Raw genomic sequence first — 110,736 nt, 5'->3', positions numbered from 1 at the left:
GATCCGGTGCCGGCCGGCACGATGACCGGCCGGACGATCAGGTTCAGGCCTCCGCCGTCTCGGTCTCGGCCGGGGCGTTGGCTGCTTCCTGCGCTGCCTTCAGCTTCTCCGCACGCTCCTCGGCGCGCTCGGTCGCCTTCTCGCCCGGCTTGCCCTTGTTCGGGTTGTTGCGTGCAGCGCGCTCCTTGACGCCGGCGACGTCGAGGAAGCGGGCGACGCGATCGGTCGGCTGCGCGCCGACGCCGATCCAGTGCTTCGCGCGCTCGGCGTCGAGCACGATGCGCTTCTCGTCGTCCTTGGCGAGCAGCGGGTTGTAGTTGCCGATCTTCTCGATGAACTTGCCGTCACGAGGGGACCGCGCATCGGCAACGACGATGCGGTAATAAGGACGCTTCTTGGAGCCACCACGCGACAAACGAATGCTCAGTGCCATGTTAGTCTTCTTCCTTCTTCGATTGTGACGCCCGCCGCGGCGGGCACGTGAAACTTACTTCTTGAACTTGAACCCGCCGGGCAGCCCCGGCAGCCCGCCCGGACCACCTGGCGCAGGCAACCCCGGCATGCCCGCCAGGCTTCCGCCCGGTCCGCCCGCCTTGGACATCATGTCGCCCAGCTCCGCGCCACCCAGCGCGTTGCCCAGGCCACCCAGACCGCCCTTGCCGAGCATCCCCAGCAAGCCCTTCATCCCGCCCATCTTCTTGATTTTCTTCATGGCGGTCTGCATTTCCAGGTGCATCTTCAACAGCTTGTTGACCTCCTGCACGTTGGTGCCGGAACCCTTGGCGATGCGGATCTTGCGCTTGGCGTTGATCAGCTCGGGCTTGGCGCGCTCCTTGGCGGTCATCGACGTGATCATCGCGTCCATGCGCAACAGGATCTTCTCGTCCACCGCGCCCGACGCCATCGCCTTTTGCGCGCCCTTCATGCCCGGCAACATGCCCGCGAGCGCGCCGAGCCCGCCCATCCGCTGCATTTGGCTCAGCTGCGCGCGCAGGTCGTTCAGGTCGAACTGACCCTTGGCGAGCCGCGCGGTCATCCGCTCGGCATCTTCCTGCTGGATCGCCTCGGCGGCGCGCTCCACCAGGCTGACGACGTCGCCCATGCCCAAGATGCGCCCGGCGACGCGGCTCGGCTGGAAGGCTTCCAGCGCGTCCATCTTCTCGCCGACGCCCGCGAACTTGATCGGCTTGCCGGTGACCGCGCGCATCGACAGCGCGGCGCCACCGCGCGCGTCGCCGTCCATGCGGGTCAGCACGACGCCCGTCAGCGGCACCTGTTCGGAGAAGTTCTGCGCGACGTTGACCGCGTCCTGACCGGTCAGCGAATCGACGACGAGCAGGATCTCGTTCGGCGTGGCCACCTCGGCCACCGCCTTCATCTCGTCCATCAACGCCTGATCGACGTGCAGCCGGCCCGCGGTGTCGAGCATCAGCACGTCGAAGCCCTGCAGCTTCGCCGCCTGCATCGCCCGCCGGGCGATGTCGACCGGCTGCTGCCCCGCGACGATCGGCAGCGTCGCGACCTCGACCTGGGTGCCGAGCGTCGCCAGCTGTTCCTGCGCGTTCGGGCGATTGACGTCCAGCGACGCCATCAGCACCTTCTTGGTCGCGCGCCCGGTGATCGATCCCTTGGACAAGCGCCGCGCGATTTTCGCAGTGGTGGTCGTCTTGCCCGAGCCTTGGAGGCCGACCATCATCACGACCGCCGGCGGCGCAACGTCCAGCTTCAGCTCGGCGGCCTCCGCGTCGTCGCCGCCCAGCATCTCGACCAGTGCGTCGTTGACGATCTTGACGACCTGCTGGCCCGGCGTGACCGAACGGAGCACGTTCTGGCCGATCGCCGCCTCGGTCGCCTTGTCGACGAACTGGCGCGCGACGGGCAGCGCCACGTCCGCCTCGAGCAGCGCGATGCGAACCTCGCGCATCGCCTGACGCACGTCGGCCTCGGTCAGCGCGCCACGGCCGCGCAGCCGGTCGAACACTCCACCAAGACGATCGCTGAGGCTCTCGAACATCAAAAAATCCCTTCCGCCGACCCCGTGCGACGGCGACCGACTAAACCGCCTACCGCCAAACGCAAAAGCGCCGGCGGGCGAAACCTCGCCGGCCAGCGTGCGCCGCAAATGGACGCGTTGCTCAAGCGTTCGCAGTGGAACGTGGGCGCGCCTCTAGCCGATCCGTGCTCCGCAGGCAAGCGCGCACCACCGTACCGCGAGTACGACAAGCGCCAGGCCGCGTTGAACAACCACCCGTTTCCATGCTTTATTCCCCGCAAGCCGCCGATCAAGCGCGGCATCAACATGAGGAGAGAAGTCGTGGGCCAGCCGTCCGAGAAGCAGAAACAACTTCACAACGACGTCACCAACGTGGGCCTGCGTGCCCAGGCGACCGCGGTCGGCCTGATCCAGCTCTGCATCGAGTTGCGCAAAAGCAACGCGCTCAGCGAGGAAGGGCTCGGCAACGTGAAAAAGGCCATCGCGGACGAGCTGCTGATCGGCCCCTATCGCCGTTATTGCTCGCGCGAACAACGCGTCGAGATCGAGACGCGCATCGACCGCATCTTCGCGGGCGAACAGAAGGTCGGGCCGGCGGAAGAACTGTCGTTCGTCACCGAACAATAAGGGTTCGCCGCACGCCTGATGGGTCAGCGCCGCAACGAGGTGCCCGCTCGCACGGTTGACCCGGCGCCCGTCATCCGTGAGGGGATGGCCTTCCCTGATCGAGAAGCCATCCCGCCCGTGCCGTTTCGCGCCACCATTCTCACGCTCTACCCCGACATGTTCCCCGGCCCGCTCGGACAGTCGATCGCCGGACGCGCGCTGGCGAACGGCCTGTGGTCGCTCGACGCGGTCAACATCCGCGACTCCGCTACCGATCGCCACCGCACCGTTGACGACACGCCTGCGGGCGGCGGCGCTGGCATGGTGCTGCGCGCCGACGTGGTGGCGAGCGCGCTCGACGCTGTCGCGGACGACCGCCCGATCCTCGCCATGACGCCGCGCGGTGCTCCCCTCACGCAAGCCCGCGTCCGCACGCTGGCCGCCGGCCCCGGCGCGGTAATCCTGTGCGGCCGCTTCGAGGGGTTCGACGAACGCCTGTTCGACGCGCGCGCGATCGAGCAGGTGTCGATCGGCGACTACGTGCTCTCAGGCGGGGAGATGGGCGCGCTGGTGCTGCTCGACGCTTGCGTCCGGCTCGTTCCGGGCGTAATGGGCGCGGCTTCCAGCGGGGACGAGGAAAGCTTCGAAAGCGGCCTTCTCGAATATCCGCATTATACCCGACCATATGAATGGGAAGGGCGCACGATCCCCGAAGTGCTGCGATCGGGGGATCATGCGAGGATCGCCGCCTGGCGCAAGCGCAAGGCGGAGACCGATACACGGCTACGGCGGCCGGACCTGTGGGAGCGTCACTCCGGCGCTCGGGTCCAGTCGCCCTCTGGCGCGCGGCACGATGACGAAGGTTGAATGACATGAACCTGATTCAGCAGCTCGAAGCCGAGCAGATCGCCAAGCTGACCGCCGCCCGCGAGATCCCCGAGTTCCGCGCCGGCGACTCGCTGCGCGTCGGCGTTCGCGTGGTCGAGGGTGAGCGTACCCGCGTCCAGAACTACGAGGGCGTGTGCATCGCGCGCTCGAACAAGGCGATGGGCTCCAGCTTCACCGTTCGCAAGATCTCGTTCGGCGAGGGTGTGGAGCGCGTGTTCCCGCTCTACTCGCCCAACATCGAGTCGATCACGGTTGTCCGCCGCGGCGCGGTGCGTCGTGCGAAGCTCTACTACCTGCGCGGTCGCACGGGTAAGTCGGCGCGTATCGCCGAGCGTCGCGACAATCGCCCGACGGCAACCCCGGCCGAGTAATCGCACGCTGCCTTCCCCGAAGGCACGCGAAGGGCGCGGGTGGTTATGCCATCCGCGCCCTTTTCACGTCCGGCACGTGCCCGGCGTGGACTTGCCCCCTCCCCGACCCTAGATCGCCCTTCATGTCCGCTTCCCCCCAGGCGATCGTCACGCTGGGCTGCCGCCTCAACATCGCCGAGAGCGAGGCGATCCGCCAGCTCCTGCCCGCGCGTGCCGATGGCCGTGACGTGGCGGTGGTGAACAGTTGCGGCGTCACCAACCAGGCGGTGAAGGACACCCGCGCCGCGATCCGCCGCCTGCGCCGCGACCGCCCGGAAGTCGAGCTTGTCGTGACCGGCTGCGCCTCAGACATGGACCGCGTCGCCTTCGCCGCGATGCCTGAGGTCGACCGCGTCGTCGCCAATGCCGCGAAACTGCTCCCCACCACGTGGGGACCGCGCGCCAACGCGGCTCCGCCCCGCCGTCACACGCGCGGCTTCGTCGCCGTTCAGAACGGCTGCGATCACGCTTGCACCTTCTGCGCGATCCCGCAGGGCCGCGGCAGCAGTCGCTCGGACCCGATCGGCGAGGTCGTCCACCACGTCGCGACGTTGGTCGAGCGCGGCCAGCGCGAGGTGGTGCTGAGCGGCGTCGACCTGACCAGCTACGACGACCGCGGCGCACGCCTGCCCGTGCTGGTCGAGCGACTGCTCGCGCAGGTGCCCGGGCTCCAGCGCCTTCGCCTCTCCTCGCTCGACCCCGCCGAGGTCGACGACCACCTCTCCGCGCTGCTTAGCCAAGAACCGCGCGTCATGCCGCACGTCCACCTCTCGCTTCAGGCCGGCGACGACCTGATCCTCAAGCGAATGCGTCGCCGCCACAGCCGCGCGCAGGTGATCGCGCTCGCGCAGTCGCTGAAGGCGGCTCGACCCGAAATCACCATCGGCGCGGACCTGATCGCGGGCTTTCCGACCGAGAGCGAGCCTGCGCACGCCAACACGCTGGCGATGGTGAACGAGGCCGACATCACCCACGCGCACGTCTTTCCCTATTCCCCGCGCGACCGCACCCCCGCCGCGCGAATGCCGCAGGTCGCCCCCGACCTCGCCCGCACCCGCGCCGCCGCCTTGCGCACGATGAGTGCTGAACGCCGCGCCGACTGGCTCGCGACGCAGGTCGGCACAGTCCAAGCGGTCCTCATCGAGCGCCCGGGCGACCGCGGCCACACTCCCGCCTTCGCCGACCTGCGCCTCGACACCGCCGAGCCGGTCGGCACCATCGTCAACGCCCGCGTCACTGCGGCCACCCCCACCCACCTGATTGGGACACCTGAATGAGCACCAGCTGGCACGACAAGCTGCTCGGCGGTTTCCGCCGCACCTCCGACCGCCTCGTCGGCAACCTCGCGGGTCTTGGCGGCGCGCGGCTCGACGACGACACGCTCGACGAGATCGAGGAGGCGCTGATCGCCTCCGACCTCGGGCCCGAGACCGCCACGCGCGTCCGCACGCGATTGTCGGAAGGCACGTTCGAGCGCAACATGGAGGAGCTCGGCATCCGCGTCATCGTCGCGGAGGAGGTCGAGAAGGTGCTGGCGCAGGTCGCGCGCCCGATCGAGATCGAGGCCTTCCCGCGCCCGCAGGTGATCCTCGTCATCGGCGTCAACGGCTCGGGCAAGACGACCACGATCGCCAAGCTCGCGCACCTGTTCATGGAGCAGGATTACGCCGTCATGCTCGCGGCGGGCGATACCTTCCGCGCCGCCGCGATCGGTCAGCTGCGCACCTGGGCCGAGCGCGTCGGCGTGCCGATCGTCACCGGTCCCGAGGGCGGCGACGCCGCCGGCATCGTGTGGGATGCGGTCAAGAAGGCGACCGAGATCGGCACCGACGTGCTGATCGTCGACACCGCCGGACGCCTGCAGAACAAGCGCGAGCTGATGGACGAGCTCGCCAAGATCCGCCGCGTGCTCGGCCGCATCAACCCGGCCGCACCGCACGACGTGCTGCTCGTGCTCGATGCGACAACGGGCCAGAACGCGCTCAACCAGATCGAGGTGTTCAAGGAGGTGGCGGGTGTCACCGGCCTCGTCATGACCAAGCTCGACGGCACTGCGCGCGGCGGCGTGCTGGTCGCGGCGGCGGAACGGTACGGCCTCCCCATCCACGCGATCGGCGTCGGCGAGCAGATGGACGATCTGCGCCCGTTCAACGCCAACGAGGTCAGCCGCATCATCGCGGGCGTCGACACGGGCCCGCGCAAGTGAGCACGGCTCCGACGCAGACACCAGGCCCCACCACCGAGCCAGGTGGCGGCATTAAGCATCTCGTCGACTACGGCCCGCTGGTCGTCTTCTTCCTGGTGAATTTCCTCGTGCCGGCCACTGCCGCCCGCGGAATCGTGTCGCACTTCACCCGCGCGCTCGACGGCATGGCGCAGGTCGAGATGCTGCTGATGGCGCGCGTGATCCTCGCCACAGCCGCCTTCGTGATCGCGAGCGCGGCGGCGCTGGTGCTCGCCAAGGTCAAGCTCGGCCGCGTGCCGCCCTTGTTGCTGATCTCGGCCGGTCTGGTGCTCGTGTTCGGCGGACTGACGATGTACTTCCGCGACGCGCGCTTCATCCAGATGAAGCCGACGATCGTCTACGCCTTGCTCTCGGGCGTGCTGCTCGGCGGACTGCTTACCCACAAGCCGCTGCTGCGCGACCTGCTCGGCACCACCTATCCGGGGCTGAACGACGCTGGCTGGCGGCGCCTGACGATCAACTGGATCTTGTTCTTCGCCGCGATGGCCATCGCCAACGAGGCCGTCTGGCGCGGCGCCTACGCGCTCTACGGCAAGTCGCGCGGCTGGGACTTGTGGGCGATCTACAAGATGTGGGTAGTGATCCCGCTGACGCTGATCTTCGCGATCGCCAACGTGCCGATGCTGCTGCGCCATGGCGCGCAACTGGGCCAGGAACCGCCGCTGCCGCCGGAGGGCTGATACGACAAAGGGCGCGTCTTTCGACGCGCCCTCAGCATTACCTCACAGAAAGGTTCAGCCCGCCGCCTGCTCGTACCGGCGCCCGGCCTCGTCCCAATTCACCACGTCCCACCACGCCTTCAGATAGCCCGGCCGATCGTTCATGTAGGTCAGGTAATAAGCGTGCTCCCACACGTCGTTGCCGAGGATCGGCGTGCCCGGCTCCTTGGCATCGTCCATCAGCGGGTTGTCCTGGTTCGGCGTCGACGTCACCTTGAGCGCGCCCGACTGGTCCGCAATCACCCACGCCCAGCCCGAGCCGAACTGGCCCGCACCCTTGGTGTTGAAGTCTTCCTTGAGCCTGTCGAGCCCGCCGTAGGCGTCGATCGCTTCCTTGAGCTTGCCCGACGGCTGCGTTGAACCCTTGGGCGCCATGATCTTCCAGAAGAAATCGTGGTTCCAGTAACCACCGCCATTGTTGCGGACGAGTGGCGGCTGCTGCGAGATCGAGCCCAGGATTTCCTCGATCGACTTGCCTTCCAGCTTCGGGTCGGCCGCGACGCCTTCGTTCAGCTTGTTGGTGTAGGCCGCGTGATGCTTGTCGTGGTGGAACGTCATCGTCTCCTTGGAGATGACCGGCTCCAGCGCGTCATACTCGTACGGCAGCGGGGGCAGTTCGAAAGCCATGGAAATCCTCCTTGATGGGGCTCGCGACGGTGAACGCGACCGCTCCCAAATGGCTCCGGCGCGATCGTTACGCAACCGCTCCGATCAGGTCGTGGCGTCGCAGCGCGTGGCGTAGCTGATCGTAGCTCAGCCCCAGTGCCTCGGCCGTCGCGCGCTGGTTGAAACGATGCTCGGCAAGCGTTCGCGCAAGCAGTTCGCGCTCGAACCGCGCGACGCGCGACTTGAAGTCGGACGGCCCCTCCTCGCACGCCACAACCGGGGTATCCTCCTCCGGCAGGTCACGTGGTTTCGCATTTAGCGTCTCGCTCCTCGTCACCGGCTTGGCAGTCCCGGGTCGGTAGGGCGAGTGAAACGGATCGATCTCGATTGCGTCGATCGGCCCCGCCTCTTCCCAGCGGTACACCGCGCGCTCGACCACGTTGCGCAGCTCGCGCACGTTGCCCGGCCAGCGATAATCCATCAACGCCTCGGTCGCCTTGGGTCCGAAGCCGACGAACTCGTCATGCCCCAGCTCCGACGCCATCCGCCGCCCGAAATGCTCGGCGAGCACCGGAATGTCGCTGCGTCGCGCGCGAAGCGGCGGCAAGGTCACCACCTCGAACGACAATCGGTCGAGCAGGTCAGCGCGGAACGTGCCGGCGTCGACACGATCGGGCAGATGCTCGTTGGTGGCAGCGACGATCCGCACATCGACCGTCATCGCGCGCGACGACCCGATCCGCGTCACTTCGCCATATTCCACCGCGCGCAGCAATCGCTCCTGCGCACCCATCGACAGCGTGCCGAGCTCGTCGAGGAACAATGTTCCCGCGTCCGCCTCCTCAAACCGCCCTGCCCGCGCCTTGGTCGCACCCGTGAACGCGCCAGCCTCATGTCCGAACAGCTCGGCCTCGATCAGCGTCTCGGGCAGCGCCGCACAGTTCATCGTGACCAGCGACTGGCTCCAGCGCGGGGACAAATGGTGCAGTCGCTCCGCCACCAGCTCCTTGCCCGTGCCGCGCTCGCCGATCACCAGCACCGGCCGATCGAGCGCGGCAGCGCGGCTCGCGCGTTCCAGCGCGTCGAGAAAGGCACCCGATTGCCCGATGACCTGCGTAGTGCGCCGCATGAACCGATGCTTGGCAAAATCCGCCAAGTCTTGGCAAGCCACAAAAGCTCACAATTCCGGCAAAACACTTCAAACCATTGCGATTAGCTCATTTTACAGACTGGCACACTCCCTGCAAAGCATGGGGCAACAACGCACACAGGGAGTAACACCAATGACCAACATCACCAGCAAGCTCGCCGCGATCGCCTGCACCATCGTCGTCAGCGCCACCATGCTCTTCGGCGCGGTCGGCCCCGCCACCGCGATCGGGCACGACACCCACATCACCCGCGTCGCCTGACGCTCCGATCCGGCCGGGCACCCGTTTTCGCCCCTGCCGAGATCGAGTAAGAAGCGCGTATCACCAGGAGTCCAATCCACATGGGCATTTTCTCCCGAACCCGCGACATCGTCGCCGCCAACATGGCCGAGCTGCTCGAGAAAGCGGACGACCCGGCGAAGATGATCCGGATGATCATCTCGGAGATGGAGGACACGTTGGTCGAGGTTCGCGCCTCCGCCGCGCGCACCATCGCCGACAGCAAGGAAATGCGCCGCCACATCGAACGCTTGTCCGAGCTAGAGCATAGCTGGACCGAGAAGGCCGAACTGGCGCTCAGCAAGAACCGCGAGGATTTGGCCAAGGCCGCCTTGGTCGAGCGCCGCAAGGCGGGCGACATGGCCGAACAGCTGCGCGACGAGGTCAAACTCCTCGACGACACGCTTCGCGCCAGCGAGGACGATATCGCCAAGCTTCAGTCGAAGCTGCGCGAGGCGCGGACCAAGCAGAACGCGATCGCGACGCGGCTGGAAAGCGCCAACACCAAGGCGCGCCTGCGCGAACTCTGGAACGGCCCCAAGACGCACGAAGCATTTAGCCGTTTCGAGCTCTTGGAGCGCCGCGCCGACGAGGCGGAGGGCCGCGCCGAGGCGATGGGGCTCACGCCGCGCACGCTGGAAGACGAATTCAACGAACTGCGCTCGAGCGACAAGATCGACGCCGAGCTCGCCGCGCTGAAAGCGCGCATGAACAAGGACCGCTGATATGGAAGACTTTCTGACACCCGTCTTCGTCTGCGCGATCCTCTTCATCGGGCTGCCGTGGCTGATCTTCCATTACGTGACCAAGTGGAAGACCGCGCCGCGCATCACCGACGAGGACGAGCGCTTGCTCGACGAGATGTACAATCTCGCGCGCCGGCTCGAAGAACGCGTCAACACGGTTGAGCGGATCGTCGCCGCCGACAATCCCGATTTCCGCCCTGGTCTGGCCGATTATCGCAACCAGCCCGACTTTCGGCTCGAGAGCGGCGACGCCCGCTTCGACCCCAGCCGCCAACAGCGTCCCTCGTTTGAACGGAGGAACTGATGTCCGACAGCCGCACCAAATTCTACCTCGATAAACAGAACGCCAAGTGGAAGGGCGTGTGCTCGGGGGTGGCCGACTATACGGGGATCGAGGTGATCTGGGTCCGCATCGCGATGATCCTGCTGACGCTCGCCGGCGGGTTCCCGTGGACGCTGATCGCTTATGCGCTGGTTGCCTGGATGGCGGAGGCCAAGCCGATCAATCTCTACCAGGACCGCGACGACCAGAAGTTCTGGCAGGGCGTGCGCTCCAACCCGACGCGCTCCACCGCCGAGGTTCGCTCGAAACTGCGCGACGTCGACCGCCGCCTGGCCGACATCGAGCTACACTACACCAGCCGCAACAGCGCGCTCGCCAACGAGATCGACAGCCTGCGCTGAACGACTGCGAGAAGGGGAGAGAAACAATGCACGGTCCCTGGTTCGTCCTCTCGATCATCGCGATGTCGATGGCCGCCTGGATCATCAACAATTGGATACGCGCCAAGCACGGTTACTCGATCAGCGACGATTGGGGCCGCAACATCGACAAGGGCGACGCGAACGCTGCCCGGCACATCGCGCTGCTGGGGCAAGAGAACGAGCAGCTGACCGGCAAGGTCAGCCGCCTGGAAGAGCGGATCGCGGTGCTCGAACGCATCGCCACCGACCCCGCCACCCGCACCGCGCGCGAGATCGACGCGCTGCGCGATCGCTGAAGGAGCGGACGATGTCAGATTTCATCGCACAGACTTCGGCGCTGGTGTTCATGCTCGCGCTCATCGTGCTCGGCATCGTGGTGCTCGGCGTCGGTAGCGAGATGTCCAAACGCTGGCTGGAGCACAAGGAAGTGATGGCAACTGCGCTGAACGCGCAGGCGGCCGAGAAAGCGGCGCAATATGCTGCGCAGACCGAGCGGCTGGAGGCGCGGGTTCGCGTGCTGGAACGGATCGCGACCGACGGCGGCAGCGATCTGTCGCGCGAGATCGAGCAACTGCGCACTTCGCCCGCACCCACCGCCCTCAACTGAACTCAACCTTTAACGGGAAAGAAGTCCGATGCCCTGGTCAGTTGCATTCATGGTGGTCATGATCGTGATGATCACCGCCATCGCCAAGACGGCGCGTCACCGCAACCAGCACATGCTCGGCGACGGCGGCACCGCCCCGCATGAGGTCACCCGCGCGCAGGAGGAGATCCGCGCACTCAAGGAGCGCGTGCAGGTGCTCGAACGCGTCATCACCGACAACCACAACAGCCTCGACCTCGATCGCCAGATCGAGCGGCTGCGCGACCACTGAACCCGCAGGAGATGGTCACCATGTCCGATCCCAATTTCTACCTGACGATGGCCGCGGCGATGCTCGCCGGGCTCGCGATGCTGACCTACGCCGGCCTGAACGGCTGGCGCGGCTGGCTCCAACTCAAGCACCAGCAGATGGCGCAGGATCACCTCGCCGCCGCGCCCGCTGGTCCCAGTGCCGGCGCGCGGATCGAGATCGCCGATCTGAAGGAGCGCATTCGCAAGCTCGAGGCGATCGCGGCGGGCGTCGACCTGTGACAAAGGCGGCGGGCACATTGCTCGCCATGCACGCGCGGCCGCACGGTTGCGGTGCGCGCGAGCAGGCGATAGCGCCGCGGGTATGACCGACGCCGCCTCCACCACGCTCGCCGACATCCGCGACGAATATGAGTTCCTCGAAGGCGACGACCGCTACCGCCTGCTCGTCGACCTCGGGCGCGCGTTGGAGGAGATGCCCGCCGCGCTCAAGACCGAGGCCACATTGGTGCGCGGCTGCTCCGCCTCGGTCTGGGTCTATCCGACCGTCAAGGACGACGGCACGCTGCACCTGCTCGCCGACAGCAACGCCGCGATCACCAAGGGGATCATCGCGCTGGTCCTGCTGACCGTACAGGACCGCGCGCCCGCCGATATCCTCGCCACCGACATCGACGCCGAACTCGCCCCGTTCAACCTAAAGGCGCAACTCAGCTCCAACCGCACGCAAGGCATTCCCAATATGATTGCACTGATCCGCGAGACGGCAGCGCGCTACGCGTAGCGGGCACGCGGGATGTGCCAACAGCCTTTACTCGGACGGTGAACTGACCCCACCCAAACGCCTTCCGTCATCCCGGACTTGATCCGGGATCCCGCTGCCTTCTTTCACACTGCCCGAAAATCCGAACCTTGGATCAAGCCCAGGGTGACGACGACGACGACTTAAGCTGATCGGGAATGACCCTTGCGTGGCCCGTCCCCGCTCTCACCCGCTCTCCATGCCTAAATTGCAGCGCGTCAGAGCCGGCGAACCACGACCAGCGACGACGGGCCTCCCCACATCACAGCGTCGCCACCCACTGCGCCAGCGCCGCGTCGTCGCGCATGTCGCCGGTGTAGCGATACCGCGGCACCGCCGGCTCGTTCGACCCGCGCTTCCGCCCGCGATAAACTTTCATCGGCACCACCGCCTGCGCGATCCCGCTCGGCAGCATCTTCTCGCGCACGTCCATGTAGAGCGTGTCGGCCGACGTATCCTGACCCACCTGCACCGCACCCAGCGCGGTCCACAGATCGACCGCGTCGAGGCACGCCGACCCGCAGCCCCAATCGGTCAGCACGAACACGCGCGCAGTCGGCGGCGCGACCGGCGGCTCGTTCGCCTTGACCGCGGCGGCCGCGTCGCTCGCATCGCGCCACAACGGCTCGCCGCGCGCGCGTGCGCCCGCGATCCCTGCCGCGATCTTCCCAGCCCAGGCGATCGCCTCGGGCGAGCCGTCGGGCGACGCCTGCCACGCCGCCTTGTAACCCTGCAGCGTCGCCAGATTGCCCGTCGACGCGCGCCAGTCGACCGCCTCCGAACTGACCTCGGCCCGATCAACCGCCGCACGCCCCCAGATCACGCGCGCGATCTGCTGCGACCATTCGGACGATCCGCCGCCGTTGCCGCGCAGGTCGAGCACGATCCGCGGTGCGCGCACCACATTCGCGCGATCGCGCGCCATGTCGGCGATCATCGGCCGCAACGCCTTGGCGGTCGCGCCCTCCGGGTCACCATCGAAGCTGCTCATCGAAAACCAGCGCGTCCCATCCGCCAGCACCCGTGCGCCGATCGCTGGCCGCGCGCGCGGCGCAGTCGCGGCGAAGCGCGTGTCGAACTCGGCGTCAGACAGCGGACGCCACGCGAGCGTCACGTCCTGCCGCTTGCCTGCCGCCGTGAACGTGCAGCGCACCGGCCGCGTGATGAACGGATTGCGCGCGTCGACGAACAACCGTCCACCTTGCGTCGCACGCTGGCTGGCAAGTTGCCAGCGCCCGCGAAACGCGCCGACGTTGCGCGCGGCCAGCCGCTCCGCCGCGACGCCGTCGCACGCCTCCAGCACCGCGCCGACCGGCAGCGCGACCCCGTCGGCCACCGTCCGCACCACCTGCCGCCCGGCGCCGTCGAACCCGGTCAGGAACCCCGGCCATTCGAGCGCCAGCGGCTCGGCCTTCTGCACGTCCAAAGCGACGTGCCCATCATCGAACGCGGCCACGTACCCGCGCATCGTCCACAGATAGCCCGCATAGTCGCGCACCTGGGTCGCCCGCTTCAACGCCAACGCCAACCCGGCATCGTTGCGCCGCGCAAAGGCGGGATCCAACTGATTGTATGGCCCGGGATGATCTTGGGCGATCTGGTCGTGGAACGCCCGCGCGTCGGCGCTGAGCGTCGCCTGCCAGTCGCGCGGCGCATCCGCCGCCGCGATCGACGCCGCACCCGCCATCAACGCCAGCCATCGTCCGCGCATACTATGTTCCCCCACTCGCTACATGTCGGACCCCTTCCACCGACGCAATGGATGCGAATGTGTTTGCATAGGGGGGGGGTCGGATCGTCGAGCGCACGGACAATCCCGGTGGCGGCATCGGTGAACATCGCCCGGTGCCCCGCCGTGTCGAACAACTATCGAGCGCGTCCCGCCTGTACCTCGGCGACGCTGAGAGAACTCAGTCGGCGGCGTCGCGCAACACGTCGCCCAGCAACGCCACGTCAGCGCCCTCCGGCACGATCCGCCAGCGATCTGGCGCCTGCGTGTCAACCACCACTACTGCCTTCCGCGGGCAGATCCCCAGGCACTTCGTCTCGACCACCCCGACGCTCGCCTTGCGCCCCTTGCCGAACCCCGGCTCTTGCCTGAGCGCCTTGGCGAGCGGCGTGCGCCCCTTGTCGCCGAATCCGCCACCCAGTTTCTTGGAGCATTTGCCGCATACCAGCACCGCGCCCGACCAGCGCGCCCGCACGTGATCTTTCACCCGCGCCTCATGCCCCCGCCGGCTTCCACGTCCGCGCGTCCTCGGCGCTGCGGAGTACCTCGTATGCCGCCTGGATCGCCTGAAACCGCTTAGCCGCCTCGGGATCGTTCGGTCGCACGTCGGGGTGGTTCGACTTCGCCAGCCGCCGCCACGCCAGCTTCACCTCATCGAACGACGCGTCGACCTCAAGCTCGAGCACGTCGAGCGCGCGCATCTCGTCGCGCGAGCGCGTGCCGTCGCCGGGCCCCGCCCATGCCTGGTGCTTCGATTGCGCGAAGCCGCCCGCATCGCGCCGCTCGTCCGCCTCGCGCGCCGCGGCTTCCTCCGCCGACAATCCTTCGAAGTAATTCCAGCCGCGATTATATTCGCCCGCATGGACCTGGCAGAAATACCAGCGCTCCGGGCTGTTCGGGCTCTTGGGCGCGGGGCAATTGCCCGGCTCCTCGCACCCGTGGCGGTCGCACAGCCGCACCGTCTGCGCCGCGCGTCCGCTGCCGTAGCCGCGCCAGCGTGGGAAGCCCCAGTCGTTCGATCGTGTGGTGTGACGCGCCATGAAGGGTCCGAGATAGGCTGCGCGCGGCGCAGGGCAACCGCGAAGGTGAAATGTCAGAGGGTCTGTAAGCCGGGTTCTGTCCACCTCGCCTTGGCGGCAGGGATAGGCGACCATTCCTCTCGGCCCGCGCTCGCACGCGGGCTCCAGCAATCAACCCGGGCAGCGGGTGGGAACACACCCTGGTGACACGAGATCGCCGCGCCGCCCCTATTCGATCTTGCTCCCGGTGGGGTTTGCCGTGCCGCCCCTGTTGCCAGGCGCGCGGTGCGCTCTTGCCGCACCCTTTCACCGTGACCGATCCGAGGATCGGCCGTCTGCTCTCTGTGGCACTTTCCCTGGGGTTGCCCCCGGCGGGCGTTACCCGCCACCGTTGTTCCGCGGAGCCCGGACTTTCCTCGACGCTTTCGCGACGCGGCCGCCCGACCCTCTGACGCCGGCTCCTCTAGTCGTCGCCCTGCGGTTTGGGAAGCAGCAACGCGAGCAGGATCATCCGGCACTCGGCATCGATCTCGCCGTCGATCAACTCGGGGCGAAAGCGCCGCTGAAATGCCATGATCGCCGCCATCCGGTCGGACACGTCGTAACCGAAACGTTCGAGCGCCAGACAGAACCCCGCCTCGCTCCAGAACGGATCGGCCAGGTTCTTGGTCGGTCGCGGCAGTGCCAGCCGCAACCGCGACAACCGGTTCCACGGAAACAGCTCACCCGGATCGCGCTTACGCGCCGGCGCAATGTCGGAATGTCCCACGACATTGCCGCGCGTGATCTCGTATTTGTCCTTCAGATGCGCGACCAGCCGCACCACCGCGTCGATCTGCGCTTCGGGAAAGGCGCGATAGCCCCATTCGTGCCCCGGATTGACGATCTCGATCCCGATCGAGGCGGAGTTCACGTCCTCGATGTCGCGCCAATGCGACGTGCCCGCGTGCCAGGCACGATGTTCGTCGGCGACCAGCCGCAGCACGCGGCCGTCCTCGTGCACCAGATAATGGCACGACACCTCGGCCGCCGGATCGCACAACCGTGTAACCGCAGCCTCGGCGCTCTCCATGCCGGTGTAATGCAGCACCAGCATCGTGATCGGCAGCGTGCGGTCGTTGAAATTGGGCGATGGTGCGTCGATCACCCTCACCCGCGCACCTGCACCATCACGCCACCTCGTCGGCCATTGTCGCGGCCGGCTATACGGACGCGGGGGCCGCGTGCAAAGCGGCTCACCCGCGCGATCGCACCGCCTGCTCGCCGCCCGTCTCGACCCGCTCGTAGAAGCCGCGGTGCGCGGCGCTGGGCCGCAGCAGGTCGCTCTGCCCGATCACCGTCTCGCCCGCCCCCAACAGCAGCAGCCCGCCCGGTTTCAGCGCCTGCGCCGCCCGCTCCAGCACGACGTGCCGAACCGGCGCCGACAGGTAGAACAACACGTTGCGACACAGGATCATGTCGAACCGACCCGGCGCAGGATCGGTCGCCAGATTGTGCCGACGATAGCTGATGCTCGACAACAGCGTCTTGCTCGCCACCCAATTGGCGCCGTCGCCCTCGAACCAGCGCATCATGCGCCGGATCGGCAGACCGCGCTGGATCTCGAACTGCGAGTAACTGCCGGTCCGCGCGCGCGCGATCGCGCTCGCCGACACGTCGGTAGCGAGGATGTCGGGCGCCGGCCCGCCGTCCTCCGCGAACAGCATCGCCAGCGACAGCGGCTCCTGCCCGGTCGCGCAGGCCGCGCACCAGATACGCGGTCGCGCCTCGGCGCTGCCCGTCTCGCGCACCGCGCGCACCGCGCCCTCGATCACCCCGGCGTCACGGAAGAAGGAGGTTTCCTGGTTCAACAGCGCGTCGACGATCCGGTCGCCGATGCGGTGATCGTGCCCGTCGAGCAAGCGCGCCACCAACGCGTCCGCGCTCGGCAGATCGAGCTCGACCAGCAGGGGCAGCAAGGCCGTGTCGAGCCGCCAGCTACGATTGGCGGCGAGCTGCTGCCCGGTGCGTGCCTCCAACAATGCGGAGAACACCATCGTCGCCCCCGCGCTCGGCGGATGGGTTCGCGTCGCGCTCATCGCCTGCTCCCATTGGCGACGATGAAGCCGGCGATCTGCGCGGGCGTCATGATCGCGTGCGCCAGCCCCGCGTCCGCTACCGCGCCCGGCATGCCCCACACGACCGAGCTATCGCGGTCCTGCACCAGCACCGTGCCGCCGGCGGCGCGAACGTCGCGCGCGCCGTCCGCCCCGTCGCGTCCCATGCCGCTCAGCACGACCGCCAGCAGTCGCTCGCGGTACACCTTCGCGAGCGTCGACAGCATCGGGTCCACCGACGGCAGATTGCCCGTCACGGCCGCTTCGCGCGACAATCGCAGCGCCGCGGTCCCGTCGCCGAGCGACACCGCCACAACGTGCGCGTCCCCTGGCGCGATCACGATCCGTCCCGGCAGCAACCGCATCCGGTCGTCCGCGACATCGCACGGCCGCCCCGATACGCTCGACAATTGCGCGGCAAAGAAAGTGGAAAAGCTGCCGGGCAGATGCTGCGTCACCACGATCGGCCGCTGCATCGAGGCGGGCACCGCGCGCAGCACCGTGGTCAGCGCGTGAATGCCGCCGGTCGACGCGCCGATTGCCACGACGTCGAACGGAAAGGCGGGCGCCGCCGCGTTTCGCACGATGTCGCTCGCGCCCACGTGGTTCGCCGTTAATCCGTCGAGCTTGGCGAGCAGGATGTCACCGAAGCGCGTGCCGATCGTCGCCGCTCCGGGTTTCACCCCAGGCTTCTCCAGCGTATCGGCAGCACCCAGCGACAGCGCTTCGATCGCGTGCGCGCCGCCGTCCTGTGCCGACCCGGACACGATCAATATCTTGGCGCCGCCCCCGTCACGCAGCAGGTCGCGCATCGCCGCCAACCCGCTGGTACGCGGCATGTCGATGTCGAGCAGGATGAGGTCGACCTCGGTCTGCTGCAACACCCCCAGCGCCTGCACCGCGCCGGCGCAAGTCGCGACCAGGCTGTAGCGTCCGCTGTCGGCCACGATCCGCGCCAATGCCGCGCGCGCGACCGCCGAATCATCGACGATCAGCACGCGGGGCAAGGCGCGAGCGGCCATCGGCCGTGCAAGCGGGCGCGCCAGCGCCACGATCCGCTCCTTGTCGCCCGCCGCCCTTACGCGACCCCGACGATCTGCAACTTGCTTTCCAGCGTTTCCCGGTCGAACGGCTTCATGACATATTCGTCTGCCCCGGCCTCGATCGCGGCGCGGATGTGCGCCATGCCGTTCTCCGTCGTGCAGAACACCACCTTGGGGCGCTTGGGCAGCGTTTCGTCGCCCAGCGCGCGCAGGAACTCCATGCCGCTCATCACCGGCATGTTCCAGTCGAGCAGCACAACGTCGGGGTGGTGCGCGTGGCACTGCGACAACGCCTCACGCCCATCGGCCGCCTCGACCACCGCGAAGTTCAGCGTTTCCAGAATATGGCGCGCAACCTTGCGGATGACCTTGGAATCATCGACGATCAGGCAGGTTTTCATGCTGGTACTCGACTCGCATCGTGGATGGTGGACTATGGCGTCGCACCCGTAAGTGTCGCGTTAACGGCTGCCGCTGACCGCCGTCGGGGGTGTCGGACAATCGAAGACTGCTCCGGTCACGCACTCGCCAGCGCGACCAACCGGTCGAGGTCGAGCATCAGCAGCGTTTCATTCTCTCCGTCGGCGATGCCGCTCACCGCCGACCATCCGCCTTCCAACGCCATCCCTGCGGGCGGCGGCGCGATCGCCAGTCCGGCGACGTCCTCCAGCGTGTCGACCGCGATCGCGTACAGGTGACCGTCGATCATCGTCACCACCCCGCGCCCGCCGCCGCTGCCGCGCGGCAGCCCCAGCACGCGGTGCGTCTCGATCACCGTGGCGACGCGACTGCGCAGCGCGGCGAGCCCGCGGATCGTCGCCGGCGCGCCCGGGGTCGGCACCACCGGCGGCAGGTCGACCACCGAATCGACCCGCGTGGCATCGAACAACAGCCCGCGCCCCGCGACATGCGCGACCAATTGCAATCCCGCGCTCATGCCCGACACTCCTGCAATGCGGCAACCAGCGCGGCGCGGTCGCCGCGGTACAGCCCTGCCCCTGCCTGACGGCTCAGTCGGATGACCCGCCCCGGCGCACCACCCGCATCCTCCTCCATCGCCAGTGCGACCGCGACCGGCGTACCCGGCGGCGCGCGGCGCACCACGTCGTAGCCCGCGGCCTCGATCGTGGGACGCAGGAACGCGTCCATCCACCCGCTCTCGCTGCCATGCAGCAAGCACAGCGGACGCACGCTCGGCTGCACCGCCGTCTCGAACAATGCCAGCGGATCGACCAGTTCGATCGGCTCACCCGCCAGCATTGCGACCAGCGCGCCGCCCGGCGCTTCCAGCATCTCGGCCGGCAGGTCGACGATCTCGATCGCCTCGCGCACCGGGTAACCGATCTCGCGCCCGTCGAGCTGCAGCCGCAGCATCGTCGACACGCGCGCCGGATCGTCGACGCGCCCGGTCCATAACGGCACCGCCGCACCCTCGCGCGTGACCCACCAGCGCCCGGCCGCCAGCGACACCGCTGTCGCCGGCACCTGCTCGATCCGCCCAACGGCTTCCGCCGCGATCATGCGCCGTTGTCCGTCGGCGTCGAGGAACAGCAACGCGCGCGGCACCTCGACCGCGACCTCCGCGTCCGCTGCCGCCTCGCGCCGCTCGAACCTCAACCCCGCACGCGCGGCGATCCCCGCCACGTCGAGCAACAGGATCGGCACGCCGTCGTCGGGCAGCATCTGTCCGGCATAGATCCCGGCCGACATGACGGCGGGGGCGGCGGGCTTCACCACCAGTTCCTGCGTTTCCACCACGCCGCTGATGCCCAGCGCGAACGAACCCTCGCGCACGTTCAGGATCGCGACCATCGCCACCGTCTCGGGCGTGTCGAGCGACAGCAACGCCGGCAGGTCGATCATCGGCATCCGCCGCCCCCGCACCGCCGTCATCGCGCTGCCGCCGAACCGGTCGATCCTGAGCGCCCCCTCGCTGGTTCTCGTGTCAACCGCAACGATCTCCTCGACCGCCTGCCGCGCCAGCGCGAAGCGCGTGCCCGCGGCTTCCACGATCACCGCGTTCAGAATCGCCAGCGTCAGCGGCACCTCGATCGTCACGGTCAGCCCGCGGCCGCACTCGTTGCGCAAACCGATGCGGCCGCCGATCTGCTCGACATTGGCCTTGACCACGTCCATGCCGACGCCGCGGCCCGAGACGTCGCTCGCTTCCTCGCGCGTCGACAATCCCGGCTCGAAGATCAGGTCGAGCTTGCGCGCCTCGCTCCAGCCCGCGATCTCGGCCGCGCGCGCCGGCCGCGCCCGCACCACCTTGTCGACCAGCCGCTCGGCGTCGATGCCCTGCCCGTCGTCGGCAACTTCGATCACGATCAGATTGCCCGCCTGCCGCGCCGCGATCCGCAAGCTGCCGGCCGCCGGCTTGCCCGCGAACACGCGGTCCGCGCGCGCCTCGATCCCGTGGTCGATCGCGTTTCGCACCATGTGCGCCAGCGGATCGCGCAGCATCTCGATCATCTCGCGGTCGAGCTCGACGTCGCCGCCCTCGATCACCAGCGACACCGACTTGCCGACCGCCGCCGCGGTGTCGCGCACCATCCGCGGCAGCGCCTGGAACAATGCATCAATCCGCTGCATCCGCGTCCGCGTCACCGTATCCCGCAGTTCGGCGACGGTGACCGACAGCCGCTCCAGCGTCGCCTCCAGTTGCGGGTCGCCGGTGTCCCGCAACTGCCGCGCCACCTGGTTGCGCGCCAGCACCATGTCCGACACGCCGCTCATCATCCGGTCGAGCAGATCGACCGACAGCCGCACGCTCCGTTTCGGCGCGCGCACCGGCGTCGCTGCGGCGGGTGCCGCCTCGGCGTTCGGCGTGGTGGCGCCGCTGCCGTCGAGCAGCGCGATCAACGCCGCCTCGTCGCCGTCGTCGAGCGGCTGCCCCGAATCGATCGCCTCGACGATCTCGCCGATCCGGTCGATGATCGCCAGGATCGCCGACACGGTCGCCACATCGGGCACCCGCTCGCCTGATCGCACCGCCGACAGCACGTCCTCCGCCGCGTGGCTCAACCGCGCGAGCCGCGGCAGATCGAGGAAGCCGCAGCTCCCCTTGATCGTATGGATGAACCGAAAGATCGCGTCCAGGCGCGCGCGATCGGTCGGATCGCGTTCCCAGCCGACGATCTCGCCCGAAATCGCGTCCAGCGTTTCGCGCGTCTCGGCAATGAATTCCTGCAGCAGATCGTCCATGAAGCCCCGATTCCCTCGGGACTGGCATGGCACGATCAGGTTAAGGCTCGCTTAGGAGCGCTCGTCCTTGCGCCACCGCGTCACCGCGACGACGGCAGCGTCGCGCCGAACAGGATTGACCCGTCCTCGCCCTCGCTCACCACCACCGACCCGCCAGCTTCCGCCGCAATCGCGTGCACCAGATAGGCTGCGGCAGCACGCGGTGTGATCGCCTCGCTTGCCCCACCGCTCACCAACGTCTCGCGCAGCTCGGGGTCGAGCACGACGCGCGGCCCTTCCGCGTGCAGCACGATCTCGGTCAGCCCGTCATTATCTTCCGCGCCGATCGTCAGCCGCCCGCCGCGCACCAGCGCGTCGCCCGCGATCATCGACAGGTTCAGCAGCACCTTGATCGCCGACTTGGTCAGCTCGGTCCGCTCGATCACCCAGTCGAGCGTCAGCCGCTTGTTGTCGCCCAACAAACCTTGGATCGCTACCTGCGCCTCGCGCGCATCGACCCGCTCGCCGAAGCCGCCCGCCGCACCGAATGCGAGCCGAAAGAATTTCAGCTTGTTCGCCGACACCCGCGCGCTCTCGCTGAGCAACTCCATGCAGCGCGCGCGCATCTCGGGATCGGTCTCGTCGGCGAGCAGCTCCAACCCGTTGTTGAGCGCACCGACCGGCGACAGCAGATCGTGGCACAGCCGCGAACAAAGCAGGCTGGCGAAGTCGACCGGGCTGATGGCCATGAACGATCCTTGGACGCGGGAAAAACGGGTAGCGGCGTTGTGGCCGCTGCACCGCGCACGCGCAAGCAGGGTTAACGCCGGCTCACCCCGCCACCACGCTCAGCGCGACGGGATCGAACCGGCCGTGCACCGCGCCGGCCGCCACCGCTCGCCACGCCATAACCTGCCCCGCTGCGGCGATGACCCAGATCGCGCCGTCCGCCGCCGCCTCCGCCGCGTCGGTCGCGGAAGGTCGCGCGTCGCCCGTCGGATGCGAGTGGTAATGTCCGATCACGCGCGGCCCGCCAGCGCGCCCCTCCCGCCACGCCGCGATCAAAGCCGCGGGATCGAGCTCGAAGCGACGCGCCGGGATATCGCTCACGTTCGCGCACGGCCGCACGCGCGCGATCCGCCCCACGTCCCCCAGCAGCAATCCGCACACTTCGTCGCGCGACGACGCAGCGTGATCGAGAATTCGTTGCCGATCCGTAATTGAAATTTCCACCTTCATCGCCATGTAGGATGCCGCATGGACCGGGGGGTTTCCATCATCGAAGCGACGATCGCGCCCGCGGCTGACGGCTGGCGGCTCGACCGTGCGCTGGCCGACGCGGTGCCGACCTTGTCGCGTGAGCGGTTAAAGGTGCTGATCAACGCCGGCCAGGTCTCGCAAGGCGATGCGCTGGTGCGCGATCCCGCGCGCAAGTCGCGCGGTGGCGAACGCTTCAACGTCGCGGTCCCCGCCCCTGCACCTGCGCACAACGAAGCGCAGGACATACCGCTCGTCGTCGCCTACGAGGACGAGCATCTGATCGTGATCGACAAGCCAGCCGGCCTCGTCGTCCACCCCGCCGCGGGCAACCTCGACGGCACGCTCGTCAACGCATTGCTCCACCATTGCGGCGGCAGCCTGTCGGGGATCGGCGGCGTCGCGCGCCCCGGCATCGTCCACCGCATCGACAAGGACACCTCGGGGCTGATGGTCGCGGCCAAGACCGATCGCGCGCACGAGGGGTTGGCGAAGCAGTTCGCCGCGCACTCGATCGACCGCCGCTACCGCGCGATCGTTGGCGGTCGTCCGATGCCGCCCGCCGGCAGCGTCGACGCTCCGCTCGCGCGCAGCCCGCAGAACCGCAAAAAGGTCGCGATCGTCGCCTCTACCTATTCGGGCGCCAAGCGTGCGGTCACGCACTACCGCACGCTGCACCATTTGCGCGATGCGGCAATGGTCGAGTGCCGTTTGGAAACGGGCCGCACGCATCAGGTCCGCGTCCACATGGCGTCGCTCGGCCATTCCTTGCTCGGCGACCCGGTTTATGGTAGAACAAAACAAGTTCACAAGGTCGTCTTGGACGACCTAAGTTTCCGTCGACAGGCGCTGCACGCGACCCGGCTGGGGTTCGTTCACCCGATTTCAACCGCCACGGTGGCGTTTGACAGTCCGATGCCCGCCGACATGCAGGAACTGTTCAGGCGGCTTGACGTATAGCTTCGGACCACGCGTGCTGCACCGCAATGGGACAGCGTCGACGCGTTCTCCGCTAGAAAGGGAGACGTAAGGATCATGGCAAAAGGCAGCAACGTCCCGGCGACGATCCCGGCGCTCGGCGGCGAGCAGAGCCTCAACCGCTACCTGTCCGAGATCAAGAAATTTCCGATCCTCGCGCCCGAGCAGGAGTTCATGCTCGCCAAGCGGTTTCAGGAGCACGGCGATACCGACGCCGCGGCGCAGCTCGTCACCAGCCACCTGCGCTTGGTCGCGAAGATCGCGATGGGTTACCGCGGCTACGGCCTGCCGACCTCCGAGCTGATCTCGGAAGGCAATATCGGCCTGATGCAGGGCGTGAAGAAGTTCGAGCCTGACCGCGGCTTCCGCCTCGCCACTTACGCGATGTGGTGGATTCGCGCCTCGATCCAGGAATATATCCTGCGCTCGTGGAGCCTGGTGAAGATGGGCACCACCGCGGCGCAGAAGAAGCTGTTCTTCAACCTGCGCCGCATGAAGGCTCGCCTCGACGCGTTCGAGGACGGCGATCTCAGCCCGGAGAACGTGCAGAAGATCGCCACCGACCTGGGTGTGACCGAGGCCGACGTCGTCAGCATGAATCGCCGCATGGCAATGGGCGGCGACACCTCGCTCAACGTTTCGATGCGCGAGGACGGCGAGGGTCAGTGGCAGGATTGGTTGCAGGACGACGCGCCCTTGCAGGACAAGGTCGTCGCCGATCAGCAGGAGGCGGACGTCCGCCACGACATGCTGGTCAACGCAATGGAGGACCTGAACGACCGCGAGAAGCACATCCTGACCGAGCGCCGCCTGACCGACGATCCCAAGACGCTGGAGGAACTCTCTCAGGTCTACGGCGTCAGCCGCGAGCGTGTGCGCCAGATCGAGGTTCGCGCCTTCGAGAAGCTGCAACGCGCGATGATGCGGATCGCGGGTGAGAAGCGACTGCTGACCGCTTGACGGATCGCACCGCACTCGCTTGTCTCTCCCGATAGGGGGAACAAGCGATGTGGGGTTCGATCAAGGCGATGTACGATGGCGCGGCCCGATTTGCCCGGGCTGCGCCATTGTTGTTCCTGGTGCCTGCGCTGGTCGAGTTCGCGCAGCACGTTGCCGAGGTGCAATCGGGCATGTACCTCAGCCGCGACGCCGCGCGCGCCGCCGCCAACGATCCCGCCCGCCTCGCCTTCGGTTTCGCCAAGACGCTGGCGCTCATCCTGCCCGGCTATTGGTTCACGCGCTTTCTCGCCTTCCACGGTGACCTGCGCCGCACGCTCGCGTTGGACACGCGCGCGATGGGATTGTTCGCGATTCAGTTCGCGATCATCGGCGCGGCGCAATATCTGATGCTGTTCGGCCCGCCGCTCGGCCCCACGCTCGGGCTCGACGGCCGCGCCGCCGGCATTGCCGCTATCGCACTCGTGGTGGCGCAGACGATCCTCGGCATCTACCTGACCGCCTGGTTCGTCGCCTGGCCGCTCGGCAACGCCGCAATCGGACCCCTGCGCTCGTGCCGCGTAATGACCGGGCACTTCTGGCGCGCGATCGGCTATCTGCTCGCCGGCACGGTGCCGCTGATGGCACTCCACTACGCGCTCGGGCTCGGGGCGATCGGCCGCCCGCCCGCGCTGGTCTGGATCATGCTCGCGCTCGACGCGATCGCCGTCGCGTTCCTCGCACTGACGATGACCGCCGCCAAATACATGCCCGCGCGCGACGCGGCGGCGAGCAAGGGCGTGTCGCTGCTCCCCAAACCCGATGCAGTGCCGGCAGCGCGATGAACCCCGACGTCCTCGTCATCGGCGCGGGTGCCGCCGGCATCGCCGCCGCCCGTCACCTCCACGACGCGGGCGTCGACACGCTGCTGATCGAGGCACGCGACCGCGTCGGCGGCCGTGCGCGCACGATCCACCATGCAGGAGCCGCGCTCGATCTCGGCTGCGGCTGGCTCCACTCCGCGCGTCGCAACAGTTGGACCGAGGTCGCCCGCACTGCCGGCTTCACCATCGCCACCGATACCGCCAACTGGGGCGAGCAGTGGCGTGACCTAGGCTTTTCGCCCGACGAGCAAGTCGCATTCGGTCGGGCGTGGGACGCATGGGAGGAACGCGCGCGTGCCGCCGCCAACGGCCCCGACCAGCCGCTCTCCGCCTTCGTCGCGCCCGACGAGCGCTGGCGTCCGATGCTCGACGCGCTGTCGGGCTATATCAACGGCGCCAATCTGTCCGACGTGTCGCTCCACGACTGGCTCGCCTACGAGGATGCCGCGACCGACGACAATTGGGCGCTGCGCGAGGGTTACGGCACGCTGGTCGCGCAGCATGTCGCCGACGTGCCGATCCGGCTCAACACCGCCGCCACCCACATCGATCACGGCGGTGCGAACCTGCGCGTCACCACCACCGCGGGCACGATCACCGCCCGCGCCGTCATCGTCGCGGTCCCCACGCCCGTTCTCGCCGACGAGCGACTGCGCTTCTCTCCCGCGCTGCCCGACAAGCACGCCGCCGCCGCCGCGCTGCCGCTCGGCATCGCTGACAAGGCGTTCCTCGAGGTCGACGCCCCCGACTGGCCGCACGACGCGCATCTGATCGGCCATCCGCACCGCGCCTGCACCGCCAGCCACCGCCTATCGCCGTTCGGCTGGCCGGTGATCGAGAGCTTCTTCGGCGGCGACTGCGCCGACCAACTCGAGGATGGCGACGCCACCGCCTTCGCGATTGACGAGCTCGTCGCGCTGCTCGGCAGCGAGTGGCGCACACGGCTGACGCCGATCACCGCCACCCGCTGGCGCCACGAGCCGTGGATCGAGGGCAGCTACTCGCACGCGCGCGTCGGCCACGCCGATCAGCGCGCGGTGCTCGCGCAATCGGTCGACAACCGCATCTTCTTCGCGGGCGAGGCCTGCTCGCCCCACGACTTCTCCACCGCACACGGCGCACGCGACACCGACCTCGCCGCCGCCGACGACGCACGCCGCGCGCTCGTGCACCTCACGTCGGTCGGAACCTGATCCGAAGGACTAACACCTTCCCAGTAACCACTGACATACATCCTCTCGTCACTCCGGACTTGATCCGGGGTCCCGCTTCTTGGGCCGGGGAGGAGAACGCAACGGGAGCCCAGATCAAGTCCGGTATGACAGGTAGGCGACTGCTGAAAGTCGGCGCTGCCGAGCCGACAGTCAGAGAACTCGATCACCCAACAAGCACCGACCACGCCCCCTCACCCAAGATCGTCCTTCACCCCCGCAGCGCGACCGCGTAGACCCGCGCGCACCATGATCCTCGCGCTACGTATCCTGCTCAAGGCCGTTCTATGGTTCGTCGTCCTGTCGGTGTTGTGGGTCGGCGCCTACGCGCTGGTGCCGCCGCCGTTCACGCTGACGATGGCGGGCGACCTGATGCAGGGCCGCTCGATCACCAAGGATTGGACGCCGCTCGCCGACATCGACCCTGACATGGCGCGCGCCGCGATCGCGGGTGAGGACGCGCGCTTCTGCCTCCATCACGGCTTCGACTGGCAGGCGATGGCAGGGGCCGCGATGCGCAACGCACAGGGTGGCCGCATACGCGGTGGCTCGACCATCAGCCAGCAGACCGCCAAGAACGCCTTCCTGTGGCAAGGCGGCGGCTACGTCCGAAAGGCGCTTGAGGCATGGTTCACCGCGCTGATAGAGCTGATCTGGGGCAAGCGCCGCATCATGGAGGTCTACCTCAACCTCGCCGAGACCGGCATCGGCACTTACGGGGCGCAGGCAGCGGCGATCCGCTACTTCAACCACCCCGCCGCGCGCTTGAGTGCGACCGAGGCCGGCCGCATCGCCGCCGTGCTGCCGCTGCCGAAGAAGCGTGCCGCGATCGATCCGCGCGGCTTCGTGCGTCGCCACGGTAACGCGATCGCCGCCCGCATCGGCGTCGTCCGTCGCCAAGGCCTCGACGCCTGCCTACGCTGAGCGATCAGGCCCACCGTTCCCCATTGTCATACCGGACTTGATCCGGGATCCGGCTTCTTCCCACGCCCAATCAGCGTAGTGGAACGCTCGATTGAGTAAAGAGCACCAGACGAGCGGCACCAATGAAGGTTAGGCGAACACCGCTCTCCGCCCCGCCATCAACTATTCTTGTCGATCGCCGCGCCTGCCTTGTCCGCAGTCGACTCGACGCTCTTCGCCGCCGAACTGATCGCGTTGTTCTTGGACACTTCGCTGCTGCTTCCGACGAACATGAAATAGGCCGCAACGCACACCGCCACCAGCACCGCAATACCGATCAACAATCCGCCACTCGACCCGCGGCGTTCGATCACCGTCGTGTGCGGGGTCTGCGTGATACGATCCTCTGCCATGCAATCCTCCTGTTTCTGAACACCAGAACCGGAGTTGCCGCGACTTGTTCCACCCCCGTCACGAGCATCGGCGCGGGCGTTTGCCCGACATGCGAACGGCGGAGGTACGCCGCCGCACCCCCGCCGTTCGGCAATCTCGATCCGTCGATCAGAACGGCAGCTTGAACCCCGGCGGCAATTGCAGCCCGCTGGTCATCTTCGACATCTCGGTCGAGGATGCCGCATCGGCCTTCGCGCGCGCGTCGTTGAGCGCGGCGGCGACCAGATCCTCGACCATCTGCTTCTCGCTCGGCTGGAGCAGCGACTCGTCGATCGACACCGCGATGATCCGCCCCTTGGCCGACGCCTTGACCTTCACGAGCCCGCCGCCCGCCGCGCCGTCGACCTCGATCGTGTCGAGCCCGTCCTGCGCCTTCTGCAACTCGGCCTGGACGTTCTGCGCCATGGCCAGAATGTCGTTCAAATCCTTCACGAGAGACTCCGTTTGGCTGCGGGCGGATCGATGAGTTCCGCCCCGGGAAAGGCATGAAGCGCGGCCAGCACCGCCGGCGATTGCGCCACGGCTTCGTGACGCGCCTGCACCGCGTCGAGTTCCGCCTCGCGCACCGATCGCTCGCCCGGTGCGTCGACCAGCGCGATCTTCCACACGCGCCCGGTCGCGTCCTTCAACGCGGCGGCGAGCTCGACCAGCATGTCCGCCGGCAAGGGCCGGCTGTTGCTGAACTCGATCTCGGGCGGGGCGTAGCGGACCAGCCGCGCGGCGTGGCGCAACCTTGCGACCAGTGCGATCTGCCCGGCTGCTTCCAACGCGTCGAGCGCACCCGCGAACTCGCGGGGGATCCGATCGGCCGGCGTCGGCGCAGCAGCGGGTGCGGCCGCCGGCGGCGCCGCCGCGACGGCGGGCGGACCGCGCCGCGCTAGCTCGCCCGGATCGGGCAGGCTCGATGCGTGGATCACGCGCAGCAGCGCCATCTCCGCCGTCTCGATCGGTAGCGACGCGCCGCTCACCTCCTCATAGCCCTTGAGCAGCAACTGCCACAGCCGGTGCAGCACCGGGAACGACATGCCCCCCGCCCACTCGCGGTAAGCGGCGCGCTCCTCGACCGGCTGCGCCGGGTCTTCGGCCGCGCCGACCTTGATCAGCGTGACGCCGTGCACCGCTTCCAGCAGCCCGCGCATCACCGTCTGCGGATCGACGCCCAGCGTATATTGCCGCCTGAGCGCGGCGAGCGCGTCGGGCGCGTTTCCCTGAAGCAGCAATGCGAGCAGGTCGCGCACCGCGCCGCGGTCCGACAGCCCCAGCATCTCGCGCACCGCATCGGCGCGCACGCCCCCACCCTCCAGGTCGGCGTGCGCGATCGCCTGATCGAGGATCGACAAACCGTCACGCGCCGATCCTTCCGCCGCGCGTGCGATCAGCGCCAGCGCCTCCGCCTCCGCCTCGACACCCTCGGCCTCCGACACGCGCGCGAAATGATCCGCCAGCTTCTCCGCCGGAATGCGCCGCAGGTCGAACCGCTGGCAGCGCGACAGCACCGTGATCGGAACCTTGTTCACCTCGGTGGTGGCGAACAGGAACTTCACGTGCGCGGGCGGCTCCTCCAGTGTCTTGAGCAACCCGTTGAACGCCGCTTTCGACAGCATGTGGACCTCGTCCACGATGTAGATTTTGAACCTGGCCGACACCGCGGCGTAGCGCGACGCCTCGATGATCTCGCGTACGTCATCAATGCCGGTATGGCTCGCCGCGTCCATCTCGATCACGTCGATGTGGCGCCCTTCCGCGATCGCGCGGCACGGCTCGCACACCCCGCACGGATCGATCGTCGGCCCGCCCTGCCCGTCCGGGCCGATGCAGTTGAGCGCCTTCGCGATCAGTCGCGCGGTGGAGGTCTTCCCCACCCCGCGAACCCCCGTCAGCAGGAAGGCGTGCGCCAACCGGCCGCGCCGGATCGCGTTGGCGAGCGTCGTCACCATCGCGTCCTGCCCGATCAGCGCGGAGAAGGTCTGCGGCCGGTACTTGCGCGCGAGCACGCGGTACGTCTCCGGCTTGGCCGGTGCCGCGGGCTGGGGTGGAGAGCCGAGGTCGAAGGAGTCGGACATTGCCTGCCCGATGTAGGGGGCGAAGCCGCGTTTGTCGAAGCGATTAGCCGACCGTCATCCCGGACTTGATCCGGCATCCCACTTCTTCGGTGCTATCGAGAAAAAGGCTCGCCGCGGCGAAGCCGCGTCGTCGGACGGTGCAGTGCACCGCCGGCCGCGCTTGTCGCTTCGTGACTGCGCGGTGGGAGCCGGAACGACCCGCGGCGAAATCGTTGTGGCTGCTTCCTTCCGGACCTGACCAGGTTGGCGACGACCACGTCCGCCCGACTCCCGCGCGCCCTATGGCGGAGCCGGGCGGTGTGATCAAGCCATTAGCACCGGCTCAGCGGCGATAGCGCACCGTGCGGCAGACGGTGACGCGGCGGCCATGACGCCAGCGTTTCTCGCACACGCGGCGGTTGTGCCAGCGCCCGCGGTAGCGCGGTCCGGTGTGACGCACCACCGTGCGCTCGCGCACCACGACGCGCTCCTGCGCCGCGGCAGGTGCAGCAGTCGCCGCGACGCCGGTCATCGACAGGAGGCCGAACGCCAGCATGGAAAACAGAGCCTTCATTGTACGCTCTCCTCAGTAACGAACGCGATAGCAGCGGCGGACCGAGCCGTAGCGTGCCGGGCGATAGCGACAGACAGTGCGGAAGCGCGGCCCGCGCCAGCGACGGTCATAACCGTAGCCGCGCCCGCGAAAACGGCGTGGCGGCGCGTGATAACGGCCACCGTGGTAATAGCGACCCGAATGCCAGCCGCGCTCGTCGCGCCAGCGCTGCGCGTCCGCCGCGACCGGCGTCATCGCGCTCGCCGTCACCACGCCGGCCAAGCTCAACATCATCAGCTTCATGCCTGTTACTCCTCTACGCGCCCACCCACCACGCGCAGAATAGGCCAGTGGTCCTGCTGGTTCCTGAACCGGTCGGTCAGGCGAGAGTCAGGCGGCAGGAAGGCTGAGCCCCAGTTCTTCCAGCGCCGGCGTCAGCACGATCTGACACGCCAGCCGGCTGGTACGCCGCGCATTCGGCACCAGGTCGAGCATGTCCTCTTCCTCCTCGCTCGCAGGCGACAGGCGATCGAAATCGGCGGCAGCAAGGACAACGTGGCAGGTCGCGCACGCCATGTCCCCGCCACACGTCCCTTCGAGCGGGAGTCCGGCGCGCTGGCAGGCATCGAGCAACCGCTCGCCCGGCTCGCCCGCGAACTCGGACACCGCGTCACCATCGGTCACGAACAATCTCATGCCGCGATCCTCTGCGCGTCGGCGGCAGCGGCGATCCGGCCAATCCCGGCGCGTAGCTCCTCCTCGGTCGTATAACGCCCGAAGCCGAGCCTGATCGAGCTACGCGCCGCGGCGTCGGAGAGCCCGATCGCTCGCAGCACGTGGCTGGCGCGGCCCGATCCGCTCGCGCACGCACTGCCGGCCGAGAAAGCCAGGTCGCGCAGCTCGCTCATCAATCGGTTGACGTCGAGCCCAGTGCGGCGGACGTTCAGATTGCCGCGATAGCGTGGGTCGACCGCGCCGTTGATTGCCCATCCCGGCAGCAGATCGACCGCCACCCGCCAAAGCCGCTCGACGTGCGCCGCATCCTCGTCCGCCCGCTCGCGCATCAACCGCGCCGCCACCTCGAACCCCACGCACAATGCCGGGCTGAGCGTGCCAGAGCGTCCGTCTTCCTGATTGCCGCCGTGGAGCAACGGCGCGATCGTCACGCCGTCACGCATCCACAGCGCACCGACGCCCTTCGGCCCATGCACCTTGTGGGCCGACACCGCGACCAGATTGACTGTCTCGGGGACCGCGACGCGGCCATAGCCCTGCACCGCGTCGCACAGCATCACCGCTCCCGCCGCATGAGCCATGTCGGCCAGTGCTCCGACCGGCTGCACCACCCCGATCTCGTTGTTGACCAGCATCGCCGCGACCAGCCCCGTGCCCGGCACGATCGCCGCGCGCGCCATGTCGAGGTCGACCGAGCCGTCCTGCCCGACCGTCAGCACCGTCACCGCGCGCCCGCGCGCCGCCTCTGCGGCAACCGTGTCGAGCACCGCGGCATGTTCGGTCGCGAGCGTAACGATGCCGCCGCTCGTGCCCTTGATCGCCCAATTGAGCGCCTCGGTCGCGCCGCTGGTGAAGGCGACGCGCCCGCCCGCCGGCAACAGCCGCGCCACCTCGCCCCGCGCGACCTCGACCGCCGCCTTGGCCGCGCGTCCGGCGCGGTGTGGCGAATGCGGGTTGGCGAACCCGTCCCGCAACCACGGCAGCATCGCGTCGAGCGCCTCGGGCGCGAGCGGCGTCGTCGCCTGATAATCGAGGTAGATCACGCCGCGAACGTCCGCGTCTCGCGCGCGATGCCGCGCCACGCGGCGATGAAGCGTTCGACATCGCGCTCGTCCGTCGTCCGACCGAAGCTGACGCGCACCACCTCGCGCGTCCGCGCCTCGTCCCACCCCATCGCACGCAGCACGTGACTCGGCTTCAAGCTCCCGCTCGCGCACGCGCTCCCCGCCGACACCGCGATCCCGCTCAGGTCGAAGCGGATCAGTTGTGCGTTCGCCGCCACGCCGGGCATCCGATAGCTGCCGATCGCGGGATGCCGCGCGGCGTCCTCGCCCACTACGTCGCCGCCCGACCGCCGGATCGCGTCGTCAAGCCGTTCGCGTAAGCGCACCCAGCGTTCGACCGGCTCGGCCTCCTCCAGCGCTGCTGCATAACCGAGCACGCCCGGTAGATTCTCCGTCCCCGCGCGGTAACCGCGTTCCTGCCCGCCCGATGGCGCCAGCACCGCCAAATCGCGCACCAGCAGCGCGCCGACGCCCGGCGGTCCACCGCGCTTGTGCGCCGACAAGGCCACCAGATCGGCGTGCGCCGCAACCTCCGCCCCCTCGCCTGCGGGCATCTGCGCCGCGTCGACCAGCAGCAGCGCGCCCGCGGCATGCACCGCCTCCGCAATCCCCGCGATCGGTTGCCGCACCCCCGTCTCGCTGTTGCACCATTGCACGCACACCAGCCCACCGCTCACTACGTCCAGCCCCTCGCGCGTCACCACGCCCTGTTCGTCGACCGGGAGCACCCGCGGGTCCGCGCCCGACCGCCACACCGCGTCATGCTCGACCGCGCTCGCGTACCGCGCGGGTGCGTGAACGCGGTTGAGCGCAATCCCGAGCGATTCGCTCGCTCCGCTGGTGAACAGCACTTCGCCCGTCCAGCCATAGGCCGCCGCCACCTGCGCGCGCGCTTCTTCCAACGCCTTGCGCGCTGCGCGTCCCTCGCCGTGCGGCGACGACGGATTGGCCCAGATCGCCATGCCCGCCAGCACGGCCGCGCGCGCGCCTGCGGTCATCGGCGTCGTCGCGGCGTGATCCAGATAGAGACGGTCAGACACAAAACGTTCCATTCTCGGGCTCTGCGCCTATATAGCGCGCCATTCCGGGCGCTCGCGCGTCCCCACGCATCATATAACGAGTGACCATGCCCGAAGTCATCTTTCCCGGTCCCGAAGGTCGCATCGAAGGCCGCTTCGCCCCTGCGCCGCGCCCGCGCGCGCCCGTCGCGATGATCCTCCACCCGCACCCGAACGCGGGCGGCACGATGAACAACCGCATCGTGCAGGAACTCTACAAGACGTTCCAGCGCCGCGGCTTCGCCACGCTGCGCTTCAACTTCCGCGGCGTCGGCAAGAGCCAGGGCGTGTTCGACAACGGCGTCGGCGAACTGTCCGATGCCGCCGCCGCGCTCGACTGGATCCAAAGCTTCCACCCAGAGGCGCAGACGACGTGGATCGCCGGGTTCAGCTTCGGCGCGTGGATCGGCATGCAGCTCCTGATGCGTCGCCCCGAAATTCGCGGCTTCATCTCGATCGCGCCGCCCGCCAACCTCTACGACTTCACCTTTCTCGCACCCTGCCCCTCGTCGGGGATCATCATCCAGGGCGCCGAGGACGAGGTGGCGACCCCGCCCGCGACGCAGAAGCTGGTCGACAAGCTGCGCACGCAGAAACACATCACGATCCACCACGACACGATCCCGCGCGCGAACCACTTCTTCGAGCATGAGATGCCCGACCTGATGAAGAGCGTGGACAATTACCTCGACATGCGGCTGGATCCGAATTCACCGATCCGCTGAGTCGCAGCGGAATAGCCACGGCTATTCCGCGCCCCGGCGACCAGCGCGGTCGGCGGCGCACCGCGCCGACCGACGACACGGGCTTTGCTCGTGTCGGCCTCCCGCCCCGCCCGTGCAGAACGGCTCGCCGCACACGGCTCCCCCTGTCCTACACCTCCCCCTCCCGCTAGAGCAGCCCTCAACCCGTACAACTCACCGTCATCCCGGACTTGATCCGGGATCCCGCTACCTCCTCCCGCCCGGCTCAGAAGCGGGACCCCGGATCAAGTCCGGCTCGACGAAGAACGTCTGACAAGCTGCCCGGAAACGCTCAGCACCCGAGCAGTCCCAAATCCCGCTCTTTCTCATCGTCCTCAGTCACCAAACCGCCACGTTGCCACAGCGCGGCGCACCGACCACGGTACCGCGCATTGGCATGACCTTAGCGTGACCTTCCGCGCCAAACCGCCGCGCATTGGTGTGACCTTCGCGTGACCTTCCATCCCGCGGCACCGTGCATTGGTGTGACCTTCGCGTGACCTTCGACCCCGCGGCACCGCGCATTGGTGTGACCTTCGCGTGACCTTCCGCACGTCGTCACAGCGTCCAGATCGCAACATTCGCGACCAGCACCAACGCCATGACGATCATCAGCACGCCCTTACGCCGATCGTGCCCCTTGCCGATCAACACCCCGCCGCCGATCGCGCAAGCGAACGCCGCCAGCATCGCAATCCCCGGCGCGGCCGCGGCGATCGAGTCGTAAGAGCCGCTCACGCGATCGCCCGCGCATAAGCGTCGATATCAACGTTCCCGCCCGACAGGATCACCAGCAACCCCGGCTCCAACGCCACCTTGCCGGCGAGCAGCGCCGCGAGCGCCACCGCCCCGCCGGGCTCCACCACCAACCGCAACCGCTCCGCGGCCCAGCGCTGAGCCGAACGCACCTCCGCCTCGCTTACCGCCACGCCCGTCGCGTCGCGCCGACTGAGCACATCGAACGTCAGCGGCGACACCTGCTTCGTCTGGAGCGCATCGCACGCGGTCGGCGGCGGGTTCGGCCCCACCGGCTCGATCCAGCTCGCCTCCAGGCTACGCCGCATGTCGTCCCAGCCCTCGGGCTCGACCACGGTGATCGCCGAATCCTTTAGCGCGAGCGCGACGCCCGCCGCCAACCCGCCACCGCCACACGGCACCGCGACGCGCGTACATGGCCCCAGCCCCGCCGCCGCCATCTGCTCCGCCGCCTCGACGCCCGCGCTGCCCTGCCCCTCGATGATCCACGGATCGTCGAAACTCGGGACCAGCGTCGCCCCCCGCGCCTCCGCCAGCCGCGCCGCGATCGCCTCTCGGCTCTCGCTCACCCGGTCGTAATCGACCACCTCGGCCCCCAGCGCCAGCGTCGCCTCGCGCTTCGCCTTGGGCGCGTCCGCCGGCATCACGATCGTCGCCGAAATGCCCAACCGCTTCGCCGCCCAGGCGATCCCCTGCGCATGGTTCCCGCTGGAGAAGGCGACCACACCCCGCCCCCGCGCCGCCTCGTCCAGGGCGGTCAGCCGATGCCACGCGCCGCGGATCTTGAACGCACCCGTGGGCTGGAGCGATTCGGCCTTCATCGCGACCGCCACCCCCTCGATCGTCACCACGTATAACGGTGTCTGCGGCAGGATCGCGGCGACCTTCGCCGCGGCATCGCGCACCCCTGCACGCGTCGGTTGTCGTAAAATTGTCACGTCTCGCGGAATGCCACGAAACAAGGGCCCGCGAAACGCTTTACAGGGGGGTATCACGAACCTATGTGACCCGTCCGCTGCCCCATGGGACTTCCACCGCAAGGCAGTGCTTATGTCGAACAACAAGTCCGCGGCTTCGCCGTGGCGCGGAGGTCCCTTGAATTGCACCAGCATCATAGCGCGCTGGGGCTAGCGCCCCAATCGACTGCCGTCCGTAGCGGCATCGACATCGCCAAGGGTGGACCGGTTCAGCCGGTCACGCTCGTTCGTCCCCACGCCGCGGCGCGGGCCGCCCGCTTCTTCTCGGAGAAGTTTCCGGGCCGCTCCATGTATGCGGTGAAGGCGAACCCGAGCCCCGAGCTCCTGCAGATCCTGTGGGACAATGGCATTACGCATTACGACGTCGCCAGCCTCGCCGAGGTGCGCCTCGTCGCGCGCACGCTGCCGCAGGCGACGCTCTGCTTCATGCACCCGGTTAAGGCCGAGGAAGCGGTGCGCGAAGCTTATGCGACGCACGGCGTCCGCACGTTCAGCCTCGATTCGATCGAGGAGCTGGACAAGATCATGCGCGCGACCGGCAACGCGACCGACCTGACGCTCTGCGTCCGGCTGCGTGTGTCGTCGGAGCATTCGAAACTCAGCCTCGCGTCCAAGTTCGGCGTCGCGCCGCACGAGGCGAAGGAGCTGCTATTCGCCGCGCGCCAGGCCGCCGACGCGCTCGGCATCTGCTTCCACGTCGGCAGCCAGGCGATGACGCCCGACGCCTATGCCGACGCGATGGAGCGCGTGCGCGCCGCGATCGTCGACGCGGCGGTGACGGTCGACGTCATCGACGTCGGCGGCGGCTTCCCGTCCAGCTACCCCGGCATGGAGCCGCCCCCGCTCGAGCGCTACTTCGAGACGATCCACCGCGCGTTCGAGAGCCTGCCGATTTCCTATTCGGCCGAGCTCTGGGCCGAGCCGGGTCGCGCTTTGTGCGCTGAATACAGTAGCGTCGTGGTGCGCGTGGAGCGTCGCCGCGGCAACGAGCTGTACATCAACGACGGCGCGTATGGCGCGCTGTTCGACGCCGCGCACATCGGCTGGCGCTTCCCGGTGACGCTGCTGCGCGAGCCCGAGTCGACCGTGCGCGATCATCCGTTCTCGTTCTACGGCCCGACCTGCGACGATCTCGACCATATGGCAGGCCCGTTCCTGCTGCCCGCCGATGTTCAGGCGGGCGATTATATCGAGATCGGCATGCTCGGCGCTTACGGCTCGGCGATGCGCACCGCGTTCAACGGCTTCGGCTCGGACGAGACCGTTGTGGTCACCGACGAGCCCATGGTGTCGCTCTACGACACGGTCGAGCAGGACAACGGCAAGCAGGAACGCGCCGAGATCACCTCGAACGTCGTCAAGCTGTAATCAAGCACTTGCAACGGTTGAACGGCGACGCACATCAGCGTCGCCGTTGCTACGGGTTTGCGCGTCCCCTTTGAACGACGCCGCGCCGATCATGCGGGAGCATCCCATGACTGACACCCTCACCAAGACTGCAGGCGCCAACGCGCCAATCAACGACACCCGTAAGGCTGAACTGCTGTCGAAGCAGGTCAAGCACATCGACATCAAAAGCTTCGACGCGCGCCCGATCGTTGACGCGATGAGCGACATGAGCTTCACCAGCCGCGATCTCGGCCGCGCGACCAAGATCTACAACGACATGCTCGCCGACAAGGATTGCACGGTCGTGCTCGTCATCGCCGGCTCGACCTCGGCGGGCGGCTGCATGGACCTGTATGCCGAGCTGGTGCGCAACAAGATGGTCGACGTGATCGTCGCTACCGGCGCGACGATCGTCGACATGGATTTCTTCGAGGGCCTGGGTCACAAGCATTACCAGGCGCTCGAGGTGCCCGACGACGACACGCTGCGCTCGCTCTACATCGACCGCATCTACGACACCTACATCGACGAGCAGCAGCTGCAGGACTGCGACTTCACGATCAACAAGATCGCGGAAAGCCTGGAGCCGAAGCCCTATTCGAGCCGCGCGTTCATCCGCGAGATGGGCAAATATCTCGTCGAGCACGGCAAGAAGGACAACAGCCTCGTCAAACTCGCCTACGAGCATGACGTGCCGATCTTCTGCCCGGCGTTCGTCGACTCGTCCGCAGGGTTCGGCCTCGTCAAGCATCAGGTCGACGCGGCGAAGGAAGGCCGTCCCTACATGGTGCTCGACGCGATCGCCGACTTCCGCGAGCTCACGCAGATCAAGATCGAGGCGGGCACCACCGGTCTCCTCATGATCGGCGGCGGCGTGCCGAAGAACTTCATCCAGGACACCGTCGTCTGCGCCGAGATCCTCGGCCACGAGGACGTCGAAGTCCACAAATACGCGGTGCAGATCACCGTCGCCGACGTGCGCGACGGCGCCTGCTCGTCCTCGACGCTGCAGGAGGCAGCGAGCTGGGGCAAGGTCAACACCGGCATCGAGCAGATGGTCTTCGCCGAGGCCGGCTCGGTGATGCCGCTGCTCGCCAGCGACGCCTACCACCGGGGTCACTGGAAGGACCGCGCCAAGCGCGGCTGGGCGAAACTGTTCGCCTGAGCGGCACGCGAGTAGCCACGCTACTCGCGAAACCGCGAAAGGCCGGCCGGCGCGGGGCCCAGCCCCGCGTCCGACGTCACGGGGCTAGTCCCCGTGATGTGGCCCTACGGATAAGTCCCCTTTCGCGACGCCGGTGCCTGCACTAGCGTCGCGACATGGACCCGAGCCCCGCCACCACGCACGCCATGCTCCAGCCGGTCGTCGTGCTGATCGCGTGGACCCTGGTCATGCTCGGCTGGACGATCGCCACCCGCCTGCCCGCGATGGCGCGCGCCGGCGTCAAGCTGTCCACGCTGGTGGGCAGCAAGGCCGCGGACGCCGACCGTTCGCTTCCCGCCGAGGCGCAGTGGAAGGCGCACAATTACAACCATCTGCTCGAACAACCCGTGCTGTTCTACGCGGTGTCGGGCGTGATCGTGCTGACCGGCACCGGTTACGGCGCCAACGTTTCACTCGCCTGGGCTTACGTCGGCTTACGCATCGCGCACAGCATCTGGCAGGCGACCGTGAACCGCGTCTCCGTGCGCTTCTACCTCTTCATCGCGTCGTCGCTGGTGCTGGCGGCGTTGACGCTCCACGCAGGCTTGGCGGTATTCTGACATGGCAAAAGGCGAAACGTTCGAGCGGCACCGCCAACCCTGGACCACGGACGAGATACAGAAACTCCACACGCTGGCGAAGAAGGGCATGGCGCTGAAAGCGATCGCCAAGGCGCTCAAGCGATCGGAAGAATCGACCAAGGACCGCGCCAAGGCCGACGGCCTGTCCATCGCCAAGCTGCGCTGAGATCATGACCGCGAGTTAATTGGCGCGGTCATCCCAGTGCGCGCATATCCTGGCGCATGGAGATCGAAGTCAGCGCCGAAGCAAAGGACAAGCGGCTCAACCGCGGTGTCGCGATCACCGTCGTCGTGCTGTCGGTCGCGATGGGGCTGGGCAACATCAAGGACGGCAACATCGTCCAGGCGATGGAGCAGGCGCAGGCGCGCAGCGTTGATCGCTGGAACGAATATCAGGCCACCCGCGTCAAGGCGCGCGTGATCGAGGTCGCGGCCGTGGGCGGCACAGCGCCCGTTACGCCATTCGCGGCCGACCTCGCGCGCTACCGGGCCGAGACGCCGCAGCTAAAGGCGCAAGCGCAAGAATATGAGGCGCAGTACGACGCGCTCAACATCCACGACGATCAATTCGATGCGAGCGAGGCGGCGCTCTCGACCGCGATCTCGGTCGCGGCGGTGGCGGCGCTGGTCGAGGCACCGTGGGTGCTCGCCGCCGCCTGGGTGTTCGGCGCGTTCGGGCTGTTCCTGTCGCTGTGCGGATTCGCCGACTGGGGCTTCCACCCCGACGTGCTCAGCACACTGCTGGGTTAGCGCTCGGCTAGGCGAACAGCCGCTTGAGGCTGCGCTCCAGCATCACGAACTGCCACAATGTCCGCCCGTGCTCCTCGCGCCCGCTGCGATGCGCCTCGGCGACTCGCGCGATCTCGCCCATGTCGAACCAGCCGCTGTCGCCGAGCACGCGCGAGCGCGCCAACCCCGCCGCCTCACCCGCGAGTGCGCCGCGGAACCACGCGCTGACCGGGGTCACGAACCCCATCTTGGGCCGGTAGAGGATGTCGCGCGGCAGATAGCGTTCGAGCGACCGCTTCATTAGCCACTTGCCCTCGCCCCCGCGCAACCGCATCGCCTGCGGCAGCGTCGCGGCGAACTCGACCAGCCGGTGGTCGAGCAACGGCTCGCGCGCCTCCAGCCCGACCGCCATGCTGGTGCGGTCGCTCTTGTTCAGAATGTCGCCGGGCAGCCAGATCTTCATATCGGCATATTGCGCGCGGTCGATCGCGTCGCGCGCGGGCGCGTCGCGCATCGCCGCGACATAGCGGTCCTGGGCACGGTGCCCGGCGAGCGCGCGCCGAGCCGTGTCGCTGAACAGCGCGCGGCGTAGCGCGGGCGTCGTCACCCCAACCGAGCGCGCATAGGCTTCCGCCCCATCGTCGGCGAGCGCCAGCAGCGTCGTCTTGGCGCGCAAGGGTCGCGGGGCCCAGTCCGCCTTGGGATAGGCGCGCCCTAACGTCCCGAACACCCGCCGTCGCAGGTCGGGCGGCAGCAGTCCGCGCACCCGCTCCTCCGCCGCCTGAAAACGATAGCGGCGATAGCCCGCCATCGCCTCGTCCGCGCCGTCACCCGACAAGGCCACCGTCACGTGCTCGCGCGCCAGTGCTGCGACCTGGTAGGTGGCGAGCGCGGAGGCATCGGCGAACGGCTCGTCGAACGCGGCGACCAGCGTGTCGATCAATCCAAAATCGTCCGATCGCACGACGCGGACGTGGTGGTCGGTCGCGAACCGCTCAGCGACCGCGGCGGCGTGGCTGCGCTCGTCGTGCCCGGCCTCGTCGAAGCCGATCGTGCAGGTCTTGACCGCCGCCCGGCTCGCCTCCGCCATCAGCGCGACGACCGCGGAGCTGTCGACCCCGCCCGATAGGAACGCGCCGAGCGGCACATCGGCGACCATGCGCGAGCGCACGCCGTCGCGCATCCGCGCAAGCAATTCCTCCCCAAGCGCCGCCGCCGATCCGCGCGCGCGATTGGCGAACGACACGTCCCACCATTGCCGGGGCTTCGCCGCGCCCTTGCCGCGCTCGATCAGCATGTAATGCCCGGCCGCGAGCTTGTTGACGCCCGACACCAGGCACGCGTCGTCGGGCACGTAGCCGTAGGCAAGGTAATCCTCCACCGCGCGCACGTCGGGCTTTCGCCTGAGCAGCGGATGCGCGAGCAACGCCTTCAGCTCCGACCCGAACGCGATCGCCCCGTCCGACAGCTCGGCCCAGTGAAGCGGCTTTACCCCCATGCGGTCGCGCGCGAGGAATAGCGTCTGCGTCGCCGCGTCGTAAATCGCGAACGCGAACATGCCGTTCAGCCGCTGGAGCATCGCCGCCCCCCAGGCGGCATAGCCGTGCAGCAGCACCTCGGTATCCCCGTCAGTCGCGAACACCGCGCCGCGCCGCTGTAACTCCTCGCGCAGCTCGCGATAATTGTAGATCTCGCCGTTGAACACGATCGTCAGCCGCGCGTCCGCGGTCGCCATCGGCTGCGGCGATCCTTCGAGGTCGATGATCGACAGTCGGCGGTGCGCGAAGCCGACACCGGGCGCGGTCCACACCCCCGCGCCATCCGGCCCGCGGTGCGCGATCGCATCCGCCATCGCGCGCAGTCGCGCCGGATCGACCGGCTTGGGCGTGGCGGGATAGAACAGCCCCGCGATGCCGCACATTAGCGCGGGCTCTCGGCGATCCGCAGCATGGCGGCACCCGGATCGCCCAGGCTAGCCAGGAAGCGCTCGATCGCCGTGCGCGGATCGTGCCCCGGTGCCGCGACCGCCGACAGGTGCAGCGCGATTGCGGGCTCCGGCGCGCCGAACAGCCGCATCTTCACCGTCGCGAGCTTCACCTGTTTGTCGTCCCCGGTCACCGTGTCACCGACGCGGTACCATGTCGCGACGACGCGCTCCACCTCTCCGCCGCCCGTGCCTGGGGCGGCATCGGCGACGATCCGCATCGCGCGGCCACCCTCGATTTGGGCCAGGTCGGCGACGCGCACCCAGCGATCGTCCTCGCGCAGCACGCCGGTGCCGTAGGAGACCAGCTCGCGCCCTTCCTCCTGGCGCGCGAACACCGCGACGCTGACATCAACGGCATCGCCCGCCGGATCGGCGTAGCGGCCGAGCAGGAAGTGATCGGCGCCCGGATGGTAAGACGACCACGCAGCGCGCGGATCAAGGTCGACGCGGCGCCAGCCGGCGACCTCGGGCAAGGCGATATGCGCCGGCAGCGATGCGGTGCGCGCCATGATCGCCGCCGCGCTCGCCGGAAACACGCCCGCGCCTGCCACGACCAGCACGCCCGCGACCACCACTTCCAGCGTCAGCCGGGGTCTTGTCTGGAGCCGCGCCGGATCGAACGCCGGATCATCGGGCGAACGGTCGAACCAGCGCCACGCGATCGCCATCACCCCCGCCATCACGACCGCGAAGAACACCCAGCCATAGACGATATGGTCGAACCCCGTCGCCGCCTCGACGCTGGTCAGATGCGCGGCGTAGATCGTCCCGAACGCGCGCACCCCGTTGGCGATCACCGGCACGACGACGCACACGCCCATGAACAGCGCGCGCCGTCGCCACGCGGTGAAGCATTGGTTGGCGACCAGCACCCCGAACGCCACCATCGAGATGACGAACTTCGCACCCGAGCACGCCTCGGCGACCTCGAAATAATAGCGTCCGGCGTGGATCAGCACGCCGTCGACGACCGCGGGCACGCCGAACAGGTGAAGCAGCGGCATCGTGATCGCGACCGTCACGTCCTGCAACGGCGGCTCCAACTCCTGCCCGAACGGTACCATGAAGAAGGCGTAGCCGAGCGGAAACAGCAGCCCGCGCGCGACATTCGGCCCCAGCGTCGTGACCACGGCGCCGTCCAGCATCAGTACGAGGCCTAGCTGCCGCGCGAGCGCGACGCCCGCGACCTCGCCCAGCATCCACCCCACCCCGCCACCAGCGACGACGAGCAATCCCGGCGCCCAGGCGACCGGCTGCAATTGCGCCAGTTCGCCGCTTCGTGCCCAGACCAGCCAGCCAACGACCGGAGCGATGAACAGACAGTGGCCGAACGTCGTGCTGGTCCACCACAGATGAACCACGTCGCGCACCTCGCCGGCGAAGATCAGCAGCAACGCCGCGGCGGCAAGCGCCAGCACGACGAGATGCCTCGTCCACGCACCCACCGCGAAGGCGCGCCGGGGCACGGCGATCGTCACGCGGCGGCTAATGCGGGCGCGTCGAGGCCCATCATCGCATCGAGCGGGGCCAGGCAGGCGTCCCAGGCATAACGCGCGCGCACCCGCGCCCGCGCCGCCTGTCCCAGCAGGCGGGCCTCCTCCGCGTCGTCCAGCAGCCGGGTCACGGCCTCGCCCATCCCGGCACCCGCCGCGACGCGGATCATTTCCGCATGGTCGATCCCCTCGGCCGCGGCGGGCGAGGCGACCACCGGCCGCGCCATCGCCATTGCTTCCAGCACCTTATTCTGGATGCCACGCGCCAGCCCCAGCGGCGCAACGACCACGTCGGCGGCGGCGAGCCAGCCGCGCACGTCGGGCACCTCCCCGGTCACGATCACCGCCGCGCTCGCCAGTGCGCGCACCTCGCGCACCGGCGCGCGCCCGACGATCGCGAAGCGCACCTCGGGGTGAGCCTCGCGCACCCGTGGCAGAACCTCGCGCACGAACGCGACAACCGCGTCGACGTTCGGCTTGTAATCCATTTGGCCGGTAAACACGATCAGCCGCCCCTGCCCAATCACAGGCACGAAAGCGGCGGCCGGATCGAAGACGCCAGTGTCAATCCCGTTTTCCAGCGCGCGCGCACCCGGCACCAGCGCAGCTTCCTCCACGCTGACGAACAGGCTCGCCTCGACGTGCCGGGTGACCGCGCGCTCGTACGCGCCGAGCAGCCGTGCCTCGCGACGATACATCCAGCGCGACGCGCCGCCCGCATCCTCGGCGAAGGCCGCGAACTTGGCCGAGTCCGCGTCGACGAAATCCATCACCGCGGGCACGCCAGCCGGCAGGTACTGCGCCATCTGCCCCGAAAAGGCGTAGACCCGGTCGATCCCCTGCTCGCGCACGATGCGCGCCACGGCCGCGTGCACGCGCGCATCGTCGAACGCCGCAAGCGACAGCGGCCGTCCGCTCGCCAGCGCCTCGACACCCGCCCGCCATCGCGGCTTGGTCCGCTCCACCACCACACATTCGCCCAGCATCTCGCGAAATTCGGGCGGCGGCGTCAGGTCGCGGGGGTCATCGGCGAAGGCCACCAGATGCACCCGCGCGCGTGCCGCCAAATGGCGCAGGACGTGGAAGCTCCTGATCTTGTCGCCGCGATCGGGCGGAGACGGCACGCGGTGCGCGAGGAACAGGATATCCATCGCCTCAGCCCAACCCGCGGCTGATCCACGGCCCTACCATGTTGGCGACCGGCAGCGGCAGCTTGGCCCAAGTCCGCACCATCATTGCGTATTTGGGGTTGAGCGGATTGACCTCACGGCGCTCCCCCTCGCTCCACGATGCGTAGGACAGCGGCCGGCCCTCGAAGCCCCAATTCTTCTTGAACGCCGCCGGACCGGTGCCGACCTTCGAGCGTCCAAAATCGAAGCGCGTACACCCGCGTGTTCGCGCATGCGCCATCAGCGCGAAATACATCCGGTCGTTGGCACGCAGCGCACGCGCGCCTTCCGTCCCCCCGCCCCAATATGGATAAACCGTGCCGCGCCAGTACAAGCTCAGCACGCTCGCCACCGGCACGCCCGCGTGGCGCACCGTCAGCACGTCGGCATCCATCCGCGCCATTACCTCACGGAACAGCGCGCGCGGGAACACCGGAGTGCCCAGATTGCGCACCGACTCGGCATAAACACGGTAATGATCGGCGAGCGCCGCAGCGTCGCGCCCGACCTCCACGGTCAAATCGTTCGCCAGCGCCTTGCGCACTTCGGCACGCTGCTTGCGCGGGATCGCGAGCAACTCGGCATCGTCACTGGCGGCCAGCGGTCGTGCGAAGCCGACATAGCTGCCGTCATCCACCACCCAGCCTGCCGGATGCGCGCCACCACGTAGCTCGATCGAGGGACATCCGAGCCGCTTCGCCAGGTCGCGCGCCGCGGATGCGAGCGGCTCGACCGCGCATGTCTCGCCCAGGATTCCGCCATTGACCGCGAAGCCATGCGACACCAGCGCGCGCCCGAACAACGGCGACCTCATCTCGGTCAGCGGCAACATGCCGGCGAGGCGTCCGTCGCCATGTTCGGCCAACAGCACGTGCGCTCGCTGCCCGCACGCCGCCGTCACTGCCTCGCCCCATTCGAGCTGATGAAACGGCGTCGCATCCGGGTGCGTGCGCACGAAGTCGGCAATCTGCGGGCGATCGCTCGCCGCAGCCTCGCGCACCCCAACCGGTCGGACGAGCAACGGCATCGTCACGCCGCCAACCGCTCCACCACGGCATCGACCCGGCCCCAGGCGTGCCGCCCCAGCAACCCGCGCAACTTGCCCGTCATCGCCCCCTGCCGGCTATAATGCCGCAGTTTCGACCGGAGCGGCGCGCCTGCGACGCGCGGCTGGCCGGGATCGACCTCCCACGGATGAAAATAGAACATGCCGGGCTGCGCCGCCGCATTGACCTGCCGCATCGCGAAATCGGTGATCGCCGCGGGCAACAGGCGGAAGAACCCGCCCCCGGTCGCGAACCGCCGCCCCGCCGCCTCGCCCACCGTCACCGGCACCTCGACCAGTCCGGCGTCACGCAACGGCTTCCATGCAAAGCGCGGACTCTCGCGCCAGCCGTAATGGTCGTGGCGTACCGGCGCGACGCTGGAGGAATAGCGATAGCCTTCCTCCGCCAGCACCGGATGTGCCCACGGCGTCCGCTGGTCGATCGAGAAACTCGGCGCACGATAGCCGCTCACCCGCGCGCCCGTCGCATCCTCCAGCGCGGTTTGCGCCTGCCGCAGGTCGGCACGGAACGCCGCTGCATTCATCGTGAACACGCGCTGGTGGTCCCAGCCGTGGCTCGCGATCTCATGCCCCTCGTCCACGATCCGCCGCATCAACGCGCCGTGACGCGCCGCAACCCAGCCGAGCGTGAAGAACGTCGCCTTGGTGTTTGATTCCGCAAACAGGTCGAGCACGCGCGCGGTGCTGTCGGCCACGCGGCTCTCCAGCCCGTCCCAATCGGCCTTGTTGATCGTCCCTTCAAACGCGCCGACCTGAAACCATTCCTCCACATCGACCGACATGCCGTTCAGAACGCGCGCCTTTTCCACGGTTAGGCGACCCCGCGCATCGGCGCATCGCGCACCTCGTCGCGTTCGACCCAGTCGATCAGCAGCGTCAGCATCCGCCGGAGCGCCGCGTCCTGCTCGTCAATCCGCGCCTCCAACGCTGCGATCCGCGCCTCGTCGAACGACGCGGCCGGTGCGGGCGTCATGTCCGCTTCCGCGTCATTCGCGTTCGCCGCCGCAGGTCGTTCGGGTGCCGCAGCAGCCGGCGTGCTCGGCACCGCCGGCATCTCGCGCCGCTGGTCGTTGACCACCGCGCGCACCACCTTGGCGTCGATCATCTCGATCTCGCTGACGGCCGCGTGGAGCAGCACACGGCTCATCAACTGGTTCAAGCGTCTGGGTACACCCTCGCTCGCGCGGTACAGGATCGGGAACGCATCCTCGGTGAAGTTCGGCCGCCCGGTCCAGCCGGCGATCTGCAATCGGTGCCCGACATAGTCCGCCACCTCGTCCGGCTCCATCGGGTCGAGGTGATGGATCGCGATCACGCGCTGGCGCAATTGCTCCAACCGAGCCGAGCCGTTCAACCGCTCGCGGAACTCGGGCTGGCCGAGCAGAAAAATCTGCAACAACGCGTGCCCGCCCGCCTGGAAGTTGGACAGCATCCGCAACTCCTCCAGCGCGGAGGTCGGCAGCGCCTGGCTCTCGTCGACGATCAGCAGCGTCCGCCGTCCAGTGCGCGCGACCGCGTGCAGCCCGCGCTCGATCAGAAGCAGCAGCTCGGCCTTGTTCTTGCCCGCATGATCGATGTTCAACCCGCCCGCGACAATGCGCAGCAGGTCGTCCGCTTCGATCGCGGTCGACACGATCTTGATCACCGTCATGTTGGCAGGATCGATCTTGTCCATCAGATGCCCGACCAGCGTGGTCTTGCCCGCGCCGATATCGCCGGTGATGACGATGAACCCCTCACCCTGAGCTAGACCGTAGCCCAAATATGCCATCGCCTTCTTGTGCGTGGCGGTGTCGAACCAGAAACGCGGGTCGGGCGTCAACTGGAACGGGCGGTCGTGAAATCCGAAGAACGTCTCGTACATGGCCGTATCCGTTCAGAAATTGTACCGTGCGCCGAGCAGCGCCTGCGCCGACACCTGCGTGTCGAAATCACCCTGGTCGAACGCGTAGAGCCCGGCCGACAGCGAGGTGCCGAGCCGCCCGAAATTGTGGCTGTAGGTGCCGTTCAGCCCGCCGCCATACACGTCCTGCGCGCCCGGCAACTCGCTGGAGAACCAATTGCCGTACAGGTTGGCGTCGAACGCCGACACGCGGCTGAGCGCGCGCGAGTAGAACACTTGCGCATAGGCGCTCTGATCCTCCAGCCCCAGCACCTGCGTGCCCACCGCGACGTTGGGCGCATAAAGCCGGCGGTTGGCATAGCCGCCACCGATGCCCCAACTGGTGCGGCCGCGCGCGATGCTCCACGCGCCGTCGATCCCGCGCGCGCGGTAGCTGGCGGTGGAGATCGACTGGAACACGTCGTTCAGACACCCACCCGCCGGATTGGTCGACCCGCCGCTGGTCGGGCGACCGAACACGCAACCGCCGAACAGCTGACCGAACGGATCGCGCTGCGTCTGGAAACTGGTCGGCAGGCCCGCGATGCCGTCGCGCAACTGACGCCCGAACGTTTCGATCGCGTCGTACACCACGACCTGCAATCCCGACACTTCCGACATCCGCCACGACAAGGCGCCAGAGTAAGTTTCGCCGCCGTAGCGATAGCCGGCGGTCGCCTGCAGCTCGAGCCGCGGCGACGGGCGCCAGATCACACCCGCGTCGTAGATCAAACCGTCGGTGTCATAGGCGATCCGCTCGGGTGAATTAGGATCGGTGACGAAGCGGCCGTTGTTGTCGACCACGGCCTGCCCGCTCGTGTCGAGCAGCGGGTCGCGCTGCATGGACTTGATCCGCTCGTACCCCGCACCCGCGCGCAGCGCCACCGTGCGGCTCACCGGCAGCGTGACATCGCCGCGACCGTAATAACCCTCATATTGCTGATCGAGCTGGCTCGTGTCCTCGCGCTCGTACGCACCGCTGACGGTCACGCCGAACGGCGCGATCCGGTTCGCGGGGACGCCGACGCTTGCCAGTACGACATGGTTGGTCGACGAGTCATACCCGTCGAGGCGCGGCGATCCGGGAGCCAGCGTGATGTCGGCGTCGCCTTCCACCTTGGTGTAGCCGAACTGATACGCACCGCTGACGTCGAACGGCCCCGCGCGTGTCTGCACGCTCGGCCCTGCGAACAGTGAATAGACCTGCGTCAGATTGTCGGTGGTGCCGATCAGATTGACCGGCGCGGCGCCGCGGATGTCGCTGCGCTGCCGGGTTGCCAGCGCACCCGCGTCGAGCGACAGGCCCGGCGCCAGCTGCGTCGTCACCCGCGCCAGCCCGCTGTGAACGCTCAGATCGTCGCTGCCGTCCTCCCAGGAGAACCGTCGTTCGTAGCGGTAGCTGATCTGCCCATCGGTACGCCCGGTGCTGACGCCGGCGTCGATCCCGGCAGCGAGCGAGGAATAGGTCACCACGTCGTCGCCGTTCGACAAATCGGCGGCGACGGCCTGCGTCGCCTCGATATAGGGGGCGACATAGTGCGACCGCGCGGCGGCGGGCGACGCGACGAGCGCGCTCGTCGTCAGCGCTCCCGCCAGGATCACGGAAAACCGGGCCACGATTACTTCTCCTGACCGTAATAGCTGCCGAAGCGTCCGCGCCCCGGCTCGAACGACACCGAATTGATGACGAGATGGATGTGCTCGCAGCCGTCGAGCAGATTGACCGCCTCGCGCACGTCCGCCTCGGTGGTGCGGTCGGCGCGCACCACCAGCATGACCTGCCCGACCAGCAGCGCCAGCGTGGAGGCGGGCGAGGCGGCGAGTGCCGGCGGCGTATCAAAGATGATGATCCGGCGCGGGTTCGCCGCCAGCAACCGGTCGAGCACCGCTTCGGTGCGATGCGACGCGAGCAGCTCGGTATCGGCATGCGTGCGCTTGCCCGCAGGCAACAACGAGAGTTGCGGCACGTCGGTCCGCACCACGCAGCTCTCGGGATCGAGCCGCTGATCGGCCAGGATGTCGAGCAGACCCAGGCTGTCTTCCAGCCCCAATCGCTTCATCACGTCGGGTTTGGCGAAATCGCCGTCGACCAGCAGGATTTCGACGTCGCGCTCCGCCGCCAGGCTGATCGCCAGGTTGATCGCGCAGAACGTCTTACCCTCGCCGGGCTTGCCCGACCCGACGATGATCGTGCGCGCGCGGTCCCCGATCGGCCCGGCCGCGATCTCGCGCGCGGTCAGCAGCAACTGTCGCTTGACCAGACGGAACTCCTCGGCGAGCGCGCCGACTGGCGCACCGGGGACGAGCATCCCCGCCTCCGCCAGCATCGTGCGGTCGATCTGCGCCAGGTCGCTCTCGGGCGCTTCCCACTCGTCGAGCCCGTCGTCGTCGGTGTCCGACAGAAACTCCGCCGGAATAGCGGACAAGGTCGGTGACGGCGGCGCCACCGGTATTGGCGCAACGGTCGGCGGCGCGACCGGCTCGTCCGCCTGCGCTCCCGCGTCCGGATAGGCCGGCACCGCGCGACCGCGCAGGTGCGCGCCGAAATCATACACCTTGGCCGCGCGCTCGATCAGCGACTCCTCGGCCGTGGGTTTGGCGTATCGGTTCATGCGGCAAGTCCCCGCTGGAGCATCTCGACGCCGAGCAGCGCCACGTACGCGACGCCCAGCGCGGCGAACCCACCCGCCAGCCACGTCAGCCGGCGACGGCGCAGGTCGGTCTGCTGGCGCGTCACCATCTCGCCGATCGATCCGATCACCGCCATGCCGGTAACCTTCTCCAGCTTCTGCGCGGTGGGGAAGGTGCCCTGCAACTGGCCCAGCGCGAACGCGGCACCGATCCCGGCGATCAGCCCGGCGACCAGCACGCCGGTCAGCAACAGCGGGCGGTTGGGCGCGGTGGGCGTGCGCGGCACCGTCGGCGGATCGATCACGCTGAACTTGACCGCGTCGGTCTGCGACTGCGCCTGGCTGCGCAGGCTCACCTGCTCACGCTGCGCCAGCAACTGGTCGTACTGACCTTTCAGCACATTGTAATTGCGGTCGATCTCGCCCTGCTCGGCTGCCACTGCGGGGTCGCCCGCCAGCTTTGAATTGAGCTGGTCGAGGTCGCCCTGCAACTGCCGCCGGCGCATCTGCAACGCGGCAACCGTCGCCTGCTTGTCCGCCATCATCGCCTGCAACGAGCCATAAGCCGGGTTGGCAATCCCGTCGCCTGCGCCGCCGGTCATCGGCTCGCCGCGCGCCGCCGCCTGTGCCGCGGCGAGCTGTTGCTTGAGCGCGATCACGTCGGGGTGGCCCTCGGTATAGCCGCGCCCGCGCGCATCGATGAGCTGTCCCTGGATCGCCGCCAGTCGCGCGCGCGCCGGTCCGACGCCGGGTGCGATCCCCGCCCCCGGCACCGTGCGCGGCGTCGCCGCCAACTGACCCGACACCGCCGCCATGCTCGACTGCGCCGCGCCCAGATCACCATCGATCTGGCTCAATTGCGCGCGCGTCGCCCCGATCCGGTCGGCAACGGAGCCGGTGCCGGGCAAAGCGCCAAGATAGTTGTTCTGAAACGCCGCCCGCTTCGCTTCCGCATCCTGCAACTTGGTGCCGAGCGCCTGGAGCTGGTTGTCGAGGAACGACAGCGTCTGCGTATTCTGCGATCGATCCGCCGACAGGTTAGTCTCGACGAAGATGTCGATCAGCTTCTGCGTGATCGACGACGCCAGCTTCGGGCTCGACGAGGTCGTGGTGATCTCGAATAGATTGTCCTGCTGCGCGACAATCTTGATCGCGTTCTGCAGACCTGCGACGCGGTCGGCGACGTCACGGTCGCTCGACACGGTTTTCGCCAGATCGGTGCCGCGCACGACCTTTTCCAGGCTCACCGCGCTGGTCAGCGTCTGGCGCACCGTGTCGATGTCGCGCGCGTCGTCGTTCGCGGCCTGCATCGAATCGGCACCCGCCGGCAGCACCGACCGCATCTGCACGAACACGCGTGCCTTGGAATCGTAGCGGCTGGGGATCTGGCTCACCACCAGCCACCCGGCGATGCACACCACCCAGGCAACCGCCAGCGCGATCCAGCGCCGCGTCCAGATCGCATGCACCGCGATCCGCGCTTCCTCGAAGAGACCGCCCACCAGCGTTACCTCAGAACATGCTCTCGGGGATGATGATGACGTCGCCGGGTTCCAGCTTCACGTTCGCGCTGGCATCGCCGTCCTTGAGCAACTTGTTGATCCGCAGCCCATATTCGGTCTGCTTGCCCGTCTTGCGATCGTAGCGGATCAGCCGCGCCTTGTTGCCTGCCGCATATTCACCCAGCCCACCAACCGCGATCATCGCGTCGAGCAAAGTCATGTTGGCGCGGTACGGCAGGCTGGCAGGCTTCTGCGTCGCGCCGACGATGCGGACCTGCTGGCTGAACGTGCCGGAGAAGCTGTCCACGATCACCGAGACGATCGGGTCCTTGATATACTCGCCCAGCGCCAGCTTCATGTCGGCGGCGAGCATCGCGGGCGTCTTGCCGACCGCGGGCATGTCGCTGATCAGCGGCGTGGTGATGCGGCCGTCGGGGCGCACCTGCACCTTGGACGACAGTTCCGGGTTGCGCCACACGAAGATGCTGAGCGAGTCGAGCGGGCCGATGATATATTCCTCGCCCGGCTGTTCCTTGTTCGCCACGAAGGTCGCGGGCGGCAGCTCGGGACGTGCAGCCCCGCCACCGCCGCAGGCGGTCAGCGTCGTGGACGCCATCAACGCTGCGATCAAACCTCTCGAAACACCCGACAAACGCATGCAAACCTCCGTGCGCGCCCGTGCCCCGGCCGGCGGGACTCACGTTCCACCGGCTGGTTGCGCCAGCGGTCAGCTATGCGTTGGAGAGGTGAAGATAGCGTTTAGGAAGCACCCGCCAGCACCTCGGCAGGTGCTGGGTGTCCCAAAAAGGCACTAGGGCTCGCCGTCAGCCCGTACGCGCCCGCGATAAAGATCGCGATCACGTCGCCCACCTCGGCGCGCGGCAGAACGACGCGGTCGGCCAGTCGGTCCAGCGGCGTGCACAGGCAACCGACCACCGACACCGCATCGTCCGCCACTGCCCCCATCCGCCCTGCCACCGCAACCGGATAATTGCGCCGCACAACCGTGCCGAAATTGCCGCTGGCGGCGAGTTGATGGTGCAACCCGCCGTCGACCACCAGGAAGGTCTCGCCGCGGCTCTCCTTACGATCCACCACGCGCGTCAGATACACGCCCGCCTCACCGACCAGCCAACGTCCCAACTCGATCGCGAACACCGTGTCACCAAGCATCGCGCCGCGCCGGTCGAGCGCCTCTGCCAACGCCGTCCCGATCCGCGCCACATGGACCGGCGTGTCGCCCGCGAAATGCGGTATCCCGAACCCGCCGCCCAGATTGACCATCGGCGGTGCGTGCCGGCTCTCCTCCGCCAATCGTCCGGCCAGCGCGACCGTCGCCGCCTGGGTCTCGATCAGCGCGTCAGTGTCGAGCGCCTGCGAGCCCGCAAAGATATGAAACCCGCGCCACTCGGCCCCGTCCGCCACGATCGCGCGCACCAGCGCCGGCACACGCTCGGCATCGACCCCGAACGGCGACGCGCGGCCACCCATCTTCATCCCCGACCCGCGCAACTCCAGGTCCGGGTTCACTCGCACCGCCAGCCGGGGTGCGATGCCCAGTCGCTCACCGATCACGATCGCGCGCCGCACTTCGTTCTCCGACTCGACGTTCAGCGTCACGCCCGCACGCACCGCCGCTTCCAGCTCGACGTCGCGCTTGCCCGGCCCCGCGAAACTGGTCGCGTGCCCCGGCTTGAACGCCAGCACCTCCGCCAACTCACCCGCCGATGCAACGTCGAGCCCATCGACCAGCGGCGCGATGCCGCGCACCAGCGGCGCGTACGGGTTGGCCTTGACCGCGTAATGCAGCCGCACGCCCGCCGGCATCGTGGCACGAAAGCGCGCCACCTGCGCCGCGATCCCGCTGAAATCATACACGAACACGGGCGAGCCATAAGCCGCCACCCATTCCTCCGCGGAGCGCCCGGCAATGCGCAGCATGCCCCGCTGATCGGCAAAGGCAGGCGGGATCGGTCCGATCGGCTTCACGTCGTCGCACTCCTCACCTCGGCGGCGATCCTTGCCCGGTCGAGCTTGCCGTTGGCATTGCGCGGCAGCTCGTCGCGCCACATGATCTCGGCCGGCTGCATATAGGTCGGCAGGTCGCGTTTCAGTCGCGCGCGCAATGCCGCTTCCGCTGCGGCCTCGCCCCTCGCCACCACCACGATCCGCTGCCCCATCCGCGCGTCGGCGACGCCGATCGCCACCGCCTCCCGCACTTCGTCGCCCGCAGTTACCGCTTCCTCCACCTCCTGCGGACTGACGCGGTTGCCCGAGGTCTTGATCATCTCGTCGTCGCGCCCGACGAAGCGCAACAGGCCGTCGGCATCCGCGACCACCGTATCGCCCGACCACACCGCCATCCCGCCCTCGCGCGAGAACGTCGGCGCCGGCCGGAACCGCAGCGCCGTTCGCTCGGCATCGCGCCAGTATCCTTTAGCCACCAGCGGCCCGGCATGGACCAACTCGCCCGCCTCACCCGCCACGGCCGCGCCGCCATCAGCGCGCACCACCATCACCTCGGCATACGGGATCGCGCGCCCGATCGAGTCCGGATGCTCATCCACCAGCGCGGGCGGCAGATAGGTCGAACGAAACGCCTCGGTCAGTCCGTACATGGGGTACAGGTCAGCGCCGGGAAAGCGCGATCGCAGCGCACGCACGATCGCCGGGGTCAGCGCGCCGCCCGAGTTGGTCAACCGCCGCAACCGCGTCGCCGTCTCGGCCGGCCAGTCCGCCTCCAGCACTTGCGTCCAGAGCGGCGGCACGCCCGCGAGCGTCGTTGCCCCCACCCGCTCGACCGCCTTCACCACGTCGCGCGCGGTCAGATAGTCGAGCGGCGCCACCGCCGCCCCCGCGATCCAGGTCGAGAACAGTTGGTTCTGCCCGTAATCGAACGACAGCGGCAGGACGCCAAGCACACGATCGTAGGGCTCTACCCTGAGATAATGCGCCACCGACACCGCACCGAGCCACAGGTTCGCGTGACTCAGCATTACGCCTTTGGGCCGCCCGGTCGATCCGGACGTATAGAGGATCGCCGCCAACGCGTCCGGATCGGCATCCGACGGCGGCAGCGGCTCGCCCGTGCCCGCCGCGACATGCACCGCGACACCGCCGGCCACGTCGCTCGGCTCCAGCGTCGCCGCGCGCGCCTCCTGCGTCAGCAGCAGCACCGCCGCGCTGTCGGACAGGATGTGCGCGACCTGCGCGCGCTTCAGCGCCGGATTGATCGGTACGTGCACCAATCCCGCGCGCGCGGCGGCGAGCGGCATCAGGCACGCCGTGCGCGTTTTCGGCAGCCAGGTCGCGACGCGTGCGCCAGGCTCCGCCACCTGCGCGCGCAACCACCCCGCGAGCTCCGCCACCGTCATCCCGGCTTCGGCGTAGGTCATCGTTCCCGCACGGTCGATCAGCGCGGGCGCGTCAACCGCACCGCGCAGCACGTGGTCGATCGGTCGGGCGTGGCGGTCGAGCGGCACCATGACGCCCTCCATAGCGCGCCCGTTGCGCATTTCACCCCCCGCGCCTATCGCACCGCAGCAAAGAACGGGAGAGAAGCGTGATTCCGGAAGGCACCAACGAGATCGAGAAGACGATCCGCGCGGTCTTGAGCGACGTGCTGAGCCTTTCGCCCGAACGCGTCGCCGCCTTTACGCCCGATACCGGACTGTTCGGCTCGCTGCCCGAACTCGACTCGATGGCGGTCGCGGGCGTGCTGACCGAACTCGAGGATCGGCTCGGCATCGTGATCGAGGACGACGAGGTCGACGGCGAGATGCTCGAAACCTTCGGCGCGCTGACCACGTTCGCCGCCACGAAGATTCTCAACTGAGCGGGCTTCGCTTCGTCGACTATCACTGGCGCGGCGGCCGCGAGGCGATGCTGCGCATGGGCCCCGACACCGGCCCGACGATCCTCGCGCTGCCTGCCTTGTTCGAGGAAGCCAATCGTACGCGCGCGATCCTAAGCGGCGCACTCCGCCGGCTCGCGGACGCCGGCTGGTCGGTGGCGCTGCCCGATCTGCCCGGGCAGGGGGAGAGCCTGGTTCCGACCGACGAGGCCGATCTGGTCGCGTGGCGCACCGCCGCCACGGCCGCTGCCGAGCACCTGCCGCAACCGATTCACGTGCTCGCGGTCCGTGCCGGCGCGCTGGTCGATACGGAGATTGCGGCGGCGAGCCGCTACTATTGGTCACCCATGACCGGGCACGAACTGAAGCGCGAGCTGACGCGTCTGCGCGAGCTAGGCCACGATGAGGACTATGCCGGCAACGACCTGTCGGACGCGCTGCTCGCGCAGCTCCACGGTGCCGAGCCGACGATCACCGCACCTTTGCGCGTGCTCCGGATGGACAGCGATCCGCGTCCGGCCGACGTCCGGCTTCCGGGCGCGGCGCCGTGGCGCGCCAGCGAACCGCCGACCGACAGCTCGCTTGCCGCACTGCTTGCAAACGATGTTGCCGCATGGCTGACCACGTGCGCCGGCTGACCACCTTCGACTGCGATGGCGCCACGCTCGCCGCCACGCTCGACGAAGGCGAGCACGCCACCGGTCTGCTGATCGTCTCCGGCGGCAACGAGGTCCGCCACGGCGCGCACCGTGGCATGGCGATGCTGGCGCAGGCACTCGCCGCGCGCGGCACGCCAGTTTTCCGCTACGATCGCCGCGGCGTCGGCGATTCGGACGGCGACAATCGCGGCTTCGCACACGCTAGCGCCGATCTGCACGCCGCGGTCGCGGCCTTCCGCCGCCTCGCCCCGCACGTGAACCGGCTACACGCCTTCGGCAATTGCGACGCTGCGACCCTGCTCGCGCTCGAAGGACGCAGCGCAGGGATCAATCGCGTGCTGCTCGCCAACCCGTGGACGATCGAGCCGACCGACGATCTGCCCCCTGCCACCGCGATCCGCGCCGGCTACGCGCAGCAGCTACGCGACCCGGCGGAGTGGCGCCGCCTGCTCAGCGGCGGGATCGACATCGGCAAGGCGATCAAAGGCTTGATGAAGATCGCGCGCACCCCGTCGCAACCGAGCACGCTCGCCACCCGGGTGACACAGGCTATCGCAGCCTGGGGCAACGACGCGACCGTCCTACTCGCTCGCGACGACAACACCGCCCGCGCCTTCACCGACGCCGCGCGCGCTCATACCCTACAGACACTGACAATCGACACGTCCTCGCACAGCTTCGCGCGCGCCGCCGACAAGCAGGCGCTTGCCGACATCGTCACGCGCTGGCTGGCGGAATAAGCGGCAGGGTTACTCCGCCGCTTCCTTGAATTCCTCGAACTCTACCGCCGCCAGGAACCGCTCGGCGTCGAGCGCGGCCATGCAGCCGGTTCCCGCCGCGGTCACCGCCTGCCGGTACGACTTGTCCATCACGTCGCCGCACGCGAACACGCCGGGCACGCTCGTCTTGGTGGTGCCGGTCTCGACCGCGATATAGCCGTCGTCGTCGAGTGCGAGGTGACCGCGGAACAGCTCGGTCGCCGGATGATGCCCGATCGCAACGAAGCCTCCATCGACCGCGATCCGCGAATGCTCGCCGGTCTGCGTGTCCTCCAACTCGAGCGCGACCAGCCCCGCATTGCCGCCGCCGTCGACGAACTCGCGCACTTCCTTGTTCCACAGCACCTTGATCGACGGGTGCGCGTGCAGCCGCTCCTGCAGGATGCGCTCGGCGCGAAGCGTGTCGCGACGATGGATCAGCGTCACGTCGTCCGAATGATTGGTCAGGTACAGCGCCTCCTCGACCGCGGTGTTGCCGCCGCCGATCACCGCCACCTTCTTGCCGCGGTAAAAGAAGCCGTCGCACGTCGCGCACGCGCTGACGCCCTTGCCCTTCATCGCCTCCTCGCTGTCGAGGCCGAGCCATTTCGCCTGCGCGCCCGTCGCGATCACCAGCACCTCCCCCTCGTACACGTCGCCGCCGTCACCGGTCAGCCGGAACGGCCGGCTGTCGAGATCGACCTTCACGATCGTGTCCCACATCATCCGCGTGCCGACGTGCTCGGCCTGTTTCTGCATCTGCTCCATCAGCCACGGACCCTGGATCACGTCGGCGAAGCCGGGATAATTCTCGACATCGGTGGTGGTGGTCAGCTGGCCGCCGGGCTGGATGCCCTGCACCACGATCGGCTTCATGCCGGCGCGCGCGGCGTAGATGGCGGCGGTCAGCCCGGCCGGGCCCGAGCCGAGCACGAGCATGCGAGTCGAATGTGTCGTCATGCTTCGCGATGTAGGGCGCGCGGCGCGGCTTGGAAACTGCATGCCGCGACAGCTTCGTTGCGCCCATTCCCAAGTCCTGCTTTGGTCGCGCGCATGACCGACTTCACCTTCCTGCTTCAGCCCGACCGGGGCCAGCCCGCGCGCGACATCCACGTCGTCCACCCCGACCGCTACGAGGCATGGGCGGCCGAACAGAACCCGCGCACCCGCGCCGCGCTCGCCGCCAATCGCGTCGTCGGCAAGGCACGCAACCGCGCGGTGCTGCCCGGCGACGAGGCGGATGACTGGTCGATGCTGCTGGTCTGCAACGAGAGCCTCGACTCGCCATGGCGCATCGCCTCGCTCGGCGACGGCCTGCCCGAGGGCACCTACCGCCTCGTCGGCAACGCACCGGTCGGCGCGGCCGGGCTCGGCTGGCTGCTCGCGCAGCACCGCTTTACTCGCTACCGCACGGGCGAGCCCGTGCCGCACCGCGTCCTGCTGACCGACGATCATGCCGGGATCGAGCAGACCGTGCGCCTCGCGCGCGCTACCGCCTGGGTGCGCGACCTCGTCGATACCGGCGCCAGCGACATGGGCCCTGCCGAGTTGCAGGCCGAGGCCGCCGCGCTCGCTGACCGCCACTCCGCCACGCTCGCGGTCACCAGCGGCGACGCGCTCAAGACCGGTTACCCGATGATCCACGCGGTCGGCCGCGCCGCCGCTGACCACCGTGCACCGCGCCTGATCGAACTCGAATGGGGCGACACCAGCCACCCCCGCGTCGCGATCGTCGGCAAGGGCGTGTGCTTCGATTCGGGCGGGCTCGACATCAAGCCGTCGGCCGGCATGCGGCTGATGAAGAAGGACATGGGAGGCGCCGCGCACGCGCTCGCGCTCGCCAGCCTGGTCATGCAGGCTGGCCTGCCGATCCGCCTCCACCTGCTGATCCCGGCAGTGGAAAATGCGATTTCCGCCGACGCCTTCCGCCCCGGCGACGTGCTGGCGACGCGCAAGGGCGTGACGGTCGAGAACACCAACACCGACGCCGAAGGCCGCCTGATCTTAGCGGACGCGCTGACGAAGGCGGGCGAGAGCGACCCCCAACTCATCATCGACTTCGCGACGCTGACCGGTGCCGCACGCGTCGCGCTCGGCCCCGACCTGCCCGCTACCTTCGTCAACGACGACGCGCTCGCCGCCGATCTGTTCGCCGCCGGCGACGCGATCAAGGACCCGCTGTGGCGATTGCCGCTATGGGACGGCTACGACGCCATGCTCGCGTCCGACGTCGCCGACATGGTCAACGCGCCCGACGGCGGGTTCGCGGGCGCCGTCACCGCCGCGCTGTTCCTGCGTCGCTTCGTCGCGGCCGATACGCCCTGGGCGCACCTCGACACGTTCGCGTGGCGCCCCGCCGCGAAGCCGGGGCGCCCGAAGGGCGGCGAGGCATACGGCCTGCGCGCCGCCTTCGAACTGCTGCGGCGCCGCTACCCCACCTGAGGCGTCAGTCAGCCGCGGCGATGATCGGCACGAACTTCGCCGCGGTCAGGCTCGCGCCACCGACCAGCGCACCGTCGACGTCGGAGACGTGCAGCAGCTCGCGTGCATTGTCGGGCGTCACCGATCCGCCGTAGAGAATGCGAAGGCGGTCAGCCACGTCGCCGATCATCGCGCGCAGCTTGGCGCGGATCGCCCCGTGCATCGCGGCGACATCGTCCGCGGTCGGCGTCCGCCCGGTACCAATCGCCCATACCGGCTCGTAGGCGATCGCACACCAGTCGCCGCTCGCGCCCTCAGGTAGCGATCCCGCCACCTGCGCCGTCACCACCGCTTCCGCCCGCCCCGCCTCACGCTCGTCCAGCGTCTCGCCGACGCAAACGATCGCCTGCATGTCCTGCCCGCGCAGCGCCTCCGCCTTCGCCTTCACGTCGGCATCCGTCTCGCTCTGGTCCGCGCGCCGCTCCGAGTGACCAACGATCGAGAAGCGCGCGCCGGCTTCCTTCGCCATCGCGGCCGAGATGCAACCAGTATGCGCGCCCTTGTCAGCGGCGTGGACGTCCTGCGCACCGATCATCAGCGCCGGCACCCGCGACACCGCCGGCGCGATCAGCGTCGACGGTACCGCAACCGCGACATCAACGCCCGCGTGCGACTCAGCCGCCTCGGCGATCGCATCCAGCTCCGACAGCGCGCCGAGGCTGCCGTTCATCTTCCAGTTCCCCGCCACCAATTTGCGCCGCGTCATCGCCATCCTCCCCACGTTATCGTTCAACTAAGCGAGCGCGATAGCGACCGCCGTCGCCCACCGCTACGCCCGCCTGCCATTGCCACTCGGCGGAGCGGTGCCTAAAGCCGCCCGGTTTCATCGTCACCACGGCTCCTGGTTCATGCTCAGCTTCTTCCGCCGCATCGTCAATTCAAAGGCCGGCGTGTTCATCACGCTCGCGCTGCTCGGCATCATCGCGCTGTCGTTCGCGGCCGGCGACGTGACCGGGCTGTCGTCGGGCGGCGGCGGCCTGCTGGGCAGCCCGGTGGTGACGGTCGGCGGCACCAGCGTCACCGCCGCAGACGTCCGCAAACGCGCGGAGGACGAGGTCCGCTTCGCGCAAACGCAGCAGCCCGGCTTCGATCTGGCGCAGCTCGTGCAGCTCGGCGGTGTCGAGTCGATCGTCGATCGCCTCGCCAACGCGATCGGGCTCAACAAATTCGGCGAGGACCAGGGCCTGCGCGTCAGCCGCGCGCTGATCGGCAGCGAGATCAAGAACATTCAGGCGTTCCAAGGCCCCACCGGCCAGTTCGACCAGGCAACCTACGAGCGACTGATCGCGCAACGCGGCCTGACCGACGCGCAGGTCCAGACCGAGATCGCGCGCAGCACGATGACGCAGTTCCTCGTCACGCCGACGGTCGGCGCCAGCCAGGTGTCGCAGAAGCTCGCGCTCCCCTATGCCTCGCTGCTGCTCGAGCGCCGCCAGGGCCAGATCGCGTTGATCCCCGCCGCCGCGGTGCCGGCCGGTCCCTCGCCGACCGACGCCGAGGTGCAGAAATTCTACGCCGGCCACCTGCCACGCTACACCGTGCCCGAACGCCGCGTGGTGCGCTACGCGATCGTCACGCCCGACAGCGTCAAGGCGCAAGCCACCCCCTCCGACGCCGAGATCCAACAGGCGTATAACGGCAACGCCGCCGCCTATCGTCCGCGCGAGCAGCGCACCGTCAGCCTCGTCACCGTGCTCGACCAGAAAGCCGCCGACGCACTCGCCGCGAAGGTCAAGGGCGGCACCGCGCTCGCTGCCGCCGCGCGTGCCGCGGGGCTCGAGCCGCGCAGGATCGACAAGGCGGACAAGGCCGCACTCGCCGGCCAGACGTCGGCACAGGTCGCCGACGCGCTGTTCGCCGCGCAGAAGAGCGCGGTCGTCGGTCCGCTCAAGGGCGCGATCGGCTTCGTCGTTGCACAAGTGAACGACGTGACGCAGGTACCCGGCCGCTCGCTTGTCCAGGCGCGCGACGAGATCGTCGCCACGCTGACGCGCAGCAAGACGACCGACGCCTTGTCGCAATTGCAGAACAAGATCGACGACGCGCTGGCCGACAACGCCAACATCAACGAGGTCGCCAACGACCAGAAGCTAAGCGTCACCGCGACCAAGCCGCTGCTCGCCTCGGGCATCGACCCCGACGACGCCGCGACCAAGCCCGACCCACGCCTCGCGCCGATCATGCAGGCCGGCTTCGCCGCGGAAGAAGGCGACACGCCGACGATCGTCGCGCTCGGCACCGATGGTGGCTTCGCACTGGTCGGCCTCGACCGCATCGTCCGCGCGGCACCGCGCCCGCTCGCGCAAGTCCGCGCACAGGTCGCAAAGGACCTGGTGGCCGAGCGCCAGCGCAACGCCGCCCGGCAGATTGCGTCGCAGGCGCTGGCGAAGCTCAACAAGGGCACCGATCTCGCCACCGTGCTCGGCCAGACCGGCGTGCGTGGTCCCGCACCGCAGCGCATCGACACCACGCGCGCGCAGTTGAACGCCAATCAGCGCGGCGTCGAGCCGACGCTCGCGCTGCTGTTCTCAATGCCGCAGGGCAGCGCGCGCATGCTGCAGGCACCGAACAACGCCGGCTGGCTGCTGCTCAAGCTCGACCGGATCACGCCGGGCGACGCGCGCGGCAAGCCGGGTGTCGTCGCGGCGACGCGCGCCGACCTCGGCCGCGTCATCGGTCAGGAATATGCGCAGCAATTCACCCGCGCCGCGGTCGACGCGGTGGGCGTGAAGCGCAAGCCCGACGCGCTCGCCGACCTCAAGCGCGAGCTGACGGGCCAGGGCGGCAACCAGTAACATGCAGCCGCTGGACGAACTCGCCGCCGGACGCCCGGCGCTCGTCTGGCGGCGACGCATCGCCGACACCGAGACGCCGGTCGCCGCCGCGCTCAAGCTGCTCGAGCCCGGCCGAGGCGACTTCCTGCTCGAATCGGTCGAGGGCGGTGCGGTACGCGGGCGCTACAGCCTGCTGGGTCTCGCGCCCGACCTCGTCTTTCGCGCCGATGGGAACCGAGCCGCGATCAACCCGCGCTGGCTGGAGGATCGCGACGCGTTTGAACCCTGCGCCGAGCCGACGCTCGCCGCCCTGCGGGCGCTGGTTGCCGCATGCCGGATGGAGGTCGCGCCCGAACTGCCGCGCGCGCTCGCCTGCCTCGTCGGCTATTTCGGCTACGACACGATCCGGCTGGTCGAGCAGCTACCCGCACCCGCGGCCGATCCGCTCGGCGTGCCCGACATGATGTTCGTGCGCCCGACGGTGATTCTCGTCTTTGACCGCCTCGCCGACGCGCTGTTCCTCGTCGCACCCGTCTGGCCCGACGCGGAGCGCACCCCCAATGCGCTGGTCGCCGCCGCCGAAGAACGGCTCGACACGGTCGAGGCGCGGCTCGCCACCGCCGCGCTGCCGCCGCGGGTGCGTGCCGAGGCGAGCGACATCGCGCTCACCCCGACGCTGCCCGAGGGTCGTTACGCCGAGATGGTCGCCGCGGCGAAGGATTATATCGAGGCGGGCGACATCTTTCAGGTCGTGCTGGCGCAGCGCTTCACCGCGCCCTTCCCGCTGCCCCCCTTCGAGCTCTACCGCGCACTGCGCCGCATCAACCCGTCGCCCTTCCTCTACCACCTCGACCTGCCGGGCTTCTCGCTGACGGGGTCGAGTCCCGAAATCCTGGTACGCGCGCGCGACGGCGAGGTCACCATCCGCCCGATTGCCGGCACCCGCCCGCGCGGCCGCACCGCCGCCGAGGACGCCGCCAACCGCGCGTCGCTGCTCGCGGACCCGAAGGAACGCGCCGAGCATCTGATGCTGCTCGACCTCGGTCGCAACGACGTCGGCCGCGTCGCCGCGCCGGGATCGGTCACCGTCACCGACAGCTACACGGTCGAATTCTACAGCCACGTCATGCACATCGTCTCCAACGTGGTCGGGCAGCTCGACCCCACGCACGACGCGATCGACGCGATCCTCGCCGGTTTTCCCGCCGGCACCGTCAGCGGCGCGCCCAAGGTTCGCGCGTGCCAGATCATCGCCGAGCTGGAACCCGAAAAGCGCGGCGCCTACGCCGGCGGCGTCGGCTATTTCTCACCCGACGGCAGCATGGATTCGTGCATCGTGCTGCGTACCGCGCTGGTGAAGGACGGCGTGATCCACGTTCAGGCCGGCGCCGGCATCGTCGCCGACAGCGACCCCGCCTACGAGCAGCGCGAATGCGAGGCAAAGTCGGGCGCCTTGCTCGCCGCAGCGCGCGAGGCGATCAATCAGGCATCGTCGGCGAGTTTCGGGCAGTAGAACCGCCGCGGCACGGCGCTTACCCGATCACGGTCGGCGAGATCCCGCCTACGCTCATCAACCAAGCATCCGCGACTATTGCGGCGCCGCGCCGGGCATCATCGCGTCATTCTTCTCCGCAGCGCGCTTCTCCGCGGCATAAGCGCGTGCCCACATCTGCGTGCACCCGGTCTGACCGCCCGTCCCGACCGGCGAGCAGGTATCGGGTATACCGCCCGCGACCCGACCGACCTGGTCGGCCGCAGCCGTCCGGTTGACCCAACTCTGGTTCTGCGCCGCAGGCTCGGCGGTGTTCCGCAATTGCTTGGGAATGCGATATTGCTCGTCCGGGTTGATCCGGCTGCACACCACCACTTCGTCGCCCTGCGCGACCGGGCATTTATCGTTGCCGGTCAGCTGCACGTTGCGAATCCGGCTCGGCGCGCGCCCCGTCTCTGCTTGCGCCTGCGCGGTGGAGCTGACCGGCGCACCGGTGCTGGTGCCGACCGGCGGCACCGTCTGCGCGGCGGCGGCCACCGGCAGCAGGATCAGAGAAACGGCGGTGGTGAAAAGCAACATGCGACTGGGCTCCTCGGGGCACATCTACAAACGCTCACCCTGCTGAATATCTCCTTACGCACAGGCGCTAATCGTGTGTCCGCGCGATTTCGCGCGTGTCACAGCGATGCAACACGTTGCGCCCGCGCACGCATCGGCTATGGCGGCGCGCATGATCCTCGTGGTCGACAATTACGACAGCTTTACCTGGAACCTGGTCCATTACCTGATGGAGCTCGGCGCCGAAGTGCAGGTCGTGCGCAACGACGCGCTGACCGCCGCCGACGCGCTCGCCAGCAACGCCACCGGCTTCCTAATCTCGCCAGGGCCGTGCACCCCGAACGAAGCGGGTATCAGCCTCGACCTCGTCGCTGCCTGCGCCGAAGCGCGTCGTCCGCTGCTCGGCGTATGTCTGGGACATCAGGCGATCGGCCAGCATTTCGGCGGCACGGTGCGGCGCGGCGGGTTGATGCACGGCAAGACCTGCCCGGTCGAGCATGACGGCACCGGATTGTTCGCCGAGCTTCCCTCGCCCTTTACCGCTACGCGCTACCATTCGCTGATCGTCACCGACGTGCCCGACGCGCTCGCGGTCAACGCGACCGCCGGCGACGCCTCGGTCATGGGCCTGCGCCACCGCGAGCTGCCGATCCACGGCGTGCAATTCCACCCCGAAAGCATTGCGACCGAGCATGGCCACGCGCTGCTCGCCAATTTCCTCGACATTGCAGGTATTCGGGCAGGTATTCGGGCCGGCACTCAGGCCAAGCAGCGCGCGTGACCAGCTTCGCGCAATTGCCCGACCCCAGCTCCCCGCTCAGCCGGCAGAGCGCGGCGCTGGCGTTCTCCGACATCCTCGATGGCCATGCGAGCGAGGAGGCGATCGCCGAGTTCCTCGTCGCGCTGTCGATCCGCGGTGAAACCAGCCTGGAGATCGCCGAGGCTGCGCGTGCCCTGCGCGACCGCCTGATCCCGATCACCGCGCCAGCGGGCGCAATTGACGTGTGCGGCACCGGCGGCGACGGACAGCACACGCTCAACGTCTCCACCGCGGTCAGCCTCGTCGTCGCTGCCTGCGGCGTGCCCGTGGCGAAGCACGGCAATCGCGCCGCCTCGTCGAAGGCGGGCGCGGCCGACACGCTCGAGTCGCTCGGGCTCGACATGGACCGTGCCGGTGCACAGGCGGAGGCGACGCTCGCCGACCTGGGCATCTGCTTCCTCTTCGCCGCCAACCACCATCCGGCGATGAAGCGCATCACCCCGATCCGCCGCCGCATCGGCCGCCGCACGATTTTCAACCTGATGGGCCCGCTCGCCAACCCCGCGCACGTCACGCGCCAGTTGATCGGCATCGCCCGCCCCGACTACGCCCCCGTTTATGCCGAGGCATTGGCGCAGCTCGGCAGCGAAGCCGCCTTCGTCGTCTCGGGCGAGGAAGGGCTCGACGAGATCTCCGGCGCAGGAGCCACGGTCGTCGTCAGCATCGGGGCCGCAAGCCTGCCCGATCGTATCGTACCCGAGGACGCCGGCGTGGCACGTCACCCGACCAGCGCGATCCGCGGCGGCGACGCGGCCTTCAACGCGGTCGCGCTCCGCCGCCTGCTGCTCGGCGGACACGGCCCCTACCGTGACGCGGTGCTGTTGAACGCCGCCGCCGCGCTCGTCCTGTCGGGCACGCAGACTGCGCTTCCCGACGCCGCCGCGCGCGCCGCCGAGGCGATCGACCGCGGCGACGCGAACGCGCTGCTCGACCGCTGGATCGCCTATTCATGACCATTCTCGACCAGATCATCGCCACCAAGCGCGAGGAAGTCGCTGCGCGCAAATCGGCCTTGACCCGTGCCGACCTCGACGCGCGCATCGCCGAACAGACACCCCCACGGGGTTTCCGCGCCGCGCTCGACCGCACCGTCGCGGCGGGCCGCCACGCGCTGATCGCCGAGATCAAGAAGGCGAGCCCGTCGAAAGGCCTGATCCGTCCCGACTTCGATCCCCCCGCACATGCGCGCGCTTACGCTGCGGGCGGCGCGACCTGTCTGTCGGTGCTGACCGACGAGCAATATTTCCACGGCTCGGACCGCTACCTCCAGGCCGCGCGCGCCGCCTGCGACCTGCCCGTCATCCGCAAGGATTTCACGATCGACCCGTGGCAGGCGATCGAGGCGCGCGCGCTTGGTGCCGACGCGATCCTGCTGATCGTCGCCGCGCTCGACGATGCAACACTCGCCGAGTGCGAAGCCGCCGCGATCGAGGTCGGGCTCGACGTGTTGGTCGAGGTTCATGACGCCGAGGAGATGGAGCGCGCCGCCCGGCTCCGCTCGCGGCTCATTGGGGTCAACAACCGCGACCTGCGCGACTTCTCAGTCGATTACCGCCGCACCTACGATCTCGTCGCGCACGCCCCCGCCGGCTGCACCTTCGTCGCGGAAAGCGGGCTCACCACGCGCGCCGATCTCGACGCCATGGCCGAACATGGCATCGGCTGCTTCCTGATCGGCGAGGCACTGATGCGCCAACCCGACGTCGAGGCGGCGACCCGCGCACTGGTCGGATGAGCGCGCTCAGCCACCTCGACGCCGATGGCGCCGCGCACATGGTCGACGTCGGCGACAAGGATGTCACCCGCCGCGAGGCCACCGCCACAGGCCGTATCGCCATGTCGGCGGAGGCGGTCGCCGCAATCCGCGCCGGTGCGGTGAAGAAAGGCGACGTGATCGCGGTCGCGCGCGTCGCGGGCATCATGGCGGCGAAACGCACCAGCGATCTCGTGCCGCTCTGTCACCCGCTGCCGATCACCCGCGTCTCGCTCGACCTCGACGTGACCGACAAGGGTGTGGCCGCCACCGCGACCGTGCGCACCGACGGCAAGACCGGCGTCGAAATGGAAGCGCTCACCGCCGTCACGGTCGCGCTGCTCACCGTCTACGACATGGCAAAGGCGATCGATAAGACGATGATTCTGCACGATATTCAGGTCGTCGCGAAGAGCGGTGGCCGTTCGGGCGATTGGCAGCGGTGACCGACTTCGGCGACCCGGCAATCGCACCGTGGCGCACGGCTGCGCGCGAGACGCTGATCGCCGACCGCTGGCTGACGCTTCACGCCGACACCTGCGTGACCGCGGAGGGCGTGGAAATCGCACCATATTACGTCACCGACTATCCCGATTGGGCGCTGATCGTGGCGCTCGACGACGCCGACAACATCCTGATGATCGAGCAATATCGACACGCGCGCGGCATCGTCTCGCTCGAACTGCCCGGCGGCGGCATCGACGCGAGCGACGCCGACCTGCTCGCCGGCGCGCGTCGCGAGCTGCTGGAGGAAACCGGCTGCGTCGCGGACACGTGGGAGCTGGTCGCCTCGCTCAGCTCCAACCCTGCGATCCACACCAACCGCTGCCATGCTATCCTCGCGCGCGGCACCCGCGTGACCGCCCAGCCACACGACGAGCCGAGCGAGCGTGTCCGCCGACAGTGGATGCCGATCACCGACGTCGTCCGCCGCGCGATGTCCGGCGAGGTTCAGCAGGCGGTCCACGTCGCCGCGCTCGCGATCGTGCTCGGCCGCCTCAACCGCTGGCACCCCACATGACGCTGCTCCCGATCGAGGAAGCGCAGGCGCGTGTCCTGGCACTCGGCACGGTCGCCGCGCACGAAGACGTCGCGATCGGTGACGCGCTCGGCCGCTGGGCCGTCCACCCGATCCACGCCGCTCGCACCCAGCCCGCGCGCGACCTGTCGGCGATGGACGGCTACGCGATCCGCTTCGCCGACCTGCCAGGCCCATGGCAGGTGATCGGCGAGAGCGCGGCGGGCAAGCCTTTCGCCGGCCGTGTTGCCGCGGGTCAAGCGACCCGCATCTTCACCGGCGCCGCGATGCCCGATGGTGCCGACACCGTGCTGGTGCAGGAAGAAGCCGAACGTGACGGCGAGCGCCTGATCCTGGCCGGCGAAGGACCACCGCACCTGTCGCGCAACGTACGCCGCCGCGGGCTCGATTTCAGCGTAGATGACGTGCTGGTCGACGCCGGGCAGCGGCTCACCCCCGCGCGCCTCGCGGTCTGCGCCACCGGCGGCGTCGCTCGCGTCACCGTCGCTCGCCCGATCCGCGTCGCCATCGCCGCTACCGGCGACGAGCTGGTCGAACCCGGCACCTCGGCCGGTCCGGACACGCTGCCGGAGTCGAACCGCCTGCTGCTGCGCGCCTTGTTCGCCGATCTGCCCGTCACCTTCGTCGATCTCGGCATCCTGCCCGACCAGCTCGACGTGCTCACGCGAGCCTTCGCGCAGGTGGAGGCCGACGTGCTCGTCACCACTGGCGGCGCATCGGTCGGCGACCACGATCTCGTCCGGCCCGCGCTGCACGCCGCCGGCTACGCGCTCGATTTCTGGCGCATCGCGCTGCGCCCGGGCAAGCCGATGCTCGCGGGACGACGCGGCGCCACCACGGTGATCGGCCTGCCCGGCAACCCCGTCTCCGCCTTCGTCACCGCGTTGCTGTTCGTGCGGCCGCTCGTCGCGCACCTGTCGGGCGCCGCCGATCCCTACCCCTCGCCGACCAGCGCCATTCTGGGTGAGCCGCTCGCTGCCAACGGCAACCGCACCGACTATCTGCGCGCCGAACTCCGCGATGGCCGCGCCTACGCCTCGACGATTCAGGACAGCTCGATGCTGCGCACGCTCGCGCGCTCGACCTGCCTCATTATCCGCCCACCGCACGCCCCCGCGGCACAAGCCGGCGACTCGGCGGAAATCCTAATGATTGCGTGAGCCGATCGCTTGACGGAACATAGCGCGTTCCTTAAAGGTTCTTTATCTGTTCACTAACGGGAGCCGGGCGATGCTCACTCGCAAGCAGCATGAGCTGATTTGCTTCATCGAAGATCGGCTGGCTGCCACCGGCGTGTCGCCATCCTTCGAGGAAATGAAGGAAGCACTCGATCTCAAGTCGAAGTCGGGCGTTCATCGCCTGATCAGCGCGCTGGAAGAGCGCGGCTACATCAAGCGTCTGCCCAATCGCGCGCGCGCGCTCGAAATCCTGCGCACGCCCGAGCGTTCCGACGCGAAGCGCGCGGCAAAGCCGGTCGAGCCGAAGCGCGAGGTGCCGCAACCCGCGAACGACGTGGTCGAGATCCCGCTGCATGGCCGCATCGCCGCCGGCGTGCCGATCGAGGCATTCGAAGGCTCGACCAGCCTGCCCGTCCCCGCCGCGTTGCTCGGTGGCGGTGAGCATTACGCGCTCGAAGTATCGGGCGATTCGATGGTTGAGGCCGGCATCCTCGACGGCGATTACGCATTGATCCGCAAGCAGGAGGTCGCGCGCGATGGCGAGATCGTGGTCGCGTTGATCGATGACAGCGAAGCCACGCTCAAATACTTCCGTCACGAAGGCGCGATGGTGCGGCTCGATCCCGCCAACCGCGCCTATGATCCTCAGCGTTACGCCCCCGCGCAGGTCCGCGTGCAGGGTAAGCTGGCCGGTATTCTCCGCCGCTACGCGTGATCCATGGGTGCGCGTCGCCGGGCGCGCGCACCACGGTCACCGTGCCGGTCGCCAACGTCACCGCGACACCGCCGCTTCGTGCCAATGCTGCACGATCGAGCGTCAGCCAGCGCCCACGGCATCGCCGCGGCACCCGACGCTCGCTCACCACGATGGCGGCGCGTCGGCACAGCGCGATCAACGCACCCGCGGGCACCAGATAGCCACTGCGCGTCGCTAGCAGCGTAACGCGTCGCACGCCCACCCGCCGCTCCGCCCAGCACAAATCGGGGTTACACCGCGACCCCGCGGCATCCGCCAGCGCGACCGGATCACCGTCAAGCCCGGCGTTCTCCGCCAGCACGTCGCGCGTATAGTCGCCCGCGCGTTCGCGCAGCAGCGACAGCGCTCCATCATCGCCGCGCCATGCCAAGTGGCGACCATCGCCCGTCACCAGCAGATCGGGTGCAGGCGTCGCGAGCGCCCACCCGGCCGCCGCGACGATCGGCACCGCACCGATCCAGCGCGCCCGCGTGCGCCACAGCGCCACCCACAACCCACCACCCACGAACAACGCAAAGGCACCGCGCGGCATCGCCGGGATCGCCGCCACTGCGCCCGGCGCGGCCGCGATCGTCTGCGCGATCCACAACAACGCCGCGATCGCGCGCCCGGCCAGCCACCACAAGGGCGCACCGATGCCAATCGCATCCAGCATCAGCGCCGCCGCTTCCAACGGCATCACCACGAACGTCGTCAGCGGGATCGCGACGATGTTGGCGAACGCGCCATACAGCCCCGCCTTGTGGAAATGGAACACCGCGATCGGCATCAGCGCGAGTTCGACCAGCACGCCGGTCGCGAGCAAGGATGCACCCTCGCGCAACCCGCGCCGCCACCAAGCCTCCTCGCGGCGAAGAAAGAACGCCCGGGCGCGCGGATGTTCGTGCAACGCGACGATCACGGTCACCGCGGCGAACGACAGTTGGAAACTCGCGCCCGCAAGCGACTGCGGCCACAACAGCAGCACGACCAGCGCACCCACTGCCACCAGCCTCAGCGTAATCGCCTCGCGCCCCAGCGCGAGCGCCGCCAGCACCATCAGCGCCGCGACGCAGCTGCGGATCGTCGGCACCTCCCCGCCCGTCAGCCAGGTATAGCCGATCGCCGCCAGCGCCGCCGCTGCGCCCGCCAGCAACGGCACCCGCCCGGTCAGCGCCAGCCGCGGCGACAATGCGAGCACCCGCATCGCCAGCCACATCACCAGCCCGACCACCGCGGTGATGTGCAACCCGCTCACCGACAGCAGATGCGCCAGCCCCGCGCGCCGCATCGCTTCGGCGTCGGCGTCCTCGATCGCGCCGACGTCACCCGTTGCCAATGCCGCCGCAATCCCGCCGACGCTTCCCGACAGGCGTGCCTGAATATGACGGGTCAGCCGCATCCGAACATCCTCGCCGCGCTGCGCAGGGCGCTCGATCATCGTGACCGCGCCGATCGCGCGTCCGGTCGCGCCCAATTGCTCGAACCAGGCGACCCGCGCGAAATCGTAAGCGCCCGGCACCGATGGTGGCGCAGGCGGCATCAGCCGCGCCTTGACCCGCACGCGCGATCCCGCGACCACGCCAGCAGACGTATCGTCGTCGGCGACGTTGACCCGCACGCGCAGCGGCACGTCGCCGCGCCGCACGCCGTCCCACTGCTCGACCTCGATCCACAAGCGCGTGAGATCGCGCGCTGGCAGCGATTGCACCCGCGCCACGCGCCCCGTGACGCTCACCATCGCGGGCCGTGCGAGCACCGGCGCGCGCACCGCTTCCGCGCGCCACCACACCAGCGCCAATCCGGTCGCGAAGGTCGTCGCCGCGACTACCACCACCGCCGCACTACGCCCGCCCCGCGCGCCGGCCAGCGCGGCGCCCGCCACACCCGTGCTCAGCAACAGCGCGATCGTCCACTGCCGCGCGTCGGGCAGCACGAACCACGCCGCCACCCCCGTACCCAGCATCACCGGCAACCACAGCACCAACTGATGCCGCTCCGCCTCCAGCCAGCGTTCCAACACACCGTGCCACGCGGCCGCGATTTGAAGCGGCCGGCCGGCTTTGCTAGGGGCGGTCACGGCTGAACTGGCCATCGTTTCTTTCACAGCCTGGGAGCAAGCGCGCTTGAGCGCAACCACCAACTCCGACACCCCTGCGAGCCGAGCGGTCGTCACCCGCTTCGCGCCGTCGCCGACCGGTTTCCTCCACCTGGGCGGCGCGCGCACCGCGCTGTTCAACCTCCTCTACGCGCGCCACCACGGCGGCACGTTCCGGCTGCGGATCGAGGATACCGACCGCGCGCGCTCGACTGAGCCGGCGATCCAGGCGATCCTGAACGGCATGCGCTGGCTCGGGCTCGATTGGGATGGCGCCGAAGTCTATCAGTTCGCCCGCGCCGACCGCCACGCCGCGGTCGCGCATCAGATGGTCGAGCACGGCCACGCCTATCGCTGCTACATGACGCAAGGCGAGATCGACGCAATGCGCGCCGAGGCGCAGGCGGCGAAGAAGCCGCTGCGCATCCGCTCTCCCTGGCGCGATCGCGGCGACGGCCCCGCCGACCAGCCCTTCGTCGTCCGCCTCAAGGCGCCGACCGAGGGCGCGACGACAATCGCCGACCAGGTGCAGGGCGAGGTGACCGTCCAGAATGCCGAGCTCGACGACATGGTCCTGCTCCGCTCCGACGGCACGCCGACCTACATGCTCGCGGTCGTCGTCGACGATCACGACATGGGCGTCACGCACATCATCCGCGGCGACGACCACCTCAACAACGCCTTCCGCCAGCTACCGATCTACCGCGCAATGGACGCCATCGCCAAAGAGGCTGGTGAGGGCGGCTGGCCCGATCCGATCTACGCGCACATTCCGCTGATTCACGGCTCCGATGGCGCGAAGCTGTCAAAGCGTCACGGCGCGGTCGGGATCGAGGCGTACCGCGACGAACTCGGCATCCTGCCCGAGGCGCTCGACAATTACCTGCTGCGGCTCGGCTGGGGCCACGGCGACGACGAGATCATCGCCCGCGACGACGCGATCCGCTGGTTCGACCTGTCGGGCGTCGGCAAGAGCCCGTCGCGCTTTGATCTGAAGAAGCTCGAGAACCTTAACGGTCACTACATCCGCGCCGCCGACGACGACCGCCTCGCCGATCTGGTCGCGGGCAAGCTCGATCTGGCACAAGACGACGCCCGCCGCGCCAAACTCGAAGCGGCAATGCCCGCGCTCAAGCCCCGCGCCGCCAACCTCAACGAGCTGACCGACGGCACCGCCTTCCTCTTCACCCAGCGTCCGCTCGCCATCGACGAGGCCGCCGCCCCGCTGCTGTCCGGCGACGCCCCCGCGCTGCTCGCCCGGCTCCACGCGGCGCTTGACGCGCTGCACAACTGGGATACGGAGAGCGCCGAGGCCGCGGTGCGGCAGGTCGCCGAGGATGCGGGCGTGAAGCTCGGACAGGTGGCCCAGCCGCTGCGCGTCGCACTAACCGGACGCAAGACGTCGCCGGGCATCTTCGACGTACTCGTCCTTCTAGGGCGCGAGGAAAGCCTGGCTCGGATCGCGGATCAAACACCCGGCAACGCAGCCGGTTCTAGGGCCTGACAGGAGACGATCATGACCGACACAGCCACATTCGATCTGGCGGGCAAGAACTTCGACTATCCCGTGCTCTCCGGCTCGGTCGGCCCCGACGTGGTCGACATCCGCAAGCTCTACGGCCAGACCGGCGCCTTCACCTACGATCCGGGCTTCACCTCGACTGCGTCGTGCCGGTCGGAGATCACCTATATCGACGGTGACGAGGGCGTGCTGCTCCACCGCGGCTACCCGATCGGCGAACTGGCTGAGCAGTCGAGCTTCATGGAGGTCGCCTACCTCCTGCTGAACGGTGAGCTGCCGTCCGCCGACGAGCTCGACGGCTTCAGCCGCACGATCAGCCGCCACACGATGGTGCACGAGCAGCTCGCGACCTTCTTCCGCGGCTTCCGCCGCGACGCGCACCCGATGGCAATCATGTGCGGCGTGGTGGGCGCGCTGTCGGCTTTCTACCACGATTCCACCGACATCCACGACCCGCAGCAGCGCATGATCGCGTCGCACCGCCTGATTGCCAAGATCCCGACGATCGCGGCGATGGCATACAAGTACAGCGTGGGTCAGCCGTTCCTCTACCCTGACAACTCGCTATCCTACACCGGCAACTTCCTGCGCATGACCTTCGGCGTGCCGGCGGAGCCCTATGAGGTGAATCCGGCGGTCGAGAAGGCGATGGACCGCATCTTCATCCTCCACGCCGATCACGAGCAGAACGCCTCGACCTCGACCGTCCGCCTCGCGGGCTCGTCGGGCGCGAACCCGTTCGCGTGCATGGCGGCGGGCATCGCCTGCCTTTGGGGCCCGGCGCACGGCGGCGCGAACGAGGCCGCGCTCAACATGCTGCACGAGATCGGCACGCCCGATCGCATCCCCGAGTATATCGCGCGCGCCAAGGACAAGAACGATCCGTTCCGCCTGATGGGCTTCGGGCACCGCGTGTACAAGAATTACGACCCGCGCGCGACCGTGATGCAGAAGACGGTGCGCGAAGTGTTCGAGGCGCTCAACGTCTCCGATCCCGTATTCGAAACCGCGCTGAAGCTCGAGGAGATCGCGCTCAACGATCCGTATTTCGTCGAGAAGAAGCTGTTCCCGAACGTCGACTTCTACTCGGGCGTCATCCTGTCGGCGATCGGCTTTCCGACCAGCATGTTCACCGTGCTGTTCGCGCTCGCCCGCACCGTCGGCTGGGTCGCGCAGTGGAACGAGATGATCACCGACCCCGACCAGAAGATCGGCCGCCCGCGCCAGCTCTACACCGGGCCGACGCAGCGCAGCTACACCCCCGTCGGCGAGCGCTGACCCGACATGCAGCGGCTCCGGCCGGTCCTCCTCGTCCTCGGCGTGCTCTGCACGCTAATGGGCGTGCTGTGGATCGGCCAGGGCCGTGGCCTCATCCACTGGCCCGCATCGAGCTTCATGCTCGACCAGCGCATCTGGGCCGACTACGGCGCCGCACTGGCAGTCGCGGGCTTGCTGATGATCCTGCTGGCGCGGCGCTTGCGGCGGTAAGGCTGTAAGAGACCGTAGACTGATCGCTCAGCAGCGCACTTACTCGATCCTTCCTTGCCTCGGCACAGCGGCTTGATGGTACCGTGGTGCAATGTCGACTTTTGGTGGAAAGCGGACATTCGTCAGGTTGTTCAATCGGCGAAGACAAAGCTTTTGCACGACGCCTACCGAGGACATGCACTGTCGTGTGCATCCCCGCAGTCACGTAGCCCTATGTTCCGCGCACTCCTGATACTTAGCGGACAGGCGCCAACGGCATCCACCCAGCCACGATAAAGCCGGACGGTGCTCTGGACTTTAGCGGTTGATCATCACGCTTGAGGTACACAGTGGCCTGTTCACCCTTGTGGAGAAAAGGTGATGATGACGGGCATATACCTTTAGCGTCGGACACCATCCACGGAAGGTCGATGATGCGCTGCTCATATGGTCCGGTCAGAACCTTTTCGACCTTCGCCTTGATCAGACCCGATCGAGTGGCATTTGCTTCATCAGATACCGTAACGACCACTACCGCATCATAAGTCTCACCATCAACAGTGAAACGGGTCGGCGTGAAACAAGCTAGTGCGTTCGCTTCAAACGCTATGAGCGTGACGATCGTCAGGGCTTTTAAGGTTCGAGACATCGCCCGAATATGACTGTCAGACGAGAGGGCCGCAATTGCGGGATAGCGGCCGTAGGGCCCCCCTGTCGTGACACAAGCCGCTTTCAGGAGGTTCGACGAAAGTCACACCCCTATGCATGCGCGTGCACCCGCGTATCTGTGTGGCGCGATGTCAAAGGACGACAGAATCGTGGCATGCTGCTTGAGTGTAGAACGGTGCCGCCTCTGCGGAGAGGAACGGAATTCGGCTAAGTAGAACTGCCGTACTCGCGTGGGTCGGTTGCTCTGCTCGCGCGCTGTTACTCCCCCGCCGGCAACCACAGCAGGAACCGCGCGCCCATGCCGGGCGCGCTGTCGACCGTCAGGTCGCCGCCCATCGCGCGTGCCAGTCGCCGCGCGATGTAGAGCCCAAGCCCGCTGCCGCCCGCCTCGCTCGCATCCACGCGCTCGAACTTCTCGAAGATGCGTGCCTGATCGGCTTCCGCGATGCCCTTCCCTTGGTCGGCAACGATCACCACCGCGCGCTCACCCTCGCGTTGCGCGCGCAGCCATACCGTCGCACCCTCGGGCGAGTAGCGCACCGCATTGCCCAGCAGGTTCACCAGGATCTGCAACGTCCGTCGGAACTCGCCGCGTGCAGGCAGCGCGCCGTCCAGTCCGTCGCGGTCGATCGTCACACCCGCATTCGCCGCGCGCACCTGCAACAGCCCCGCCGCGCGGCGCACCACGTCGGCCAGGTCGATCGCATCGTCCTCGACCGTAAAATCCTCGCGCTCGATCGCTTCCAGATCAACCAGATCGTCGACCAATCCCAGCAGATGCCGCCCCGCGCTCGCGATATCGGCGGCGTAATCGACGTAATGCGGGTCGAGCACGCCATCCATCCCGGCGTTGATCGTGTCGGCATTGGCGACGATCCGCCCCAGCGGTCCGCGCAGCACTTGGTCAAGCCGCGCATTGAACGTCTCCACCACCGGTTCGACCGGCTGCTCGTCGACCAGATAAGTCCCGCCGACGAAACCGTCGAACCCACCCAGCGGATCGCGCCGCACCGACGCCGCCAGCGTGACGCGCACGCCCGATTCGCGGATCGTCGCTACCTGCCGGTCGAAATCGATCCGCTCCGCCACCGCGTCGAGGATCGCGACATTGCCGTCGGCGTCGGGTTCGAGCGCGAACAACCGCGTCAGCGGTCGCGACAGCGCCGCCACCGCATCGAAACCGTGACGCGCCCCCGCCTGCTCGTCGATCCGCGTCACGCGCAGCTCGGCATCGACCTCCCACTGCCAATCGGCACCCGGCGGCGGCGGCAGTGCGGCGACCGTGTTCGCGCTGGTCGGCGTGCGCCACGCCGGCCGCTCGCGCAGCACCGACACGGCGAGCGAGGTGCCCCCGTCGCCCGGCGTCGCCTTGATCCAGCAATCGAGATCGATCTCGCCGTCGGCGATCGTCACCCCGCGCGAGATCAGGATGCGCAGCCGCCGCGCCAGCCGCACCAGCGTGTTGAACTGCGGCACCGCCAGCACATGGCCGCGGCTGCCGCCCGCGCGCTCGTTGATCGCGCCGAAGCCCTCGTCGGCGTCGATCAACCGGTCCTCGCGATCGAGCCGCGCGTGCAGGATCAGATGTTCGTTCACGCGCCACTACCCAGCGCCGGCGCACCCATCGACAGCGCGCGCACTGCCTGGCGAAAATCTCGCGTCAGCATCAGCGGCGCGATCACCATTCCGGCCTGCTCGGGCGCGACCACCGCGGCTGCGTCGATCGCGTCGGGCAATGCCTCGACGTCGCGCGTCCGATCCGCCTCGCCCAATGCCCAGCCGATCCGCGCCAGCACGTCGCGCTCCATGCCCAGCGCGCGCAACGCGATCCACAGCCGGTCACCATCAGGTTCGAGCGTCAGCGCGCGCGCTTCGTCCATCTCGATCCCCAACGCATGCGCCAGGAACGCCGCGAACAAGGTCAGCCGCCCCTCGATCAACGCTTCCAGCAGCAATCCCGGCAGCCGGTCGACATCGGCGTCGATCGCCGCCGCCAGCCGGTGCGCCGCAACCATCGTTCCGGCCGCGCCGTCGAAATGCGCGATCCGCTGCATCGCGGCGTCGACCAGCGCGCGGTCGGCGCTGGCGGAGGTGCCGCTCAAACGCTCGCGCAGCGCCGCCGCCACCCACCAGACGAGCTGGTGGTGCAGTTCCGCCGGCAGTTCGGCGCGCCGCTCCTCGACAGGCGCGCGGTGGCGGCTGTCGGCGAGCAGGTAATCGATCGCGGCATCACGCACCATCGCATCGTCGTGCTCACGCAACCGGACCAGCAGCCCGGTGGCGGCCCCGGGCGGGCGATTGGCGACCAGCGCCTCGTCGATCAGGTCGACCCGCGCCTGCGCCACCACGTCGTCCATCAGCGCGCGCTCGCGCAGCAACCCCGAATCGATCAACCGCGCGAACACGCTCGCGTTGCCCGCCACGACTGCCTTCGCCGCCTGCGCCTCGCCGCGCGCCGCCAGCAACCGCGCCGCCGCGTCGCCGACGTCGCGCTCGATCGCGGTCACGCTCGCCTCGATCAGCGCGCCGATCAGCGCGCGCGCCCGATCGTCCAACCGGTCGTGCTCGTCGCGAAAGAAATCCTCGATCGCGGACGCGAGTCGCCGGTTCGCGCGCCGCTCGGCCGCGGCGGCACGCAACGCCAGTGCCGCGTCGGCGGGCTCGGGCGTGAAAGGAGGGGAAAGCGACATGGTGCCACCGTGTAACGCGGCTTCGTTAAAGGCTCGCTAAGCCTGTCGACGCAACGCCTCAACCGCGGTCGCCAGCGTCGCGCTGGCATAAACCGCAGTGGCCGCCAGCGCCGCGACCGGCACGCCCAGCACCACGCCCGCGGTCAGCACCGTCAGATACGCGGGCGCGCTGCCCCACCAAGGCCGCCGTGATCCGCCGCGCGTCGCCCGTTCCGCGATCCCGCCCGCGACGACCAACTGCATCGCGAGCAACAATCCCGCGCCACCCAACCCTTGCCCCAGCAACAGCGCCGCGCATCCCGGCACGATCAGCAACGCGACGCGGATGCCGCGCTCGACCGGCGCCTCGTCGCGGAACATCGCCAGCGCACCCGCGACTTCCGCCACGATCACCGCGGCGAGCATTGCGAGCAATCCCGACACCCGCCACCCGGCATAAAGGCCACCAAGCCCCAGCAGTCCCACCGCACCGCCCGCGCCCGCCACCGCCAGCGTCGACGCGCCGCGCCGTGCCACTTCGGGCACCGCCAGCCGCGCGATCGGGCGCAGGATCACGCGATCGAACCAGCTCGGCCGCGCCGCCATCGACGCCGCCAGCACCGCGCGTCCGCGCTGATCGAGCAAGGCTGCGCGATGCTCGATCCCATGCCCCTGCCGCGCCTGATCGGGGCCAAGCTCGACACGCTCGGCACGCGCTTGGGCCAGCACGTGGAGCAGCGTCGATTGCAAATCATAGTCGGCCGGCATCGCCGCCGCCTCGCTCAACCGTCGCGCGTCCATCCGCGCCAGCCCGGCCCAGGCGACGCCGCCGCCGATCCGCTCGAACTCGCCGCCCGCCGCTTGCTCGGGCACGACCAGCAACGTGTCATCGCGTTCGCCCGCCAACGCGGTCACCACCGCGTCGGTGGTGACCAGTCCGTCCGCGATCACCAGCACACGCGCGAGCGGGTGGAGCTTCCCCAACGCGTCGCTCGCGCTGCGCACCGCGTCGACCGCGACGCCGCGCTTGCCGATCCGCGCCAGCGCGCCGATCAGCTCGGGCGTCAGCCGCGACACGATGACGACGATCTGCGACGCACCCGCCGCGATCGCGGTTCGTGCCTGATATTCGATCAAGGTCGCCGCCGCGAACGGCAGCGTCGCCGTCAGCATGCCCGGGCGATCATGCGCCTCACGTGTCGCGAAAAGCAGGCCAGCCAGCATCCGTGGCTGTTAGGGCGACTGCATGGCCCCCGCAACCCGGCCCCGCACCACCGACGCCTGTTGAACCACGCTACAAACGCTCGACGTTGCGCCGCAGCAGCCTGAGCGCGCGCGGGTCGCCCACCGGCGCGTTGATCGCTTCGCCCGCCAGCGCGGCCAGCCGCACCGCGCCGAAACTCGCCGCCAGGCCGCGTAATTTCAGCAATCCGTCGTGCCACGCGCCGGCGTCGTCCGCCGCCGCGATCGTGCTCATCGCGGCGCGCGCGCTGTCGATGAAGGCTGCGCGCAACTCGGCGATCAACGCCGGGTCGTCGCCCACCGCCGCCGACAATGCTTGATCGATCGCTCCAGGATCATAGGCCATGATCGCGTGGTTAACAGGCGCGGGTTAACGGCGGGTTGGCGCAACGACGCACGCTCCGTCGCGAACCGCTTTCGCGACGCGCCAAACGTGGTAAGCCGACGGCATGAACGGGGGGCCGTCGATCATCAATATTCGTGTGTCCGAGGACATGCAGCAGCGCGCAGGCCTCGGTATCGGGCACGACGCGGCCGCCGAAGCGCATGTCGACGAGCGATGGGACGTGCCCGTAGACCCGGCGCCCGCATCGTTCGAGCCCGAGCTGACCGAACCCGGCTGGCGCGGCGCGATGCCGTGGATCCTCGGCGGCTTCGCCATCCTGTGGGTGATCGCGCTCGTCGCGCTCGCCTGGAACCGCGTCTCGAACCCGGTCGAGATCGCGGGGATCGCCGCCGCCGCGCTCGCCGGTCCCCTGTTCGCCGGTGTCGCCTGGCTCCTGACCCTCCGCACAAGCCACGCCGAGGCGCAGCGCTTCGGCGCCAGCGCACGCGCGATGCGGCTGGAGGCGGAGGCGCTCGAATCGACAATCGGGGCGCTCGGCGCGGTGCTCGACCAGCAGCGCACGCAACTTGCCGAACAGGTGCGGATGCTCGCCGCGACCGGCGACACGGCGACAGCGCGGCTGGCGGCGATCGGCCGCGGGCTGTCGGAGGAGATCGACCAGGCCGACGTCCACGCCCGCGCGCTCGCCGACGCTGCAGGCAACGCGCAGTCGAGCCTGTCGACCCTGCTCAACAGCCTGCCGCACGCGCAGGCGGAGACGCGCGCGCTCAGCGAATCGATCGAGCAAGCCGGCCTATCGGCTAGCGAGCGCGCCGCCGCGCTCGACGCGCAGATCGCCGCGCTCACCGCGCGCGGGCGCGAGGCCGAGACGGTGGCGGGCGGCGCGGCGGAGAAGCTCGCCGCGCACATCCGCCGCATGGAAGCGACCAGCGAAACCGCCGGTGCCCGGCTCGAAGCGGTCACCTCGGACGCCGCAGGCGCAGTCGACGCCTTGCTCGATCGCACCGCCACCGCGATCGACGAGTCACGCAAAGGCATCGCGGCGCAGGGCGAGGCGATGCTGGCGCTGATCGGCACCAGCCAGGTCGCGCTCGACCAGGCCGCGCGCGAGAGCGCGGAGGCACTCAGCCAGCGGATCGAGCTGGTCGAACTGGTGATCGAACGCATCACGCGCCGGCTCGACGCGCAGCGCGGCGTCGGCGAACAGGTGTTCACCGCGCTCGAGGATAGCCTCGCGCGCAACGAGCGGCGCATGGACGCGCTCTATCACGGCGGGACCGAGCGGTCGCAGCAGCTCGCCGCCTCGATCAGCGCGCTGACCAGCTCGGCCGAGGCGATGGGCGATGCATTGCAGGCGGGCGATCATCTCGCCACGCGCACCATCGCCACCACCGAGACGCTGCTCACCGCACTCGATGCGGCGACGCGCGAGATCGACGAGACGCTGCCCGAGGCGATCGATCGGCTCGACGCGCGCATCACCGCCAGCCAGTCGGTCGTGGTCGCCGCACGACCCGAATTGCTCGCACTCGTCACCGCGGCGGAGAGCACCCACGACGCGATCCAGGCGATCGCGCAGGTCATCGCCGAACAGCGCCGCACCGTCGACGCGCTCACCGGCACCTTGCTCGACGCACTCACCAGCGGCCGTGCCAAGGCCGACGCGATCGGCCACACCGTCGACGAGGCGACCGAGCGCGCGCATCGCCTGTCCGAAGAGGCCGCGCCGCGGCTGATCGAGGCGCTGATGCGCGTCCGCGACACCGCCGCCGCTGCCGCCGACCACGCGCGCGACACGCTGGCGCAGGTGATCCCGGAGGCCGCAGAGGCGCTACACGCCGCCAGCAACGACGCGCTTCACCGCGCCGTCACCAACGGCGTCGAGGCACAGATTGCGCAGGTATCCGCGGTCGCCGAAACCGCGGTCGAGGCCGCCGCGCGCGCGACACAGCGGCTGGAGCAGCAGATCGCGGTCATTGACGCCGCCGCCGCGCGCGTCGACACGCGCCTCGCCGAGGAGCAGCAGCACCGCGACCGTGTCGAGCAGGACAGCTTCGCGCGCCGCGCGTCCCTGCTGATCGAGCAGCTCAACTCGGCCTCGATCGACCTCACCCGTACGCTCGCACCCGACGTGTCCGACAGCGCCTGGGCGGCGTATCTGAAGGGCGACCGCGGCGTGTTCACTCGCCGCGCCGTCCGCCTGCTCGACGCCGCCGAGCAGCGCGACATCGCGCGCCTCTACGACGACGAACCCGCCTTCCGCGACCAGGTCAACCGCTACATCCACGATTTCGAGGCGATGCTGCGCACCATCCTGACCCAGCGCGACTCCTCCCCACTCGGCGTGACGTTGCTGTCGTCGGACATGGGCAAGCTCTACGTCGCGCTGGCACAGGCAATCGAGCGGCTACGCTGACGCTGTCCGACAGATCAGCCACGGAGTAGGACGCAGGGGTTCTTTGACACTGCCCGCATTAATTCCGAACCCAGCCTGCCCCGACTCGACGTCGGCGTTCCGATAAACTCGCGGCGACCGTTCACCGCCGTCGTCACCCCGGACTTGATCCGGGGTCCCGCTCCTTTCGGACGCTAGAAGGCGCGCTTCACTGGATTACGTCACGAGCCACAACGCCAACGAAGTCCGCTCAGATGCCCAAGCACGCACCTACTACGTGAGCGTTTTCGGACCAGCGCAATCCACATCCTCTCGTCACCCCGGACCAGATCTGAGGTCCCGCTTCTTGGCCCGCGCAGGAGAAGGTAGTGGGATGCCGAAGCTAGTTCCGGATGACGATCAGGCGCACTTCGCTGCCCGGGCGCCAAACCGGCTTCGCCATCAAGGAGTGCACAACCGCCCTCCCCAACAGCAACGCTCATTGGCATGACTTTAGCGTGACCTTCCACCCGCACGCGGCCTGGCTCAGCACCGTACAACACCGCGCGTTGGCGTGACCTTAGCGTGACCTTCCACGCATCACACCGCGTTCGCGGCGTCGGCATAATCGAGCGTCTGCGTGTTCACCCAGCCGAACTCGTAATTGGCCATGAACAGCGCGTAGAGCAGCGTCGCCACGATCGTGGTGCGCACCACGACCTTCTTCAACGAGAACTCGTGCGGCGAACTCTCGGCGGTGCCCGGCACGTGCTCGGCCCCCGCCTCCGCCGAGGTCTTCACCCCGAACGGCAGGACGAGGAACACCGAGAACGACCAGAACAGGATGTAGATCGCCAGCATCGAGGTCCAGCGCATGACGCGTCAGACCTGCACGACGACCACGTCGATCACCGGCTTCTTGCCGGTCCACCGCGTCGCGACGCGGCGCACTGCGAGACGGACCTGCTCGCGCAGCTTCTCGCGATCGCGCGGGCTGCCGCGCATCGCCTCGCTGACGGCCGCGACCGCGTCCTCCAGGAACGCCTCGCGCTCCTCCTCGACCGGCACGCCCTGCACGCGCACGTCGGGCACGCCCCCTGCACGGCCGTTACGATCAACCGCAATCCCGACCGAAATTTGGCCGTTGACCGCGATCCGCCGGCGCTCGTTGATCGTGTTGCCATTCGACGGCAGGATCACGTCGCCGTCGAGCACCAGTCGCCCGACCGGCGCATTGCCGACCTTCTCCGGCCCGTTCGGCGCCAGCCGCACGATGTCGCCATCGGTCTGCACCAACGCGCGCGGAATGCCGTTCGATAGCCCGAAGCGCGCCTGCTCCTTCAAGTGGCGCATCTCGCCGTGGACCGGGATTAGCGCCTTCGGCCGCATCCACTCGTACATCGACTTCAGTTCAGGGCGCCCAGGATGACCCGAGACGTGGACGTGCGCCTGCTTCTCGGTCACCATCTCGACGCCCTTGCCGGCGAGCTGGTTCTGGATACGCCCGATCGCGACCTCGTTGCCGGGGATCTGCTTGGACGAGAAGATCACCGTGTCACCCTCGTCGAGCTTGATCGGGTGCGTGCCCTCGGCGACCCGCGACAGTGCCGCACGTGCCTCACCCTGCCCGCCGGTCGCGATCACCAGCACCTTGTTGCGCGGCAACCGCATCGCGGTCTCCGCGTCGATTAGGTTCGGCAGGTCCTTGAGATACCCGGTCGCCTGCGCCACCCGGATGATGCGGTCGAGCGAGCGGCCCGCGACCGCCAGCTTGCGCCCGGTCTCCTCCGCCACCTTGCCCAGTGTCGCGATGCGCGCCGCATTCGACGCGAACGAGGTGACGAGCACGCGGCCCTTCGCCTTCGCCACGGTCTCGGCGATGCCGCGGCGCACGTCCGCCTCACTGCCTGACGCCTCGGCGTTGAACACGTTGGTCGAATCGCACACCAGCACATCGATGCCCTTGTCGCCGATCGCGCGAAGCTCCTCGGGCGACGACGGCTTGCCGATCAGCGGCGTCGCGTCGAGCTTCCAGTCACCCGTGTGGAACACACGCGCCGCCTTGGTCTCGATCACCAGGCCGTTTGCCTCGGGAATCGAGTGCGCGAGCGGCACCATCGTGAATTTGAACGGGCCGACGTCGAACGCCTTGCCCGCCTCGACCAGCTTGATCTTGACGCGATCGTCGATCCGCTCTTCTTCCAGCTTGCCGCGGATCAGCCCGGCGGTGAACGGCGTCGCGTAAAGCGGCACGCCCAAATCCTCCGCCAGATACGGCAGCGCGCCGATGTGGTCCTCGTGCCCGTGCGTCAGCACCAAGCCGACCAGATTGTCGATCTGCTCCTCGATGAAGCGCAGGTCGGGCAGGATCACGTCGATGCCGGGAAAGCCCGCATCGGCGAAGGTCACGCCGCAATCGACCATCACCCACTTACCGGCATGGCCGTAGAGATTGACGTTCATCCCGATCTCGCCCGATCCGCCGAGCGCGCAGAAAAGTAGTTCGTTGTTCTTCGGTGTCATTCTTGTCCTTCACGCCCCGCTCCGCTCGACGCGTGGTAGAACGGTAGCTGCGCGGTTCTCGCTGTTTTCCGGGTAGCGGCCCCGGCGCCGATCTCGTCAGTTTATATGGGCGCGTTGCCACATGATCGCCAGCCCCTGGATCGTCAGGTCGGGCTCGATCGCGTCGAAGACGCTCGTGTGGCGCTCGAACAACGTGGCGAGCCCGCCGGTCGCAATCACCTTTACCGGGCGGCCGACTTCCGCCTTCATCCGCGCGACCAGCCCCTCGATCATCGCGATATAGCCCCAGTAGATGCCGATGTTCATCTGGTCGACCGTGTTGCGCCCGATCACGCTGTTCACCGCGGGCGCCTCGATCGCGATCCGCGGCAGCTTGGCCGCGGCGGCGACGAGCGCATCGAGCGACAGGTTGATGCCGGGCGCGATGATTCCGCCCTTGTACGCGCCCTTGTAGTCAGAAAAGTCGACCGTGGTCGCAGTGCCGAAATCGATCACGATCAGGTCGCCGGCGTGCAGCGCGTGCGCCGCAATCGTGTTGACCGCACGGTCGGCGCCCAGCGACGCGGGCTCGTCGACGTCGATCGACACGCCCCATTCGAGCGGTGCACGCCCCGCGATCAGCGCTTCGCCGCCAAAATACTTGCTCGCAAGCACCTGCAAATTGTGGAGCGCCCGCGGCACGACCGTGGAGATCACCACCGCCGCCACCTGCTCGCGCGCATAGCCTTCGAGCGCGAGCAACTGGCTGAGCCACACCGCATATTCGTCCGCGGTCCGCCTGGGGTCGGTCGCGATCCGCCAGCGCGCCTTGATCTCGCGCGCCTCGGCGGTCACCTCGACCAGCGCGAAGACGACATTGGTGTTGCCGGCATCGATCGCGAGCAGCATCGCTCCCTCTCCCCTAGACCAGGAATATGTCGCCGGCGTGGATGACACGCGAGCCGCCGTCCTCCAAGCGCAACCGCAACGCACCCTGTGCATTCAGCCCGTCGAAGGCACCCACCTGTTCGCCGCCCTCGGGCAGTCGCACGCGTAGCGACGTGCCCGGCGCATGCGCGCGCTCGCTCCAGCGCTCGATGATTGGTGCCAGCCCCTGCGTGCGCCACAGCGTCAGCCAAGCGGCAGTCAGCGCGGCGAGGCGATCGGTGAAGGTCGCCACGTCCACGCTCGCACCCTCGGCGTGGAGGCTGGTGGCGGCGCGATCAGGCAGATCGGGATGGTGCGCGATGTTGACGCCGATGCCGATCACGACGTGTGCGCCGGCGCGCTCGAGCAGGATGCCCGACACCTTGGCGCCCGCGATCAGCAGGTCGTTGGGCCATTTGATCGCGAGCTTTCGCCGCGCAGCCTCGGGCAGCACCGCCGCAACCGCTTCCTCCAACGCGACCGCTGCCACCAACGCTAAACTGGGCGCGGGCGGATCGTCGGCGCTCAGCGTAACGATCGTGCTGGCGTACATGTTGCCTACTGGCGAGACCCAGTCGCGACCGAGCCGCCCGCGTCCCGCCAACTGCCGCTCGCTACGCAGCCAAACGCCCTCACTCGCACTTCCCGCCTCCGCCATTGCAAGCAGGTCGGAGTTGGTCGATCCCGTCTCCGCGACGGTGATGATGCGCGGGGCCGCGATGTCGTGGTTCAGAACAGCGCCCGCGCCGCGGCGAGCGTCCAGCCCGACAGCAGCGGAATGGCGAGGTAGCCGAGCGGCGAGACGATCACCGCCGCGACTGCGATCAATCCGCCCTCCAGCGCATCACCGCGGCCAAACTCGGCAACCGGCTCGTCGAAGTACATCGTCTTGATGACGCGCAGATAATAATAGGCGCCGATCACGCTGAACGCGATGCCGAACACCGCCAGCGGGAACAGCCCCGCCTGCACCGCGGCGTAGAACACCTCGAACTTGGCATAGAAGCCGAACAGCGGTGGAATACCGGCGAGGCTGAACATGAAAATTGCCAGCGCGGCGGCGAGCGCCGGGCGCGTGCGCGACAGGCCCGACAGGCTAGCGATCGTCTCGATCGGCTGACCCTCGTGGTCGCGCATCTGCAGCACGACCAGAAAGCTGCCCAGCGTCATCGCGACGTAGATCGCCATGTAGTTGAGCACCGATGCGACGCCCTCGGGCGTACCCGCCGCCAAGCCGATCAGCGCGAAGCCGACATTGTTGATCGACGAGTAAGCCAGCAGCCGCTTGATGTTCTGCTGCCCGATCGCCGCAACCGCACCGAACAGAATCGAGGCGAGCGCGGCGAAGATCACGATCTGACGCCACTGCCCCTCGGCCGGTCCCATCGCCTCGACCGCGACCCGCACGCCGAGCGCTACTGCCGCGACCTTCGGCGCAGAGGCGAAGAACGCCGTCACCGGGGTCGGTGCGCCCTCGTACACGTCGGGCGTCCACATGTGGAACGGCACCGCCGACATCTTGAACGCCAATCCGGCGAACACGAACACAAGGCCAAACAGCAGGCCGTAGGACTTGGCGTCGCCGGTCAGCGGCGTCGCCGCGTAAGCGCCCGCGATCTCGTCGAACATCGTCGAACCGGTAAAACCGTACACTAGGCTGATGCCGTAGAGCAGGATACCCGAGGCAAGCGCACCGAGCACGAAATACTTGAGCCCTGCCTCGGCAGAACGACCGTCCTGCCGCATGAAGCTGGCCAACACATATCCCGACAGGCTCTGCAACTCGAGCCCCACGTAGAGCGTCAGCAGATCCGCTGCCGACACCATCATCCCCATGCCCGCGGCGGACAACAGGATTAGCACCGGATATTCTGGACGCAGATTGTCACCCGCGGTGCGCGCAAAGAAGTCCGGAGCCATCACGATCCCGACCGCGGCAGCGACGAAGATCAGCACCTTGGCAAAGCCGGCGAAACCATCCGCACGGTACAGACCGCCGAACGCATCACCGCCCGAGGTTGCAGGACCAACGAGCGCGATCAGCGCGCCCGCGAGCACCGCCACCGCGGCCCAGGACACGGCCTTGGTCGATGCCGGGCCACCCCAAGCGGCGACGAGCATCAGCACGATGCTGCCGACCGCGAGGATAACCTCGGGCAGCGTCATCGCGAGTTGGGAAGCATAGTCCATCAGTGCGCCTCCCCGGACGCCGGATTGTCATGAGCAGGTTCGGCGTGCGCCGACGGAATGATGCCGGTGCCGCGCGTTGGCTTGCTGTCACCCGCCGGTTGCGCACGGTTGATGCGCGCGAGCAGCACCTGCGTGTCCTTGCGCATCGGCGCGAGGAAGCTTTCGGGATAGACGCCCATCCACAGCACGACCGCAGCGATCGGCGCGAGCAGCCAGAGTTCGCGGCCCGACAGATCGGACATCGCGCGGACCTCGTCCGACTTGATCTCACCGAACACGACGCGACGGTACAGGTACAGCATGTACGCCGCACCCAGGATGATGCCGGTGGTGCACAGCAGCGCGGTCCAGGTCGACACCTGATACGCGCCCATGAGGCTCAGGATCTCACCGACGAAGTTGCTGGTGCCCGGCAGGCCGATAGACGCCATCGTGAACAGCAGGAAGAACAGCGCGTAGCGCGGCATGTTGATCGCGAGGCCGCCGTAGCGCGCGATCTCGCGCGTGTGGAGCCGGTCGTAGATCACGCCGACGCACAGGAACAGCGCGCCCGACACCAGACCGTGGCCCAGCATCACCATCATCGCGCCCTCGATCCCCTGCGCGTTGAACGCGAACAGGCCGATCGTCACGATCGCCATGTGCGCGACCGACGAATAAGCGATCAGCTTCTTCATGTCGGCCTGCACCAGCGCGACGAGGCTGGTGTAGATCACCGCCACCGCCGACAGACCGAAGATCAGCGGCGTCAGTTGCGCCGAGGCTTCGGGGAACATCGGCAGGCTGAAGCGCAGGAAGCCGTAGCCGCCGAGCTTCAGCAGCACGCCCGCGAGGATCACCGAACCGGCGGTCGGCGCCTGGACGTGCGCGTCGGGCAACCAGGTGTGGACCGGCCACATCGGCATCTTGACCGCGAACGACGCGAAGAACGCGAGCCACAGCCACGTCTGCACGTGCGCGGGAAAATCATACGCCATCAGCGCGGGGATGCTGGTCGTGTTCGCGGTGATGCTCATGTACAGCATCGCGATGAACATCAGCAGCGAGCCGAGCAGCGTGTACAGGAAGAACTTGTACGACGCGTAGATGCGGTTCGCCCCACCCCAGATGCCGATGATCAGGAACATCGGGATCAGGCCGGCTTCGAAGAAGATGTAGAACAGGAAGATGTCCTGCGCCGCGAATGTGCCGATCATCAGCACTTCGGTGAACAGGAACGCCGACATATATTCGGGCACGCGCTTCTCGATCGCGTGCCAGCTGGCGCCGATGCAGATCGGCATCAGGAACACGCTGAGCGCGATCAGCAGCAGCGCGTAGCCGTCGATGCCGAGCGCCCAGCCGAAGCGCCCGAACATCGGCGCATTCTCGACGAACTGCCACTGCGCGCCGCCGACGTCGAAGTTGAGCCACAACACGACGCCAAGCGCCAGATTGACGAGCGTCGCGGCGAGCGCGGTCATCCGCGCGGTCTGCGCCGAGAGGAACAGGCACGCGACGGCGGCGATCGCCGGCACCGCGAGCATGACGGACAGGATGGGGAAGCCGTTCATCGTGCCGCCCTCAACCCGCGATCGCCCAGGTGACCGCGGCGGTCAGCCCGATCAGCATGACAAAAGCATAGGTGTAAACATATCCCGTCTGGACGCGCCCGGCCATGCGGCTGCCGACCTGGACCAGCCACGCCGATCCGTTCGGACCGAAGCGGTCGATCGTCCCCTCGTCGCCCTTGTGCCAGAGCAGCCGCCCAATCGCGAACGCGGGCCTGACGAAGAGGAAATTGTAGAGCTCGTCGATGTACCACTTGTTCAACAGGAAGCGGTAGATCGGCTGGAACGTGTCCGCGGTCTTCGCGGGCGTCTCGGGCGAGCGGATGTAGCTCAGCCACGCGATCAGCAGCCCCGTCAGCATCACAATCGTCGCCGACAGCTGAACCAGCAGCGGTACCTGGTGCATCGAGTGCATCAGATGCTCGTTGAACGCGATCGCGCCCTTCCAGAACCGCTCGCCCGCGTCCGGTTCGATGAACCAGCCGTGGAAGGTGAAGCCCGCCGCGACCGCGCCGACCGACAGGACGATCAGCGGAATGAGCATCGGCAACGGGCTCTCGTGCGGGTGATAGCCGCCGGTGCCGACCGGGATCTCGTTGAAACCGCGCGTCTCGACGTGCGGCGTGTGGCCCGCGTCCTCGTGCGCGACGTCGCCGTGATGATGCTCGGCCTGCTTGCCGTGTTCGTGCACCTCGTGATCGGCGGCATGCGCGTGATCGCCGGCGTGATCGTGGCCGTGCGCGTGCGCGTCATGGATCGCGTGCTGGATATGCTCCGACGCGGCCCAGCGCGGCTTGCCCCAGAAGGTCAGGAACATGAGACGCCACGAATAGAAGCTCGTCAGCAGCGCGGCGAACACGCCCACCATCGAGGCGACGGGCGACCCGGCGGCCCAGCTGACCTCGATGATCGCGTCCTTCGAGTGATAGCCCGCGAACCCGCCGATGCCGTAGATGCCGACGCCGGTGATCGCGAGCGTACCGAGCAGCATCGCCCAGAACGTGACCGGGATCTCCTTACGCAGGCCACCGTAATAGCGCATGTCCTGCTCGTGGTGCATCGCGTGGATGACCGAGCCCGCGCCGAGGAACAGCAGCGCCTTGAAGAAGGCGTGCGTAAAGAGGTGGAACATCGCCGCGCCGTACGCGCCGACGCCGGCTGCGAAGAACATGTAACCCAGCTGCGAGCAGGTCGAATAAGCGATCACGCGCTTGATGTCGGTCTGCGTCGTCCCGATCGTCGCCGCGAACAGGCAGGTCGCGGCACCGATGAAGGTGACGAAGCCCAATGCGGTCGGGCTCGTCTCGAACATCGGCGACAGGCGGCACACCATGAACACGCCCGCGGTCACCATCGTCGCGGCGTGGATCAGCGCCGACACCGGAGTCGGGCCTTCCATCGCGTCAGGCAGCCAGGTGTGGAGGCCGAGCTGCGCCGACTTGCCCATCGCACCGACGAACAGCAACAGGCACAGCACCGTCATCGTGTCGGCGCGGAACCACAGGAAGCCGATCGTCGACCCCGCCATCGACGGTGCAGCGGCGAGGATCGCGGGGATCGAGACGGTGTTGAACACAAGATAGGTGCCGAAGATGCCGAGCATGAAGCCCAGATCGCCGACGCGGTTGACGACGAACGCCTTGATCGCGGCGGCATTGGCGCTCGGCTTACGGAACCAGAACCCGATCAGCAGGTAGCTGGCGAGGCCTACGCCTTCCCAGCCGAAGAACATCTGGATCAGATTGTCCGCGGTCACGAGCATCAGCATCGCGAAGGTGAACAGGCACAGATAGGCGAAGAAGCGCGGCTGATCCGGGTCCTCCGCCATATAGCCCCAGGAATAGAGGTGAACGAGCGCGGACACGCTGGTGATCACGACCAGCATCACCGCGGTCAGCGCGTCGACGCGCAGCGCCCACGACACGTCGAACGTGCCCGAGGTGATGAAGTGGAGCACGGGCGTGACGGTCGCCTCGGCGCCGCCGCTCAGATAACCGATGAAGATCGGCCACGACAGCAGGCACGACACGAACAGCGCGCCAGTCGTGATGACCTTTGCCGGGACCACGCCGAGCGAGCGGTTACCCAGCCCCGCGATGGCGGCCGCGACGAGCGGCAGGAATACGATGAAGAGGATCGAATGCACGGACGTCTTACCCCTTCATCCGGCTGGGATCGTCGACCGAGATCGACCCGCGACCGCGGAAGAAGATGACGAGGATGGCGAGGCCGATCGCGGCCTCACCCGCCGCCACCGTCAGCACAAACATCGCGAACACCTGTCCCACGAGATCGTGGAGCGCGGCCGAGAAGGCGACGAGGTTGATGTTCACCGCCAGCAGGATCAGCTCGATCGCCATCAGGATGACGATGATGTTCTTGCGGTTGAGGAAGATGCCGAGCACCCCCATCGTGAACAGCAGCGCCGCCACGACCAGATAATGGACGAGGCCGACGCCGCCCGCGATTTCGCCGCTCACAATTGCACTCCCTGCCCGATCTCGGGCCGCACGTTGCGCGTCGCGTCCTGCGGACGGCGCGCATTCTGCCGCGCGATGTTCTGATAGCGCGATCCCGAGCGCTCGCGGTGGGTCAGCACGATCGCGCCGATCATCGCGACGAGCAGCACCAGCCCCGCGCCCTCGAAGATGAAGAGGTAGCGCGTGTAGAGCAGCTGCCCGATCGCCTCGATGTTGGGAACGCCCGCGTCGGTCGGCGCCGCGCGCCGCGCGAGGTCGATCCCGCCCGCGCTCCAAGCACCGACGCCGATCAGGATCTCCGCGACCAGCGCGACCGCGAGCAGCAGGCCGAGTGCGGCATAGCGCACAAAGCCCGCCCTCAGCTCTGCGAAGTCGATGTCGAGCATCATGACGACGAACAGGAACAGCACCGCGACCGCACCGACGTAGACGATGACGAGCAGCATCGCGATGAACTCCGCTCCCACGAGCACCATCAGCCCCGCGGCGTTGAAGAACGCGAGGATCAGCCACAGCACGGAATGGACCGGGTTGCGCGAAAGGATCGTCATGGCGCCCGAGAGCAGCACGACGAGCGCGAACAGGTAAAAGGCGAGCGCCTGGATCACGATATTCTACGAGCCCCTTTGGTGCCTGTCGGTCTGTGGTGCGCGCTTAACGGTACGGCGCGTCGGCAGCAAGGTTCGCCGCAATCGCGCGCTCCCACCGGTCGCCGTTATCGAGCAGCTTCGCCTTGTCGTAGATCAACTCCTCGCGCGTCTCGGTCGAGAAATCGAGGTTCGGCCCCTCGACGATTGCGTCAACCGGGCATGCTTCCTGGCAAAGGCCACAATAGATGCACTTGGTCATGTCGATGTCGTAGCGCGTCGTGCGGCGGCTGCCGTCGTCGCGCGGTTCGGCCTCGATCGTGATCGCCAGCGCCGGGCACACCGCCTCGCACAGCTTGCACGCAATGCATCGTTCCTCGCCGTTCGGATAACGGCGCAGCGCATGCTCGCCGCGGAAGCGCGGGGAGAGCGGGTTCTTCTCGTACGGATAGTTGATCGTCGCCTTGGGTTTGAAGAAATACTTCAGCGTGAGGGCGTGCGCCTTCACGAACTCCCAAAGCGTGAACGACTTGATCGTTTGCGCGATACTCATTTCAAATCCCCACGCGCATGAACATCAGCACGCCCGACACCAGGAACACCCAGAACAACGACAACGGCAGGAACACCTTCCACCCCAGCCGCATCAGCTGGTCGTAGCGGTAGCGCGGCACCGTCGCCTTGATCCAGGAGAACACGAAGAAGAAGAACAGGATCTTGGCGCACAGCCAGATAATCCCCGGCACCATGTACAGCGGCGCCCAATCAAACGGCGGCAGGTATCCGCCCCAGAACAACGTCGCGTTCAGCGTGCACATCAGCAGGACGTTGGCGTACTCGCCCAGCCAGTAGAGCGCGAAGCTCATCGAGCTGTACTCGGTCTGATACCCTGCGACGAGCTCCGACTCCGCCTCGGTCAGGTCGAACGGTGCGCGCTGCGTTTCCGCCAGCGACGAGATCAGGAACACGACCGACATCGGAAACAACAGCGGGTTGAACGCGAAGCCGTTGATGAACCCGTACAGCCCCTTCTGCGCTTCGACGATCCCGGTCAGGTTGAACGTGCCCGCCCACATCACAATCGAGATCAGCACGAACCCGATCGCAACTTCGTAGCTGACCATCTGCGCCGCGGCGCGGATTGCGGAGAAGAACGGATACTTCGAGTTTGACGACCAGCCCGCCAGGATGATGCCGTATACACCCAGCGACGACGCCGCGAGCACGTAGAGCAACCCGACATTGATGTCGGCGAGCACCACGCTCGGCTGGAACGGCACCACCGCCCAGACAATCAGCGCGACCGTGAAGGTGATGATCGGCGCGAGCAGGAACAGGCCACGGTTGGCCGCGGACGGAACAATCGTTTCCTGCAGGAACACCTTCAAACCGTCGGCGAAGCTCTGCAGCAAGCCGAACGGGCCGACGACGTTGGGCCCGCGGCGCAGCGCCATCGCCGCCCAGATCTTGCGATCGGCGTAGATGATCATCGCGACCGCCAGCATCAGCGGCAGCGCGATCACCAGGATGCCGATGATCGTGGCGAGGAACCACGACCAGCCGTACGACATACCCAGCGTTGTGTTGAAGAAGCCGGTCACTCCGCTGCCTCCGCGAAGCTCTCACCATGGATCAGTTCCGCCGAGCAGCGCTGCATCGTCGGCGACGCGCGGCAGATCGCGTTGGTGAGATAGAAATCCTTGATCGGGTAACCCTCGATCCGCCCCGACGCCATCGTGCCGAGCGACGGCGGGTTCCACGCGAACCTTTTGAGCCCGAGCTCAGCCAGATCGGGACAGTCGAGCGCCATGGCCGCGCGTAGCTCGTCGAGCGTGTCGAACGACAGCGTCTTGCCGAGCTTGTCCGACAGCGCACGGAAGATCGCCCAGTCCTCGCGCGCATCGCCCGGCGGGAACCCAGCGCGCTCGCCGCGCTGGACGCGACCTTCCAGGTTGACGAACGTCCCCGATTTCTCCGCGTAGCTCGCACCCGGCAGAATCACGTCGGCGTGGTGCGCACCACCGTCACCGTGGTGGCCGACGAAGACCTTGAACCCGGTGAATTTCGTGAAGTCGCACTCGTCCGCGCCGAGGAAGAAGGTCAGCTTGGCGTCGTGCAGGTCGGCAATCCCGCCCTTCGACGCGTAGCCGAGCATCAGCCCGCCCATCCGGCTCGCCGCCATGTGCACGACGTTGAAGCCGTTCCAGCCATCGCGCACCAGGTTGAGGCTGTTGACGAGGCCAAGTGCCGCGCCGTGTGCGCCCTTCAACGCCGCACCGCCGACGATCACCATCGGACGCTCGGCCTTGCCGAACGCCTCTGTCACCACCTCGGGTAGGTTGCCGAGGATCGACAGATCGTCGCCGAGCCACTCGACCTTGTAGGTCAGCTCGGTCTCGGGCCCGATCGCGAACACCTTGGCACCGCGCTTGATCGCCTTGCGCACGCGGGTGTTCACCAGCGCGGCTTCCCAGCGCAAATTGGTGCCGATGAGCAGGATCGCGTCCGCTTCCTCGGTGCCCGCGATCGTGGTGTTGAAGTTCACCGCCGCAAGGCTGGACGTGTCATAGTCCATGCCGGTCTGGCGCCCTTCAAACTTGGCGTCGCCGAGTTGCGTGAGCAGCGCCTTGGCCGCGAACATCGTCTCGCAATCGACCAGATCGCCCGCGACCGCCGCGACCGATCCGCCGTGCTCGACGTCCGCGATCACCGCGAATGCCTCGTCCCAGCTAACGGGATGCAGCTTGCCGTCGCGCCGCACGTACGGACGATCGAGGCGCTTGCGGACCAAGCCGTCGACTGCGTGACGCGTCTTGTCCGTCGCCCATTCCTCGTTGACGTCGTCGTTGACGCGCGGGACCGCGCGCAGCACCTGTCTCCCACGCGCATCGAGCCGGATGTTGGTGCCGACCGCGTCCATCACGTCGATCGACAGCGTCTTGCGCAGCTCCCACGGCCGCGCTTCGAACGCGTAGGGCTTGCTGGTCAGCGCGCCGACCGGGCACAGGTCGACCACGTTGCCCGACAGCTCGCTCGTCACCGCTTCCTCAAGATAGCTGGTGATCTGCATGTTCTCGCCGCGGTAGATCGCGCCGATTTCCTCCACGCCCGCGACTTCCTCCGCGAAGCGGACGCAGCGCGTGCACTGAATGCAGCGGGTCATGATCGTTTTGACGATCGGCCCCATGTACTTCTCGGTGACCGCGCGCTTGTTCTCGGCAAAGCGCGAGCGCCCGCGACCATAGGCGACCGACTGATCCTGCAGGTCGCACTCACCGCCCTGATCGCAGATCGGGCAGTCGAGCGGGTGGTTGATCAGCAGGAATTCCATGATGCCCTCACGGGCGTGCTTCACCATCGGCGTGGTGGTGAACACTTCCTGATTGTCCGCGGCCGGCAGCGCGCACGACGCCTGCGGCTTGGGCGGGCCTGGCTTCACCTCGACCAGGCACATGCGGCAATTGCCCGCGATGCTCAGCCGTTCGTGATAACAGAAACGCGGGATTTCCTTGCCCGCGATCTCGCATGCCTGGAGGACGGTGGCACCCTGCGGCACCTCGACCTCGATCCCGTCTACCTTCAGCTTAGGCATTATTCGGCAGCTTCCTGCATGGGAGTGAGATCACCCCCGATCGTTCCTGTCCGCTCGTGGATGCGGCGCTCCAGCTCGGGGCGGAAATGCTTGATCAAACCCTGGATCGGCCATGCCGCAGCATCACCCAGCGCGCAGATCGAGTGGCCCTCAACCTGCTTGGTCACCTGCTGGAGCATATCGATCTCGCCGATCTCGGCGTCGCCGGTGCGCAGCCGCTCCATTACGCGCCACATCCAGCCGGTGCCCTCGCGGCACGGCGTGCATTGGCCGCAGCTCTCGTGCTTGTAGAAGTAAGAGATGCGGCTGATCGCGCGGACGACGTCGGTCGACTTGTCCATGACGATGACGGCAGCCGTACCCAGGCCCGAGCCGACGCCTTTCAGCCCGTCGAAGTCCATCGGACAGTCGATGATGTCCTTGGCCGGCACCAGCGGCACCGACGAGCCGCCCGGAATAACCGCGAGCAGATTGTCCCAGCCGCCGCGGATACCGCCGCAATGCTTCTCGATCAGCTCGCGGAAGCTGATGCTCATCGCTTCCTCGACCACTGTCGGCTTCTCGACGTGGCCGCTGATCTGGAACAGCTTGGTGCCCTTGTTGTTCTCGTTGCCGAAGCTCGAGAACCACGCGGCACCGCGTCGCAGGATCGTCGGCGCGACCGCGATCGACTCGACGTTGTTGACCGTCGTCGGGCAGCCGTAGAGGCCCGCACCCGCCGGGAACGGCGGCTTGAGGCGCGGCTGACCCTTCTTGCCCTCCAGGCTCTCGAGCATCGCGGTTTCCTCACCGCAGATGTACGCGCCCGCGCCGCGATGGACGAACACGTCGAAGTCGTAGCCCGACCCGCACGCGTTCTTGCCGACCAGCCCGCGATCATACGCCTCAGCGACCGCGGCGAACAGCACCTCGGCCTCGCGGATATATTCACCGCGTATGTAGATATAGGCCGCCCGCGCGCGCATCGCGAAGCCCGCGACTAGCGCACCCTCGATCAGCTTGTGCGGATCGTGCCGCATGATCTCGCGGTCCTTGCACGAACCAGGCTCGGACTCGTCGGCGTTGATGACGAGGAAGTTCGGCCGATCGGGCTTGGGCTCCTTCGGCATGAAGCTCCACTTCGTGCCGGTCGGGAAACCCGCACCACCGCGCCCGCGCAGACCCGACGCCTTGATCACGTCGATGATCTTGTCCTGGCCGAGTGCCAGCAGGTCCTTGGTATTGTCCCAATCACCGCGCTGCATCGCGGCATCCACCCGCCACGACTGGAAGCCGTACAGGTTGGTGAAGATACGATCCTTGTCGGCGAGACTCACTGCCCGTCCCTCAACTCTAGTCGACGCTCCATGCGATCCAACCGCCCTTCCACCCGGTCAAGCCGATGAGTGATGCCCGCGTTGGAGACAGTCAGACCGGACATATGGTCCTCGACTGCGGATAGACGCAATTTCATGTCACCCAGTTCGAGCCCGATGTTGTCGAGCTTGGCGCTGATCCGCTTCATCCACTCCAGCGTATGGCTGGCGATCTCGGTGTCAGCCATTGGCCCACTCCCCGCGGTAATCGTAGTTCTCGCCAACCATTGCAGTCAGCGTGGTCGGACCGCCGTACGGCTCGACCGTGTGGCGCCCCGGCTCCTGCGAGCCGGCCTTCGGCGTCTCGCCGTTCGCCAGCGCTTCCAGGATCGCGGTGGTGCGATCGTAGTCGAGGTCCTCGTAATTGTCGTCGTTGATCTGGACCATCGGCGCCGACGCGCAATTGCCCATGCACTCGACCTCGGTCAGCGTGAACAGGCCGTCGGGGGTCGTACGCCCCTTGATCAATCCCTTGTTCTTGCACGCCGCGAACACGTCGTCCGACCCGCGCAGCACGCACGGCGTCGTGCCGCACACCTGGACGTGGAAACGCCCGACCGGAGCGAGATTGAACATCGTGTAGAAGGTCGCGACCTCAAACACGCGGATGTAGGGCACACCTATCTCGCGCGCGACGAACTCGATCACCGGCACAGGCAGCCAGCCCTGTGTGTTCGTCTCCTCGCCCACCTGGCGCTGCGCCAGGTCGAGCAGCGGGATCGAGCCCGACTGCTCGCGGCCCTTGGGATAACGCCCGAGGATCTCGTTGCGCTTGATCTGGTTCGCTTCGCTCCACGCGAACGCGCCCCAGCGCGCACGGGTCTCGGCCTCGTCGGGGATCTGCGGTCCGTCAGCCATCAGCGATCACATTCACCAAAAACGATATCCATCGCGCCCAGGATCGCGGTGGTGTCCGCGAGCATGTGGCCGCGGCTCATGAAGTCCATCGCCTGCAGGTGCGAGAAGGCGGTCGGACGGATCTTGCAGCGGTACGGCTTGTTGCTGCCGTCGCTGACCAGATACACGCCGAACTCGCCCTTTGGGCTCTCGGTCGCGACATACACTTCCCCCGCCGGCACGTGATAGCCCTCGGTGTAGAGCTTGAAGTGATGGATCAGCGCTTCCATCGACTGCTTCATCTCGGCGCGCTTGGGCGGCACGACCTTGCGGTCGAGGCTGGCGATCGGCCCTTCGGGCATCTCGTTCAAGCACTGACGCATGATGCGCGCCGACTGACGCACTTCCTCCACGCGGACCATGAAGCGATCGTAGCAGTCACCGCGCGTGCCGACGGGAATGTCGAAGTCCATCCGGTCATACACGTCGTAAGGCTGCGACTTGCGCAGATCCCACGGGATACCCGCGGCACGGATCATCGGGCCAGAGAAGCCCCATGCGATCGCGTCGTCGCGACTGACGGTGCCGATGTCGACGTTGCGCTGCTTGAAGATCCGATTGTCGGCGACAAGACTGATTGCGTCCTCGAACAAGCGCGGCAAGCGCGTGTCGAGCCAGTCGGCGATGTCGGTCAATAGCTTCAGCGGCACGTCCTGGTGGACACCGCCCGGCCGCATGTAATTGTGGTGCATCCGCGCACCCGACGCACGCTCGAAAAAGCCGTAGCAATCCTCGCGGATCTCGAACAACCACAGGTTGGGCGTCATCGCGCCGACGTCCATCACGTGCGAACCGAGATTCAGCATATGGTTGGAGATGCGCGTCAGCTCGGCGAAGAACACGCGCAGATATTGCGCGCGCAGCGGCACTTCGAGGTCGAGCAGCTTCTCGATCGCGAGCACGAACGTGTGCTCCATGCACATCGGCGAGCAGTAATCGAGCCGGTCGAAATACGGGATCGCCTGCGCGTAGGTCTTGTACTCGATCAGCTTCTCGGTGCCGCGGTGGAGCAGCCCGACGTGCGGGTCGATCCGCTCGATGATCTCGCCGTCCAGCTCCATGACGAGCCGCAGCACGCCGTGGGCCGCAGGGTGCTGCGGGCCGAAGTTGATCGTGTAGTTCTGGATCGCGACATCACCCTCGCTCGGGTGCGAGGCATCGGTCGCGCCAACAATCTTCTCGACCGCGGGATCAATCTCACGATCGACGGTCATCGTCTTGTCGGGCTGATGCCCAACGGACGGGTCGTTACCTACCAAGGTATCGGTCATTGGTTCTGCCCTCCCTTGCCGGGCACGACATCGGGGTCGGCGGGCTTGGGTTTGGAATCAGGATTGTCCTTGCCAGCGCCCGTCTCCGCGGTGCTCGTCGCATCGGTCTTCGCGTAAGGCTCGCTCGACGCGGCCGGCGCTTTGGCATCGGTCTTGGTCGCGCCCGCATTTTGCACCTGCGTAGCGTTCACCGGGGTCTGTGCACCCTTGGCCTGCGGCAAGGCGGCATCCTTCGCCTTTTCATCGCCCGGCAGTACGTATTCGGCGCCTTCCCACGGGCTCATGAAGTCGAAGCTGCGAAAATCCTGTGCCAGCTTGACCGGCTCGTAGACGACCCGCTTCTGCTCCTCGGAATAACGCATCTCGACGAAGCCAGAGAGCGGGAAGTCCTTGCGAAACGGGTGACCGCGGAAGCCATAATCGGTCAGGATGCGGCGCAGGTCCTGATTGCCCGCGAACAGCACGCCGTACATGTCGTACACTTCGCGCTCGAGCCAGCCCGCGACTGGCCACAGCCCTGTTACGCTCGGTACCGGCGTGTCCTCTGACGCGCGCACGTGGACGTGCAGGCGATGGTTACGCGTCAACGAAAGCAGGCAGTAGACGACCTCGAACCGCTCGGCCCCGCGATCGGGATAATCGACGCCAGCGATCTCCATCAACTGCTGGTATTCGAGCCCCGGCGTGTCGCGCAGCGTGACCAGCGCCGAGACCAGCGCCTCGCGCGTCACGTGCAACTGCACCTCGCCCGCACGTGCGAAAGCGTCGACCAAACCACCGCCGATCGCGGCCTGCGCGGTGGCGATCGTCTCGTCGTTCAGGCTGTAGGCGTATGCCGGTGCCGGCGCCCTCATCGCTCAATGCTCCCGCTGCGGCGGATCTTACGCTGCAACTGCATGATGCCATAGAGCAGCGCTTCCGCGGTCGGCGGGCAGCCCGGCACGTAGATGTCGACTGGCACGACGCGGTCGCAGCCGCGCACCACCGAGTAGCTGTAATGATAGTAACCGCCGCCATTGGCGCAGCTGCCCATCGAAATGACGTACTTCGGCTCCGACATCTGGTCGTAGACCTTGCGCAACGCCGGAGCCATCTTGTTGCAGAGCGTGCCCGCGACGATCATCACGTCCGACTGGCGCGGAGACGCGCGCGGCGCGGCCCCGAAGCGCTCCAGATCGTAGCGCGGCATGTTGACGTGGATCATCTCCACGGCGCAGCACGCGAGGCCGAAGGTCATCCACCAGAGCGAGCCCGTCCGCGCCCACTGGAACAACTCTTCCGACGAAGTGACCAAAAAGCCCTTGTCGTTCAGCTCACCGTTCAACCCGTCAAAGAAACCCTGATCGGGCGCGACGACCGAGCGGCCAGTTTCCGGCGCGTTGACGAGCCCGATCGGCCCGGAGTGTGCTTCTACTCCCACTCCAACGCTCCCTTCTTCCACGCGTAAACAAGCCCGAGCGCGAGCTCCGCGATAAATACCATCATGCTGATCCACGCCGTCCATCCGAGCGAGAAAACGCTTACCGCCCAAGGATATAGGAACGCCGCTTCCAAATCGAAGATGATGAACAGAATGGCAACGAGATAAAAGCGCACGTCGAACTGACTGCGGCTGTCCTCGAACGCGGGGAAACCGCATTCATATTCGGACAATTTCTCCGCGGTCGGCTTGTACGAGCCCGTGATCCGCGACACCGCCATCGGCAGGAACACGAACGCCGAGGACAGGATCAGCGCCACCCCGAGGAATATCAGGATCGGCAGATATTGCGACAGGTCGACCAATGTCAGACTCTCAATGCTACGTTCAGACGCTCGTACTGCATGTGCGAACGATTGCCGGCCGCTTTAAGCCTCTGGGCAGGGACGGGCAAGGCGCGCGGGGCGTGAGAATGAATCGCAACACCCCGCCCAGGCACCCCTGCCCGGCTGCTCAGCGCAGCGATTGCGCCAGCATCTTATGGAGCTTCGAATGCAGGCCGTCGTTCGACGCCAGGAACTCGTTGCGCTCCATGTAGCGGTCGCCGCCGCGGAAATCGGTGACGAAGCCGCCGGCTTCCTTCACCAGCAGCACCCCGGCCGAGACGTCCCACGGCTTCAGGTCGCTTTCCCAGAACCCGTCGAAGCGTCCCGCCGCGACCCAGGCGAGGTCGAGCGTCGCCGCACCCAGGCGGCGAATGCCCGCCACCTGCGGCGCGATGCCGCCGAAGATGCGCGTCCATTGCACGAAGTCACCGTGACCCATGAACGGGATGCCAGTCGCGATCAGCGCCTCCGACGGCTCGCGCCTAGCCGACACGCGCAACCGCTGGTCCTGCAACCACGCGCCGCGGCCCTTTTCTGCCCAAAAGCTCTCGTCGGTCAGCGGTTGGTAGGTGAGCGCGGTCGTGATCTCGCGCTTGCCGTTCGGCAGCGGCTCCTCGACCGCGATCGAGATGGCGAAATGCGGAATACCGTGAAGGAAGTTGGACGTGCCATCGAGCGGGTCGACGATGAAGCGCGGCTTGGTCGGATCGCCCGCGATCTCGCCACGCTCCTCCATCAGGAAGCCCCAGTCGGGCCGCGCCTTCGACAATTCCTCGAACAGCGTCTGCTCGCAGCGCTGATCGGCCTGGCTGACGAAGTCCGCGGGCCCCTTGCGGCTGACCTGGAGCTGCTGGACCTCGTTGAAGTCGCGACGCAGCCGCGGCGCGGCCTTGCGTGCCGCGCGCTCAATGATCGTGAACAGGCCGGAATGGGATGGCATGACAGAAGCCCTCGCCCCTCCGGGGAGAGGGTTTGGATTGGGGAGCCTCACGCATGGTTGCGTGAGGGAGAATGGGGCCGCCCCGGTGGCCCCCTCCCCCGGCCCTTCGATGAGGGCACTTAAAACAGCGGCTCGCCGCGGGCAAAGCCCGCGTCGTCGGTCGCGCCGATGGCGCGCCGGCCGGGCGGCCAACTGTGCGATTAGCGTCCGCTAATCGTCTCAGTCGGCTCGCCGCACATACGTCTGCTCGTACACATCAACCACGATCCGCGTTCCTGCCGAAATGTGCGGCGGCACCATGACGCGCACGCCGTTGTCGAGGATCGCGGGCTTGTAGCTCGATGAGGCGGTCTGGCCCTTCACCACCGCGTCGGCCTCGACGATCTCGGCCTCGATCGTGTCGGGCAGCTGCACGCTGATCGGATCCTCGTCGTACAATTCCATGACGACATCCATGCCGTCCTGCAGAAACGCGGCGGCATCGCCTAAGAGGTCGCGCGGCAGCGTCACCTGATCGTAGGTCTGCTTGTCCATGAAGACGAGCCCGTCGCCCTCGGCGAACAGGAATTGAAAGTCCTTGGTGTCGAGCCGCACGCGCTCGACCGATTCCGCCGAGCGAAAGCGGACGTTGTTCTTGCGCCCGTCGCGCAGGTTCTTCAACTCGACCTGCATGTACGCTCCGCCCTTGCCGGGCTGGGTGTGCTGAATCTTCACGGCGCGCCAGATGCCGCCTTCATACTCGATGATATTGCCGGGACGGATGTCCACGCCACTGATCTTCATGGATCTCGCCTATGGAAAAGAGCTGGGGCTGCCGCACGCGGGCGGATAGCCGGTGCGCGCCGTCTAGCGCCCGGCGGGCTGGCGGGCAAGAAGCGGATACGGGTTGACGTTGTCGCCCTGCCACCAGCGCTCATCACCGTGCATCCGCGTGAGCCCGAAATGCAGGTGATAGTTGCCCGCGCCCGCGTCACCGGTGTCGCCGACGTAGCCCAGCACCTGCCCGGCGCGTACCCGCATGCCTTCGCGCACGCCCGGCGCGTAGCCGGCAAGATGCGCGTAGTAATAGGTCCAGCGTCGGTCGGCCGAGCGCTGGTATAGCGTCGTACCGCCGCGTCCGCTCTCGAACAACTTCTCGACCCAGCCATCGGCCGCCGCGATCACCGGCGTGCCCGCGCGCGCCATGATGTCGGTGCCGTGATGCCCACGCGCGCCGCCCTCGCGCGCCTCGCCCCAGCTGTCGCGTATGGCCGAGCGCGGCACGCCCGCGACGGGTACGCGCAGCCCCTCACTCGTGGTGGGTGTAGATGCAGGGGCGGGAACGTCGCGGGACACGCCGGCCTGCTTCGGCGTCGCGGGGGCAGGACCGAACGAGAGCATCGACGCGAAGCCAATCACCGCCAGAACGATCACTGCAGAAATGATGGCGCCAAGCCGTGTCATACCCCCCAGCATGGCGCGTCGGCCGCAGGCGTCAAGCGCGCCGCGTCCGTCAGCCCCGATGCGCGGCCGCCAGCGCCGCCTCGAACGCCTTTACCGCCGCCGCCTCGTCGCCGTTCCAGACCGATCCCGACGCCGCGACAAAGTCGGCGCCTGCCCCGACCAGCGGCGCGACATTGGCGGGCGTGATCCCGCCGATCGCAACGCTCGGCAGCTCGAACAAGGTCGACCACCACGACAGGATCGACGGCTCGGGGTGGTGCTTCACTTCCTTGGTCGTGGTCGGGTAGAAGGCGCCGAAGGCGACATAGTCCGCGTTCGCCTCACCCGCTTCCATCGCGAGGTGGCGGCTGTCGTGGCAGGTTACGCCGATCTGCACGTCGGGGCCGAGCAGCGCGCGCGCGTCGCGTGGGTCGTCGTCATCCTGCCCGAGATGGACGCCGTCAGCCCCCAGCCTCTTAGCCAGGCTCGCGCTGTCGTTGACGATGAAGGCGACGTCGTGCTCGGCGCAGATCTCCCGGAGCGGCTCGGCGAGCTTGGCCGCGGCGTGCTGGTCGATGCCCTTGACGCGGAACTGGAACGCCGCAACCGGCCCGGCGCCCAGCGCGCGGCGCAGCCGATCGGGGAAGCCGCCACTGACGTCGAGCGGGGAGACGAGGTACAATTGGCACGGCGGCCGCCGGTCGTCGCGCTTGAAGGCGGCGGCGAAACCAGGATCGAGCGGGCCGAGCGGGTCTTCGATGTCCATCGCGCCGCCCTAGCGCCTCGTCGATCGTGACGGAAGCACCAAGGCGAGCGTCGGCACCTATCGCAGCCGCCCCGTCGCGTGGGACGGCCGCGATAACAGCGACTTATTCCTCGTTCTTGTAGATTGCGATCAGCTTGGTCAGCATCTCCAGCGCCTCGCCGCGCTCGCGCTGGAAGGTGTTGCGCCCGATGATCGAGCCGTTGCCGCCACCATCGCGGATGTCGCGCGCGTCCTGGTACACCGCGTCCGAACCCTTCGACGCACCGCCCGAGAAGACAACCACGCGGCGCCCGGCGAAGCTCGACTGGACGACGTGCGCGACGCGCTTCGCCTGGGTCGAAGCATCGAGCTTCTCGTACGCCTTCTTCGCATCCTTCTGCTCGATATGCGCGCTCGGCAGCTTGACCTTGATGATGTGCGCGCCGAGCAGCGCGGCCATGTGCGCGGCATAGGCACCGACGTCGAGCGCGAGCTCGCCGTCCTTGGAGATGTCGCCCCCGCGCGGATAGGACCAGATCACCGTGGCGAGGCCGGCAGCCGATGCTTCCTCTCGCAGGCTGCGGATCTGCTCCATCATCTCGAAGATGTGGTCGGAGCCCGGGTAAATGGTGAAGCCGATCGCGGCGCAGCCGAGCCGCAGCGCGTCCTCGACGCTGCCGGTCTGCGCCTGGTTGATGCTGGTCGCCCAGCTGTTCGAAGAATTGACCTTGAGGATCGTCGGAATCTGTCCCGCGAACGTGTCGGCGCCCGCCTCCAGCATGCCGAGCGGGGCGGCATAGGCCGACAGGCCGGCGTCGATCGCGATCTGGTAATGGTAGTGCGGATCGTAGGCGGCGGGATTGACCGAGAACGACCGCGCCGGGCCGTGCTCGAAACCCTGATCGACCGGCAGGATCAGCAGCTTGCCGGTGCCGCCCAGCTTGCCGTGCATCAGGATGCGCGCGAGATTGGCCTTCACCGCGGGACTGGTGCCCTCGTATTTATCGAGGATGTTCTTGACGATCGGGGTCATGTTCAACTCCTAAGTATTTGGTCGTTAGAGGTTAAGCCAGCGGCGCAATGCCTGATCCACCTGCTCCATGCGGGTGGCGGAGGCATGGCCGATTACCTTGACGATGCGGTGACGCCGGACCGAGGTGATGCGATCCACCTGCACCTCGCACTCAACCGTCAGACCGGTATGTTCCTGCGGCGAGATGGCGACGCGGAACAGCGTTTCGCCGCCGATCACGTCGGTTAGCGGACAGACGGTGACGGTCGCGTGCGTTTCGTTGAACAGGTCAGCCTGTACGACGACGCTGGCGCGTGAGGGCCCCTCGTCGGCCGGCGGCGCGACCATGACGATGGCGCCGTGCGTCACCTCCACGCCGCATCCTCCTGCTCGATCACGTCCCAGAAGTGGTAATCGTCGTCGGCCTGGCGACGGGACGCGCGCTGCGACTGGCGACGCGCCTCGCGGCGGAACGCTTCGTCGTGGAGGTCGACGTAGCGACGCACGGCCTCGCGCGCGATGTCGCTCTTGCTGCGACCCTGCGAGCGAGCCACTGCGGCGAGACGCCGCTCGAGCTCCTCGTCCAATCGCACACCCAGCAAGCCCGCGCTCCTTTGTTGAACGTGTTAAACGTCGCTACGCCTGTGTGGCCGGCGGCGCAAGTCGGGAGACGTGAAACCTGTCCCGCGCGGCGCGTTCGATCCGGTGTGCGGTTAGCGTAGGGGGCCGGGCATATGGTGAGATGGACGTGCGTGCGTTGGCCACGCGTGCGCGGAAGGTCACGCTAAAGTCACACCAAGGCGGGTCCGATCGAGCCGGCCGGACGGATGCGACTTCGCGAAAGGTCACGCTAAGGTCACGCCAAGGCGTGTGCGATCGGGTCGGCAGAACGGGCGCGAGCGGTAAGAGGTCGCGAGATGCGTTGTTGGGCCGGATTTGCGTACCTTCGTCCGTCAAGCCGGACTTGATCCGGGGTCCTGCTTCTTGGTGACGGGAGGAGAAGGCAGCGGGATCCCGAATCAAGTCCGGGATGACGAGAGGGAGATGATTAGAGATTGCTCCGCGGTTGCGGCAGCGCGCGGTCGCGGGTTTCGGCGGAGCTGACGCGGCCGGGCTGCAATCTCTGCCGAGGTCAGGCCGCTACGTCGTGGGGCGACACCGGCGTCGGGCAGATAGCGATCGAACGGTTCAAAGAGCGCACGTTGGATAACAGACGTGCGCTCTTGTAGGACAGGCGTGCAGGTCCGGTGGCCGAATCAGCGCTCGAGAGCTGCGACGCCCGGCAGCTCGCGGCCTTCCATCCATTCCAGGAACGCGCCGCCCGCGGTCGAGACGAAGCTGAAGTCGCCCGCGACGCCTGCCTGGTTGAGTGCAGCGACCGTGTCGCCGCCGCCCGCGACCGAGACGAGGCCGCCTTCCTTGGTCAGCGCCGCCGCGGTGCGGGCGAGCGCGACGGTGGCGGCGTCGAACGGCGGGGTCTCGAATGCGCCGAGCGGGCCGTTCCACACCAATGTGCGGCAGTTCTTGAGCACGTCGCCGAGCGACTCGGCCGCGGCAGGCCCGATGTCCAGGATCATCTCGTCGACGGCGACCTCGTGGACATTGACGGTGCGCGTTTCCGGGTTCGGCTTGAACTCGCGCGCGACCACGACGTCGTACGGCAGGTGAACGGTGCAGCCCGCCTTGTCGGCGGCGTCGAGGATCTCCTCCGCGGTGCCGGTCAGGTCGTGCTCGCACAGGCTCTTGCCGACGTTCACCCCGCGCGCGGCGAGGAACGTGTTGGCCATGCCGCCGCCGATGATGAGGTGATCGACGCGCGCGACCAGGTGCTTGAGCACGTCGAGCTTGGTCGACACCTTGGCGCCGCCGACGACCGCGGCGACCGGGTGTTCGGGATTGCCGAGCGCTTTCTCCAGAGCGTCCAGCTCGGCCTCCATCTGCCGGCCGGCATAGGCCGGCAGGCGGCGCGCCAGCCCCTCGGTCGAAGCGTGCGCGCGGTGCGCGGCGGAGAACGCGTCGTTGACGTAGAGGTCGCCCAAGGTAGCAAAAAGATCAACGACTTGCGCGTCGTTCTTCTCTTCGCCACCGAAGAAGCGCGTGTTCTCCAGTACGCCGACGTCGCCCGGCTGCATCGTCGCGATCGCGGCTTCGGCACCTTCCCAGTCAATGTAGCGCACCGCGCGGCCGAGCACCGCTTCATAGGGCTTCACGATCTGCGCCAGCGACATGTCCGGCGACGGCAGGCCCTTGGGTCGGCCGAAATGCGCCAGGATCAGCACGATCGCGCCCTTGTCGGACAGTTCGGCGATCGTCGGCACCGTGGCGCGCAGGCGAGTGTCGTCGCTCACCTGCCCGTCGTGAAGCGGTACGTTCAGATCCTCGCGTACGAGGACGCGGCGGCCGTGAACGTCGCTGATGTCGTCGAGCGTTCGGAAGGACTTGTCCATGATTCCTCGATCCTGATCCTGTCACCGACGGCAATCACGCCGCCTTGTCTCACCATCGCGCACGCGCCGCCGCGCCAGTCGGGCAGCAGCGCCGCCTTCAACCCCGGTGCGAGTGCTTCCATCCGCTCGCACGGATCGGTCTCGCGCGTGATCTCCACCACCACGTCCGCACCGATCCTGAGCAGGACGCCTGGCACCTGCGGCAGGTCGAACTGGTCGATCAGCAGGTTGGAGCGTCGCATCTCCCAACCGATACTCTCGCCGATCTCGGCCAGTGCCGCGGCCCAGTCGCCACGCTCAATCAGCGTCATCTGCCGCTTGTAGGGCTTGCGCTTCATCGCGCCGCGATAGTCGCCGTGGATGCCCTCCTCGCACGTCACGACCGCGTGGTCGATCAGCTCCATCGGCGCCTTGGGGAAAGCGTGGCGCGCGATGCCGAGGAGGATGCCCATCGTTTATCCGTGATTGGGCGCCGCCGCGATCGCGTCGCGACGGCGCGGAAGTGATTTAGTCGAAGTTTGCCATCGCGGTGGCGGTGTCGACCATGCGGTTGGAGAAGCCCCATTCATTGTCGTACCAGCTGACGACGCGCACCAGCTTGCCGTCGATCACCGCGGTTTCCAGGCTGTCGACGGTCGACGAGTACGGCGTGTGGACGATGTCAATCGAGACGAGCGGCTCGTCGGAGAAATGGAGCACGCCCTTCATCGGGCCTTCGGCCGCGGCCTTGAGCAGCTCGTTGACCTCTTCGCGCGTGGTGTCGCGCGCGGGGGTGAAGGTCAGGTCGACCAGGCTGCCGTCCGGCACCGGCACGCGGACCGCCGATCCGTCGAGCTTGCCCTTGAGCTCCGGCAGCACCTCGCCCACCGCGCGGGCCGCACCCGTGGTCGTCGGGATCATGCTCATCGCGGCCGCGCGCGCACGGCGCAGGTCGGGGTGGATCTGGTCGAGAATCTTCTGGTCGTTGGTATAGGCGTGGATCGTGGTCATCAGCCCACGCTCGATCCCGATCGCGTCGTTCAGCACCTTGGCGACGGGCGCGAGGCAGTTGGTGGTGCACGATGCGTTCGACACGATCGTGTGACCGGCCTCGAGCTTGTCGTCGTTGACGCCGTAGACGACGGTGATGTCGACGCCCTTGGCCGGCGCGGAGATCAGCACCTTCTTCGCGCCCGCGTCGATGTGCTTCTGCGCGCTGGCGCGGTCGGTGAAGAAGCCGGTGCATTCGAGCACGATGTCGACGCCCAGTTCCTTGTGCGGCAGGTTGGCGGGATCACGCTCCGCGGTCACGCGGATGCGCTTGCCGTCGATGACGAGGTCGTTGCCCTCGGCCTCGACGGTGCCGTTGAAGCGGCCGTGGACGCTGTCGCGGCTGAACAGCCAGGCGTTCGACTTGGCATCGGCCAGGTCGTTGATGGTGACGAGTTCGAGGTCGCTGTTCCGCTCGATCAGCGCGCGCGCCACCAGGCGGCCGATGCGCCCGAAACCGTTGATCGCTACCTTGGTCATCGCTTCTTCCTCACCCGCCTGTTCGCAGTTGCAGCGGCCTTTGCCGGGCAAGCGGGGGGTGCGTCAACCGCATCGGACGTATTCGGCGCGGCGTATGACGTGCGCGCGCCGGTGCACACGTGAAACCCTCGTGTTCAAGCAATATCTTGCCGGGTCGCGGACGGCTGCCTATCCGTCTGCGTCATGGATCATCCGGCCCTCGCCCGCATCGAACAAGCGATTGAACGAATCGAGGCGGCGATCGCGCGCCGCCGCGTCGCCGCCGAGGCGATCGCCGAGCGTCACGCCGCGCTGAAATCGCGCATGGCGGAGGCGGTCGCAGCGCTCGACGCGGTGATGGCGCGTGAGGGGGCGGAATAATGGCGATGGTCACGCTCAAGATTGGCGACCTGTCGCACGAGGTCGCGTGCCGCGACGGCGGCGAGGCACGGCTGATGCAGGCGGGTGCGCTGATCGAGGAACGCTGGGCCTTGGCACGGCGCGCGGCGGGTTCGGGCGGGGTGCAGCGCACCTTTCTGCTGACCGCGCTAATGCTTGCCGACGCGCTGATCGAGGCACGCGAGGCACCCCCACCCGAGACGCCGGCCGACGTCGCGCTGGGTCGCATTGCCGAGCGGCTGGAAACGCTCGCATCGGCTCTTGAGGACGAGGCGGCGAAGCCCTAAGTTGGCGGTGGCGGGTTCTGCCCGGCACGAGCCAGACTTATCCCTGAGGCTATTCATCATCCATAGGGGGTTGTCCCTGCCCGGACCCTGGTCCGACGTACATGATCCCCACCTGACGTACTGTGCGTCGGTGGATATACCGGCAAACGACCATGGCGGTCCCGCCACCCGCCCCTATGCCGTCCGAGCGACGATGATCGAGCAGCAGCTGATCCGGCGCTGGAGGGTGCCACGGTTCGCTTGCCGGGTGAGCGTCGGGCGACGCTTCTCGCGCTACCCCCTTCGGCGATGCGCATGACCGACAAGAAGCAGCTTCGCGGCGACATGCGCCGCATCCGCGACGCCTTCGTCGTTCGCGCGCGTCCAACAATCAGCGTGCCCGCCCCGCTGCGTGCGCTGTTCGCACCCGACATGATCGTCGTCGCCTACGTAGCCGTTGGCAGCGAGGCCGACCCTGGTCCGCTGATCGCCGCCGCTCGTGCAGCGGGGTGCCGGATCGCGCTTCCTCACGTCGTTGACCGCGCGACCCCGCTGGTGTTCGTGCCGTGGAACGAGGACGACGCGCTGGTCGACGGTCCCTATCGGCTACGCCAACCCGCGCTGGGCAACGAGCGGCTCGCGCCCGACCTCGTGCTGACGCCGCTGGTCGCGTTCGACCGCGCGCTCAACCGCGTGGGACAGGGCGCGGGGCATTACGACCGCGCCTTTGCCGATTACCCCAACGCCACCCGCATCGGCGTCGCCTGGAGTGTGCAGGAGGTGGCGGACATCGAACCCGACGCGTGGGACGCCCCGCTCCACGCGATCGTCACCGAACAGGAATGGATCACGCGATGACCCCGGATTGGCGCAAACCCGTTGGCATGCTCGCGATCCTGGGGCTGATCGCGATCTGGTCGATCGTGATCATGTCGCTGTCGGGCGTGGTCGGCCAGTGGCACTGGACGCTCCAGTTTGCCTTCTACCTGGTCGCGGGCATCATCTGGATTACGCCGCTCAAGCCGCTGCTGCGCTGGATGGAGACGGGCCGGTGGCGCGCGTGAACCGCTGCTAAATCGGAACCGATGATGCTGAGGAAAACGCCTGAGGGTGG

Annotated in this window: 121 protein-coding genes, 2 other RNA genes and 1 pseudogene; 47 read left to right on the top strand and 77 right to left on the bottom strand. The window is 67.9% G+C overall.

Going from position 1 to position 110,736, the window contains the following annotated elements; all coding sequences use genetic code 11:
* Positions 1-43 precede the first annotated feature (43 nt).
* Positions 44-433: a 30S ribosomal protein S16 gene (gene rpsP, locus HRV97_RS02875; RefSeq protein WP_174192158.1), complete on the bottom strand. Its 390-nt coding sequence runs from the start codon at positions 431-433 to the stop codon at positions 44-46.
* A gap of 54 nt (positions 434-487) precedes the next feature.
* The gene (gene ffh / locus HRV97_RS02870) at positions 488-2,014 is read right to left on the bottom strand and encodes a signal recognition particle protein (protein ID WP_174192157.1); all 1,527 of its coding nucleotides are present in this window, start codon (positions 2,012-2,014) and stop codon (positions 488-490) included.
* Between the two features lie 108 nt (positions 2,015-2,122).
* On the opposite strand from ffh, the gene HRV97_RS17320 reads away from it, so the two are divergent.
* The 6 genes from HRV97_RS17320 (at position 2,123) to HRV97_RS02840 (ending at position 6,822) form a co-directional block, all read left to right on the top strand.
* Positions 2,123-2,620 (top strand): hypothetical protein, encoded by a 498-nt coding sequence (locus HRV97_RS17320; RefSeq protein ID WP_246248487.1) that lies wholly within the window; start codon positions 2,123-2,125, stop codon positions 2,618-2,620.
* Positions 2,621-2,737: 117 nt separating this feature from the next.
* Positions 2,738-3,466 (top strand): tRNA (guanosine(37)-N1)-methyltransferase TrmD, encoded by a 729-nt coding sequence (gene trmD, locus HRV97_RS02860; protein WP_174192664.1) that lies wholly within the window; start codon positions 2,738-2,740, stop codon positions 3,464-3,466.
* A gap of 5 nt (positions 3,467-3,471) precedes the next feature.
* Complete coding sequence (gene rplS, locus HRV97_RS02855) at positions 3,472-3,858, top strand: 50S ribosomal protein L19 (RefSeq protein WP_174192156.1); 387 nt, start codon at positions 3,472-3,474, stop codon at positions 3,856-3,858.
* Between the two features lie 122 nt (positions 3,859-3,980).
* Positions 3,981-5,174: a MiaB/RimO family radical SAM methylthiotransferase gene (locus tag HRV97_RS02850; protein WP_174192155.1), complete on the top strand. Its 1,194-nt coding sequence runs from the start codon at positions 3,981-3,983 to the stop codon at positions 5,172-5,174.
* Complete coding sequence (gene ftsY, locus HRV97_RS02845) at positions 5,171-6,103, top strand: signal recognition particle-docking protein FtsY (protein ID WP_174192154.1); 933 nt, start codon at positions 5,171-5,173, stop codon at positions 6,101-6,103. Before HRV97_RS02850 ends, ftsY begins: the two co-directional genes overlap by 4 nt.
* Entirely contained in the window at positions 6,100-6,822 is a 723-nt protein-coding gene (locus HRV97_RS02840) for a septation protein IspZ (protein WP_174192153.1), read from the top strand. The genes ftsY and HRV97_RS02840 overlap by 4 nt, the downstream gene beginning before the upstream one ends.
* A 54-nt stretch (positions 6,823-6,876) precedes the next feature.
* Here HRV97_RS02840 and HRV97_RS02835 read toward each other — a convergent pair whose 3' ends face one another.
* Together HRV97_RS02835 and pspF are read right to left on the bottom strand one after the other, a co-directional pair.
* Entirely contained in the window at positions 6,877-7,488 is a 612-nt protein-coding gene (locus tag HRV97_RS02835; protein ID WP_174192152.1) for a superoxide dismutase, read from the bottom strand.
* 67 nt (positions 7,489-7,555) lie between these two features.
* On the bottom strand, positions 7,556-8,596 hold the full coding sequence (pspF, locus tag HRV97_RS02830; protein WP_174192151.1) for a phage shock protein operon transcriptional activator: 1,041 nt from the start codon (positions 8,594-8,596) through the stop codon (positions 7,556-7,558).
* Positions 8,597-8,750: 154 nt separating this feature from the next.
* On the opposite strand from pspF, the gene HRV97_RS17595 reads away from it, so the two are divergent.
* From HRV97_RS17595 to HRV97_RS02790, 9 genes are all read left to right on the top strand, one after another.
* The gene (locus HRV97_RS17595) at positions 8,751-8,879 is read left to right on the top strand and encodes a hypothetical protein (protein ID WP_281356762.1); all 129 of its coding nucleotides are present in this window, start codon (positions 8,751-8,753) and stop codon (positions 8,877-8,879) included.
* Between the two features lie 80 nt (positions 8,880-8,959).
* Positions 8,960-9,622 (top strand): phage shock protein PspA, encoded by a 663-nt coding sequence (gene pspA / locus HRV97_RS02825; RefSeq protein WP_174192150.1) that lies wholly within the window; start codon positions 8,960-8,962, stop codon positions 9,620-9,622.
* Between the two features lies 1 nt (position 9,623).
* A complete protein-coding gene (pspB, locus tag HRV97_RS02820) occupies positions 9,624-9,947 on the top strand; it encodes an envelope stress response membrane protein PspB (RefSeq protein WP_174192149.1) in 324 nt (107 codons plus the stop codon).
* Positions 9,947-10,327 (top strand): envelope stress response membrane protein PspC, encoded by a 381-nt coding sequence (gene pspC / locus HRV97_RS02815; RefSeq protein WP_174192148.1) that lies wholly within the window; start codon positions 9,947-9,949, stop codon positions 10,325-10,327. The genes pspB and pspC overlap by 1 nt, the downstream gene beginning before the upstream one ends.
* Positions 10,328-10,353: 26 nt before the next feature.
* A complete protein-coding gene (locus tag HRV97_RS02810; RefSeq protein ID WP_174192147.1) occupies positions 10,354-10,644 on the top strand; it encodes a hypothetical protein in 291 nt (96 codons plus the stop codon).
* 11 nt (positions 10,645-10,655) lie between these two features.
* The gene (locus HRV97_RS02805; protein WP_425505717.1) at positions 10,656-10,955 is read left to right on the top strand and encodes a hypothetical protein; all 300 of its coding nucleotides are present in this window, start codon (positions 10,656-10,658) and stop codon (positions 10,953-10,955) included.
* Between the two features lie 28 nt (positions 10,956-10,983).
* A complete protein-coding gene (locus HRV97_RS02800; RefSeq protein WP_174192146.1) occupies positions 10,984-11,226 on the top strand; it encodes a hypothetical protein in 243 nt (80 codons plus the stop codon).
* Positions 11,227-11,246: 20 nt separating this feature from the next.
* Positions 11,247-11,486: a hypothetical protein gene (locus HRV97_RS02795; protein ID WP_174192145.1), complete on the top strand. Its 240-nt coding sequence runs from the start codon at positions 11,247-11,249 to the stop codon at positions 11,484-11,486.
* A gap of 82 nt (positions 11,487-11,568) precedes the next feature.
* Positions 11,569-11,988 carry a SufE family protein gene (locus tag HRV97_RS02790; RefSeq protein ID WP_174192144.1) on the top strand — a complete coding sequence of 140 codons (420 nt, stop codon included), beginning with the start codon at positions 11,569-11,571 and terminating at the stop codon, positions 11,986-11,988.
* Positions 11,989-12,268: 280 nt separating this feature from the next.
* Here the strand turns inward: HRV97_RS02790 and HRV97_RS02785 are convergent, their stop codons facing one another.
* The 12 genes from HRV97_RS02785 to HRV97_RS02730 all read right to left on the bottom strand — a co-directional run bounded on the left by HRV97_RS02785 (position 12,269) and on the right by HRV97_RS02730 (position 22,315).
* Positions 12,269-13,717 carry a S41 family peptidase gene (locus HRV97_RS02785; protein WP_246248486.1) on the bottom strand — a complete coding sequence of 483 codons (1,449 nt, stop codon included), beginning with the start codon at positions 13,715-13,717 and terminating at the stop codon, positions 12,269-12,271.
* A 199-nt stretch (positions 13,718-13,916) separates the two neighbouring features.
* Entirely contained in the window at positions 13,917-14,222 is a 306-nt protein-coding gene (locus HRV97_RS02780) for a (2Fe-2S) ferredoxin domain-containing protein (RefSeq protein WP_174192143.1), read from the bottom strand.
* Between the two features lie 7 nt (positions 14,223-14,229).
* Positions 14,230-14,775, bottom strand: a complete 546-nt coding sequence (locus HRV97_RS02775) for a J domain-containing protein (protein WP_174192142.1) — start codon at positions 14,773-14,775, stop codon at positions 14,230-14,232.
* Between the two features lie 49 nt (positions 14,776-14,824).
* Positions 14,825-15,206: RNase P RNA component class A (gene rnpB, locus HRV97_RS02770), an RNA gene on the bottom strand.
* Between the two features lie 11 nt (positions 15,207-15,217).
* The gene (locus tag HRV97_RS02765) at positions 15,218-15,850 is read right to left on the bottom strand and encodes an N-acetylmuramoyl-L-alanine amidase (RefSeq protein WP_223176606.1); all 633 of its coding nucleotides are present in this window, start codon (positions 15,848-15,850) and stop codon (positions 15,218-15,220) included.
* 139 nt (positions 15,851-15,989) lie between these two features.
* Complete coding sequence (locus tag HRV97_RS02760; RefSeq protein ID WP_174192140.1) at positions 15,990-16,832, bottom strand: CheR family methyltransferase; 843 nt, start codon at positions 16,830-16,832, stop codon at positions 15,990-15,992.
* On the bottom strand, positions 16,829-17,902 hold the full coding sequence (locus tag HRV97_RS02755; protein WP_343044413.1) for a chemotaxis protein CheB: 1,074 nt from the start codon (positions 17,900-17,902) through the stop codon (positions 16,829-16,831). The genes HRV97_RS02760 and HRV97_RS02755 overlap by 4 nt, the downstream gene beginning before the upstream one ends.
* Before the next feature lie 26 nt (positions 17,903-17,928).
* Positions 17,929-18,294, bottom strand: a complete 366-nt coding sequence (locus tag HRV97_RS02750; RefSeq protein ID WP_174192139.1) for a response regulator — start codon at positions 18,292-18,294, stop codon at positions 17,929-17,931.
* A gap of 116 nt (positions 18,295-18,410) precedes the next feature.
* Positions 18,411-18,830 (bottom strand): chemotaxis protein CheW, encoded by a 420-nt coding sequence (locus HRV97_RS02745; protein ID WP_174192138.1) that lies wholly within the window; start codon positions 18,828-18,830, stop codon positions 18,411-18,413.
* Positions 18,827-21,097 (bottom strand): chemotaxis protein CheA, encoded by a 2,271-nt coding sequence (locus tag HRV97_RS02740; protein ID WP_174192137.1) that lies wholly within the window; start codon positions 21,095-21,097, stop codon positions 18,827-18,829. Before HRV97_RS02740 ends, HRV97_RS02745 begins: the two co-directional genes overlap by 4 nt.
* Before the next feature lie 80 nt (positions 21,098-21,177).
* Entirely contained in the window at positions 21,178-21,825 is a 648-nt protein-coding gene (locus HRV97_RS02735; RefSeq protein ID WP_174192136.1) for a histidine phosphotransferase family protein, read from the bottom strand.
* 82 nt (positions 21,826-21,907) lie between these two features.
* Positions 21,908-22,315: a M67 family metallopeptidase gene (locus tag HRV97_RS02730; RefSeq protein WP_174192656.1), complete on the bottom strand. Its 408-nt coding sequence runs from the start codon at positions 22,313-22,315 to the stop codon at positions 21,908-21,910.
* Between the two features lie 18 nt (positions 22,316-22,333).
* Here HRV97_RS02730 and HRV97_RS02725 point away from each other — a divergent pair, with 18 nt between their 5' ends.
* The 5 genes from HRV97_RS02725 to mtgA all read left to right on the top strand — a co-directional run bounded on the left by HRV97_RS02725 (position 22,334) and on the right by mtgA (position 27,266).
* On the top strand, positions 22,334-23,293 hold the full coding sequence (locus HRV97_RS02725; RefSeq protein WP_174192135.1) for an RluA family pseudouridine synthase: 960 nt from the start codon (positions 22,334-22,336) through the stop codon (positions 23,291-23,293).
* Positions 23,294-23,368: 75 nt separating this feature from the next.
* Complete coding sequence (rpoH, locus tag HRV97_RS02720) at positions 23,369-24,271, top strand: RNA polymerase sigma factor RpoH (protein WP_174192134.1); 903 nt, start codon at positions 23,369-23,371, stop codon at positions 24,269-24,271.
* Between the two features lie 47 nt (positions 24,272-24,318).
* Positions 24,319-25,092 (top strand): hypothetical protein, encoded by a 774-nt coding sequence (locus tag HRV97_RS02715; RefSeq protein WP_174192133.1) that lies wholly within the window; start codon positions 24,319-24,321, stop codon positions 25,090-25,092.
* Positions 25,089-26,324, top strand: coding sequence for a flavin monoamine oxidase family protein (locus HRV97_RS02710; protein ID WP_174192132.1), 1,236 nt, complete (start codon positions 25,089-25,091; stop codon positions 26,322-26,324). The genes HRV97_RS02715 and HRV97_RS02710 overlap by 4 nt, the downstream gene beginning before the upstream one ends.
* 267 nt (positions 26,325-26,591) lie before the next feature.
* The gene (mtgA, locus tag HRV97_RS02705) at positions 26,592-27,266 is read left to right on the top strand and encodes a monofunctional biosynthetic peptidoglycan transglycosylase (RefSeq protein ID WP_174192131.1); all 675 of its coding nucleotides are present in this window, start codon (positions 26,592-26,594) and stop codon (positions 27,264-27,266) included.
* Between the two features lie 158 nt (positions 27,267-27,424).
* On the opposite strand, the gene HRV97_RS02700 is transcribed toward mtgA, so the two are convergent.
* From HRV97_RS02700 to HRV97_RS02660, 9 genes are all read right to left on the bottom strand, one after another.
* The gene (locus HRV97_RS02700) at positions 27,425-27,658 is read right to left on the bottom strand and encodes a hypothetical protein (protein WP_174192130.1); all 234 of its coding nucleotides are present in this window, start codon (positions 27,656-27,658) and stop codon (positions 27,425-27,427) included.
* Between the two features lie 148 nt (positions 27,659-27,806).
* Positions 27,807-28,130 carry a YbaB/EbfC family nucleoid-associated protein gene (locus HRV97_RS02695; RefSeq protein ID WP_174192129.1) on the bottom strand — a complete coding sequence of 108 codons (324 nt, stop codon included), beginning with the start codon at positions 28,128-28,130 and terminating at the stop codon, positions 27,807-27,809.
* Complete coding sequence (locus HRV97_RS02690; RefSeq protein ID WP_174192128.1) at positions 28,127-29,761, bottom strand: DNA polymerase III subunit gamma/tau; 1,635 nt, start codon at positions 29,759-29,761, stop codon at positions 28,127-28,129. Before HRV97_RS02690 ends, HRV97_RS02695 begins: the two co-directional genes overlap by 4 nt.
* Positions 29,762-29,938: 177 nt before the next feature.
* An RNA gene (ffs, locus tag HRV97_RS02685) (signal recognition particle sRNA small type) lies at positions 29,939-30,036 on the bottom strand.
* A 47-nt stretch (positions 30,037-30,083) separates the two neighbouring features.
* The gene (locus tag HRV97_RS02680; protein WP_246248485.1) at positions 30,084-30,314 is read right to left on the bottom strand and encodes a hypothetical protein; all 231 of its coding nucleotides are present in this window, start codon (positions 30,312-30,314) and stop codon (positions 30,084-30,086) included.
* Between the two features lie 12 nt (positions 30,315-30,326).
* Positions 30,327-30,596 carry a hypothetical protein gene (locus tag HRV97_RS02675; RefSeq protein WP_174192127.1) on the bottom strand — a complete coding sequence of 90 codons (270 nt, stop codon included), beginning with the start codon at positions 30,594-30,596 and terminating at the stop codon, positions 30,327-30,329.
* Between the two features lie 87 nt (positions 30,597-30,683).
* Positions 30,684-30,989 carry a 2Fe-2S iron-sulfur cluster-binding protein gene (locus HRV97_RS02670; protein ID WP_174192126.1) on the bottom strand — a complete coding sequence of 102 codons (306 nt, stop codon included), beginning with the start codon at positions 30,987-30,989 and terminating at the stop codon, positions 30,684-30,686.
* Positions 30,986-32,071, bottom strand: a complete 1,086-nt coding sequence (locus HRV97_RS02665) for an aminotransferase class V-fold PLP-dependent enzyme (RefSeq protein ID WP_174192651.1) — start codon at positions 32,069-32,071, stop codon at positions 30,986-30,988. The genes HRV97_RS02670 and HRV97_RS02665 overlap by 4 nt, the downstream gene beginning before the upstream one ends.
* Positions 32,068-33,144: a cysteine desulfurase family protein gene (locus HRV97_RS02660; protein WP_174192125.1), complete on the bottom strand. Its 1,077-nt coding sequence runs from the start codon at positions 33,142-33,144 to the stop codon at positions 32,068-32,070. Before HRV97_RS02660 ends, HRV97_RS02665 begins: the two co-directional genes overlap by 4 nt.
* A gap of 74 nt (positions 33,145-33,218) precedes the next feature.
* Between HRV97_RS02660 and HRV97_RS02655 the strand changes: the two genes are divergently transcribed.
* Entirely contained in the window at positions 33,219-33,875 is a 657-nt protein-coding gene (locus HRV97_RS02655; protein WP_174192124.1) for an alpha/beta hydrolase, read from the top strand.
* Between the two features lie 576 nt (positions 33,876-34,451).
* Here the strand turns inward: HRV97_RS02655 and HRV97_RS02650 are convergent.
* Together HRV97_RS02650 and HRV97_RS02645 are read right to left on the bottom strand one after the other, a co-directional pair.
* Complete coding sequence (locus HRV97_RS02650) at positions 34,452-34,631, bottom strand: hypothetical protein (protein ID WP_174191669.1); 180 nt, start codon at positions 34,629-34,631, stop codon at positions 34,452-34,454.
* Positions 34,628-35,554 carry a threonine ammonia-lyase gene (locus HRV97_RS02645; RefSeq protein ID WP_343044412.1) on the bottom strand — a complete coding sequence of 309 codons (927 nt, stop codon included), beginning with the start codon at positions 35,552-35,554 and terminating at the stop codon, positions 34,628-34,630. Before HRV97_RS02645 ends, HRV97_RS02650 begins: the two co-directional genes overlap by 4 nt.
* A gap of 195 nt (positions 35,555-35,749) precedes the next feature.
* Here HRV97_RS02645 and HRV97_RS02640 point away from each other — a divergent pair, with 195 nt between their 5' ends.
* The 5 genes from HRV97_RS02640 (at position 35,750) to HRV97_RS02620 (ending at position 39,550) form a co-directional block, all read left to right on the top strand.
* A complete protein-coding gene (locus HRV97_RS02640) occupies positions 35,750-36,994 on the top strand; it encodes a type III PLP-dependent enzyme (RefSeq protein ID WP_174192649.1) in 1,245 nt (414 codons plus the stop codon).
* Positions 36,995-37,100: 106 nt separating this feature from the next.
* The gene (locus tag HRV97_RS02635; RefSeq protein ID WP_174192122.1) at positions 37,101-38,180 is read left to right on the top strand and encodes a 1,9-bis(guanidino)-5-aza-nonane synthase; all 1,080 of its coding nucleotides are present in this window, start codon (positions 37,101-37,103) and stop codon (positions 38,178-38,180) included.
* A 155-nt stretch (positions 38,181-38,335) separates the two neighbouring features.
* Positions 38,336-38,779 carry an MAPEG family protein gene (locus tag HRV97_RS02630; protein ID WP_246248484.1) on the top strand — a complete coding sequence of 148 codons (444 nt, stop codon included), beginning with the start codon at positions 38,336-38,338 and terminating at the stop codon, positions 38,777-38,779.
* Between the two features lies 1 nt (position 38,780).
* A complete protein-coding gene (locus HRV97_RS02625; RefSeq protein WP_174192121.1) occupies positions 38,781-38,966 on the top strand; it encodes a hypothetical protein in 186 nt (61 codons plus the stop codon).
* Positions 38,967-39,022: 56 nt separating this feature from the next.
* Complete coding sequence (locus tag HRV97_RS02620; RefSeq protein WP_174192120.1) at positions 39,023-39,550, top strand: DUF4337 family protein; 528 nt, start codon at positions 39,023-39,025, stop codon at positions 39,548-39,550.
* A gap of 7 nt (positions 39,551-39,557) precedes the next feature.
* On the opposite strand, the gene HRV97_RS02615 is transcribed toward HRV97_RS02620, so the two are convergent.
* From HRV97_RS02615 to HRV97_RS02560, 12 genes are all read right to left on the bottom strand, one after another.
* The gene (locus HRV97_RS02615) at positions 39,558-41,450 is read right to left on the bottom strand and encodes an XrtA/PEP-CTERM system amidotransferase (RefSeq protein WP_174192119.1); all 1,893 of its coding nucleotides are present in this window, start codon (positions 41,448-41,450) and stop codon (positions 39,558-39,560) included.
* The gene (xrtA, locus tag HRV97_RS02610; RefSeq protein WP_174192118.1) at positions 41,450-42,994 is read right to left on the bottom strand and encodes an exosortase A; all 1,545 of its coding nucleotides are present in this window, start codon (positions 42,992-42,994) and stop codon (positions 41,450-41,452) included. Before xrtA ends, HRV97_RS02615 begins: the two co-directional genes overlap by 1 nt.
* Positions 42,991-44,160, bottom strand: a complete 1,170-nt coding sequence (locus HRV97_RS02605) for a TIGR03087 family PEP-CTERM/XrtA system glycosyltransferase (protein WP_174192117.1) — start codon at positions 44,158-44,160, stop codon at positions 42,991-42,993. The genes xrtA and HRV97_RS02605 overlap by 4 nt, the downstream gene beginning before the upstream one ends.
* A gap of 4 nt (positions 44,161-44,164) precedes the next feature.
* The gene (locus tag HRV97_RS02600) at positions 44,165-45,211 is read right to left on the bottom strand and encodes a FemAB family XrtA/PEP-CTERM system-associated protein (RefSeq protein ID WP_425505715.1); all 1,047 of its coding nucleotides are present in this window, start codon (positions 45,209-45,211) and stop codon (positions 44,165-44,167) included.
* Positions 45,208-46,026, bottom strand: a complete 819-nt coding sequence (locus tag HRV97_RS02595; protein WP_174192645.1) for an XrtA system polysaccharide deacetylase — start codon at positions 46,024-46,026, stop codon at positions 45,208-45,210. Before HRV97_RS02595 ends, HRV97_RS02600 begins: the two co-directional genes overlap by 4 nt.
* A 29-nt stretch (positions 46,027-46,055) precedes the next feature.
* The gene (locus tag HRV97_RS02590) at positions 46,056-47,108 is read right to left on the bottom strand and encodes an ExeA family protein (protein ID WP_174192115.1); all 1,053 of its coding nucleotides are present in this window, start codon (positions 47,106-47,108) and stop codon (positions 46,056-46,058) included.
* A gap of 12 nt (positions 47,109-47,120) precedes the next feature.
* Positions 47,121-48,743: a TonB-dependent receptor gene (locus tag HRV97_RS02585; RefSeq protein WP_343044411.1), complete on the bottom strand. Its 1,623-nt coding sequence runs from the start codon at positions 48,741-48,743 to the stop codon at positions 47,121-47,123.
* Between the two features lie 2 nt (positions 48,744-48,745).
* Positions 48,746-49,738, bottom strand: a complete 993-nt coding sequence (locus HRV97_RS02580; RefSeq protein WP_174192114.1) for an AAA family ATPase — start codon at positions 49,736-49,738, stop codon at positions 48,746-48,748.
* Positions 49,735-51,258, bottom strand: coding sequence for an XrtA system polysaccharide chain length determinant (locus HRV97_RS02575; protein ID WP_174192113.1), 1,524 nt, complete (start codon positions 51,256-51,258; stop codon positions 49,735-49,737). Before HRV97_RS02575 ends, HRV97_RS02580 begins: the two co-directional genes overlap by 4 nt.
* A 10-nt stretch (positions 51,259-51,268) precedes the next feature.
* A complete protein-coding gene (locus tag HRV97_RS02570; RefSeq protein WP_174192112.1) occupies positions 51,269-51,916 on the bottom strand; it encodes an XrtA/PEP-CTERM system exopolysaccharide export protein in 648 nt (215 codons plus the stop codon).
* A gap of 101 nt (positions 51,917-52,017) precedes the next feature.
* Positions 52,018-53,247 (bottom strand): pyridoxal-dependent decarboxylase, exosortase A system-associated, encoded by a 1,230-nt coding sequence (locus tag HRV97_RS02565; protein ID WP_174192111.1) that lies wholly within the window; start codon positions 53,245-53,247, stop codon positions 52,018-52,020.
* Positions 53,244-54,743, bottom strand: a complete 1,500-nt coding sequence (locus HRV97_RS02560) for an AMP-binding protein (protein ID WP_174192110.1) — start codon at positions 54,741-54,743, stop codon at positions 53,244-53,246. Before HRV97_RS02560 ends, HRV97_RS02565 begins: the two co-directional genes overlap by 4 nt.
* Positions 54,744-54,820: 77 nt before the next feature.
* Here HRV97_RS02560 and HRV97_RS02555 point away from each other — a divergent pair, with 77 nt between their 5' ends.
* From HRV97_RS02555 to HRV97_RS02545, 3 genes are read left to right on the top strand one after another with little or no spacing between them, the layout of a single operon-like run.
* Complete coding sequence (locus HRV97_RS02555; RefSeq protein WP_174192109.1) at positions 54,821-55,093, top strand: phosphopantetheine-binding protein; 273 nt, start codon at positions 54,821-54,823, stop codon at positions 55,091-55,093.
* Between the two features lie 56 nt (positions 55,094-55,149).
* Complete coding sequence (locus HRV97_RS02550; protein ID WP_174192108.1) at positions 55,150-55,749, top strand: alpha/beta hydrolase family protein; 600 nt, start codon at positions 55,150-55,152, stop codon at positions 55,747-55,749.
* Positions 55,725-56,510, top strand: a complete 786-nt coding sequence (locus HRV97_RS02545; protein WP_223176547.1) for a hydrolase 1, exosortase A system-associated — start codon at positions 55,725-55,727, stop codon at positions 56,508-56,510. Before HRV97_RS02550 ends, HRV97_RS02545 begins: the two co-directional genes overlap by 25 nt.
* A gap of 9 nt (positions 56,511-56,519) precedes the next feature.
* On the opposite strand, the gene trxB is transcribed toward HRV97_RS02545, so the two are convergent.
* Positions 56,520-57,488: a thioredoxin-disulfide reductase gene (gene trxB, locus HRV97_RS02540; RefSeq protein ID WP_174192107.1), complete on the bottom strand. Its 969-nt coding sequence runs from the start codon at positions 57,486-57,488 to the stop codon at positions 56,520-56,522.
* Between the two features lie 93 nt (positions 57,489-57,581).
* Between trxB and HRV97_RS02535 the strand changes: the two genes are divergently transcribed.
* On the top strand, positions 57,582-58,970 hold the full coding sequence (locus tag HRV97_RS02535) for a leucyl aminopeptidase family protein (protein WP_174192106.1): 1,389 nt from the start codon (positions 57,582-57,584) through the stop codon (positions 58,968-58,970).
* A 4-nt stretch (positions 58,971-58,974) separates the two neighbouring features.
* Here the strand turns inward: HRV97_RS02535 and tpiA are convergent, their stop codons facing one another.
* Complete coding sequence (gene tpiA / locus HRV97_RS02530; protein WP_174192105.1) at positions 58,975-59,715, bottom strand: triose-phosphate isomerase; 741 nt, start codon at positions 59,713-59,715, stop codon at positions 58,975-58,977.
* A gap of 142 nt (positions 59,716-59,857) precedes the next feature.
* Between tpiA and HRV97_RS02525 the strand changes: the two genes are divergently transcribed.
* Together HRV97_RS02525 and trpE are read left to right on the top strand one after the other, a co-directional pair.
* Complete coding sequence (locus HRV97_RS02525; protein WP_174192104.1) at positions 59,858-61,804, top strand: SurA N-terminal domain-containing protein; 1,947 nt, start codon at positions 59,858-59,860, stop codon at positions 61,802-61,804.
* 1 nt (position 61,805) lies between these two features.
* Positions 61,806-63,296, top strand: a complete 1,491-nt coding sequence (gene trpE, locus HRV97_RS02520; RefSeq protein WP_174192103.1) for an anthranilate synthase component I — start codon at positions 61,806-61,808, stop codon at positions 63,294-63,296.
* A 75-nt stretch (positions 63,297-63,371) separates the two neighbouring features.
* Here trpE and HRV97_RS02515 read toward each other — a convergent pair whose 3' ends face one another.
* Positions 63,372-63,854 carry a hypothetical protein gene (locus HRV97_RS02515; protein WP_174192102.1) on the bottom strand — a complete coding sequence of 161 codons (483 nt, stop codon included), beginning with the start codon at positions 63,852-63,854 and terminating at the stop codon, positions 63,372-63,374.
* A gap of 151 nt (positions 63,855-64,005) precedes the next feature.
* Between HRV97_RS02515 and HRV97_RS02510 the strand changes: the two genes are divergently transcribed.
* The 7 genes from HRV97_RS02510 (at position 64,006) to lexA (ending at position 69,338) form a co-directional block, all read left to right on the top strand.
* Positions 64,006-64,614, top strand: coding sequence for an anthranilate synthase component II (locus HRV97_RS02510; RefSeq protein ID WP_174192101.1), 609 nt, complete (start codon positions 64,006-64,008; stop codon positions 64,612-64,614).
* Positions 64,611-65,606, top strand: coding sequence for an anthranilate phosphoribosyltransferase (gene trpD, locus HRV97_RS02505; RefSeq protein WP_174192100.1), 996 nt, complete (start codon positions 64,611-64,613; stop codon positions 65,604-65,606). The genes HRV97_RS02510 and trpD overlap by 4 nt, the downstream gene beginning before the upstream one ends.
* Positions 65,603-66,388, top strand: coding sequence for an indole-3-glycerol phosphate synthase TrpC (trpC, locus tag HRV97_RS02500; RefSeq protein ID WP_174192099.1), 786 nt, complete (start codon positions 65,603-65,605; stop codon positions 66,386-66,388). The genes trpD and trpC overlap by 4 nt, the downstream gene beginning before the upstream one ends.
* Positions 66,385-66,852, top strand: coding sequence for a cyclic pyranopterin monophosphate synthase MoaC (gene moaC / locus HRV97_RS02495; RefSeq protein ID WP_174192098.1), 468 nt, complete (start codon positions 66,385-66,387; stop codon positions 66,850-66,852). The genes trpC and moaC overlap by 4 nt, the downstream gene beginning before the upstream one ends.
* On the top strand, positions 66,849-67,427 hold the full coding sequence (locus tag HRV97_RS02490) for an NUDIX hydrolase (protein ID WP_343044410.1): 579 nt from the start codon (positions 66,849-66,851) through the stop codon (positions 67,425-67,427). Before moaC ends, HRV97_RS02490 begins: the two co-directional genes overlap by 4 nt.
* Positions 67,424-68,605, top strand: a complete 1,182-nt coding sequence (locus tag HRV97_RS02485) for a molybdopterin molybdotransferase MoeA (RefSeq protein WP_174192097.1) — start codon at positions 67,424-67,426, stop codon at positions 68,603-68,605. The genes HRV97_RS02490 and HRV97_RS02485 overlap by 4 nt, the downstream gene beginning before the upstream one ends.
* 70 nt (positions 68,606-68,675) lie before the next feature.
* Positions 68,676-69,338, top strand: a complete 663-nt coding sequence (lexA, locus tag HRV97_RS02480; RefSeq protein WP_174192096.1) for a transcriptional repressor LexA — start codon at positions 68,676-68,678, stop codon at positions 69,336-69,338.
* Positions 69,339-69,906: 568 nt separating this feature from the next.
* On the opposite strand, the pseudogene HRV97_RS02475 reads toward lexA, so the two are convergent.
* Positions 69,907-71,325 (bottom strand): annotated as a pseudogene (locus tag HRV97_RS02475) (ComEC/Rec2 family competence protein); the annotation flags it as partial.
* Positions 71,326-71,485: 160 nt separating this feature from the next.
* On the opposite strand from HRV97_RS02475, the gene gltX reads away from it, so the two are divergent.
* From gltX to HRV97_RS02460, 3 genes are read left to right on the top strand one after another with little or no spacing between them, the layout of a single operon-like run.
* Complete coding sequence (gene gltX, locus HRV97_RS02470) at positions 71,486-72,961, top strand: glutamate--tRNA ligase (protein ID WP_174192095.1); 1,476 nt, start codon at positions 71,486-71,488, stop codon at positions 72,959-72,961.
* 12 nt (positions 72,962-72,973) lie between these two features.
* Positions 72,974-74,257, top strand: coding sequence for a citrate synthase (gltA, locus tag HRV97_RS02465; RefSeq protein WP_174192094.1), 1,284 nt, complete (start codon positions 72,974-72,976; stop codon positions 74,255-74,257).
* A gap of 6 nt (positions 74,258-74,263) precedes the next feature.
* Complete coding sequence (locus HRV97_RS02460) at positions 74,264-74,467, top strand: hypothetical protein (protein ID WP_174192093.1); 204 nt, start codon at positions 74,264-74,266, stop codon at positions 74,465-74,467.
* Between the two features lie 235 nt (positions 74,468-74,702).
* Here the strand turns inward: HRV97_RS02460 and HRV97_RS02455 are convergent, their stop codons facing one another.
* The 5 genes from HRV97_RS02455 to HRV97_RS02435 form a co-directional block, all read right to left on the bottom strand.
* Entirely contained in the window at positions 74,703-75,095 is a 393-nt protein-coding gene (locus HRV97_RS02455) for a hypothetical protein (RefSeq protein ID WP_174192092.1), read from the bottom strand.
* 278 nt (positions 75,096-75,373) lie between these two features.
* Entirely contained in the window at positions 75,374-76,711 is a 1,338-nt protein-coding gene (locus tag HRV97_RS02450) for an ATP-binding protein (protein WP_174192091.1), read from the bottom strand.
* Positions 76,708-77,805 (bottom strand): DUF2336 domain-containing protein, encoded by a 1,098-nt coding sequence (locus tag HRV97_RS02445; protein ID WP_174192090.1) that lies wholly within the window; start codon positions 77,803-77,805, stop codon positions 76,708-76,710. The genes HRV97_RS02450 and HRV97_RS02445 overlap by 4 nt, the downstream gene beginning before the upstream one ends.
* Positions 77,806-77,841: 36 nt before the next feature.
* Positions 77,842-79,008, bottom strand: a complete 1,167-nt coding sequence (locus tag HRV97_RS02440) for a hypothetical protein (protein ID WP_174192089.1) — start codon at positions 79,006-79,008, stop codon at positions 77,842-77,844.
* 70 nt (positions 79,009-79,078) lie between these two features.
* Positions 79,079-79,372 carry an Hpt domain-containing protein gene (locus HRV97_RS02435; protein WP_174192088.1) on the bottom strand — a complete coding sequence of 98 codons (294 nt, stop codon included), beginning with the start codon at positions 79,370-79,372 and terminating at the stop codon, positions 79,079-79,081.
* 103 nt (positions 79,373-79,475) lie between these two features.
* Here HRV97_RS02435 and HRV97_RS02430 point away from each other — a divergent pair, with 103 nt between their 5' ends.
* Positions 79,476-81,788, top strand: coding sequence for a coiled-coil domain-containing protein (locus tag HRV97_RS02430; RefSeq protein WP_223176545.1), 2,313 nt, complete (start codon positions 79,476-79,478; stop codon positions 81,786-81,788).
* A 558-nt stretch (positions 81,789-82,346) separates the two neighbouring features.
* On the opposite strand, the gene HRV97_RS02425 is transcribed toward HRV97_RS02430, so the two are convergent.
* From HRV97_RS02425 to gap, 29 genes are all read right to left on the bottom strand, one after another.
* Complete coding sequence (locus HRV97_RS02425; protein WP_174192087.1) at positions 82,347-82,622, bottom strand: DUF1467 family protein; 276 nt, start codon at positions 82,620-82,622, stop codon at positions 82,347-82,349.
* A 6-nt stretch (positions 82,623-82,628) separates the two neighbouring features.
* Positions 82,629-84,269 carry a ribonuclease J gene (locus tag HRV97_RS02420; protein WP_174192086.1) on the bottom strand — a complete coding sequence of 547 codons (1,641 nt, stop codon included), beginning with the start codon at positions 84,267-84,269 and terminating at the stop codon, positions 82,629-82,631.
* Between the two features lie 96 nt (positions 84,270-84,365).
* On the bottom strand, positions 84,366-85,157 hold the full coding sequence (locus HRV97_RS02415) for a type III pantothenate kinase (protein ID WP_174192085.1): 792 nt from the start codon (positions 85,155-85,157) through the stop codon (positions 84,366-84,368).
* A gap of 13 nt (positions 85,158-85,170) precedes the next feature.
* Positions 85,171-85,881 carry a biotin--[acetyl-CoA-carboxylase] ligase gene (locus HRV97_RS02410; RefSeq protein WP_174192635.1) on the bottom strand — a complete coding sequence of 237 codons (711 nt, stop codon included), beginning with the start codon at positions 85,879-85,881 and terminating at the stop codon, positions 85,171-85,173.
* Between the two features lie 23 nt (positions 85,882-85,904).
* Positions 85,905-87,365 carry an NADH-quinone oxidoreductase subunit NuoN gene (gene nuoN, locus HRV97_RS02405; protein ID WP_174192084.1) on the bottom strand — a complete coding sequence of 487 codons (1,461 nt, stop codon included), beginning with the start codon at positions 87,363-87,365 and terminating at the stop codon, positions 85,905-85,907.
* Entirely contained in the window at positions 87,365-88,918 is a 1,554-nt protein-coding gene (locus HRV97_RS02400) for an NADH-quinone oxidoreductase subunit M (RefSeq protein ID WP_174192083.1), read from the bottom strand. Before HRV97_RS02400 ends, nuoN begins: the two co-directional genes overlap by 1 nt.
* A 10-nt stretch (positions 88,919-88,928) precedes the next feature.
* Complete coding sequence (gene nuoL, locus HRV97_RS02395) at positions 88,929-91,061, bottom strand: NADH-quinone oxidoreductase subunit L (protein WP_174192082.1); 2,133 nt, start codon at positions 91,059-91,061, stop codon at positions 88,929-88,931.
* A 7-nt stretch (positions 91,062-91,068) separates the two neighbouring features.
* Positions 91,069-91,383 carry an NADH-quinone oxidoreductase subunit NuoK gene (gene nuoK / locus HRV97_RS02390; protein ID WP_037523803.1) on the bottom strand — a complete coding sequence of 105 codons (315 nt, stop codon included), beginning with the start codon at positions 91,381-91,383 and terminating at the stop codon, positions 91,069-91,071.
* Positions 91,384-91,391: 8 nt separating this feature from the next.
* Positions 91,392-92,003, bottom strand: a complete 612-nt coding sequence (locus tag HRV97_RS02385) for an NADH-quinone oxidoreductase subunit J (protein ID WP_174192081.1) — start codon at positions 92,001-92,003, stop codon at positions 91,392-91,394.
* Between the two features lie 46 nt (positions 92,004-92,049).
* On the bottom strand, positions 92,050-92,535 hold the full coding sequence (gene nuoI, locus HRV97_RS02380; RefSeq protein ID WP_174192080.1) for an NADH-quinone oxidoreductase subunit NuoI: 486 nt from the start codon (positions 92,533-92,535) through the stop codon (positions 92,050-92,052).
* Between the two features lies 1 nt (position 92,536).
* Positions 92,537-93,553, bottom strand: a complete 1,017-nt coding sequence (gene nuoH / locus HRV97_RS02375; RefSeq protein ID WP_174192634.1) for an NADH-quinone oxidoreductase subunit NuoH — start codon at positions 93,551-93,553, stop codon at positions 92,537-92,539.
* 26 nt (positions 93,554-93,579) lie between these two features.
* Positions 93,580-95,574, bottom strand: a complete 1,995-nt coding sequence (gene nuoG, locus HRV97_RS02370; RefSeq protein ID WP_174192079.1) for an NADH-quinone oxidoreductase subunit NuoG — start codon at positions 95,572-95,574, stop codon at positions 93,580-93,582.
* Positions 95,574-96,890, bottom strand: coding sequence for an NADH-quinone oxidoreductase subunit NuoF (nuoF, locus tag HRV97_RS02365; RefSeq protein ID WP_174192078.1), 1,317 nt, complete (start codon positions 96,888-96,890; stop codon positions 95,574-95,576). The genes nuoG and nuoF overlap by 1 nt, the downstream gene beginning before the upstream one ends.
* Positions 96,887-97,117, bottom strand: a complete 231-nt coding sequence (locus tag HRV97_RS02360; RefSeq protein ID WP_174192077.1) for a hypothetical protein — start codon at positions 97,115-97,117, stop codon at positions 96,887-96,889. The genes nuoF and HRV97_RS02360 overlap by 4 nt, the downstream gene beginning before the upstream one ends.
* A complete protein-coding gene (locus HRV97_RS02355; protein WP_174192076.1) occupies positions 97,110-97,787 on the bottom strand; it encodes a complex I 24 kDa subunit family protein in 678 nt (225 codons plus the stop codon). Before HRV97_RS02355 ends, HRV97_RS02360 begins: the two co-directional genes overlap by 8 nt.
* The gene (locus tag HRV97_RS02350) at positions 97,787-99,040 is read right to left on the bottom strand and encodes an NADH-quinone oxidoreductase subunit D (protein ID WP_223176593.1); all 1,254 of its coding nucleotides are present in this window, start codon (positions 99,038-99,040) and stop codon (positions 97,787-97,789) included. The genes HRV97_RS02355 and HRV97_RS02350 overlap by 1 nt, the downstream gene beginning before the upstream one ends.
* 53 nt (positions 99,041-99,093) lie before the next feature.
* The gene (locus HRV97_RS02345) at positions 99,094-99,951 is read right to left on the bottom strand and encodes an NADH-quinone oxidoreductase subunit C (protein WP_174192075.1); all 858 of its coding nucleotides are present in this window, start codon (positions 99,949-99,951) and stop codon (positions 99,094-99,096) included.
* Positions 99,948-100,490, bottom strand: coding sequence for a NuoB/complex I 20 kDa subunit family protein (locus tag HRV97_RS02340; protein ID WP_174192632.1), 543 nt, complete (start codon positions 100,488-100,490; stop codon positions 99,948-99,950). The genes HRV97_RS02345 and HRV97_RS02340 overlap by 4 nt, the downstream gene beginning before the upstream one ends.
* 17 nt (positions 100,491-100,507) lie before the next feature.
* On the bottom strand, positions 100,508-100,882 hold the full coding sequence (gene ndhC / locus HRV97_RS02335; protein ID WP_174192074.1) for an NADH-quinone oxidoreductase subunit A: 375 nt from the start codon (positions 100,880-100,882) through the stop codon (positions 100,508-100,510).
* Between the two features lie 148 nt (positions 100,883-101,030).
* A complete protein-coding gene (locus HRV97_RS02330) occupies positions 101,031-101,843 on the bottom strand; it encodes an inositol monophosphatase family protein (RefSeq protein ID WP_174192073.1) in 813 nt (270 codons plus the stop codon).
* A 219-nt stretch (positions 101,844-102,062) separates the two neighbouring features.
* Positions 102,063-102,626 (bottom strand): elongation factor P, encoded by a 564-nt coding sequence (efp, locus tag HRV97_RS02325; RefSeq protein ID WP_174192072.1) that lies wholly within the window; start codon positions 102,624-102,626, stop codon positions 102,063-102,065.
* 63 nt (positions 102,627-102,689) lie between these two features.
* The gene (locus HRV97_RS02320) at positions 102,690-103,223 is read right to left on the bottom strand and encodes a M23 family metallopeptidase (protein ID WP_425505713.1); all 534 of its coding nucleotides are present in this window, start codon (positions 103,221-103,223) and stop codon (positions 102,690-102,692) included.
* Positions 103,224-103,335: 112 nt separating this feature from the next.
* Positions 103,336-104,031: a thiamine phosphate synthase gene (gene thiE / locus HRV97_RS02315; RefSeq protein ID WP_174192070.1), complete on the bottom strand. Its 696-nt coding sequence runs from the start codon at positions 104,029-104,031 to the stop codon at positions 103,336-103,338.
* 103 nt (positions 104,032-104,134) lie between these two features.
* The gene (locus tag HRV97_RS02310) at positions 104,135-105,043 is read right to left on the bottom strand and encodes a class I fructose-bisphosphate aldolase (protein ID WP_174192069.1); all 909 of its coding nucleotides are present in this window, start codon (positions 105,041-105,043) and stop codon (positions 104,135-104,137) included.
* Between the two features lie 24 nt (positions 105,044-105,067).
* Positions 105,068-105,397 (bottom strand): type II toxin-antitoxin system PemK/MazF family toxin, encoded by a 330-nt coding sequence (locus HRV97_RS02305; RefSeq protein ID WP_343044408.1) that lies wholly within the window; start codon positions 105,395-105,397, stop codon positions 105,068-105,070.
* On the bottom strand, positions 105,388-105,615 hold the full coding sequence (locus HRV97_RS02300) for a ribbon-helix-helix protein, CopG family (protein ID WP_174192630.1): 228 nt from the start codon (positions 105,613-105,615) through the stop codon (positions 105,388-105,390). The genes HRV97_RS02305 and HRV97_RS02300 overlap by 10 nt, the downstream gene beginning before the upstream one ends.
* A 663-nt stretch (positions 105,616-106,278) precedes the next feature.
* Positions 106,279-107,469 (bottom strand): phosphoglycerate kinase, encoded by a 1,191-nt coding sequence (locus HRV97_RS02295; protein WP_174192068.1) that lies wholly within the window; start codon positions 107,467-107,469, stop codon positions 106,279-106,281.
* Positions 107,394-107,921, bottom strand: a complete 528-nt coding sequence (locus HRV97_RS02290; RefSeq protein ID WP_174192067.1) for an MOSC domain-containing protein — start codon at positions 107,919-107,921, stop codon at positions 107,394-107,396. The genes HRV97_RS02295 and HRV97_RS02290 overlap by 76 nt, the downstream gene beginning before the upstream one ends.
* A gap of 55 nt (positions 107,922-107,976) precedes the next feature.
* The gene (gene gap / locus HRV97_RS02285; protein ID WP_174192066.1) at positions 107,977-108,978 is read right to left on the bottom strand and encodes a type I glyceraldehyde-3-phosphate dehydrogenase; all 1,002 of its coding nucleotides are present in this window, start codon (positions 108,976-108,978) and stop codon (positions 107,977-107,979) included.
* Positions 108,979-109,161: 183 nt separating this feature from the next.
* Between gap and HRV97_RS02280 the strand changes: the two genes are divergently transcribed.
* From HRV97_RS02280 to HRV97_RS02265, 4 genes are all read left to right on the top strand, one after another.
* On the top strand, positions 109,162-109,338 hold the full coding sequence (locus HRV97_RS02280; RefSeq protein WP_174192065.1) for a hypothetical protein: 177 nt from the start codon (positions 109,162-109,164) through the stop codon (positions 109,336-109,338).
* Positions 109,338-109,643, top strand: coding sequence for a cell division protein ZapA (locus tag HRV97_RS02275; RefSeq protein WP_174192064.1), 306 nt, complete (start codon positions 109,338-109,340; stop codon positions 109,641-109,643). The genes HRV97_RS02280 and HRV97_RS02275 overlap by 1 nt, the downstream gene beginning before the upstream one ends.
* A gap of 294 nt (positions 109,644-109,937) precedes the next feature.
* Entirely contained in the window at positions 109,938-110,480 is a 543-nt protein-coding gene (locus HRV97_RS02270; RefSeq protein WP_174192063.1) for a 5-formyltetrahydrofolate cyclo-ligase, read from the top strand.
* Positions 110,477-110,686 carry a DUF2842 domain-containing protein gene (locus HRV97_RS02265; protein WP_174192062.1) on the top strand — a complete coding sequence of 70 codons (210 nt, stop codon included), beginning with the start codon at positions 110,477-110,479 and terminating at the stop codon, positions 110,684-110,686. Before HRV97_RS02270 ends, HRV97_RS02265 begins: the two co-directional genes overlap by 4 nt.
* Positions 110,687-110,736 lie beyond the last annotated feature (50 nt).

Origin of the sequence: Sphingomonas hominis (assembly GCF_013328205.1) — a bacterium.
GTDB lineage: Bacteria > Pseudomonadota > Alphaproteobacteria > Sphingomonadales > Sphingomonadaceae > Sphingomonas > Sphingomonas hominis.
The sequence above is the reverse complement of the archived record's forward strand: the minus strand, read 5'-3'. Positions and strand labels throughout refer to the sequence as shown.

Bases quoted from the DNA above. Each gene is read 5' to 3' on its own strand.
- rpsP (WP_174192158.1), bottom strand. From the start codon at position 433: ATGGCACTGAGCATTCGTTTGTCGCGTGGTGGCTCCAAGAAGCGTCCT.
- ffh (WP_174192157.1), bottom strand. From the start codon at position 2,014: ATGTTCGAGAGCCTCAGCGATCGTCTTGGTGGAGTGTTCGACCGGCTG.
- HRV97_RS17320 (WP_246248487.1), top strand. From the start codon at position 2,123: ATGGACGCGTTGCTCAAGCGTTCGCAGTGGAACGTGGGCGCGCCTCTA.
- rplS (WP_174192156.1), top strand. From the start codon at position 3,472: ATGAACCTGATTCAGCAGCTCGAAGCCGAGCAGATCGCCAAGCTGACC.
- HRV97_RS02850 (WP_174192155.1), top strand. From the start codon at position 3,981: ATGTCCGCTTCCCCCCAGGCGATCGTCACGCTGGGCTGCCGCCTCAAC.
- ftsY (WP_174192154.1), top strand. From the start codon at position 5,171: ATGAGCACCAGCTGGCACGACAAGCTGCTCGGCGGTTTCCGCCGCACC.
- HRV97_RS02835 (WP_174192152.1), bottom strand. From the start codon at position 7,488: ATGGCTTTCGAACTGCCCCCGCTGCCGTACGAGTATGACGCGCTGGAG.
- pspF (WP_174192151.1), bottom strand. From the start codon at position 8,596: ATGCGGCGCACTACGCAGGTCATCGGGCAATCGGGTGCCTTTCTCGAC.
- HRV97_RS17595 (WP_281356762.1), top strand. From the start codon at position 8,751: ATGACCAACATCACCAGCAAGCTCGCCGCGATCGCCTGCACCATCGTC.
- pspA (WP_174192150.1), top strand. From the start codon at position 8,960: ATGGGCATTTTCTCCCGAACCCGCGACATCGTCGCCGCCAACATGGCC.
- pspB (WP_174192149.1), top strand. From the start codon at position 9,624: ATGGAAGACTTTCTGACACCCGTCTTCGTCTGCGCGATCCTCTTCATC.
- pspC (WP_174192148.1), top strand. From the start codon at position 9,947: ATGTCCGACAGCCGCACCAAATTCTACCTCGATAAACAGAACGCCAAG.
- HRV97_RS02810 (WP_174192147.1), top strand. From the start codon at position 10,354: ATGCACGGTCCCTGGTTCGTCCTCTCGATCATCGCGATGTCGATGGCC.
- HRV97_RS02805 (WP_425505717.1), top strand. From the start codon at position 10,656: ATGTCAGATTTCATCGCACAGACTTCGGCGCTGGTGTTCATGCTCGCG.
- HRV97_RS02800 (WP_174192146.1), top strand. From the start codon at position 10,984: ATGCCCTGGTCAGTTGCATTCATGGTGGTCATGATCGTGATGATCACC.
- HRV97_RS02795 (WP_174192145.1), top strand. From the start codon at position 11,247: ATGTCCGATCCCAATTTCTACCTGACGATGGCCGCGGCGATGCTCGCC.
- HRV97_RS02790 (WP_174192144.1), top strand. From the start codon at position 11,569: ATGACCGACGCCGCCTCCACCACGCTCGCCGACATCCGCGACGAATAT.
- HRV97_RS02785 (WP_246248486.1), bottom strand. From the start codon at position 13,717: ATGCGCGGACGATGGCTGGCGTTGATGGCGGGTGCGGCGTCGATCGCG.
- HRV97_RS02775 (WP_174192142.1), bottom strand. From the start codon at position 14,775: ATGGCGCGTCACACCACACGATCGAACGACTGGGGCTTCCCACGCTGG.
- HRV97_RS02765 (WP_223176606.1), bottom strand. From the start codon at position 15,850: ATGCTGGTGCTGCATTACACCGGCATGGAGAGCGCCGAGGCTGCGGTT.
- HRV97_RS02760 (WP_174192140.1), bottom strand. From the start codon at position 16,832: ATGAGCGCGACGCGAACCCATCCGCCGAGCGCGGGGGCGACGATGGTG.
- HRV97_RS02750 (WP_174192139.1), bottom strand. From the start codon at position 18,294: ATGAAAACCTGCCTGATCGTCGATGATTCCAAGGTCATCCGCAAGGTT.
- HRV97_RS02745 (WP_174192138.1), bottom strand. From the start codon at position 18,830: ATGAGCGCGGGATTGCAATTGGTCGCGCATGTCGCGGGGCGCGGGCTG.
- HRV97_RS02740 (WP_174192137.1), bottom strand. From the start codon at position 21,097: ATGGACGATCTGCTGCAGGAATTCATTGCCGAGACGCGCGAAACGCTG.
- HRV97_RS02735 (WP_174192136.1), bottom strand. From the start codon at position 21,825: ATGGCCATCAGCCCGGTCGACTTCGCCAGCCTGCTTTGTTCGCGGCTG.
- HRV97_RS02730 (WP_174192656.1), bottom strand. From the start codon at position 22,315: ATGAAGGTGGAAATTTCAATTACGGATCGGCAACGAATTCTCGATCAC.
- HRV97_RS02725 (WP_174192135.1), top strand. From the start codon at position 22,334: ATGGACCGGGGGGTTTCCATCATCGAAGCGACGATCGCGCCCGCGGCT.
- rpoH (WP_174192134.1), top strand. From the start codon at position 23,369: ATGGCAAAAGGCAGCAACGTCCCGGCGACGATCCCGGCGCTCGGCGGC.
- HRV97_RS02715 (WP_174192133.1), top strand. From the start codon at position 24,319: ATGTGGGGTTCGATCAAGGCGATGTACGATGGCGCGGCCCGATTTGCC.
- HRV97_RS02710 (WP_174192132.1), top strand. From the start codon at position 25,089: ATGAACCCCGACGTCCTCGTCATCGGCGCGGGTGCCGCCGGCATCGCC.
- mtgA (WP_174192131.1), top strand. From the start codon at position 26,592: ATGATCCTCGCGCTACGTATCCTGCTCAAGGCCGTTCTATGGTTCGTC.
- HRV97_RS02700 (WP_174192130.1), bottom strand. From the start codon at position 27,658: ATGGCAGAGGATCGTATCACGCAGACCCCGCACACGACGGTGATCGAA.
- HRV97_RS02690 (WP_174192128.1), bottom strand. From the start codon at position 29,761: ATGTCCGACTCCTTCGACCTCGGCTCTCCACCCCAGCCCGCGGCACCG.
- HRV97_RS02680 (WP_246248485.1), bottom strand. From the start codon at position 30,314: ATGAAGGCTCTGTTTTCCATGCTGGCGTTCGGCCTCCTGTCGATGACC.
- HRV97_RS02675 (WP_174192127.1), bottom strand. From the start codon at position 30,596: ATGAAGCTGATGATGTTGAGCTTGGCCGGCGTGGTGACGGCGAGCGCG.
- HRV97_RS02670 (WP_174192126.1), bottom strand. From the start codon at position 30,989: ATGAGATTGTTCGTGACCGATGGTGACGCGGTGTCCGAGTTCGCGGGC.
- HRV97_RS02660 (WP_174192125.1), bottom strand. From the start codon at position 33,144: ATGGAACGTTTTGTGTCTGACCGTCTCTATCTGGATCACGCCGCGACG.
- HRV97_RS02655 (WP_174192124.1), top strand. From the start codon at position 33,219: ATGCCCGAAGTCATCTTTCCCGGTCCCGAAGGTCGCATCGAAGGCCGC.
- HRV97_RS02635 (WP_174192122.1), top strand. From the start codon at position 37,101: ATGACTGACACCCTCACCAAGACTGCAGGCGCCAACGCGCCAATCAAC.
- HRV97_RS02630 (WP_246248484.1), top strand. From the start codon at position 38,336: ATGGACCCGAGCCCCGCCACCACGCACGCCATGCTCCAGCCGGTCGTC.
- HRV97_RS02625 (WP_174192121.1), top strand. From the start codon at position 38,781: ATGGCAAAAGGCGAAACGTTCGAGCGGCACCGCCAACCCTGGACCACG.
- HRV97_RS02620 (WP_174192120.1), top strand. From the start codon at position 39,023: ATGGAGATCGAAGTCAGCGCCGAAGCAAAGGACAAGCGGCTCAACCGC.
- HRV97_RS02615 (WP_174192119.1), bottom strand. From the start codon at position 41,450: ATGTGCGGCATCGCGGGGCTGTTCTATCCCGCCACGCCCAAGCCGGTC.
- HRV97_RS02605 (WP_174192117.1), bottom strand. From the start codon at position 44,160: ATGGATATCCTGTTCCTCGCGCACCGCGTGCCGTCTCCGCCCGATCGC.
- HRV97_RS02595 (WP_174192645.1), bottom strand. From the start codon at position 46,026: ATGTCGGTCGATGTGGAGGAATGGTTTCAGGTCGGCGCGTTTGAAGGG.
- HRV97_RS02590 (WP_174192115.1), bottom strand. From the start codon at position 47,108: ATGTACGAGACGTTCTTCGGATTTCACGACCGCCCGTTCCAGTTGACG.
- HRV97_RS02580 (WP_174192114.1), bottom strand. From the start codon at position 49,738: ATGAACCGATACGCCAAACCCACGGCCGAGGAGTCGCTGATCGAGCGC.
- HRV97_RS02570 (WP_174192112.1), bottom strand. From the start codon at position 51,916: ATGCGTTTGTCGGGTGTTTCGAGAGGTTTGATCGCAGCGTTGATGGCG.
- HRV97_RS02560 (WP_174192110.1), bottom strand. From the start codon at position 54,743: ATGGTGCCGCTCGACCGCCACGCCCGACCGATCGACCACGTGCTGCGC.
- HRV97_RS02550 (WP_174192108.1), top strand. From the start codon at position 55,150: ATGGGCCCCGACACCGGCCCGACGATCCTCGCGCTGCCTGCCTTGTTC.
- HRV97_RS02545 (WP_223176547.1), top strand. From the start codon at position 55,725: ATGGCTGACCACGTGCGCCGGCTGACCACCTTCGACTGCGATGGCGCC.
- trxB (WP_174192107.1), bottom strand. From the start codon at position 57,488: ATGACGACACATTCGACTCGCATGCTCGTGCTCGGCTCGGGCCCGGCC.
- HRV97_RS02535 (WP_174192106.1), top strand. From the start codon at position 57,582: ATGACCGACTTCACCTTCCTGCTTCAGCCCGACCGGGGCCAGCCCGCG.
- tpiA (WP_174192105.1), bottom strand. From the start codon at position 59,715: ATGACGCGGCGCAAATTGGTGGCGGGGAACTGGAAGATGAACGGCAGC.
- HRV97_RS02525 (WP_174192104.1), top strand. From the start codon at position 59,858: ATGCTCAGCTTCTTCCGCCGCATCGTCAATTCAAAGGCCGGCGTGTTC.
- trpE (WP_174192103.1), top strand. From the start codon at position 61,806: ATGCAGCCGCTGGACGAACTCGCCGCCGGACGCCCGGCGCTCGTCTGG.
- HRV97_RS02515 (WP_174192102.1), bottom strand. From the start codon at position 63,854: ATGTTGCTTTTCACCACCGCCGTTTCTCTGATCCTGCTGCCGGTGGCC.
- HRV97_RS02510 (WP_174192101.1), top strand. From the start codon at position 64,006: ATGATCCTCGTGGTCGACAATTACGACAGCTTTACCTGGAACCTGGTC.
- trpC (WP_174192099.1), top strand. From the start codon at position 65,603: ATGACCATTCTCGACCAGATCATCGCCACCAAGCGCGAGGAAGTCGCT.
- moaC (WP_174192098.1), top strand. From the start codon at position 66,385: ATGAGCGCGCTCAGCCACCTCGACGCCGATGGCGCCGCGCACATGGTC.
- HRV97_RS02485 (WP_174192097.1), top strand. From the start codon at position 67,424: ATGACGCTGCTCCCGATCGAGGAAGCGCAGGCGCGTGTCCTGGCACTC.
- lexA (WP_174192096.1), top strand. From the start codon at position 68,676: ATGCTCACTCGCAAGCAGCATGAGCTGATTTGCTTCATCGAAGATCGG.
- gltA (WP_174192094.1), top strand. From the start codon at position 72,974: ATGACCGACACAGCCACATTCGATCTGGCGGGCAAGAACTTCGACTAT.
- HRV97_RS02460 (WP_174192093.1), top strand. From the start codon at position 74,264: ATGCAGCGGCTCCGGCCGGTCCTCCTCGTCCTCGGCGTGCTCTGCACG.
- HRV97_RS02455 (WP_174192092.1), bottom strand. From the start codon at position 75,095: ATGTCTCGAACCTTAAAAGCCCTGACGATCGTCACGCTCATAGCGTTT.
- HRV97_RS02445 (WP_174192090.1), bottom strand. From the start codon at position 77,805: ATGTCGCTTTCCCCTCCTTTCACGCCCGAGCCCGCCGACGCGGCACTG.
- HRV97_RS02440 (WP_174192089.1), bottom strand. From the start codon at position 79,008: ATGCTGGCTGGCCTGCTTTTCGCGACACGTGAGGCGCATGATCGCCCG.
- HRV97_RS02435 (WP_174192088.1), bottom strand. From the start codon at position 79,372: ATGGCCTATGATCCTGGAGCGATCGATCAAGCATTGTCGGCGGCGGTG.
- HRV97_RS02430 (WP_223176545.1), top strand. From the start codon at position 79,476: ATGAACGGGGGGCCGTCGATCATCAATATTCGTGTGTCCGAGGACATG.
- HRV97_RS02425 (WP_174192087.1), bottom strand. From the start codon at position 82,622: ATGCGCTGGACCTCGATGCTGGCGATCTACATCCTGTTCTGGTCGTTC.
- HRV97_RS02420 (WP_174192086.1), bottom strand. From the start codon at position 84,269: ATGACACCGAAGAACAACGAACTACTTTTCTGCGCGCTCGGCGGATCG.
- HRV97_RS02415 (WP_174192085.1), bottom strand. From the start codon at position 85,157: ATGCTGCTCGCGATCGATGCCGGCAACACCAATGTCGTCTTCGCGCTG.
- nuoN (WP_174192084.1), bottom strand. From the start codon at position 87,365: ATGGACTATGCTTCCCAACTCGCGATGACGCTGCCCGAGGTTATCCTC.
- HRV97_RS02400 (WP_174192083.1), bottom strand. From the start codon at position 88,918: ATGAACGGCTTCCCCATCCTGTCCGTCATGCTCGCGGTGCCGGCGATC.
- nuoI (WP_174192080.1), bottom strand. From the start codon at position 92,535: ATGAGTATCGCGCAAACGATCAAGTCGTTCACGCTTTGGGAGTTCGTG.
- nuoH (WP_174192634.1), bottom strand. From the start codon at position 93,553: ATGTCGTACGGCTGGTCGTGGTTCCTCGCCACGATCATCGGCATCCTG.
- nuoG (WP_174192079.1), bottom strand. From the start codon at position 95,574: ATGCCTAAGCTGAAGGTAGACGGGATCGAGGTCGAGGTGCCGCAGGGT.
- HRV97_RS02360 (WP_174192077.1), bottom strand. From the start codon at position 97,117: ATGGCTGACACCGAGATCGCCAGCCATACGCTGGAGTGGATGAAGCGG.
- HRV97_RS02355 (WP_174192076.1), bottom strand. From the start codon at position 97,787: ATGGCTGACGGACCGCAGATCCCCGACGAGGCCGAGACCCGTGCGCGC.
- HRV97_RS02350 (WP_223176593.1), bottom strand. From the start codon at position 99,040: ATGACCGTCGATCGTGAGATTGATCCCGCGGTCGAGAAGATTGTTGGC.
- HRV97_RS02345 (WP_174192075.1), bottom strand. From the start codon at position 99,951: ATGAGGGCGCCGGCACCGGCATACGCCTACAGCCTGAACGACGAGACG.
- HRV97_RS02330 (WP_174192073.1), bottom strand. From the start codon at position 101,843: ATGCCATCCCATTCCGGCCTGTTCACGATCATTGAGCGCGCGGCACGC.
- efp (WP_174192072.1), bottom strand. From the start codon at position 102,626: ATGAAGATCAGTGGCGTGGACATCCGTCCCGGCAATATCATCGAGTAT.
- HRV97_RS02320 (WP_425505713.1), bottom strand. From the start codon at position 103,223: ATGCTCTCGTTCGGTCCTGCCCCCGCGACGCCGAAGCAGGCCGGCGTG.
- thiE (WP_174192070.1), bottom strand. From the start codon at position 104,031: ATGGACATCGAAGACCCGCTCGGCCCGCTCGATCCTGGTTTCGCCGCC.
- HRV97_RS02310 (WP_174192069.1), bottom strand. From the start codon at position 105,043: ATGACCCCGATCGTCAAGAACATCCTCGATAAATACGAGGGCACCAGT.
- HRV97_RS02295 (WP_174192068.1), bottom strand. From the start codon at position 107,469: ATGGACAAGTCCTTCCGAACGCTCGACGACATCAGCGACGTTCACGGC.
- HRV97_RS02290 (WP_174192067.1), bottom strand. From the start codon at position 107,921: ATGGGCATCCTCCTCGGCATCGCGCGCCACGCTTTCCCCAAGGCGCCG.
- gap (WP_174192066.1), bottom strand. From the start codon at position 108,978: ATGACCAAGGTAGCGATCAACGGTTTCGGGCGCATCGGCCGCCTGGTG.
- HRV97_RS02280 (WP_174192065.1), top strand. From the start codon at position 109,162: ATGGATCATCCGGCCCTCGCCCGCATCGAACAAGCGATTGAACGAATC.
- HRV97_RS02275 (WP_174192064.1), top strand. From the start codon at position 109,338: ATGGCGATGGTCACGCTCAAGATTGGCGACCTGTCGCACGAGGTCGCG.
- HRV97_RS02270 (WP_174192063.1), top strand. From the start codon at position 109,938: ATGACCGACAAGAAGCAGCTTCGCGGCGACATGCGCCGCATCCGCGAC.
- HRV97_RS02265 (WP_174192062.1), top strand. From the start codon at position 110,477: ATGACCCCGGATTGGCGCAAACCCGTTGGCATGCTCGCGATCCTGGGG.